Annotated in this window: 88 protein-coding genes and 17 pseudogenes; 48 read left to right on the top strand and 57 right to left on the bottom strand. The window is 60.4% G+C overall.

The annotated features are described in order from the left end of the window. Positions 1–3: 3 nt before the first annotated feature. The 3 genes and pseudogenes from RW095_RS05980 to RW095_RS05970 all read left to right on the top strand — a co-directional run. A complete protein-coding gene (locus RW095_RS05980; RefSeq protein WP_317015108.1) occupies positions 4–615 on the top strand; it encodes a glycosyltransferase family 9 protein in 612 nt (203 codons plus the stop codon). A 1,406-nt stretch (positions 616–2,021) separates the two neighbouring features. Then, a complete protein-coding gene (locus tag RW095_RS05975; RefSeq protein WP_317015106.1) occupies positions 2,022–2,447 on the top strand; it encodes a hypothetical protein in 426 nt (141 codons plus the stop codon). A gap of 80 nt (positions 2,448–2,527) precedes the next feature. Then, positions 2,528–3,745 (top strand): annotated as a pseudogene (locus tag RW095_RS05970) (efflux transporter outer membrane subunit); the annotation flags it as partial. A gap of 200 nt (positions 3,746–3,945) precedes the next feature. Here the strand turns inward: RW095_RS05970 and RW095_RS05965 are convergent. Further along, positions 3,946–4,482, bottom strand: coding sequence for a hypothetical protein (locus RW095_RS05965; RefSeq protein WP_317015105.1), 537 nt, complete (start codon positions 4,480–4,482; stop codon positions 3,946–3,948). Positions 4,483–4,528: 46 nt separating this feature from the next. Continuing rightward, the gene (locus tag RW095_RS05960) at positions 4,529–4,879 is read right to left on the bottom strand and encodes a DUF3331 domain-containing protein (protein ID WP_317016767.1); all 351 of its coding nucleotides are present in this window, start codon (positions 4,877–4,879) and stop codon (positions 4,529–4,531) included. Positions 4,880–6,502: 1,623 nt separating this feature from the next. On the opposite strand from RW095_RS05960, the pseudogene RW095_RS41305 reads away from it, so the two are divergent. Further along, positions 6,503–6,643, top strand: a pseudogene (locus tag RW095_RS41305) (tyrosine-type recombinase/integrase); the annotation flags it as partial. 177 nt (positions 6,644–6,820) lie between these two features. Here the strand turns inward: RW095_RS41305 and RW095_RS05955 are convergent. From RW095_RS05955 to RW095_RS05940, 4 genes are all read right to left on the bottom strand, one after another. Then, positions 6,821–7,207 carry a porin family protein gene (locus RW095_RS05955; protein ID WP_317015103.1) on the bottom strand — a complete coding sequence of 129 codons (387 nt, stop codon included), beginning with the start codon at positions 7,205–7,207 and terminating at the stop codon, positions 6,821–6,823. A gap of 407 nt (positions 7,208–7,614) precedes the next feature. Beyond that, complete coding sequence (locus tag RW095_RS05950) at positions 7,615–8,670, bottom strand: alpha/beta hydrolase (RefSeq protein ID WP_317015102.1); 1,056 nt, start codon at positions 8,668–8,670, stop codon at positions 7,615–7,617. A 24-nt stretch (positions 8,671–8,694) separates the two neighbouring features. Beyond that, positions 8,695–9,849, bottom strand: a complete 1,155-nt coding sequence (gene yqhD / locus RW095_RS05945; protein WP_317015101.1) for an alcohol dehydrogenase — start codon at positions 9,847–9,849, stop codon at positions 8,695–8,697. Positions 9,850–9,868: 19 nt separating this feature from the next. Beyond that, complete coding sequence (locus RW095_RS05940; protein WP_317015100.1) at positions 9,869–10,138, bottom strand: hypothetical protein; 270 nt, start codon at positions 10,136–10,138, stop codon at positions 9,869–9,871. A 498-nt stretch (positions 10,139–10,636) separates the two neighbouring features. Between RW095_RS05940 and RW095_RS05935 the strand changes: the two genes are divergently transcribed. From RW095_RS05935 to RW095_RS05905, 7 genes are all read left to right on the top strand, one after another. After that, on the top strand, positions 10,637–11,047 hold the full coding sequence (locus RW095_RS05935) for a cupin domain-containing protein (protein ID WP_317015098.1): 411 nt from the start codon (positions 10,637–10,639) through the stop codon (positions 11,045–11,047). A 1,318-nt stretch (positions 11,048–12,365) separates the two neighbouring features. Next, positions 12,366–13,295, top strand: coding sequence for an extracellular solute-binding protein (locus tag RW095_RS05930; protein WP_317015097.1), 930 nt, complete (start codon positions 12,366–12,368; stop codon positions 13,293–13,295). 68 nt (positions 13,296–13,363) lie between these two features. Further along, a complete protein-coding gene (locus tag RW095_RS05925; protein WP_317015095.1) occupies positions 13,364–14,161 on the top strand; it encodes an ABC transporter permease subunit in 798 nt (265 codons plus the stop codon). 4 nt (positions 14,162–14,165) lie between these two features. Beyond that, positions 14,166–15,227 (top strand): ABC transporter ATP-binding protein, encoded by a 1,062-nt coding sequence (locus tag RW095_RS05920; RefSeq protein WP_317015094.1) that lies wholly within the window; start codon positions 14,166–14,168, stop codon positions 15,225–15,227. Positions 15,228–15,557: 330 nt separating this feature from the next. After that, positions 15,558–16,235 (top strand): response regulator transcription factor, encoded by a 678-nt coding sequence (locus RW095_RS05915; RefSeq protein ID WP_317016765.1) that lies wholly within the window; start codon positions 15,558–15,560, stop codon positions 16,233–16,235. A gap of 19 nt (positions 16,236–16,254) precedes the next feature. After that, the gene (locus RW095_RS05910) at positions 16,255–17,646 is read left to right on the top strand and encodes a sensor histidine kinase (protein ID WP_317015092.1); all 1,392 of its coding nucleotides are present in this window, start codon (positions 16,255–16,257) and stop codon (positions 17,644–17,646) included. A 49-nt stretch (positions 17,647–17,695) separates the two neighbouring features. Further along, positions 17,696–18,379 (top strand): response regulator transcription factor, encoded by a 684-nt coding sequence (locus RW095_RS05905; protein WP_317015090.1) that lies wholly within the window; start codon positions 17,696–17,698, stop codon positions 18,377–18,379. A 106-nt stretch (positions 18,380–18,485) separates the two neighbouring features. Here RW095_RS05905 and RW095_RS05900 read toward each other — a convergent pair whose 3' ends face one another. From RW095_RS05900 to RW095_RS05855, 10 genes are all read right to left on the bottom strand, one after another. After that, a complete protein-coding gene (locus tag RW095_RS05900; RefSeq protein ID WP_317015089.1) occupies positions 18,486–18,653 on the bottom strand; it encodes a hypothetical protein in 168 nt (55 codons plus the stop codon). A gap of 21 nt (positions 18,654–18,674) precedes the next feature. Then, the gene (locus RW095_RS05895) at positions 18,675–18,956 is read right to left on the bottom strand and encodes a DUF4148 domain-containing protein (RefSeq protein ID WP_317015087.1); all 282 of its coding nucleotides are present in this window, start codon (positions 18,954–18,956) and stop codon (positions 18,675–18,677) included. Between the two features lie 335 nt (positions 18,957–19,291). Next, entirely contained in the window at positions 19,292–19,609 is a 318-nt protein-coding gene (locus RW095_RS05890) for a DUF4148 domain-containing protein (protein WP_317015086.1), read from the bottom strand. Positions 19,610–19,900: 291 nt separating this feature from the next. After that, positions 19,901–20,827, bottom strand: coding sequence for a LysR family transcriptional regulator (locus RW095_RS05885; protein ID WP_317015085.1), 927 nt, complete (start codon positions 20,825–20,827; stop codon positions 19,901–19,903). A gap of 365 nt (positions 20,828–21,192) precedes the next feature. Next, positions 21,193–21,465, bottom strand: coding sequence for a DUF4148 domain-containing protein (locus RW095_RS05880; RefSeq protein ID WP_317015083.1), 273 nt, complete (start codon positions 21,463–21,465; stop codon positions 21,193–21,195). Between the two features lie 211 nt (positions 21,466–21,676). Further along, positions 21,677–22,051 (bottom strand): hypothetical protein, encoded by a 375-nt coding sequence (locus tag RW095_RS05875; protein ID WP_317015081.1) that lies wholly within the window; start codon positions 22,049–22,051, stop codon positions 21,677–21,679. A gap of 257 nt (positions 22,052–22,308) precedes the next feature. Beyond that, positions 22,309–22,833, bottom strand: a complete 525-nt coding sequence (locus RW095_RS05870; protein ID WP_317015080.1) for a cupin domain-containing protein — start codon at positions 22,831–22,833, stop codon at positions 22,309–22,311. A 144-nt stretch (positions 22,834–22,977) separates the two neighbouring features. Then, positions 22,978–24,444 (bottom strand): efflux transporter outer membrane subunit, encoded by a 1,467-nt coding sequence (locus RW095_RS05865; RefSeq protein WP_317016764.1) that lies wholly within the window; start codon positions 24,442–24,444, stop codon positions 22,978–22,980. 47 nt (positions 24,445–24,491) lie between these two features. Further along, entirely contained in the window at positions 24,492–25,769 is a 1,278-nt protein-coding gene (locus RW095_RS05860; RefSeq protein WP_317015078.1) for an efflux RND transporter periplasmic adaptor subunit, read from the bottom strand. Beyond that, positions 25,766–28,927: an efflux RND transporter permease subunit gene (locus tag RW095_RS05855; protein WP_317015077.1), complete on the bottom strand. Its 3,162-nt coding sequence runs from the start codon at positions 28,925–28,927 to the stop codon at positions 25,766–25,768. Before RW095_RS05855 ends, RW095_RS05860 begins: the two co-directional genes overlap by 4 nt. A gap of 535 nt (positions 28,928–29,462) precedes the next feature. Between RW095_RS05855 and RW095_RS41300 the strand changes: the two are divergent. Further along, positions 29,463–30,136 (top strand): annotated as a pseudogene (locus tag RW095_RS41300) (porin). 71 nt (positions 30,137–30,207) lie between these two features. On the opposite strand, the gene RW095_RS05840 reads toward RW095_RS41300, so the two are convergent. From RW095_RS05840 to opgC, 3 genes are all read right to left on the bottom strand, one after another. Then, complete coding sequence (locus RW095_RS05840) at positions 30,208–31,491, bottom strand: Nramp family divalent metal transporter (RefSeq protein WP_394365078.1); 1,284 nt, start codon at positions 31,489–31,491, stop codon at positions 30,208–30,210. 96 nt (positions 31,492–31,587) lie between these two features. Next, complete coding sequence (locus RW095_RS05835; RefSeq protein ID WP_317015071.1) at positions 31,588–32,844, bottom strand: oxalate decarboxylase family bicupin; 1,257 nt, start codon at positions 32,842–32,844, stop codon at positions 31,588–31,590. A gap of 807 nt (positions 32,845–33,651) precedes the next feature. Then, on the bottom strand, positions 33,652–34,854 hold the full coding sequence (opgC, locus tag RW095_RS05830) for an OpgC domain-containing protein (protein ID WP_317016762.1): 1,203 nt from the start codon (positions 34,852–34,854) through the stop codon (positions 33,652–33,654). Between the two features lie 508 nt (positions 34,855–35,362). Between opgC and RW095_RS05825 the strand changes: the two genes are divergently transcribed. After that, entirely contained in the window at positions 35,363–35,716 is a 354-nt protein-coding gene (locus tag RW095_RS05825) for a hypothetical protein (RefSeq protein ID WP_317015069.1), read from the top strand. A gap of 239 nt (positions 35,717–35,955) precedes the next feature. On the opposite strand, the gene RW095_RS05820 is transcribed toward RW095_RS05825, so the two are convergent. From RW095_RS05820 to RW095_RS05795, 6 genes and pseudogenes are all read right to left on the bottom strand, one after another. Continuing rightward, a complete protein-coding gene (locus RW095_RS05820) occupies positions 35,956–36,516 on the bottom strand; it encodes a DUF4337 domain-containing protein (RefSeq protein WP_317015068.1) in 561 nt (186 codons plus the stop codon). Positions 36,517–36,951: 435 nt separating this feature from the next. Continuing rightward, on the bottom strand, positions 36,952–37,878 hold the full coding sequence (gene fdhD, locus RW095_RS05815; RefSeq protein WP_317015067.1) for a formate dehydrogenase accessory sulfurtransferase FdhD: 927 nt from the start codon (positions 37,876–37,878) through the stop codon (positions 36,952–36,954). Positions 37,879–38,033: 155 nt separating this feature from the next. Next, positions 38,034–38,954, bottom strand: a pseudogene (locus RW095_RS05810) (bestrophin family protein). 36 nt (positions 38,955–38,990) lie between these two features. After that, complete coding sequence (gene cydB, locus RW095_RS05805; protein WP_317015065.1) at positions 38,991–39,977, bottom strand: cytochrome d ubiquinol oxidase subunit II; 987 nt, start codon at positions 39,975–39,977, stop codon at positions 38,991–38,993. A 19-nt stretch (positions 39,978–39,996) separates the two neighbouring features. Next, on the bottom strand, positions 39,997–41,424 hold the full coding sequence (locus RW095_RS05800; protein WP_317015063.1) for a cytochrome ubiquinol oxidase subunit I: 1,428 nt from the start codon (positions 41,422–41,424) through the stop codon (positions 39,997–39,999). A 76-nt stretch (positions 41,425–41,500) separates the two neighbouring features. Then, complete coding sequence (locus RW095_RS05795) at positions 41,501–43,828, bottom strand: FdhF/YdeP family oxidoreductase (protein ID WP_317015062.1); 2,328 nt, start codon at positions 43,826–43,828, stop codon at positions 41,501–41,503. 262 nt (positions 43,829–44,090) lie between these two features. Between RW095_RS05795 and RW095_RS05790 the strand changes: the two genes are divergently transcribed. Then, complete coding sequence (locus tag RW095_RS05790) at positions 44,091–45,518, top strand: aminotransferase-like domain-containing protein (protein ID WP_317015060.1); 1,428 nt, start codon at positions 44,091–44,093, stop codon at positions 45,516–45,518. A gap of 99 nt (positions 45,519–45,617) precedes the next feature. On the opposite strand, the pseudogene RW095_RS05785 reads toward RW095_RS05790, so the two are convergent. From RW095_RS05785 to RW095_RS05735, 11 genes and pseudogenes are all read right to left on the bottom strand, one after another. Further along, positions 45,618–46,112: pseudogene (locus tag RW095_RS05785) on the bottom strand (transposase); the annotation flags it as partial. A gap of 1,386 nt (positions 46,113–47,498) precedes the next feature. Next, entirely contained in the window at positions 47,499–48,338 is an 840-nt protein-coding gene (locus RW095_RS05780; protein ID WP_317015059.1) for a BtpA/SgcQ family protein, read from the bottom strand. A gap of 6 nt (positions 48,339–48,344) precedes the next feature. Continuing rightward, on the bottom strand, positions 48,345–49,307 hold the full coding sequence (locus RW095_RS05775; protein WP_317015057.1) for a PfkB family carbohydrate kinase: 963 nt from the start codon (positions 49,305–49,307) through the stop codon (positions 48,345–48,347). Next, positions 49,304–49,447 (bottom strand): hypothetical protein, encoded by a 144-nt coding sequence (locus RW095_RS05770; protein WP_317015056.1) that lies wholly within the window; start codon positions 49,445–49,447, stop codon positions 49,304–49,306. Before RW095_RS05770 ends, RW095_RS05775 begins: the two co-directional genes overlap by 4 nt. A 33-nt stretch (positions 49,448–49,480) precedes the next feature. Next, complete coding sequence (locus tag RW095_RS05765; protein WP_317015054.1) at positions 49,481–50,257, bottom strand: glutamine amidotransferase; 777 nt, start codon at positions 50,255–50,257, stop codon at positions 49,481–49,483. A gap of 130 nt (positions 50,258–50,387) precedes the next feature. Beyond that, positions 50,388–51,470, bottom strand: coding sequence for a phosphotriesterase family protein (locus RW095_RS05760; protein ID WP_317015053.1), 1,083 nt, complete (start codon positions 51,468–51,470; stop codon positions 50,388–50,390). A gap of 3 nt (positions 51,471–51,473) precedes the next feature. Further along, the gene (locus tag RW095_RS05755; protein WP_317015051.1) at positions 51,474–52,481 is read right to left on the bottom strand and encodes an ABC transporter permease; all 1,008 of its coding nucleotides are present in this window, start codon (positions 52,479–52,481) and stop codon (positions 51,474–51,476) included. A 2-nt stretch (positions 52,482–52,483) separates the two neighbouring features. Further along, positions 52,484–53,272 carry an ATP-binding cassette domain-containing protein gene (locus RW095_RS05750; RefSeq protein ID WP_317015050.1) on the bottom strand — a complete coding sequence of 263 codons (789 nt, stop codon included), beginning with the start codon at positions 53,270–53,272 and terminating at the stop codon, positions 52,484–52,486. 50 nt (positions 53,273–53,322) lie between these two features. Further along, the gene (locus tag RW095_RS05745; RefSeq protein WP_317015048.1) at positions 53,323–54,267 is read right to left on the bottom strand and encodes a substrate-binding domain-containing protein; all 945 of its coding nucleotides are present in this window, start codon (positions 54,265–54,267) and stop codon (positions 53,323–53,325) included. A 185-nt stretch (positions 54,268–54,452) separates the two neighbouring features. Continuing rightward, the gene (locus tag RW095_RS05740) at positions 54,453–55,514 is read right to left on the bottom strand and encodes a LacI family DNA-binding transcriptional regulator (RefSeq protein ID WP_317015047.1); all 1,062 of its coding nucleotides are present in this window, start codon (positions 55,512–55,514) and stop codon (positions 54,453–54,455) included. Between the two features lie 1,095 nt (positions 55,515–56,609). Then, positions 56,610–56,855 carry a hypothetical protein gene (locus RW095_RS05735; protein WP_317015045.1) on the bottom strand — a complete coding sequence of 82 codons (246 nt, stop codon included), beginning with the start codon at positions 56,853–56,855 and terminating at the stop codon, positions 56,610–56,612. A gap of 1,017 nt (positions 56,856–57,872) precedes the next feature. Between RW095_RS05735 and RW095_RS05730 the strand changes: the two genes are divergently transcribed. Next, positions 57,873–59,120, top strand: a complete 1,248-nt coding sequence (locus RW095_RS05730) for an MFS transporter (RefSeq protein WP_317015044.1) — start codon at positions 57,873–57,875, stop codon at positions 59,118–59,120. A 568-nt stretch (positions 59,121–59,688) separates the two neighbouring features. Beyond that, positions 59,689–59,811: pseudogene (locus RW095_RS05725) on the top strand (IS6 family transposase); the annotation flags it as partial. Positions 59,812–60,449: 638 nt separating this feature from the next. On the opposite strand, the gene RW095_RS05715 reads toward RW095_RS05725, so the two are convergent. Together RW095_RS05715 and RW095_RS05710 are read right to left on the bottom strand one after the other, a co-directional pair. Further along, on the bottom strand, positions 60,450–61,223 hold the full coding sequence (locus RW095_RS05715) for an SDR family oxidoreductase (RefSeq protein WP_317015042.1): 774 nt from the start codon (positions 61,221–61,223) through the stop codon (positions 60,450–60,452). A gap of 28 nt (positions 61,224–61,251) precedes the next feature. Next, positions 61,252–61,419, bottom strand: a complete 168-nt coding sequence (locus tag RW095_RS05710) for a hypothetical protein (protein ID WP_317015041.1) — start codon at positions 61,417–61,419, stop codon at positions 61,252–61,254. A gap of 752 nt (positions 61,420–62,171) precedes the next feature. Here RW095_RS05710 and RW095_RS05705 point away from each other — a divergent pair. The 4 genes from RW095_RS05705 to RW095_RS05690 all read left to right on the top strand — a co-directional run bounded on the left by RW095_RS05705 (position 62,172) and on the right by RW095_RS05690 (position 66,362). Continuing rightward, the gene (locus RW095_RS05705; RefSeq protein ID WP_317016761.1) at positions 62,172–63,710 is read left to right on the top strand and encodes a catalase; all 1,539 of its coding nucleotides are present in this window, start codon (positions 62,172–62,174) and stop codon (positions 63,708–63,710) included. Positions 63,711–63,801: 91 nt separating this feature from the next. Next, on the top strand, positions 63,802–64,428 hold the full coding sequence (locus tag RW095_RS05700) for an ankyrin repeat domain-containing protein (RefSeq protein ID WP_317015039.1): 627 nt from the start codon (positions 63,802–63,804) through the stop codon (positions 64,426–64,428). A 281-nt stretch (positions 64,429–64,709) separates the two neighbouring features. Continuing rightward, on the top strand, positions 64,710–65,441 hold the full coding sequence (locus RW095_RS05695; RefSeq protein WP_317015038.1) for a DUF4118 domain-containing protein: 732 nt from the start codon (positions 64,710–64,712) through the stop codon (positions 65,439–65,441). A gap of 36 nt (positions 65,442–65,477) precedes the next feature. Further along, complete coding sequence (locus RW095_RS05690; protein ID WP_317015036.1) at positions 65,478–66,362, top strand: alpha/beta hydrolase; 885 nt, start codon at positions 65,478–65,480, stop codon at positions 66,360–66,362. 371 nt (positions 66,363–66,733) lie between these two features. On the opposite strand, the gene RW095_RS05685 is transcribed toward RW095_RS05690, so the two are convergent. Next, positions 66,734–67,551, bottom strand: a protein-coding gene (locus tag RW095_RS05685; RefSeq protein ID WP_317015035.1) for an IS5-like element ISRme6 family transposase whose coding sequence is annotated in 2 segments (ribosomal slippage) — positions 66,734–67,203 and positions 67,203–67,551 — 819 coding nt in all. Because the reading frame shifts where the segments join, the coding sequence is not laid out codon by codon here. Positions 67,552–67,829: 278 nt separating this feature from the next. Here RW095_RS05685 and RW095_RS05680 point away from each other — a divergent pair. Both RW095_RS05680 and RW095_RS05675 read left to right on the top strand, forming a co-directional pair. Beyond that, positions 67,830–68,725 (top strand): annotated as a pseudogene (locus tag RW095_RS05680) (MlaA family lipoprotein); the annotation flags it as partial. A 652-nt stretch (positions 68,726–69,377) separates the two neighbouring features. Then, positions 69,378–69,653 carry an RNA-dependent RNA polymerase family protein gene (locus RW095_RS05675; RefSeq protein WP_317015033.1) on the top strand — a complete coding sequence of 92 codons (276 nt, stop codon included), beginning with the start codon at positions 69,378–69,380 and terminating at the stop codon, positions 69,651–69,653. Between the two features lie 560 nt (positions 69,654–70,213). On the opposite strand, the gene RW095_RS05670 is transcribed toward RW095_RS05675, so the two are convergent. From RW095_RS05670 to RW095_RS41295, 7 genes and pseudogenes are all read right to left on the bottom strand, one after another. Continuing rightward, positions 70,214–71,365 (bottom strand): porin, encoded by a 1,152-nt coding sequence (locus tag RW095_RS05670; RefSeq protein WP_317015032.1) that lies wholly within the window; start codon positions 71,363–71,365, stop codon positions 70,214–70,216. 1,049 nt (positions 71,366–72,414) lie between these two features. After that, on the bottom strand, positions 72,415–73,761 hold the full coding sequence (gene hemA / locus RW095_RS05665; protein ID WP_317015031.1) for a glutamyl-tRNA reductase: 1,347 nt from the start codon (positions 73,759–73,761) through the stop codon (positions 72,415–72,417). A gap of 501 nt (positions 73,762–74,262) precedes the next feature. After that, positions 74,263–74,415: pseudogene (locus RW095_RS05660) on the bottom strand (integrase core domain-containing protein); the annotation flags it as partial. Positions 74,416–74,819: 404 nt separating this feature from the next. Further along, positions 74,820–75,116 (bottom strand): hypothetical protein, encoded by a 297-nt coding sequence (locus RW095_RS05655; protein ID WP_317015029.1) that lies wholly within the window; start codon positions 75,114–75,116, stop codon positions 74,820–74,822. A 213-nt stretch (positions 75,117–75,329) separates the two neighbouring features. After that, positions 75,330–75,728: a DUF3331 domain-containing protein gene (locus RW095_RS05650; protein ID WP_317015028.1), complete on the bottom strand. Its 399-nt coding sequence runs from the start codon at positions 75,726–75,728 to the stop codon at positions 75,330–75,332. 344 nt (positions 75,729–76,072) lie between these two features. Further along, entirely contained in the window at positions 76,073–77,353 is a 1,281-nt protein-coding gene (locus RW095_RS05645; protein WP_317015026.1) for an MFS transporter, read from the bottom strand. A 41-nt stretch (positions 77,354–77,394) separates the two neighbouring features. Next, positions 77,395–78,181: pseudogene (locus tag RW095_RS41295) on the bottom strand (thiamine pyrophosphate-binding protein). A 406-nt stretch (positions 78,182–78,587) separates the two neighbouring features. Here RW095_RS41295 and RW095_RS05630 point away from each other — a divergent pair. The 9 genes and pseudogenes from RW095_RS05630 to RW095_RS05590 all read left to right on the top strand — a co-directional run bounded on the left by RW095_RS05630 (position 78,588) and on the right by RW095_RS05590 (position 86,436). Next, on the top strand, positions 78,588–79,214 hold the full coding sequence (locus RW095_RS05630) for a hydrolase (RefSeq protein ID WP_317015025.1): 627 nt from the start codon (positions 78,588–78,590) through the stop codon (positions 79,212–79,214). 93 nt (positions 79,215–79,307) lie between these two features. Continuing rightward, positions 79,308–79,469, top strand: coding sequence for a hypothetical protein (locus tag RW095_RS05625; RefSeq protein WP_317015023.1), 162 nt, complete (start codon positions 79,308–79,310; stop codon positions 79,467–79,469). Between the two features lie 33 nt (positions 79,470–79,502). Then, positions 79,503–80,638 (top strand): IS3 family transposase gene (locus tag RW095_RS05620; protein ID WP_394364999.1). Its coding sequence is split into 2 segments (ribosomal slippage): positions 79,503–79,767 and positions 79,767–80,638, totalling 1,137 coding nucleotides; the frame shifts between segments, so codons are not numbered across the junction. Positions 80,639–80,690: 52 nt separating this feature from the next. After that, positions 80,691–82,481, top strand: a pseudogene (locus RW095_RS05615) (amidohydrolase family protein); the annotation flags it as partial. 14 nt (positions 82,482–82,495) lie between these two features. Then, positions 82,496–82,891: a DoxX family protein gene (locus tag RW095_RS05610; protein ID WP_317015018.1), complete on the top strand. Its 396-nt coding sequence runs from the start codon at positions 82,496–82,498 to the stop codon at positions 82,889–82,891. 33 nt (positions 82,892–82,924) lie between these two features. After that, positions 82,925–83,587 (top strand): HD domain-containing protein, encoded by a 663-nt coding sequence (locus RW095_RS05605; RefSeq protein WP_317015016.1) that lies wholly within the window; start codon positions 82,925–82,927, stop codon positions 83,585–83,587. Between the two features lie 102 nt (positions 83,588–83,689). After that, complete coding sequence (locus RW095_RS05600) at positions 83,690–83,926, top strand: DUF1427 family protein (protein ID WP_317015015.1); 237 nt, start codon at positions 83,690–83,692, stop codon at positions 83,924–83,926. A gap of 105 nt (positions 83,927–84,031) precedes the next feature. Continuing rightward, positions 84,032–84,967, top strand: a complete 936-nt coding sequence (locus tag RW095_RS05595; RefSeq protein WP_317015013.1) for a VOC family protein — start codon at positions 84,032–84,034, stop codon at positions 84,965–84,967. Positions 84,968–84,981: 14 nt separating this feature from the next. Then, on the top strand, positions 84,982–86,436 hold the full coding sequence (locus tag RW095_RS05590) for an alginate export family protein (RefSeq protein WP_317015012.1): 1,455 nt from the start codon (positions 84,982–84,984) through the stop codon (positions 86,434–86,436). 76 nt (positions 86,437–86,512) lie between these two features. Here the strand turns inward: RW095_RS05590 and RW095_RS05585 are convergent, their stop codons facing one another. From RW095_RS05585 to RW095_RS05570, 4 genes and pseudogenes are all read right to left on the bottom strand, one after another. Next, positions 86,513–86,833, bottom strand: coding sequence for an ATP-binding protein (locus tag RW095_RS05585; protein WP_317015010.1), 321 nt, complete (start codon positions 86,831–86,833; stop codon positions 86,513–86,515). A gap of 903 nt (positions 86,834–87,736) precedes the next feature. Further along, positions 87,737–87,955 (bottom strand): annotated as a pseudogene (locus tag RW095_RS05580) (transposase domain-containing protein); the annotation flags it as partial. 148 nt (positions 87,956–88,103) lie between these two features. Then, positions 88,104–88,286: pseudogene (locus RW095_RS05575) on the bottom strand (integrase); the annotation flags it as partial. Between the two features lie 40 nt (positions 88,287–88,326). Then, positions 88,327–89,292, bottom strand: coding sequence for an IS110 family RNA-guided transposase (locus RW095_RS05570; protein ID WP_317015009.1), 966 nt, complete (start codon positions 89,290–89,292; stop codon positions 88,327–88,329). 628 nt (positions 89,293–89,920) lie between these two features. Between RW095_RS05570 and RW095_RS05565 the strand changes: the two genes are divergently transcribed. Continuing rightward, positions 89,921–90,073 (top strand): hypothetical protein, encoded by a 153-nt coding sequence (locus RW095_RS05565; protein WP_317015008.1) that lies wholly within the window; start codon positions 89,921–89,923, stop codon positions 90,071–90,073. Beyond that, positions 90,070–90,384, top strand: a pseudogene (locus tag RW095_RS41290) (IS3 family transposase); the annotation flags it as partial. The gene RW095_RS05565 and the pseudogene RW095_RS41290, both read left to right, overlap by 4 nt. A 167-nt stretch (positions 90,385–90,551) precedes the next feature. On the opposite strand, the gene RW095_RS05560 reads toward RW095_RS41290, so the two are convergent. Next, entirely contained in the window at positions 90,552–91,262 is a 711-nt protein-coding gene (locus RW095_RS05560) for an IS6 family transposase (protein ID WP_394365077.1), read from the bottom strand. Positions 91,263–91,452: 190 nt separating this feature from the next. Here RW095_RS05560 and RW095_RS05555 point away from each other — a divergent pair, with 190 nt between their 5' ends. The 8 genes from RW095_RS05555 to RW095_RS41285 all read left to right on the top strand — a co-directional run bounded on the left by RW095_RS05555 (position 91,453) and on the right by RW095_RS41285 (position 98,792). Next, a complete protein-coding gene (locus RW095_RS05555; RefSeq protein WP_317015005.1) occupies positions 91,453–91,629 on the top strand; it encodes a Rossmann-fold NAD(P)-binding domain-containing protein in 177 nt (58 codons plus the stop codon). A 222-nt stretch (positions 91,630–91,851) separates the two neighbouring features. Further along, positions 91,852–94,173, top strand: a complete 2,322-nt coding sequence (locus tag RW095_RS05550) for a DUF3141 domain-containing protein (RefSeq protein ID WP_317015004.1) — start codon at positions 91,852–91,854, stop codon at positions 94,171–94,173. Between the two features lie 32 nt (positions 94,174–94,205). Then, complete coding sequence (locus RW095_RS05545) at positions 94,206–95,144, top strand: phosphate acetyltransferase (RefSeq protein ID WP_317015003.1); 939 nt, start codon at positions 94,206–94,208, stop codon at positions 95,142–95,144. 4 nt (positions 95,145–95,148) lie between these two features. Further along, positions 95,149–96,327 carry an acetate/propionate family kinase gene (locus RW095_RS05540; RefSeq protein ID WP_317015002.1) on the top strand — a complete coding sequence of 393 codons (1,179 nt, stop codon included), beginning with the start codon at positions 95,149–95,151 and terminating at the stop codon, positions 96,325–96,327. A 12-nt stretch (positions 96,328–96,339) separates the two neighbouring features. Continuing rightward, positions 96,340–97,131 carry an enoyl-ACP reductase FabI gene (gene fabI, locus RW095_RS05535; RefSeq protein ID WP_317015001.1) on the top strand — a complete coding sequence of 264 codons (792 nt, stop codon included), beginning with the start codon at positions 96,340–96,342 and terminating at the stop codon, positions 97,129–97,131. Positions 97,132–97,154: 23 nt separating this feature from the next. Then, positions 97,155–97,409 carry an RNA-binding protein gene (locus RW095_RS05530; protein ID WP_317014999.1) on the top strand — a complete coding sequence of 85 codons (255 nt, stop codon included), beginning with the start codon at positions 97,155–97,157 and terminating at the stop codon, positions 97,407–97,409. A gap of 17 nt (positions 97,410–97,426) precedes the next feature. After that, entirely contained in the window at positions 97,427–98,455 is a 1,029-nt protein-coding gene (locus RW095_RS05525) for a hypothetical protein (protein ID WP_317014998.1), read from the top strand. A 109-nt stretch (positions 98,456–98,564) separates the two neighbouring features. Next, positions 98,565–98,792: a hypothetical protein gene (locus RW095_RS41285; RefSeq protein ID WP_394365076.1), complete on the top strand. Its 228-nt coding sequence runs from the start codon at positions 98,565–98,567 to the stop codon at positions 98,790–98,792. 329 nt (positions 98,793–99,121) lie between these two features. Here the strand turns inward: RW095_RS41285 and RW095_RS41280 are convergent. Further along, a pseudogene (locus tag RW095_RS41280) lies at positions 99,122–99,382 on the bottom strand (IS6 family transposase); the annotation flags it as partial. Positions 99,383–99,894: 512 nt separating this feature from the next. Here RW095_RS41280 and ppk2 point away from each other — a divergent pair. The 4 genes from ppk2 to RW095_RS05500 all read left to right on the top strand — a co-directional run bounded on the left by ppk2 (position 99,895) and on the right by RW095_RS05500 (position 105,115). Further along, positions 99,895–100,716, top strand: coding sequence for a polyphosphate kinase 2 (gene ppk2 / locus RW095_RS05515; RefSeq protein ID WP_317014997.1), 822 nt, complete (start codon positions 99,895–99,897; stop codon positions 100,714–100,716). Positions 100,717–100,965: 249 nt separating this feature from the next. After that, entirely contained in the window at positions 100,966–101,859 is an 894-nt protein-coding gene (locus RW095_RS05510) for an NAD-binding protein (RefSeq protein WP_317014995.1), read from the top strand. 149 nt (positions 101,860–102,008) lie between these two features. Further along, the gene (locus RW095_RS05505) at positions 102,009–103,730 is read left to right on the top strand and encodes a SulP family inorganic anion transporter (RefSeq protein ID WP_317014994.1); all 1,722 of its coding nucleotides are present in this window, start codon (positions 102,009–102,011) and stop codon (positions 103,728–103,730) included. Positions 103,731–104,098: 368 nt separating this feature from the next. Next, entirely contained in the window at positions 104,099–105,115 is a 1,017-nt protein-coding gene (locus RW095_RS05500) for an IS110 family RNA-guided transposase (protein WP_317014992.1), read from the top strand. Between the two features lie 1,049 nt (positions 105,116–106,164). Here RW095_RS05500 and RW095_RS05495 read toward each other — a convergent pair. Both RW095_RS05495 and RW095_RS05490 read right to left on the bottom strand, forming a co-directional pair. Then, positions 106,165–106,517: pseudogene (locus RW095_RS05495) on the bottom strand (hypothetical protein); the annotation flags it as partial. A gap of 294 nt (positions 106,518–106,811) precedes the next feature. Then, positions 106,812–107,123 carry a DUF4148 domain-containing protein gene (locus tag RW095_RS05490; RefSeq protein WP_317014991.1) on the bottom strand — a complete coding sequence of 104 codons (312 nt, stop codon included), beginning with the start codon at positions 107,121–107,123 and terminating at the stop codon, positions 106,812–106,814. A 198-nt stretch (positions 107,124–107,321) separates the two neighbouring features. On the opposite strand from RW095_RS05490, the gene RW095_RS05485 reads away from it, so the two are divergent. Together RW095_RS05485 and RW095_RS05480 are read left to right on the top strand one after the other, a co-directional pair. Next, positions 107,322–107,609, top strand: coding sequence for a BON domain-containing protein (locus RW095_RS05485; RefSeq protein WP_317014989.1), 288 nt, complete (start codon positions 107,322–107,324; stop codon positions 107,607–107,609). A 346-nt stretch (positions 107,610–107,955) separates the two neighbouring features. Further along, on the top strand, positions 107,956–109,830 hold the full coding sequence (locus RW095_RS05480; RefSeq protein ID WP_317014988.1) for a sulfatase-like hydrolase/transferase: 1,875 nt from the start codon (positions 107,956–107,958) through the stop codon (positions 109,828–109,830). Between the two features lie 73 nt (positions 109,831–109,903). Here the strand turns inward: RW095_RS05480 and RW095_RS05475 are convergent. Next, positions 109,904–110,827, bottom strand: a pseudogene (locus RW095_RS05475) (alpha-amylase family glycosyl hydrolase); the annotation flags it as partial. 46 nt (positions 110,828–110,873) lie between these two features. Then, complete coding sequence (locus tag RW095_RS05470; protein WP_317016778.1) at positions 110,874–111,041, bottom strand: hypothetical protein; 168 nt, start codon at positions 111,039–111,041, stop codon at positions 110,874–110,876. 1,694 nt (positions 111,042–112,735) lie between these two features. Here RW095_RS05470 and RW095_RS05465 point away from each other — a divergent pair. Beyond that, positions 112,736–113,017 (top strand): annotated as a pseudogene (locus tag RW095_RS05465) (cytosine permease); the annotation flags it as partial. 436 nt (positions 113,018–113,453) lie between these two features. Here RW095_RS05465 and RW095_RS05455 read toward each other — a convergent pair. After that, the gene (locus RW095_RS05455) at positions 113,454–114,833 is read right to left on the bottom strand and encodes a hypothetical protein (protein ID WP_317014986.1); all 1,380 of its coding nucleotides are present in this window, start codon (positions 114,831–114,833) and stop codon (positions 113,454–113,456) included. Positions 114,834–115,343 lie beyond the last annotated feature (510 nt).

Here is a 115,343-nt window from a genome sequence, read left to right as displayed (position 1 = left end):
AGCGTGCTCGCGAAATACACTGTCGTCTTACAGTTGCATCGCGACCGGCCGATAGATCTGGGTACAAGGCATCCGGGGTTTATCAATCTACACGAGGTCGAATATGCGCAGAGCGGTCAATGCATGGCAGAGCGTTGTGCGGACTTTGTGGCGGGCCGCTTCAATCTTGATGATGTGGTCGTGTCTAATGGCATCAATCCGGCGAAACATCTGAGGCTCCGTCGATGCGATTTGCGCGTTGCCTTGCATCCGGAAGCCAGCACGGACGACAAGCGCTGGCTCGCCGGGCGGTTCATCCGGCTTTCACACCGCCTGGAAGCGTTTGGGTTCAAGGTCGAGTTCGCTCTCGGGCCGCAGGAACATTCGCGCTGGGATGACCTGGGGCGCGACACGCTGCGGCTGTGCTCTTTTACATCCACCGCATCGCTTGCGGAATGGCTCTACGAGTCGGGATGGTTCATCGGAAACGACTCCGGCGTCGGGCACCTTGCGTCGTCGCTCGGGTGCCGACGCTCACCATCTTTCGGCGACGCCGCATTGCGGAAAGATGGCGGCCGGGATTCTCGGTGGCCTCGATTGTGCTCCCGCCGTGGTGGCTGCCTACTGCAAGGTTGAAGGAGCGATGGTGGCGCGAGTCGATCTCCGTGCGCCGTGTGCTCGGTGCGTTTGAAACGCTGCGTTCCCGCGCGCCACTGCCGCAAGCTGGCGTTGCACCAGCACCGCGGGGGTTCGTTGCCAGCCGCTATCGCGACGCCGACAAGACGTAACTCCACAATGTTGCGGCCGCAATAGCCCTCGAGCAAGTGCCAATGTAGACTCGCCGCCGGCGAGAAAGACGAAAAGGTTGTCCACGATTTTAAGCCGGGCCAGCCCGACCTCCTGTCTTTGCTGCCATGACTGATGAGCCGCCGCCGGGGTTGCGGCCACGGGTCATGACCACTGCATTAATCCCACAACAGCAGAGAACGTAGACGCGTGGCTCAACCGGGATGCATCAGACCTTGCGGCGCAGGACGCGATACTTGATGACAGGCATTGGCCTAACTGCAAAAACCAGTTGGCCGCGCGAGATTTTGCTGAAGATTGATGCCTGAAAAATAGGTTGCCGTTTGCTTTCTTTTCAGGCGTCTGTCGTTACCGGGACGGACAGCAGCACCGTCCCTATGGACCAGAGAACGGGCGGCAACATGAATTTTTAATGCGACACCCGGTGACCTCGGTCATGTCGCGTAAGGCTGTGTAAGCGACAGTGAAATTTGCCTCGAGGCGGCTCGATCTACAATGTTTCTGCTTCTTATCTGTGAGGCGATTTATCAGTGATCCAGGTCTGCCCCGGCTCCGCTGGTGGGCCATTTTTTTGTTTGCACCGCTGAACAGTAGGAGCGATTGAGAACAAACCGTATGGTTATGCCCCGGCGCCCGTTCAGAGCTATACGCACGCGCCCGGCTATTATGCAGCGCCCGCCGTTGATATCGGCGTCGGTATGGGCGGTCACGAATAAAAGATAGCGAGCACGTGCCGGTATCTGACCGTCGGGTGCTACCTTGAACACGTCAAGACAATTACAGGTTTGGCAAATGAATCGACTCCTTTTCGCGCTAGGCATTGTGTGCCTTTTATGCGTTACTTCTGTCTTCGCGCAATCGAACTCGGACCAATCGAACGCCGCGATAGCACAGAACTTTGCGCTCATGAATCACCCACCACCGCCGCCTGTCCCGGCGAGCACGCCAGCGGCGACAGGCCGCGCTCAGGGCCATCGGGGCCGGCGATCCTCCATGAATTCCGATCCGCCTGGCGCCCCCACGCAACCATAGCGCCACAGATCCGGCCACGTGCAGTGTACCGTCCGAGCTACCGCGCAATGCCTGCATGGAACCAGAGGGTCGGGGAAGATCACGTGGCGAATTTTACAGCTGGGCGACTCGGCGCCGGCGGTACTGACCCACACGCAATTCACCAGTAGATGGCGAATACCGTCGAGTCTGTTCGACGGTATTCGAATCGGGGATATCGTCTTATGAGCTTCATCCGCACGTGTGCGGCGGTTGCACTGGTCGTGGGCGCGGCGAACTGCGTATTCGCGCAGCAGGCATCGTCGAGAGCGGCCGACCTGCGAAACCGGCTGCAACACATACACGGCACGCATTCGATCGACGACGAGCTCGATCGGCTCACCACGACATTGCAGTTGTCACCGCAGCAGCGCACCCAAGTCGAAGTGCTGCTGCGGAGGCACCACGACGCGATCCAGGCGCTGATCGACGGCAATCCGAACGCATCGGACGAACTTCTACGCGAGCGGATCCATTCGATCAGCGACGATACGCACCGCGAGATCAGCGCGTTGCTGACCAGCCAGCAGCGCGTGCTGGTGCAGCAGATGCAGGCACAGATGAGGGAAGCAGGCCGCAGCCGCTACATCGACTCCTTGCACAATCACTGAAGCGTAGCGATTTTACACAAAGACGACGTTTTTTGAGTTACTAGCGGGTAAGAGAGCAGCGTCTCCGCTGCTCCCTCCAGGCGCGCTCCGGCCTGTTCCCGACCATCGGCGTCACCAGTTCGGCCACGCGTTCGGGTAACTCAGCAACGATCGCCAACGCAGGTGCGCTGGAAGGCGACGTCAGCTGGGCGCCCGATCTCTGGGGGCAGGTGCGGCGCACGATCGAAGAGCGCGCAGCCAACGCGCAGGCGACCGAGGCGATGCTCGCTTACGCGACGTTGTCCGAGCAAGTCACGCTGGCCATAGCGGTGATCAATCTGCGTACAAGCGACGCGAACATCGATCTGCTGGAAAAGACGGTGAAGGCGTACGAGGGTTATCTGCGCGTTATCGGCGACCAGGACGAGGCCGGCACGATTCCGCCGTCCGATCTTATTCTCGCGCGCACGCAACTGGAGAGCGCGCGCTCGAGTCTGATCGCGCTGCAGGTTTCGCGCGCCAGGTATGCACACGCGATCGCGGTGCTGGTGGGGCGCAATCCCGAGGATCTCGACGTCGGGCGCATCAGCGCGCTGCCGGTCCTCCCGGACGTACCCGTCAGTGTGCCTTCGACGCTTCTGCAGCGGCGCCCCGATATAGCGACTGCCGAGCGGCAGATGGCTGAAGCGAATGCTGCGATCGGCGTCGCGGTGTCCGCGTATTACCCGACCATTACCCTGTCGGGCATGGAGGGCTTGGCTGAATCGCCGCTTTCAGGTCTGCTGCACGCGGCGAACTACGTGTGGTCGCTAGGCGCTGCTGCATCGCAATCGATTTTCGACGGCGGCTTGCGCAGCGCCGACGTAGACGCCACGAAAGCCGCTTACAACGGGGCGGTCGCGAATTATCGCAACACTGTGCTCACCGCCTTTCAGAATGTCGAAGACGATTTCGCAAGCCTGCGGATTCTCGCGCAACAATCGCAGGTGCTGGACGGCGCGGTGCGCGACGCGGCGCGCGGGGCCGAAATCGCGTTGAACGAATACCAGGCCGGGACCGTCGACTATACGACGGTCGCTACCGCGCAGACCGCCCAATTGAGCCTGCAGCAAACGGCGTTGAGCGTGGAGCAGGAGCGTCTCGTTGCGTCGGCCACGCTGCTCGGCGATCTGGGCGGGGGTTGGTCCGCGGATCAATTGCACGACCCTCGGGGCGCGCACGCGGCGAATCGGATGCAGGTGTCGCAAGTTGAGCCGTCGCTGGCGGCGCGAAAGCAATCCGAGCCGGTTGTCACGGCGGGCGCTACGTCAGGCCAATGACCTCGTGCAAGCATTCCAAATGCGGACATCACGCGCTCGCCCCGTGCCTCACCCAGTACCTGTGCAATTCGGTCGCAGCAGTCCATCAGCGCGCCGCGCGAGGGATGCGCCTTTAGCATGAAGCGGGCGCGGGGCTTACACGGTTGGCGTGCGGCATCGCTCAAAAGTGCACGCGTTCATGGGAAGCAAGACCATCACGGTTAATCCGATGTCGGGGGGACTAACGGCGAAGCGCGGGTGCCGGCCACGAATTGGCGGAGTTGTTTTTCGGCTTCGACCACCCGGTGCATCGGAGCCTCGCTCAATTGCCGGTCGTGCAGCGCAAGCAAGCGTTCGATTGCGGGGGCGTCCTGCTCCCTGATCATCCACCTGGCGCGTTTCGCGGCCAGTGCGACGGCGTTTCGGAACGCCGCTTGAGCGTGTTCGTAACATGCAAACGGCAACTGCCCAAAGCCCATGCGCTGAAGGTAGTAAGCCCTATACACCGAACGCAGCAACGTGTTGATCTGATGCCGGTTGCCGCTGTCGCGTCGGCAAGCAGCCAGCGCAAGATGATGCGCGAGCGAGATGTCGCGCGCGGATTGCGCCGCCATTGGCAGCAGCAATGACTTGCTCAGCGGTTTGCGGTGGGTACCCGGGCGGGTGGGTTTCCGGTTTGCTCGTGCCATGCGCGTGTTGAAACAAGGTTCAGAGAGATCTGGGGCAGAATGCGGTCGACGCTTGGACTGGTCGCACATCGTCGCCGGTGCCCGCGAGCCGGAGCCGAAGCGGCGCGCGTTCGAATCACGCTACCGGATCGGCATCCACACATGAAGCGATGATCATCGCTTGCACATTCGGCGGTGGCGATCCCCTAACTTGTGGGCTGTACACATGATCGCCCGCTGCGATACTACGGCCGGTCAATACACACCTCCCAGGGCGCCTCGCGATGCGTTCCTGCCAGGTCTGATGTCCATAATGACCGGTACGCGAATCGCACCAGGAGACGGTCAACGTCTGCGACGTCGCTCGCTCCAGCACTGTCACAGTCGGCTGCGCCCACTCCGGCACGTGTGCGACGGCACACCGCCGTCGCTCGCCACGGCGCGTTCGCGCAGGCTCTTCCTGGCCCGTGCACGCACGCGCAATCATCGCGACGGTTTGCGACCATACCTGGGCACTAGTCTCAAACATCCAACGCTCCTTCGACAGTTTCACAACATTGGCGGGTTCTCGATCAAGCGAGGCTAATTTTCGGCTTCGGCACGCGTCAACGGCACAGTAGCGTGCTGTGCAGAGTAGATCGCCGCTGCGGCAAGTACACCGGCAACCGGTGCTGCAAAGACAAAAGCCTTCATAGGGAATGACCTCCCGAATTCGTATGGTCGGCTTCCACACGGTCATTGAAGCCTTGATCTCACCACCTCGTCGTAACGGGAGTGACTAGCCCACATTCTGTACAGTCGAAGATAAATGCACGCTGACGCACAGATTAAATTGATGTTATCTGCGGGTTCCCGGCGCGGGCCCCTTCAATGATGGCCGAGCGCGGCCAGGTCTGCATCTTTGGCAAAGCCGACGCTCGCGCCAACCAGGCAGATTAGCAATTCCGATAGGGCGTGTAGATTACCGGTGGCGGTGCGACGTTCCGCGGCGCCGGCGCAATATGCACCGGATGCGGCGCATAGACCGGCACCTGCGGCTGCGAAATCCTGTTGCGTATTAAGGTCGTGCACTACGCGCATACGGCTTAGCTGCAACGTACTAAGGGCGTCGCGTCGGACGGCGCCTCGCGACGTCTCAAGAGCGGGTCATCGGTCGACGCGGACGTTCGCTGCTGCGGTCATTCAAAGACGAGAACCGGCCAGCATGATTTGAAATCATGTACCAGGCATCCCACCGTCGCCCAACTGCCAAACGCGCGCGCCGTACGACAAGAGCGCTTACCTCAATGCGCTCAGAAAACGCGGTTCACACGTTGCCGGCAAGCTGGGCACTCAGGCAAGACGGGGTCCCGCTCTTTTGTCTGTGAGGCAAGCCGCGCAGCGGCGCGTCTGGCCGAAGGGGGAAGCTCGCGGGGAGACGGTGATCAACGACGGAACCGCCGTCAGGCGGCTGTCCACACATGCGCGGGATGATCCTGGCGAAACGTAGATGTCGAACGAAAACTTGACAGGCCTACTCAGGGCATGACTCTACCAACAGGCGACCCCCCAGGGCGCGGCGGTTCACATAAAAGGTGCACGGCTGCCCGCGACGGGTCAGGCGATTCCGGCGAAGCGTTGCTCCAGATAGGCGATGATGGCGTTGGATTCGTCCAACCAACGCGACTGGCCCTCTTCCAGAATATGTAGGCTGGGCACTTTCAACTTGCCACCGCCGGCAAGCGATCCCGTGCAACGGGATCGTTTTGGCGTCTTGCAGTGTCATGGGCACATTCAGGCGATGCAGCGCGCGCCGGGTTTTGACGCAGAAAGGACACGCACGGAATTGATACAGCGACAGCCGCGCCGCTTCTTTTTCCACGATTGCCTGACCTTGCGCCGCACGACGTTGCGGGCGCGGGCGACTGATGGCGTCGCCGATTAAAATTAACTGGCCGAGACCGACGCGCACGATTTTTATCAACCTAAAGACTACCTTGATCGGCGAAAGGGAGCCCGCGAGCCTACTCCTTCCAGGATGCGACTGCTTCCGGCCGGAGTACGGCGATCGCACTATAGAGGTTGCCGCGTGCTCAGCTGATCGAGTGGATCGAGCCAGGGAACCGGCCGCCTGGGTCACAGTTTCGCGACTCACCTGCTCGAAGAGGAGGGGGACATCCGCGTGATCCGGGTGCTGCCCGGCCACGCTAAGCAGGAGGACACGGCGGTCTACGTCGAGGTGGCCACGGTGCCGCATGAGGTCACTGGACCGCCTGCCTCCCCAACGAGCCCGCACCCAGCAGCGTTTCGTGCTGGAGGTTGCGGACAACTTCAGGAGCCGCGGGCCAGCGTGGCGGGCCACGACACGCCTGACAGTTGCCACTCGCCCAAGGCCCTTTGCGTTGCGGCCGCAAGGAATTCGCTCGTCGATACGACTCAGTTAGACGAATTAGAATAGGTGAGGGCCGCCAAGCATTACCATTGTCTGATTGTTGGTGCTGGCATCATTGCCAAAGTCGGCAATGGACGCCGTTGCGGCCACCAGCTGACCGGTTTCCGCGTCAATTGTATTGCTGGAGGCTTTTTGATAGGCCGCCAGAGCATGCAGGTCAGTGCGCGTGGACAAAGAGTAGTTCGCGCCAAGACTGACCTGGTTGTAGCTGGCGTCGACATTGTTGCCGCTGCCCTGCGTGTAGTCGTAGCCGACCCCGAGCTCGATGGCAGCGTTCAGCCGGTAGTTAACGAACGCCTGCGCCGTGTTGAGCCTGGTGCCTCGCCCGAAATCGAAAGGGCGCTCATCACAGTCGGCAAGCTCGCAGGCGTGTGCATGCGCCAAGCGTCGACACTTGCGCGCGGCCTTATGCCGGCGCTGTCATGTCGACGCGGCTGGCCTGAGCGAAGAGCTGCACCGTGAAACGAGAAATTGGGTTGTCAGCAAAGCTGAGGGCGCACTGCAGCCCGGAGAGGAAGACAGTGACGTCAAGCGCAACGGCTCATGGCCGCTTCAGCCAGGACCATTTTATTGACCACGCACAGACGAACGAATATCACTGTCCGGCAGGCGAGCGGCACATCTGGCAATTCTCAACCATTGAGCGCGGCCTGACACTCAGTAAGCATTGGAGTTTGAATTGCCAGCAATGTTCGCTTAAAGAGGCCTGCACGCCGGGTCCTCAAAGCCGGCTAACACGTCGGGAGAACCAAGCCGTGCTGAGGTGCGCAAGCGCTCCTCTCGAATGACGATCAATGGCCGAGGTGCCTGTCGAAGAACTGAGTGATTTCTGCGAATGCCGCTTTATCCTCGGGCACACGATCATCCATCTGGTACTGAGCGTGCGACATTCCGTCGAAGACTTCGAGTTGCGCATCGACGCCGGACTGCTGAAGCTTCTGGTGCACACGGACCGTGTTGCTGAGCAGCAAGTCGCGTGTTCCCGTGGTCATAATCGCCGGCGGAAAGCCATGCATATCTCCGTACACGGGTGAGAGCAGCGGGTCCTTCAGATCATGACCGTTCGCGTACACAACCGCCGCGGCATGGCAGAACCCACTGGGCGACACCAGCACGTTGTCCACCTTTTCGTTCGTGTAGAACGAGTCCCCAGTCTTCGTCAGGTCGGACATCGGCGTGCCCGGCGCGATCGCACCCGGCATTTTCAGCCCTTCCTGCTTCGCGCGCAGCATCAGCTCGAGCACGAGCGCGCCGCCGGCCGAGGTCCCGAAAACGCCCACATTCTTTGGATCGTTCGTCTCGAGCACCGACTTGTACACAGCCTCCACGTCGTCGAGCGCGGCGGGGAAATAAGCCTCGGGCGGCATCCGGTAGTCGACCGAAATGACCTTGTAGTGTCCAAGACCCGCCATGATGATGGCCTCGCCCGTGCCCGACTCGCCAGGGTAGAGCTCATAGCAGCCGCCATGGATATGAACCAGCACCTTGTCGCGATGTTCGGGGGGAATATGGTTGGGCGTCACGATGTGCACCCTCACGCCGTTGATCGTCGATGCCTGCACTGTCACGTCCAGACGCGCGCGCGTGGCCGGAAGCGTTTGCATGACCTTTGCGGCCTGTGCGTCGGCAGCCGTTCTCCATTGCTCGCCCGTCGTCCACAAAACATTCCAGGCGGGATTGAGAGGCGCCGCGATGAGCTTTTGCAATTGGGGGCTGACTTCTGTCGGCACCGGAATGGTCTTCGCGGGCGCTTCGCGAGGTGCAAGCGTACCGTCGTCGGCAAGCGCCGCGCCGGAAACCGACGCGAACGCGGCGCACGCGAGCAGGAGGAATTTAGTTAGCTTCATCGTAGAATTGTCTGGGGTTCTGGCTTAAACGGCCGCCTCATAGACCTTGCGACTGACTTCCGGCGTGACGTCGCCGTGCTCGCCTAATGCGACCATGCCGTGCTCCGTCAGTTTGGCAATCAGTGTGTCGACGGAACTCCCGCCGACCTGGTAGTCGCGCAGTCGAGTTCCGACGGACATCGTCTCGAAGAACATACGGGTTGCCGTGATCGCCGCGTCGATGCGTTCGTCCTCGCTGCCCTCGGTGATGTTCCATACGCGCTCGGCGTACTGCAGCAACTTCGCGCGTTTCTGTTGCTTGCGCACGGTCAGCATTGCCGGCAGTACGATGGCGAGCGTTTGCGCGTGGTCGAGTCCATGCAGCGCGGTGATCTCGTGGCCCAGCATGTGCGTGGCCCAGTCCTGCGGCACGCCGGCGCCGATGAGCCCGTTTAGCGCCAGCGTCGCCGTCCACATCAGGTTGGCGCGCACGCTGTAGCTGTGTGGCTCGGCGAGCGCTTGCGGGCCCACTTCGGTCAGAGTGATCAGCAACCCTTCGGCAAAACGGTCCTGTACCTTTGCATCCACCGGGTACGTCAGATATTGCTCGACGATATGGACAAACGCATCGACCACGCCGTTGGCGATTTGCCGAGGCGGCAACGAATAGGTCGTGGTCGGATCGAGCACCGAGAAAAGCGGATAGGTCGCGTCGCTCGTGAAAAACAGCTTATCGCCCTTCGCGCGGTAGCTGATGACGCTACCATTGTTCATTTCCGAACCTGTCGCGGGTAGCGTCAGCACGCTGCCAAAGGGCACCGCATCGCGCACCGGGGCCTGCTTCGCAAGAATGTCCCATGGTTCGCCGTCAAACTTCATCGCCGCCGCGATGAACTTGGTTCCGTCGATCACCGAGCCGCCGCCCACCGCCAGCAGAAAGTCGATGTTTTTCTCACGGGCGAGCGCAACCGCTTCCATCAGCGTTTCGTATGTGGGATTCGGCTCGATGCCGCCGAACACGTGCCACGCGCGCTCACCAAGCGCGGCCTGTACTTGCGCGAGCACACCGTTGCTCTTGATGCTGCCGCCGCCACACGTGATCAGCACACGCGCGTTGCGCGGCACGTTAGCGTCGAGCGTGGCAATCTGGCCTTCACCGAAAATGATCTTTGTGGGGTTTTGAAAGGTAAAGTTTTGCATAAGTTGCCTTTCCTGCAATTTACATGACCGCCGTCTCAAACTTGCTGAAAGAATGTGACGGGCCAGTCAAGGAGATCAGGGCGATCGAGACGTTAGGGGCGGATTTGAAAAACAGATGGGGCATCAGGTACACGCAGGCTTTCAGCGGTTCGACCAAATCTTCCAGTTTTATTCGCAACCGGCTACCTTCCCACGCGTTCGAGAAGAAGTCCGCCTCGCGCGTCTGCGAACAAATCGTTGCACACAGAAACTTGGTTGTGGCCGCGGCATAGGTATTCGGCTTTTGCAATCTGAGACTTCTACTGTACGCGAATAAAGTGTCATGGAACTGACCGGGTGATGACGTTTTCGTTATCTTCTTTGAGTATTCGTTGTCGTTACGCTGAACCTGCAGTGGCAAGTACATTGAGCATTTTCTGAACCCATGCGATGGCGGACAGCGGCGCGGGCCATAGTTCCTGCTGGTCATATTCCCTCGCCGTCGGGTCTGGGGCGAGACTTGGCGAGAACCGATATCGATGCCGGTAAGGGACCTGGAAGGCATGTCCCGTTCGACAATGCACCGGTAGGGAAGGGGTTCCCTATGGACCACGGCCGCATTTGGCAAATCTCATTTGCCAAATGCGGCCATTCCGGCGGTCCGCTTCCACGTGGCAAGCTGTAGTCAGCCGCGGCGAACACGACAAGTGCACGTACGACTTGATCCAGTACATCACACGATGTCCACGCTACCGGACGGTACAACGTATCGATTTGTTCGTCGCCTCACCACACAATGGAGAATGAATTGTTCAATTTTTTCGATATAAACAATATCATCAGCCAGTTCCCGGACGAGGCGGATAGTACGATTGTTGACGTCTATCTCACCGATGAACCCTCTGCAAGCTCACGGATCTTTCGTGTCTATTACCCTATTCCTCGCCACTACCACGAAACGTGCGAAGAACATCTGTACCTCCTGACCGGAAAGGTTGCCTTCGCGATTGGGGACGAAGCGCCTCGCGTCCTTACTGCGGGCCAGCTAGTGACCTTTGAGCGGAACACTGTACACGCGATAACTGAAATACTGGAGTCGCCAGCAATCTTCCTTACAGTTGACGCTCCTCGTCGTGTGCCCACTGACGTCGTGTATGTGAATCCGGACGACGAACAAATCCGGCCTTTCGTGACCCACCTGGAAGCAACAAGAGGTTAGCGTGCAACTGCAGGGGATCAGTCTCATCAACGTGCCGTTTCGTGCTAGTGCTCTGGGCGGTCTACCCCCGAAGAAAATCGTATCGTCAAAGGTGCGCGCATTCTTGGTTTTCTACGCCGAGGTCGTGGTCGACATAGTCTGTTCCATAAGATTCGCGAAGCTTCGTGCGGGCCCCGGAACTCGTGGTTAGCGTCCGAAAGGTGAAGCGACTATAGGTGCGGGTAGCTGGCCTCAGAAGTGCCGGAACGTGTTGAACGTCGCTTTCCGGTCGAACCGCGTCCGACGATGAACTGGCCTCACCCTCCATCTATCCGAACGTATAAGCGCGCTATATCCAAGTAGGACCGCAGTGACCGTTCGTGGAATGGTTTTCCTGGAGCCGTCCGTCTATCTTGATTCCATGGACTTGCCGATTTCATATGAATGTCAGCCAGTCCAACGTTGTGTGCAACTGGGTTTATATGAGTAGCAAGCCGTGGGACGAGTACACGTTCGTCCCCTGGCTGAACAAGAAGGTGTATCGCCGGACGGTTGACCGTAGCCGAATCTATCTCCAGTGAGCGCGACGATGTGCACGAACGCAAAGGATTTGCTTGAGCTGCGCCGAGATCATCCGATGTCAGCAGAACTGCGGAAGATGGCCGCGAACATTGTCGCCGTCGCATATCAATACGAGGACTGCTGAAATGAACGCGTTGGAACAGTGGCATCGCCGCCCGATGGAGGTCCGTGTCCTGGATCGCTGCAATGAATGCGGCAAGTTGGAAGTAGACGTCCGGGAGCGCGTGAGCCTTTGGCCAAACATCACCGCCGTCTCCTGTGCGAAGTGTTTCGCCGAAATGACAGAGGAAGGCAGCGGATGTGCAGCCTGACGGGAGCCGACGATGACCGCAATGATCGTGACTGCGGGCCTGTCCGCATGGGGCATTCTCGTGCTGTTCGCCTGCGCACTATGCAGCGCTGCAGGTGATGCTGATGGTCGGATAGAATCCCGGCCGGCGCAGACCGCCAGGAGTCGTCCGCTGTCATCCGAGCCGAATCGTACGCGGTAGCACGGGTGCCCAGTGGGCCGCTTAAGCCAATCTCCTTACACAGAAGTCATGCGCCGCCGTGCGTGCATCGCCTGAATTATATGGACCGTCCTGGGCGGCCGCGCGAAGGTCGAGAGAACAACCATGCAATCCGCGAGATTGAAGAATGGTGGTTTGCAGGCGCGGTGGAGGTGCCTTCAGGATTGAGTAAGCGGCGGCAAAGTTCCGGTAAATGAACGAGACGTAGACCACTGTCTGAGCGAGATCGAATATTGAGAACGAACCGGATGACGATGTCGAAGCTGCGCAAATGGGTCGGCATGTTGGTGACCTGCACATGCCTCTTTGCGACAGCAACAACGCACGCGGCCGACGTTTTTCGTGTTGCCTATGCCGGCTCAATGGGCCTGGTGATGGACCGCTATATCGGCCCCACATTCGCGAAGCAGAACGGCGTTGAGTATCAGGGTATTGGTCAGGGCGCTTACGCACTCGCGCGGCAGTTGCAGGGCAAACTGTTGCAGGCCGACGCGTTCATTTCCATAACGCCGGGACCGATCGACATCCTCAAACAGGCAAATATGATTGGGCCTGCCGTGCCGGTGGCCAGCACCGAGATGGTGATCGCGTACAGTCCTCAGAGCAGGTTCGCCCCTGAACTCGCAGCTGCATCAGAGGGCACAAAGCCGTGGTATGAGGTACTGCGCACGCCGGGGCTGCACTTCGGACGCACGGACCCGGCCACCGATCCGCAAGGCCAGAACATCATTTTCACGATGTTGCTGGCCCAGGATCTCTACAAGCAGCCGGGGCTGGCCGAGCAGATCCTCGGCGATTACCAGAATCCGCAGCAGATTTTCGCTGAACCTTCGCTGCTTTCTCGCCTGGAAGCCGGGCAGATCGACGCCTCGTCGGGTTACCTGAGCGCGACGCGATCCCACAAGTTGCCGTTCATCGCACTGCCGGATGAAATCAATCTGAGCAACCCGGACATGGATGCCAAGTGGTACAGGACGGTGCAGTTCAGCATCAAGCTGCCCAGCGGCAAGGCGTTAACGCTCAATACCCAGCCACTGGTGTTCTATGCAACGGTGCTTAACGATAGCAAGCAGCCGGCGCTGGCCGAAAAGTTCGTGCAGTTCCTGACAAGCCCAGAAGGTCAGAAGATGCTCGAGGACAACGGCTACAGCCCGCCAAAGGGCGGTCCGATTCAGTGACGCTCCGGGCAACGCGAAAGCCTGCATCTGCAGGACCATTCAAACATCAACGTGAGGTCGAACGGAGCATGAAAGCGCTGGCCGGTTCCGTGGCGGCAGACGGTCTGCCGCGTGCGCACGCGCCGGCGGTGATCGGCGTGCTGACGCTTGTGCTGATCGCCGGGCCGTTCATCGGTCTGGCGTTTGTCACGCATTGGCGCAGTTTTCATTTCGCTCCCGGCGATACCGGCGCGGTCGCTGTGTCGCTTGGGTACAGTCTGATCTCGCTCCTGCTGATCATTGCAATGGGTACGCCCCTGTCGTGGTGCCTGGCCCGACAATCGTTTTGCGGCAAATGGATGCTGGAAGCCATCATCCTGCTGGCGTTGCTTACGCCGCCGCTGGCGATGGGCATTCTGCTGACGGCGCTGTTCGGTCCGTATGGTCCGGTGGGCAGTCTGCTTGCACGCACCGGCTTCGAGCTGACCAACTCCGCGGTGGCTTTCGTGCTGGCGCAGTTCTACGGAGCGTTGCCCTACTACGTAGTCGCGGCCCGCGCCGCATTCGAGGGCGTACCGCGTGAGCTCGAACATATCGCGCTCACGCTCGGCAAATCGCCGTGGCAAACGTTCTGGCAGGTGAGCATGCCGCTGGCGCGTCTGGGCCTCGCTGCCGGTGTCGCGCTGGCTTGGGTGCGGGCGTTGGGTGAGTTCGGCATCGTATTGATCCTGGCCTATTACCCTCAGGGCATTCCGGTCAAGCTTTGGGTCAATCTGCAGGACGTCGGCCTGTCTGCGGTGTACCCGTTGTTGTGGGTGTTCTTTCTCGTGGCGATGCCATTGCCTTTGATACTTGGCCTCGCTTCGCGTCGCCAGCGACTGTTCTGAACCCATGCGCATCGATTACCGCATCGACCGTCCCGTGCGATTGGAGGCCAGCTTTGAGGTCGAGGGTTTCACGGTGCTGCTCGGGCAAAGCGGCGAGGGCAAAACCACACTGCTGCGTGCCATCGCGGGCCTGCTGCCAGCCCAGGGCGAGCCCTTCGGCGGGTTGCCGCCCCAGCATCGTGCAATCGGCTATCTGCCACAGGGCTACGCGTTGTTTCCGCACCTGTGCGCGTGGGAAAACGTGGCGTTTGCACTGCCGCGCGGATCGCACAGACGCGCGCAGGCGATCGGATTCCTCGCGCGCGTACGACTGGCGCAGGTCGCCGACCATTACCCCATCGCGCTGTCCGGCGGCCAACAGCAGCGCGTCGCACTGGCGCGAGCGCTGGCACGCAAGCCGCAGCTGCTGCTGCTGGATGAGCCAACCTCCGCGCTCGACGCCGCGACGCGCAACGAAGTCATGGCAGAACTCATCGCCGAGATGCACGAATTCGGTTTGCCCGCGCTGGCGGTCAGTCATGATCCGCACGTTGCGATGCTCGCGGACCGCGTTGCGGTGATGAGCGGGCGACGCATCGTGCAGCAGGGCACGCCCGAGCAAGTGTTGTCCCGACCGGCTAGTGTGGCAGTCGCACGGTTGCTCGGACATCGCAACGTTTTCACGGCTGTCGTCACCGGTCATGAAGCTGCTACGGGAACGACCGTACTGCAGTGGGAGACAGCAAACGGCTCGACCTTGCGGGTGCCGCAGCAGGCGGGGCTGGCAGCGGGTCAACGGGTTCACTGGATGATCCCTGCGGCGGCTGTGCGACTTCCGTCAGCGAAGGCTGAGCAGTACCGCAGTGGCAACCCTGTCGTCGGCCGGGTTGAAACCTTGCTGAATCTCGGCGCGCTTTGCCAGGTCGCCTTGCGTTGTGGCGCCGAACAGTTGTGGCTGGCCGCGCCGGTCGATCTGGTACGCCATCACCGCCTGACGCCCGGCCACGAGATCACCGTCGATCTGAGAAGCAACGGCCTGCTGTGCTGGCCGCACACGGATCGCCCTGGATCCGGGGAGCATGCCTGATGGCGTCGACACCCGCTGCCCGTCTCGCCGTGCTGGTGCGTGGGACCGGTGATATCGGTTCGGCAATTGCCCTGGCGTTTTTCACCATGGTTACCCGGTCGGTGTCGCACGTTTCGAAGCGCCAGGAACGTCCGCGCCTTCCTGTGGCTTCGACACGAAGCGTCCGGTCTTTATATTTTGTTTCATTGAAATGCTGCGGTTGCGCCCCCGGTATAACGCTAACCTTGCGCTTGCAAAACGCACGTGAAAATCGTGCGGGCTTTCGCCTGCCGGTGCGACCTTTTAACCAACGCCATTTATCCGGTATCGGCCGGTGCCCCAGGCAGACCTATGTTGCGAGTGCTCACGATTGAAGACGACGATATTGCCGCAAACGAAATCGTCAATGAACTGACGCGGCGCGGATACTGCGTTCGGCGCGTCAGCGATGGGCGCGATGGAATGACTCACGCGCTCAACGACGAATACGACATCATCACCCTCGACCGGATGTTGCCCGGAGTCGATGGTCTGACGATATTGAAGACGATGCGCAGCATCGGCATTACCACACCCGTCCTGATGGTGAGCGCGCTGGGCGACGTCGACGAGCGTGTGCGGGGGTTGCGCGCGGGCGGCGACGACTATCTGACGAAGCCATTCGATCCGGAAGAAATGGTTGCGCGGCTAGAAGTGCTGCTGCGCCGACGCGCGTCACCGCCTGTGCAGTCGGAAACGGCGCTGAAGGTCGGTCCCATCGAACTCGACCTCATCTCCCGCAAGGTCACGCGCGACGGGCAGGAGATTCTTCTGCTGCCGACTGAGTATCGGGTGCTTGAGTACATGATGCGCCATGCCGGGCGAACGATCACCCGTACGATGCTGTTCGAGGCGGTGTGGAGCTATCACTTCGATCCCGGCACGAACCTGATCGACGTCCACATGGGAAGGCTGCGCAAAAAGATCGATCCGGCGGGGACACAGCCCATGATTCACACAGTACGCGGCTCAGGCTATACCTTCGGCTAATCGATCATTCGCTAACCAGATGACTACTGAACCTCGCTCAAGCCCAGGGCGCCGCTGGCATACGGCCAGCTTTCGGCTGCTGTCGGCCTACGGGCTGATGTTCGCGATCACGGTCATGACGCTGCTCGCCGTGCTGTCTTTCGTCGTGACAGGAGAAATGGAGCGCCAGAACGATATCGTGATGAAGTGGCAACTCGCATATTTCGATTCACTTCCGCATGACGAGGTAGCCGAAGCCGTTCAGCGCCGTATCGAGCACGAGCGTATGCATGTGGACTACTACGGACTGTTTACGGCACAGGGGAAGCATATTGCGGGCGATGTGGTGCGCGTGCCACCTGAAGTGCCGACCGACCGCCGTCCCGTCACGCTGGGTCACACGCTGCCTGTCGGCGAGGGGTTGAGTGCACCCGTGGTGCGCGTCATGGCGAATCGCACGAGCAACGGCGACATTCTGGTTGTGGCGCGCGACCTCACGCATATCATCCGGATCCGCGACGACATCGTGAAGACGCTGATCATTGCCGGCGTATTCTGCCTGATCGCCGGGATGACGGGCGGCCTTGTGTTGAGCTTGCGGCAAGCGCGCCGCGTGCGAGACGTCCGGCGGGTCACGCAGCAGATCGCGCGAGGCGATCTGCGTCAACGGTTGCCTGTGGGCGGGCGGGATGAACTCGACATGCTCGCGCATCTTGTCAATCACATGCTCGACGAGGTCGAACGGCTGATGACGGAGGTAAAAGACGCGTGCGACGGCATTGCGCACGACCTGCGCACGCCACTTGCTCACGTGCGCACGCTGCTCGCTCACATCGACGAGCGCGCGCGGCCGCGTGGGGACTCCGCTCTTCTCGACCTACTGTCACGCGCGCGCACGGAAACGGATCAATTGCTCGAGCGCTTTCGCGCCATGTTGCGCATTTCGGAGATCGGCGCGTTGCAACGTCGTGGAGGATTTGCACAGATGCAACTGCAGGATCTGGTGCGCGACATCTGTGAACTGTATGAGCCGCTTGCCGAGACGCGCTCGATCGCATTGAGGGTGCAGACAGAACCCGTCAAGCGCATTCACGGCGACCGGGCATTGCTCTTCGAAGCGTTGAGCAACCTTGTCGATAATGCGGTGAAATTCACGCCCGATAGCGGGGCAGTCACAGTCGAACTGAGGCAAACCCCCCGCGGTCCGCAGGCGGTCGTGATCGACAACGGGCCCGGCATTCCCAGTGCCGAACGCGGCGCGGTCATGCAGCGCTTCTACCGCGCCGAGCAAACGCGGCATCTTGCGGGATCGGGACTGGGTCTGAGTGTCGTATGCGCCGTCATGAGGCTCCACGACTTCAGGCTGATTTTGGAAGACGCCACACCGGGCACCCGTGTGACGGTCGAGTGTTGGCCGCACACACTCGTGTAGTCCGCCGTGCCCTTATTCGTAGTTGAACCATCGATTTCGAGCTGATCGCATGCGCATCCTATTGGTGTCACCGGCCATTCCCGAAGCCGGCTGGTTACAGAAGGCATTCCAGGAAAGTGCACATAGTCTGCAACGTGCCGAGGACACCCGCGATGCGCTGTTCGTGGCGTCTCATGAGCCCTTCGACGCTGTCGTGGTGCTGGCTGCCGATGCAGCCGCTCAGGCCGCGATGCATGCTGCCGTGCCGCTGTTCGCGAGTCTGCCGAACAGTGCCATCGTCGTGGCGATGGTGCGCTCAATCGCCACACAGGATCGGATCAGCTTGCTGCGTGCCGGTGCCGACGCCTGTCTGTCGTACCCGTGGTCGTTTATGGAAATTCACGAGCGGCTGCTGGCGTTGTATCGATCTTCGCTGAAGGCGGCGAACGAAACCGTCACCGCGCCCGCACTCCTGACGCTCGACGCGGCAACGCGGGAACTCGTCGACGCGAATGTTCGTCTTCCGCTGACCAAGCGTGAATACCAACTTCTCGAATGTCTGCTGCGCCAGCCGGACATGCCAGTGCCGCGCGATCGGTTGATCCGGTATGCATGGTCAGAAAAGGAAGATGTCGACCCCGCAAGCGTCAATTTGGTGGTTTCGCGTCTGCGCAGGAAGCTGGCGCAACGATTCCCCCATGTTCAGATCGGCACGGTGAGCCGCTTCGGTTATCGTATCTCTGGCGCGCGCTAGCTTCTCCGGCTGCCGGGGGGCCGATTGTTTTGCAGGGGCGGCCCCGTATTGTTTCATTGCCGGATAGCAGAATGCCCACGCAAGCGGGCATTCTGTCTTCAACGGCTCACGATCCGAAGTAGGTGTTGCAAAAGCTCACAGGTCCGACGCAACCGCCGGCGTCCTGTGTGTTTTGCGCCGCGCAGCCCGACAGCAGCACGGTGACGACGAGTGCGAGGCGCGCCGCATGCCGGTATAGCGCGCGAGGCTGGCGAGACTTGATCATCGCGTTCATGAAGGCTCCCTGCAGCAGCGCTCAGCCGCCGGCGTAGATAGTCGAATCCAGGTAGGCGAGTTGTCCGTCCTTCTCGGCGTGAACGAGTTCCTGATAGACCTGGGCACGCGTCTCGGGTTGAACTGCTTCATCATACGGCGGCACCCACTGCCCTGGCTGAGCAGGCACTGCAGCCTGCGCGACCTGTGGCGCAGGCGTGGCAGTGGCGCTCCGGGTACTGGGATTGCTGGGGGTGTTCTGTGCAAATGCCGAAGTGCACAGGATGAGACTTAACGCGGCCGCAGTCAAAGTGGGTTTATGCATAGTCGTTTTCCATATTAAGCGGATGGGTGGCCGGTGCAGCTTTATTGCATCCGACAGAAATCAGGATAGACAGGTGGGACTAGCGCTTTGGCGATACCAGCATGAAGAGATATTCATGTGTCGGTCATGTCGAGCGCGGACGTATGGATTTGAGTGTCCAGTTCCGTCGTCTGCGCGGTCACGCATCGCGATGGTTCACCACGCCGTCGCGATTGCGGGACAGGGCCAGCGTCAGCGTTTGATGCGTAGAGGCCAGTGCGGCGGTCATTCGTCGGCATTTGTCGCGGGCAGTCAGTGCAGTTTCCCGCCGGCCTGGACCCGCGTCGACAGATCCGCTATTGCGTGACATCGGCTTGTGTCGACATCCCGGGCTGCACGGCGCTTACGCAGTCGGCTTCGTACTTGAGGTGCAGCCTCTGCTCGGCTCTTTCGAGTGGAGCCGGATAATCGGCATCTTCACCGTTCGACGGCTGATAGCCGACGGATTCCAATTCGCTCAATTCGTTCATCAATTGCGCGTGCGTGACGGATCCTTTGAGCGGCGTGAAAGGATAGTCTTCACACTGTTGAGGCGTCAGTTTGCCGGCGGCGAATGCAGAAGTTGTGAGGGCAAGCAGTGCGGTACAGACGAGGGTCTTGAATGTGCCATTCATGATGGTCATCTCCAGAAAAAACGGGAAGGCACACGCGGCGATGGCGGTGTGGTTCGGCGCAGACCGTGTGGAAAGCTAGACGGTCGCTATGCAGGGTAAAGGGGTGGGACTCGCAGAACGGCCTTGGAGAAATGAAGGGTTTTTTAACGACGCCGTGCGTGCGCAGGAGCTGATTCACGTGCAGCAGGATGGCCAGCTCGCCAATCTGAACAAGACAGCCTACGCACATCACTGATGGGTGACGGGAATCGGGTGTTCTCCCCGTGCCCGAACTTCATTGCGCAACCTGGCTTAGGCCACTTCGCGTAGTGGGACGGAGGAATTCCTGGCGCGGAAGAAACCGACCGAGAACTCGATGAAGGTACGCACTTTTGCAGTCAATTGAGTCCGCCCGGAGTAGACGATCGACACGGTACGCGGGCCGTCGTTGAGACGATACTGCTCGAGAACGCGCACTAGCGCGCCTCGTTCGAGATCGTGGCCGATGAGTGGCATCGGCAACAAGGCGATGCCCAGATGGTTGACGGCGGCTGCATGCGCCACCGCATGACTGGGTGTGCGAAGTGCATTGCGCAGCGCCTGCACACGGTATATTTCTGTGCCGTCCGTCAATTCCCAGGTGCGGGCCGCGCCGTCGGAAGCGATGAGCAGACTGTGTGAGCCGAGCTCGGCGGGTTTGGCGGGTGCACCGCGCCGCACCAGGTAGGTACGTGACGCCACGAGCATTTCCTCGAACTGGACGAGTTCCCGGCTCACCATCGACGAGTTGGGTTGACGGCGCGTATCCGTGAACCCTATATCGAATCCGCCTTCGATCATATCGATGTGCGAGTCGAAAGGGGATACATCGAAGTCAATGAGCGGCTGTGTCTGGTGATAGGCAGCGAGTAGCCCGCAAAGCTGCGATGCCGCGAACGTCGCGGAAGTGCCTATCCTCAACGTTCCGTGCGGGGAGCGCGTCGTTTTGATTAGACTCGACTCGACTTCGTCGAACGTGTCAATGATCCTCCGGCATCCCTCGAGATACTCGGCACCCGCTTCCGTCAATGAGAGGCAACGCGTCGAACGGTTGATCAGACGCAAGTTCAAATGCGCTTCCAGCATATTGATACTGCGGGTCACTGCAGCGGCGGACATACCCAACTGACGCGCGGCGAGGGCGAAGCTGTTCAGATCAACCACGCGCATGAACACGCGCATTCCCTGAATCTGATCCATTTCAAAGGCTCCAGGTCGTCGATGCCTTGCATCATGGGGCCTACCGACTAACTTTCACCCGCCATGTTTGTGAAGAAATGTTTAGACACGGAACGTAACGTGAACGGTGGGCGAGACGGGGCACCAGTAGCGTCGCGTGCTTGCGACGAGATGGTCACCGCGTGGGCAACGTCACATGCGGTCGGCACCTTTTGGGGCGGCTCACTTTCCTGTATTTCGCGGAATAAGCGTTGCGTCGGCAGCGCAGCCTGACACGATCGCACCGGCTGCGACCAGCACAAGTTGCAGCCGAGCTGCGCGATACATCGCGCTTTCGACCGACAGCTCTCCATCGTGTGCGTCGTCTCGTCGTGGTCCGGATGGGTTTAGCCGTGTGAGTAGAGCTCAGTGTTCAGGTACTGCTCCTGGCCGTCTTTCTCTGCCTGAATCAGCTCCTGATAGACCTCTGCACGCGTCTTGCCGGCCACCGGCTGACCATACGGCGCCGACCATTGGCCGGCTTGCGCTGCGGGGGCGGGCGGGGTGGCCGGCGCGGACATGGTGCCGGCTGGGGAGTTCGCGAGCGTGGCGGTCTGCGCGAAGGCGGAACCGCAGAACGCGGCGCAGGCAAGGGCGATGGGGATCAGCGGAAGTTTCATTTCGCATTCCTTTAGAGGTAGAAGAGCTTGGCCGCCGCGCGCCAATGTCAGCGCTTTGCAACGGTCAGAGTAGAGTGTAAGCAGGGGTCGATAGCGGTTCGGCCACACGACCGTGAAATTTTTTTCATCCGGCGCGGTGCGTGTGAGCGTTTTCTCGACTTGTCAGCGAACCGCTCCCGATGTGAAGCATTGTTCGCAGTAGACGCGTCGCTCAGTTCGGCATGCCGTTCGTTTCCAGCGATGCTTCCACGTGCATCGTCAACGCATCGATCAGTCTGATGAGACTTTCCTTCGGCACCGCGAAGCCTGCCCAGTTGAAGCCCGTATGTCGGAAGAACACGACCGCGCCTTCAAATAGCGGATGCTTTTCGGTGTACCAGCACGGATCCACTTCGACCACGTAGCGATGCCGGTGCGAGACTTCCTTTGACACCTCCGGGCGCATCCGGGCGCGCAACAGCGCAAGCTGTTCGATCAACGCGTCGAGGTCGGGTACGTCGAGCAGCGCGGCGCTGCGGCCGATCGTGACGCGCAGCGCTTGATCGCCGTATTCGTTGAGAAGTTCCACTTGCATTGGATGAGACATATCGACTCCTGCGACTGGCTAACCGGCAGAAGTATGCGCGTTGGGCGCTCGGTGTAAGTGGAAAACGGATTCGAAAATGATGAAACTTGTTTCACCGAACGTGCGCGACGCAGTCTAAAAAAACGTTCATCTGTTTCACACGGGTTCGATACGCGGCGCGGCCCATCCTTGCACCGTCGATTCAGCCGGCGAGGAGCGGACAGCATTGTCACGTTGACGCGTTTATGACGCAATAGCCAATAGAACGCACCGCTGGCTCACAAACCGGGCGGATTTGTTGCAGCAGCGGCGGATCGTCTAGCAACTGACGACGATACCGCGCTGCGAACAGCAGTCTTCACTATCATGCAGGCTGCCTTTCCGTCGACCATGATCGCCCACTTGGACTGCTCGTGCCAGTGCATCTCGCGCACGCCGTTGGCCGCGAGACACACGCTGACGCCCGAGATGTCTTCCGCAATCGCAAAGTCGTCCTGCGTCACTTCACCCGCCCATCCGCCGTTCTGATAGTGCCTGTGCGCGTTGCTGAAGGAGGTCCAGCAGAGCGGCATGCCATTGACGTGGGTGGCAGGCGAATTCTGAAACGATGGGAACTGGCCCGCGAGCGTCCGGCTTTGCGGGCCCGGACCGTTCAGGCTGGTAGGGCTCTTCGCGTTGATCCGGCCTTCGGGTGGCCGGTCCTGGTTGCCGGACGAAGCTGCATTGACAGTGGCGGCCGCGCCGAGGGCGGCCGCCGATGCAGCAGCGCCTACCAGAACCTTACTTATAGACAGATCAGTCATCTTCATTCCTTTGCGGGTGATTAAAGTGCGTTTGACAAGTTGATTCGAGTTGCTGCGTAGTGTGTATAGATAATCTGGATACCTAATGTCTATCGCTTAGCGCGCGGCTTTTTCGGACCAGTCAAAGCCGGTCAGGCCGCATCCTCAATTCGGTTCGCGAACGTCACCTGGCGCGTGGTGAAACGCAACCGGATCGAAGGGGATCGTCTGCTTCGAGGTCGGCAGATCGGCCGTGCTCCAGCCACCGCCCATCGCGCCAATCAGCCCTGCGGCTGCTTGTAGTTGGCGGGTCTGCGCCTGAACCGTTGCGAGTTCCGCGCTCAGCGCGGCGACCTGCGCAACCGTCACACTGAGGTAGTTGTCCAGACCGTTGGTATAGAGGCGCAGCGCGAGGTCCTGCACCTTCAGCGCAGACTTGAGCGCATCTTGCTGCTGGGTGTTCTCCGAGACAAGACTGTTCGTCAGCAAGAGCTGGTCCTCGACCTCGCGAAACGCCTGCAGCACAGTCGCGCGGTAATTGTCTGCGGCTTGCGTGAACGCCGACTTGCTCTGCTGTTCCTCCGCTCTGCGCAGCCCGCCCTCGAACAGCGGCAACGCGGCCGATGCGCCGATCGACCACAGGCTGTTGGGCAGGGAAGCGAGCCCGCCGAAGGCGTCGTCCTCGAATCCGGCATTGGCGCTCAACTGAATGTTCGGATAGAACGCCGCACGCGCCACGCCGATCGCCGCATTGTCCGCCGCCATCTGTCGCTCGGATTGTGCGATATCGGGGCGCCGTTGCAGCAGGGCTGAGGGGACGCCCACCGGAATCGTGGGAATCGCCAGGGATGCCAGTCCTTCCGCGGGCAGGCTGAAGGTCGACGGGTTTTCGCCTGCGAGCACGGCGATCGCGTGTTCGAGCACACCGCGCTGCGCCTGGATATCGGTATCGGCCGCCTGTGTCGAGGAGAGCTGGTCCTGAGCCCGCTCGACGTCGAGACCTGCCGCAATCTTCCCCGCAAAGCGCAGCTTCGTAATCTTGAGCGCTTCGCTGTAATAGGCGAGCGTTTTCGTATAGACCGCATGCTCCGAGTCGAGCCCCCGCAGCGCCATATAGTCATTGGCCAGTTCGATTTCGAGGCTCAACCGTGCTGATGCAACCATCGCGGCAGTGGCTTGGGCATTGGCCTTCGCATAGTTGGTCCGATTCCGAATCTCGCCCCAGAGATCTGGCTCCCACGACAGGGCCGCCCCGTAGCCGAGCGAACCTTCCTCACTTGTCCCGGCTCCGGCGGCGCGGAACAGTCGGTGCTCGGATTGGCGGTTTTGCGATCCATACGCTTGGGCGCTCAACTGCGGAAACAACTGCGAGCGGGCCTCGCCCACGATATCCCGCGCCTGGGTGTAGGTTTGCTCCGCTGCCTGAAGATTGGGGTTGGCGGCATTCAGGCTCGCTTCCAGGTGATTGAGTTGTTCGTCGCCGAACATGTTCCACCAGTCACCCTGCGTGAGCTGCGCTTCCGGATGCGCGAGCGCGAAGGGCCCCGTTCCTTTGTAACTGGCGGGCAGCGCCATTTGCGGCGGCCTATAGGGCGGCGCAAGGCTGCATCCGGCAAGCGGACCGAGCAGCATCAGGATCGTGGCGACGGCAAGACGGCAACGAGGATTGAAGTAACGCATCATCTCGGCTCGCTCGTGGCCGCTGCCACGTTGCTTTGCTGATTCCCGCTTGACTGCGCCGGCTCAGATGCCGCGGTTCGGACCTTCGCTTCGGGCGCGATGCCCGGTACGCCGCTTACGATTTGCACTTTCTCGCCTTCGAGGGTGCCCGCAGAAGGATTGGCGATGAAGCGGTCGGTTGATTTGAGGCCAGAGAGCACTTGAACGTTCTGGCCAAGATTCATCCCGAGCTTGACGTTTTGCAGGTGCACTCTGTCACCCGAACCGATGACCGCCAGCTGCATGCCCTGGTCGCGGAACAGCAGCGCCTGTTCAGGCACGACGAGCACGCTCTGGTCGGTGGGCACGACAAACCGAACCGTCGCATAGGTGCCGGGCCAGATCAGGTGGTCCGGGTTTTGAGCCACCAATTCCGTGATGACGGTTCGCGTCTGCGGGTTGAACGCGTTCGCGGTCGTCAGGAGCGTCGCCTTGAACTGGCGGGCCGGATACTGAGGAAGGGTGAAGGTCGCCTGGAGGTCCGGCTTCAGCATGTCCGCATAGTCCTGGGGCACCGAAACGAAGAGCCGCATCTTGTGTATATCCGCTACTGAGAACAGCTCATCCGCCGTCCCACGGGAACTCACGTCACCGCCCGCGGCGTTCACATAGTTGCCTACGTCCGTGTCGCGCGAGGTGACGACGCCGTCGAAAGGCGCCACGATATTCTTGAACCCCTCGAGCGCGTGGTAGCGCGCGAGGTCATGCTGGGCTGCCAGCACTTGAGCCTTCTTCGCCGCGGCATCCGCGACTTTAACGTCCACCTCCTCCTGCGCGACGGCTTCCGTGCCCGCAAGTGCCTTCCAGCGCTGCGCCGTCACGTCGGCAAGCGTGCCGTTGGTTTTCGCCACGTCGAGATTCGCGACCGCCGTCTGGTACTGCTCGTCGACGGTAGGCGCGTCAATCGTGGCGAGTAAGGTGCCGGCCTTGACGAACGCGCCGTAATCCACGTACCACTTGTGCACGTAGCCGGTAATCTGCGCATAGATCGGGGCGGTGTACCAGGCCTTGATGTTGCCGGGCAGCGTGACCGTTCGCGTGGCGGGCCCTGAGATAGGCGTCATAACTTGAACCTGCGGTACGGACTCCTCGTCGGCGACCGACTTGAGATCGGTGACATTGTCGTGGCGTTCGACGATGCCGCGGACAACGAGGCCGGCAAGAACAAGCGCGGCGATTGCTGCGGACCATTTAGATCGGGTTCGGCTCGGGGCCGCAACTTCGCGATGTACGTTCATAGATAGGGCTCCGTGACTTTCTTGTCGTTGCGATGCATCATCGCGAATACGCAGGGAACAAAGAGCAAAGTTGCGAACGTCGCGACGAGAAGTCCACCAATGACCGCGCGTCCGAGCGGTGCGTTTTGTGTATTGCTCATAGACATCGGGAGCATCCCGATGATCATCGCGAGGGCGGTCATCAAAACGGGGCGAATACGGGCGTATCCGGCTTCGATGGCCGCGGCGATCGCATCACCGTGTTCCGCGAGGCGCTCACGGGCATACGACACGACCAGGATCGAGTTGGCCGTCGCCGTGCCCATGCACATGATTGCGCCCGTGAGCGCAGGCACTGAACCGTTGGTATGTGTGAGGAAGAGGCTCCAGACAATGCCGGCGAGCGCTCCTGGCAATGCCGTGATGATGATGAAAGGGTCGAGCCATGACTGGAAGTTAACGACGATTACCAGGTAAACCAGCAGCACGGAAAGCGCCAGTCCCCCGAGAAGTTGCACATACGCGCCGTTCATCGTCGTAGCCTGGCCGCGTAGATGCACGGTCGCGCCTTGCGGCACTTGCGGATTCATCTCCTTCACCACCTGTTCGACTTCATCGTAGACAGCGCCGAGGTCGCGCCCCTGGTTGCTGACGTAGATATCGACCGAGGGCAGGATGCCGTAGTGAGACACCAACAGAGGCGTGCCCGTTTGCGTTATGGTGCCGAGTGCGCCCAGCAACTGCGACGGCTCTCCACCTGGATTGCCGTTGCCCTGATTGATCGGTATCGTCTCGAGGTCGTTCATCGACGCCAGTTGGTCTTGCGGCGTCTGCATGTTGACGAGGTGCGAGACGCCGTTCGTCGTGTCGAGCCAGTACGTCGGCGCCGTCTGCCCGCTGCCGGACAGCGTCGCAAGCGCGTTATTCGCGATGTTGGCTTCGGTCAGGTTCATACCGGAGGCAAGCGAGCGGTCGGCGGCAATCCTGAGCGTCGGTTCGTTGAACGCCTGTTGAATATGGACGTCGGCGCTGCCCGGAATCTTGCGGATGCGTGCAGCCAGCGCCTGCGCGAAGGCCATGTTCTGCGTTTGTCGGCGGCCCGAGATCTGCACATCGATTGGCGCGGGCAGGCCGAAGTTCAGGATCTTGGCCGTGATGTCGCCGGGCAGGAAGCTAAACACCGTGCCGGGAAACAGCGTTGGCAGTTCGCGGCGCAGCTTGGACCGGTAGTCCTCCACAGGCGACTGTCCGTTCTTCAGACTGATCGTAATGTCGCAGTCCTGAGGACCGATCGTGCCGTCGGAGGTATAAGCCAGGTTGAGGCTGCTGGAGGGCAGGCCGCAGTTATCGACCAGATTGGCGACGTCGCCCGGCAGGATCTTCCGGATCTGTCCATTGACGAGCACCGCAATCTTTGATGCATCTTCAAGCCGCGTACCGATCGGTGCGCGCATGTGCAAATCGAGTTCGCCCGACTTGATGCTTGGGAAAAAGTCACGGCCGAGGAAAGCGAGCAGACTCATCGACCCGACCGCAAAGCCAACGAAGCATATGATGAAGCGCTTGCGATGAACCACGGCGGAGGTCAGCACGTCACGGTATCGATCGCGAAACTGCAAGAAACCCTGCTCGAAGCGTCGCTGAAACCGGGTGAAATAGCCAGGATTGCCTTCGTGCCCATGCCCGTGCGCTTTGACCTGGCCACGCAGCAGCCATGCGGCCATGGTCGGCACCAGCGTGCGCGAGAGGATGAACGAAGCGATCATCGCAAAGATGATGGCTTCGGCAAGCGGACGGAACAGATACCCTGAGATGCCGCCCAACTGGAACAACGGCAGCCAGACAATACAGATGCACAGCGTCGCGACGAGCGTCGGCACAACGATCTGGTTGGCCGCCGCAATGATTCCCTCTTCCAGTTCGGCGCCCGTTTCCAAATGGGAATCGATGTTTTCGATCATGACGGTCGCGTCGTCGACCAGAATACCGACCGCGAGCGCCAATCCGCCAAGCGTCATGACATTGATCGTCTGCCCGGTGTAGTGCAGTACCAGGATCGAAGACAGGATCGCGAGCGGAATCGACGTCGCAACGATCAACGTCGAACGCCAACTGCCGAGAAAGAGCAGCACGGTCAGTCCTGTCAAGATGGCTGCGGTGATCATCTCCTGAACCACCTCTTCCACCGAATCGCGCACGAACCCCGAGGCATCGTTGAGCGGCGTAATCTTCACGCCCGGGGGCAGCGTCCGGACAATGCCGGGCAGCGCCTGCTTGATGCCTGCCACCACGGCGAGTGTCGAAGCGTCGCCGCTCTTGAAAATCTGGATCAGCACCGACTGCTTGCCTTTCACCAGGACCGCGTTCGTCTGCGGTGGCGCCCCGCGATGCACGTAGGCGACGTCGCGCAGATAGACCGTTGCACCGTTTACCGTCTTGATCGGCATGTCGTTGAACGTCGGCACGTTGCGAGGCGTCGAATTCGTTTCAACCATGAAGTCGAGCCCGCCGATCTTCTGGTCGCCCGCAGGAAGCACCACGTTCTGCGACCTGAGCGCTGCCGCTACATCTGCGGCCGAGAGGCCGTGCGCCAGCAGCTTCGCCTGGTCGAGATCGATCTCGACGTTCAATGAAGCGCCCCCATACGGATTCGGAATCGAGACACCCGGCACGGCCACCAGTTGCGGGCGGACCAGGTTCGACGCCATGTCGTACACCTGCGCAGCCGTCATGTTCGGCGCAGAGACTTGAAGGTCCAGCACCGGGACCGAGGACGCGTTGTACACCAGCACTTGAGGCGGCGTGATGCCCGCCGGCATTTGCTTCAGCACGGTCTGGGAGATTGATGCAACCTGGGCCTGGGCGGCGGCGATGTCGGTGCCAGCTTGAAAGAAGATCTTCACGATGCCGGCACCGTACAGGGACTGGCTCTCGATGTGCTCGATGTTGGCCACCGTCGCGGTTAAGGCGCGCTCGTAGTAGTAGACTACGCGGCCGGACATATCCTGCGGGGACAGTCCGTTGTAGTTCCACACGACCGCGATTACCGGGATGCGGATGGCGGGAAAGATGTCCGTGGGCGTCTTCAATACGGCCATCGCGCCGAACAGGATAATGAGGATGCTCATCACCACGAAGGTGAGGGGGCGGCGCAAGGCAACCAGGACAATGGCGTTCATGTAAAGGTGTCTGTGTCGGATGAGCATTGCGTCGGCGCCCTGGTCCTGCGGGAACCGACGAGGTGTATCAGCAGGGGCGATGATCGGGGGCGCGGCATAAGCAAACATCGCCACTCAGATTAAGGTTTATTTAGTTAGCGTTTCGCCGAGTGCCGTTGCATTCCATCAGACGCCAAACTGGCGTCACGCGACGGAGCGCGCCCCTGAATGTCCGGACACAGTCTCCGATTGCGGCGCATTGATAGGGTCGGTTCCAGATTCGCTGACGTTCGGCGCACGTACCGTCACGCCTACCCGACAGCAAACCGTGCGATGCAGCGCCGTACCTTCTGCGCCTCGTTGTGCCCACGTGCGTCAGCCGTTGTTCCTCAATCGATTGCTGAGTATTTATGACACGCTGTTCAGGCTTCTGAAACGGCGTCTTTCACTCTTTCGAGTCGCGGCGCACCGACGAAAACTTATACTCCGCACGCTGTTGCATTGGCGATCACCAATCGCCTGTTCGGGAACGACTTACGTTATCGGGGAATTTGAAATGAAGTTGAAGAATCTGGCGATTGGATCAGCCATGCGTTTCACAGGGGTAGCACATGCGCAAAGCAGCGTGACGCTTTACGGCACCATCGACACGAGCATGGTCTATGCGAACAACGCGAGAACTGGCACCGGCCAAGGGGCCAGCCAATTCATGCTGGCATCTGGAAGCCTGAGTACCTCGCGCTGGGGCTTGCGCGGCAATGAGGATCTCGGCGGCGGCCTGCACGCCGTGTTCGACCTGGAGAACGGCTTCACGGTAAACAATGGCGCGCTCAAAAATTCAACAGCCGCGCAAACGGACCTGTTTGGCCGCCAGGCGTGGGTTGGTCTCAGTTCCAGCCAGTACGGGACGCTTACGCTAGGCCGTCAATACGATTTCATCGTTGACTATGTCGCACCGAATAGCGGGACGGGATCGGGTTCGGCGGCAATGTTGCCGCACACCCGTACGACAATGACAACTTGGACAACGACTTGCGTCTGAACAATTCGGTCAAGTTCAGCAGCATCTCGTACGGCGGCTTCAAGGCCGGCGCGATGTATGCATTCTCCAACGTGGCGGGCGCAGGCGCGGACAACAACGCATACAGTTTGGGCGCCAGCTATTCCAACGGTCCCATCAATATTGGGGAGTTGGTCAGCAGCCATTGCAGGGCTTTCGCCCGGTTATAGCGGCCGGCGTGTACCCGTGTCAGCCCGGCAGGGCGCGTCGACGCCATCGTTTAGCGCCCCGAAAATCCGCCTTAAGACACCATCTGCCAGATCAGCACAACATTGAGCAGGACGATCGAGACCGTCGCGACGTGTGCGGCCAATACGGTCTTCCTGCTGGCGACAAAATCGCCCATCACACTACGGCGCGACGACACCACGACGAGTGCAACTAGCGGCAGTGGCAAGATGAGGCTCAACACCACCTGACTGCCGATCATCGCGTCCATCACATTGCCGTTCAGACCGACGACGAAGGCCGGCACTGCAGTAATCAGGCGCCGTACCCAGATCGGAATTCTGAAGCCGACGAAGCCCTGCATGATCACCTGACCGGCCATCGTCCCCACCGCTGAACTCGAAATGCCGGACGCGAGCAACGAGACCAGAAACACGGTCGCGGCGCCAACACCCAGCAGGGGAATCAGCGTGTGATAGGCGACGCTGACGTCGGCCACACCCGAGCCTGATTTGCCGAACACGGACGCCGACATCATCACCATCGCAAGATTCACGAAAGTGGCGAAGCCAAGCGCGATGACGACTTCCTTGTTTGAGAAGCGCAGTAGCCGTCGACGTTCGCCGTCGTTACGCGCAAGCGTGCGAGTCTGCGTTAGTCGGGAGTGCAGATAAAGGGTGTGTGGCATGATCGTCGCACCGACGATCCCGACCGCGAGCGTCACGGCCGACGCACCATGCAGATGCGGGACAAGGGTACCCAGGAGCGCCGCATGCCAGTCCGGCGGCGCGATCACGAGTTCGTACAGATAGCTAAGACCGATCACTGCGACGAGCCCGGCAATCACCAGTTCAAGCGGACGAAAGCCGCGTTTGTCGAGCGACAGGATGGCGAACGTGACAACGCCAGTCGCACCCATCCCGACCACGAGCGAGACGTGAAACAGCAAGGAGATGCCTAATGCCCCGCCGAGGAATTCGGCGATATCCGTGGCAATGGCAGCCAGTTCCGAGGCGATCCACATGGCGATTACAACGGACGGCGAAAACTGCTCACGGCACAGCTCCGCAAGATTACGGCCTGTCACGATGCCGAGTTTCGCGGACATCGACTGGAACAGCATTGCCACGAGGTTTGAGATCAACACCACCCAAAGCAACTGATAGCCGTACGTCGAGCCGGCTTGCAGGTTCGTGGCAAAGTTGCCCGGGTCCATATAGCCGACCGACGCGATCACCGCCGGCCCGACGAACGGTAGCAAGGCCCGCAGGCCTTTGCGGCGTCCGTCGAGTGACGCGCGCACCGCACGCTCGGTCTGCTGCGTCACGCTGCCAGTCGGCCCGACGCCGGGTTGGATCAACTTGATAAAATGGTGACGTCATGTTTATCGGAGAAATGAGGCGGGGCGGTTGGCGAGCACAGCGCGCATGCGCCGCGCCCGCGACCGTGCGGATCAGACCGGCAGGATGTCCGGACGATTGTTCGGGAAGCGCGCGAGGTCTTCACGACTGATCTTCAGCGTGTCCATGATCATCTGCGGCGGCGTGTGCGTCATCCAGTCGGACAGCGAAACTTCCGCGAAGTGGTCACTCTTGAAGACTTCAACCATGATCAGGTCGGTGTCGCCGGTATTCTCCACGTAATGTCCGAGGCTCTTCTTCACGTAGCCGATGTCGCCTGCACGGAAGTCGGCGGTCGCCGCCTTCGGGCCCGTGTCGAATACCGTCATCCGGCCTTGACCCTTGATGTAGTACTGCCACTCGTCCGCGTTCGGATGCCAGTGCAACTCGCGGATACCGCCCGGCTTGACCGTGACCAGCGCAGCGGCGATGTTTACCGATGCCTTGAAGTTACGGCTGTCGGCAATCTGCACCGTCCCGCCTTTGGTTTGTTTGAGCGGCGGCAAATCGGCGAGCGAGAAGATGAACGGATGCATCGGCGCGCCAAGAGGACTCGCCACTGCGCGTTGCGCGGCCTCCAGCGAGCCGGGGTTGGTGCCCTGGAAGATCCACAGATTGTCGAGAGGGATATTCTTGAATACGTCGGCCGGCACGTTGAAGTTACGGGCGAGCACCTCGGGCGGCGTATGCGCAACCCAGTCCGTTACCAGGAGCGTGTTGAATTCGGATGCGCGGCCGTTGTCGAACGCGAGGACGAATTCAGCGCCACTCGGGCCAAGGCCTTGCAACGAGTGCGGCAGGCCCGGGGGAAAATACCAGAGATCGCCGGTCTTGACGTCGGCCACCTGCGGACGGCCTTGTTCGTCCAGGATCGTGATCCGGCATTTTCCGTCCACCATGATGGCCCACTCAGCCTGCTGGTGCCAGTGCATCTCACGGATGCCGTTGGCCGAGAGACGCATGTTCACGCCCGAAATGTCCTCCGAAATCGCGAAGTCATCCTGCGTCACTTCACGCGCCCAGCCGCCGTTCTGATAACGCTTGTGCGCATTGTTGAACGAGGCCCAGAAGAGCGGCATGCCGTTGATGTCGGTTGCTGGCGGATTCTGGAATGACGGGAACTGGTTCGCGATCGCCGGATTCTGCGGGCCCGGATCGCTCAGACTGGTCGGGCTCTTCGCGTTGATCATGCCTTCGGGCGGCCGGTCCGGGTTGCCGAACGAGGCGGCTTTGGCCGTGGCCGCCACGCCAAGGGCCGCAGCGGAAGCAGCAGCGCCGACCAGAACTTTGCGTCTAGACAGATCAGTCATGGTAATTGCCTTATGTGATTAAAACGGGTTAATGCACGTTGATTTGAGTTGCTTCATGTGGTGTGTCGGATGTGTTATCAGATTGAGTTGAGTGAGGTGGTCAATCGAAATGCCAGCTCGGAAATAATCTGATGCCTCGTTGGTTTCCTGCCGTCTCACACGTCTGGCGGGCGTATCCTCCATGGAAACGGATCGTAGGGTCCAGGCCGAGCTCAAACATTTTTTTTCTGGTCAACAACAGCGGATTGCTTATTCTGAACTATGCGGCAGATGTTTTGAAATGTGAGTGAACTTTCTGAATCTGGATAATGAATAAATTGTAATGAGGTTGATCTGATTCGGTCATTATCTGGAACGTCATTTATTGGATTTAATCAACGGTCGGATCGGCGCATGCGTGGCGACATCGACAATGACGTGCTGCCCGCGGCGGGTTAGGTCGATCAGCGACCTTCGAGCCGCACGCCTTGGAGAGGCAGACTGTGGTGCACATAGTGCGATCAACGAATGGGTTAGAGTGTCGATCTGATCGATTCGAGCGGCCCCGATGAGCAAGCTTAAGGGTCTGTACGGCTATTCGCCGGACGTCGCTTTGACCGTGACGGCATTGGTGGTGAAAATCACCTTCGCGATCTCTGGCGGGTAATCGAAGAACGGAATGACGCGTTCCCTAACATAGCGATCGGCGATTCCGCAACAATCCGGTCAACAGCCGGATGAAAATAGAATAATAATTGTTTCCATTGCCTGCGCGAACCAGTAGATGTACAACTGGTTGCGGGTTTTGTCGAACCGCCGGAATTGCACTCAAGCGCTTGGACGGTGGCGGCCACTCGGTCGTGGTGCGGCCATCGTCGGCACTGGCAAGTGCGGAGCAGCGGCTCGGCATCCGTATTGTCCATTTCTGTCTTGCCGCCGCGCCGTCGGCCGATTGGATTTGAGCTTGGCCGCAGCGATGGCGACGCCGAGCACCGCCGCGATCGTCAGTAAGTCGGCCGACAGCGCCGCAGCAACCGCTTGCGTGCGTGTATGAAAGGCGGGCACCGCGACCCGCAGCGCGGTGTCGGCAACGATCGAAATGAGCGTTCCCCAGACAAAGCAGGTCAGTCCCTGGCGACCGACCGTAACCACTGGCGGTAGCGCCGCGGCCAGCCGGTCGATCCACCCGAGCCGGCTCAGCTGCGCGACCAGCCAGGCGATCGCGGTAAAGTTGAGGACTCTCAGGGAACTCAGGTGCTGTTTCAGATAGCCGGGCTCCGGCTGGCTCTCAATCATCAACTTGTAAGCGGCGAAAGCCAGCGCAACGGCGAGCGCAATCCTGGTCAGCCGTAGTCCGGCGCGCGAAGTCTGGAACACGGTGGACACCGGATGCAACCGGCACAGCATGCCAAGCATAAACATCAACTGCCACGCGAACGGATCGAATGACCAGCCAATAGGGTCGGCGCTCGGCAGCAGATGCGCAAGCGGGGGTGCGCACAGCCACAACGCCAGGCTCGCCAGCAGGGCGGTGGCCGGCCGGCGACGAACAACCGGCGCCACCAGCGGCACGCACAGCGCGAACCCGATATACATCGGCAGCACCGCAGCCAGATCAGGCTGGCGCCGTAGCGTGGCGATATCGAGCAGCGTCTGGAGCGGCCGGACCAAAAACAGTGGCGCATCGGTGTAGGTCAGTATGGCGGTGTGGATGTGCAGCGCGAGCATCGCCAGGCCGCAAAGCAGCATTAGAGCGGCCGTCAGGAGATAGCCACGATAGATTTCCCAGCTGCGTTTAAGGAAGCGGCGATGCGCGTGCGCTGTGCCACCGCTCACTGACATCGCGCAATAAGCGGCGGCGCTCGCATAGCCGCCGAGAAAGACGAAGACCTCGGCCGCGTCGCAAAATGCATAGGTATGCAGTGTCAGATGCGAGAGCGCGCTGTACGAGACGTGGTCAAGTGTAATCACGATCAGCGCCAGGCCGCGCAAGAAATCGACGCTCGTTGAACGGGCGGGATTTCGACTCATGGTTAAACTCCGCTTGATGCTGTGTGGACGTGGCAGTTGAGGCTGCGGAGACTGAGCTGGGCCGGCCGAGCAGCCGCGAGGGGTGCTCACGAATCGGCTTCGTGTCGGGCTTTGTCGTTTCCGAACCCTATCTCACCGCCTGAGCCCGCGTCAGTCGGCGCACTCCCTTTGATCGGGCAGGGCTCATCGGCTTCGGGCCTGAAGGCTTGCCACTCGGGAATCAAAGGTGCCCAATCGTCGAGAGCGGAAAAGTCTTCGATGTGTGTGGATTCGTTTCATGATGATTTTCAAGTGTGCAAACGGCTTCTAACCGCGGGTCTTACGGGCGGCCAAAGTCGATCTCATAGCGCTGAAAACAACTCTAGGCCTCCGGCGTCTAAGTGAAAACCCTAATAAAGACAAAACGTTGTTCCAATCGACGCAAGAATGGCCATCCGGACGCACGTTCTCCGTTGGTGGAGCGAGCCCGGCTTTAAATTGTTCGAGGCGTCCCCTGGCGGCGCTGAGCGTGCCCAACGTAACCGCGCGCATCGGGCCGCCGAACAACCGCCGCAAACCATTCGTACCCGCACCGTCCACATTCCACACGCCTGTTTCTCTACTTTTTTCGAAGATCTCAGCCATGACTTGGGCGGCCTGCAATGAGCGTTTCCTGTTCGAGGTGGGCGGCGACAATTATCTGGGCTGGTTCGTCACCGCATCCGGACTTTCCTTCGGCGCGCCGTTCTCGTTCGACTTGCTCAACAAGATGATGGTGATCCGTTCCACAGTGAAGCCGCATGAGAAGAGCCCCGAGGAGGCGTCGCAGGATAGACGTTCGAACGTCAGCTTAGCCCCAAACACTTTAACCCTCGCCGCATAATCGCGGCGAGGAGGCCGGCTACATGATCATCATTCATGCGCGGATAGTGATGGTCGGGGCATCGGCGAAAGCCGCCGTTCGTGGGAGCGTCTCCCCCGCGTTGTCGCGAACAGCCGCTACCGACAAATCTGCTGCCTGCACTCCAACTATGCTTGCCGTTGCGCGTACGCCGAGACAGGCCGTGTTTTTCAATCACACCGCCATGCCTCTTGCGGGCGCCACAGACGTGGAAAGCCGAATCATATGTGCAAAATGGCAGCGATAGACACGCCGATACCCACAGCTCCTGAGCAGGCCGCCACGACGAAGAGCTTTCGACTGCCTGTCAACGACGTAACCGCCGCTAGCGAAATAGCCACATTGATTAGCGCGAGCGCCTGACCAAACATGTGCTGCGGATGCTCCTTGTGCCCCGATTGCAGGTTCGCTTCGGCTACCTGCTGTTCCATCTCATGCGCCTTCGCTGAGATATCTTTCTTTCGGTTCTCGTACTTGCTGATCTGATCGCGATAGTACCCCTGCTTTTCGTGCCCGGACAATCCGGCAGCGATCTCCATCATGTGACCTTTACTGGATTCGGCCTGGTAAAGATTCCATTCGTCGCTGGTCTTGCTTTGCAGCAGCACGGCCTCGTTCTTGAATAGTAAGGCCTGCGTCTGCAACACCCCTTCTTCATAATGTAAAAGACCCGCGATGGCAGCAAGAATCGCAGTGAAAACGGCTACCCAACGTGATAGAGGATCGCCTGCACGCGCTGCGTGTTCGATGGCTTCGTCATGGGGGGCATGTTCGTGCGACACGTTTTACTCTCCGTTTTGAAATAAAAAAAAGCCCGCCTGAGCTGGCGGGCCGAATCCATATGCTGAGGAAGTACATGGAGCAGACGGGATAAGCATAGATCCTGTCCGCCCCATACGCACTGCGGCGCAGGGTCTCACCTGACCTATTGCCCCTTGCCCCGGTTGGGCATCGACCGGTGTCGAGTGCAACGCCACGGTATGGCCGATCCTCTGCCGGTCGACGCGATACTGACGAACGTCACTATATGGGGTCGAGATGGGTCCGATGCGTCCGGCAACACACGGACAGGCTGGACAACTTCCCGCCCAAAAAACTTGACTGATTACCTCAGGGCATGAAGCGGCCCTTCATTCGCCACGTTGACCCGTCGCCTCGTCGGCCATCCCGGAAGTTCGGATTAAGCCGAGGCCGGTCATTCTGCGCCAGCCACAGCACTAGGCCCGCTGGTCAGAGCCCATGTCACATGGGGCTGGGTTTGGTCCGCTGGCTTGTGCTGCATTCTTGCGAACGGTTGCCGTCGATACAGGTTGGCTCACTGGACCCGGAGGGTCGTTCGCCGTGTACTCGACAAAGCCGTCTTGCCGGCAGAAGCTCAAGAGACGCATGCGGGCACGTTGAGCGATGTCGATCGCGAGCGAGGTCGGCGCCGATATCGCGGCGAGCAACGCAATGTTCATTCGTGCCGTCTTGCGCACCAGCTCGTAGCTCGCCCGGCTCGACAGAAAGACGAAGCCGTCCTGCATGTCTTCCTGGCGGAGAGCGAGACCGCCGATCAGCTTGTCGAGCGCGTTGTGGCGACCCACGTCCTCAAACACTTCGACGATGGAGCCGTCGGGCTTGCACCACGCCGCAGCGTGGATTCCTCCTGTCTCGCGCATGAGGATCTGCCGGTCCGGTAGTTCGCGCGCGGCTGATTCGATCGCCGAAGGCGATACGTCGGCGGCACCGTTTCGATGTGCGATCTTCTGCGGTTGCAGATCCAGCAATTCGATGCTTTCAATCCCGCATACGCCGCAGCCGGTACGGCCGGCGAGGGCGCGCCGCTTGCCTTTCAATTGCTGCAACGCCGGTTGTGCAATCGTCAGCTGCACCTCTGCGCTGTCGGTGTGCACGACGACTTCGAGATCGTAGATGTCGGCGGCGCGCTCGACGATCCCTTCGGTCAGCGCAAAGCCCACCGCGAATGCTTCGAGATCGAGTGGGGTCGCCATCATGACCGCGTGCGAAATGCCGTTGAAGACGAGCGCGACCGGGAATTCCTCGACGACACGATGCATGATGGCCGTCGACAGGCCTCGCCGGCGGCGAACGATCGGGCGAGAAACGCTTCCTGTCTGTTCGGTGGCTAAATCGCAGGACATCTTTTCTCCTTCACGGCAGTGGAGTGTAGGGCGTCGCGCTTGAGCCGGCCCGCATTGCGTATGAGGCATCGTACGCAAGCGGTGGCCGGCGGGAGGGTACAGAGCGGTCTGAATCGGCAAGCTACAGAATCGCGGACGCGCGATGCAGCCCGCGTTTACGTCAGCTGGTAGCGCCGGCCGGCCTTCGTTTCGGCAGGAAGCGCTTCGTCGCACAGTTCGAGCAGCGTGCGCTCGATATTGCGGGTTATCGCGTCGAGCGCCAGGTTGTTCGGCGCAACGCCGAAGGGCTCTGAGACGTCGCTTGCGATCGCCTCGAGCGCAATCAGCGTGTAAGACACGAACACCGAGATGAGCGGGGTCGCGATGCCGATCGAATCGACCAGGCCGAATGGCAGCAGCAAGCAGTAGGAGTACACGGTGCGATGAAGCAGCACGCCGTACGGGTAGGGGATCGGTGTCGACGCGATCCGCTCGCAGCCGCCGACCATCGTTCCCAGCTCGTTCAGCTGGTTGTCGAACATCCACACCTGCGTGTCGGAGATCGCGCCGCGCCGCTGCAACTTGCTCACCGCATGCCGGACCTCGTTCAGGAGCGCCGTGGGCCGATAGCGTTTGGCCTGCAGCGCGCGGGCGCGCTCGGCGCCGACGTAGCGCTGGAGATCGGGCGCGGGATCGGTCTTGCGCAATTGATGCTTGAGCGCATAGACGAAGCCGATGATCCCGCGCACGAACTCGGTCCGGTCGAATTCCGGCGCATCGTCCGGCACGTAGCACAGCGCTTGCGACGTCGGATTCCGCGCCGAGATGAGGATATTCCCCCAAAGGCGCCGGGCCTCCCAGAAGCGGTCCTAGCTCGCGTTGTTCCGAAATGCGAGGAAGATCGTGAGCGCGACACCGCACAGCGTGAACGGCGTGGTGTTGAGCGGAATCATCGGGCCGAAATTGTCCCGGTGGGCGATGACTGCCAGTACTCCCACCAGCGTCAGGAGGGCCAGTTGCGGGATGATCGATTGAAGTACCGATCCGTACCACACGAACAGCATGCGGAACCAGTTATGTGGGGGCCTGACGATCACTTAGCGCTCCGATGTTTGCTGGTGTAAGGTTGTCGATCAATGGTGGACCGGGATGACCTTGCCGCGGAACAGGTGATACTGGTACAGGTTGTAGCCGATCATGATCGGCATCACGGTGCCGATGCCGATCAGCATGAAGATGAGCGTGCTGCTGTTCGATGCGGCAGACGCGATACTCAACTGTCCCGGCACGATGTACGGGAAGAGGCTGACAGCGAGGCCGGCGAACGACGCGACGAACAGGACCATTGACGCGTTGAACGGGCCGTGCTCGCCACCTATATGCACCGAATAGAGCACGTAGCAGAAGGCCAGCGCTGCGACGATCGCCAGGCCGACCAGCACATGGAACACTCCGGCTTGTGCCCAACGCTCGGCGCCGATCGGGCTCACCATCAGCGTGCCGATCGAGATCACGATGGCGGCGGCGACGGTTGTGACGACCGCGATCATCGAGTAGCGCCGTGCAGCCGCTTGCAGCCGGCCATTGGTCTTCTTCACGAGCCAGGTGGCGCCCAGCAGCGCATAGCCGGACACGACGCCGATTGCGGTCATCGCGACGAATCCCGCGTGAAGGCCGCCCGGCAACATGCCGGTGATGACCTTGCCGAGAATCACACCCTGGCACGCCGCGGTAAGCAGGCTGCCGATGCCGAACACGCGGTCCCATATCGGCCGCGCGCCCGTAGCCGCGTGACGAAATTCGATCGCGGCGCCGCGCATGATCAGGCTAGCGATCAGCACCATCACAGGCACGTACAGGTCCGACAGCAACATCGCGTACGCAGCCGGGAATGCGCCGAAGAGGGCGCCGCCGAGCACGACGAGCCACGTTTCGTTGGCGTCCCAGACGTGCCCGATTGACTGGATCATCAGGTTTCGGTCGGATTCCTTCGAACGGAAGAGACTCAGGATGCCGACACCGAGGTCGAAGCCGTCGGTGATCACATAGAGCACGAGCATCAGCCCGATCAGGCCAAACCACGCATGGCTAAGCAAACTTTCAGCGGTGACTGGATTCATTTTGGGTAACCTTGCTCGATCAACTTGAATGGAGGCGTCGTCGGATCAATACTCGACGGTGTGTGCGCGACGGACTGATGTGACGGCTCGGCCGGGGGGGGGGGGGGAGCGTGACGTCGGGTCCGTTCTTCAGCCAGCGGCGCGCGAAGTAGAAGAACGACGAGAGCAGCACCGCGTAGAAGACGGCGAACATCACCATGCTGCCGGTAATCGCAATGGGAGAGATGGCGGAGGCCGCGTGTTCGGTGCGCAGCAATCCGTACACGACCCATGGCTGTCGTCCGACTTCGCGCACGATCCAGCCGCATTCGACCGCGATATAAGGCAGTGGAATGGCCAGCACCCATGCGAGCAGCAACTTGCGTTGCGCGAGCAGCGCATCGAGCCGGCCGCGCGCCTTGCGCAACGCGAATGTCGTCCAGAAAGCAAGGACCATGAACAGGAAGCCGATGCCCGCCATCGCGCGGAACGTGTAGTAGAGGAGCGGCAGCATCGGCGGCTGGTCGACTACCGGAATGTCCGCGAGACCTTTGACCTGGCCGTGCAGGCTGTGCGTGCCGAGGACGCTCAGCAGGCCGGGGACTTCGATCGACCAGTCATTGCGTTGTTTCGCCTTGTCGGGCCATGCGAGCAGCGACCAGGAGGCGCCGGTGCCGGGCGCGTTGGTTTCCCAGTGGCCTTCGATCGCCGCGCCCTTGGCGGGCTGAGTTGCGAACACGTCGACGCCGCTCGAATCGCCGAGCCAGATCTGCACCGGCGCAATAAACACGAGCAACACGAGCGCAAGTTTGAACGAACGCACGAAGAACTCGGGATTGCGGCGCTTCAGCAGGTAGTAGGCGGAAAGGCCGGCTACGACCACAAGGCCGGTTTCGAGCGCGGCGAACCACATGTGCGACACGCCCCAGGCCATGTCAGGGCTGAAGATTGCCTTCACATAATCGGTTACGACGATCTTGCCGTCGACGACCGCGACGCCGGCTGGCGTCTGCATCCATGAGTTGGCCACCATGATCCAGAACGCCGAGATCGACGATCCCAACGCGACCATCGAGGTGGCGAACAGATGCACCCCCTTCGGCACGCGTCCCCATCCGAGCATCATGATGCCGACGAAGCCCGCCTCGAGCATGAAGGCCATCGCGCCTTCAAAACCGAGGATATTGCCGAAGAACTGGCCGGTGAACTGCGAAAACGGCCCCCAGTTGGTGCCGAACTGAAACTCCATCGGAATGCCGCTCACGACGCCGACGGCAAAATTCAAAACAAGCAGCTTGCTCCAGAAGCGAGCGTGGCGATACCACACAACCTCGCTCGTGCGCACCCAGAGAACTTCGACGACGAGCAGAAAGGCCGACAGACTGATCGTCAGAATCGGCCACAAGATGTGGAAGATGGCGGTCATTGCGAACTGGCCGCGCGCGAGATGTAAGGCTTCGAGTGGCATGTCGGTCACCAGGGGAAAAGTGGAAATCGGGTGAGCGCGCCGGCCGGCGCGCTGCTCAATTCATGAGGCGGTGGGCTCACGCAGCGGCGGTGGCGGCTGGAGGCGCGGACCGATGCAGCAGCACCGGGACCGACTTCGAGGTCGGCGTGTTGCACACGTCGCCGACGCTCGAGAGCGGGACGAGCGGATTCGTCTCCGGGTAGTACGAGCCGATGCAGCCGCGCGGAATGTCGTACTCGACGAGCAGGAACGAGTCGGCCCGGCGTTCGATGCCGTCGTCCCACACGGTCGTCATGTCGACCCAATCGCCGGCTTTGAAGCCGAGCATCGCCAGGTCCTTGGGGTTCACGAACACGACCCGGCGTTGCCCGAACACGCCGCGGTAGCGGTCGTCGAGCGCGTAGATCGTGGTGTTGTACTGGTCGTGCGAACGGGTCGTCATCAGCGTCATCACGCGTTCGCCGTGCAGCTTCTTCGCGCGCCGGATCGGGGTGTCCTCCTCGATCTGATGGACGATGAAGTTGGCCTTGCCGGTATGCGTCTGCCAGTCGCGTTCGCGGGAAGCGACGCGCAGGTGAAAGCCGCCCGGATGCGCGATCCGTTCATTGTAGTGCTCGAAGCCGTCGAGCACGCTCTCGATCGCGTCGCGCACGCGCGAATAATCCTTTGCGTAGCCGAGCCAGTCGACTTTCGCGCTGCCGATCGTCGCGCTCGCAATGTGCGCGACGATCGCTGTTTCCGACATCAGGTTCTTCGACGCCGGGGTGTTCATGCCGTACGAGATGTGGACCATGCTCATCGAGTCCTCGACGCTCACGCCTTGCGACACGCCATCCTGGATATCGATTTCGGTGCGGCCGAGGGTCGGCAGGATTAGCGCGTCCTTGCCGTGCACAAGATGGCTGCGGTTGAGCTTGGTGGTGATATGGACGGTCAGGTCGCAGGCGCGCAGCGCATCCCACGTGCGCGGCGTGTCGGGTGTCGCGATCGAGAAGTTGCCGCCGAGGCCGAGGAACACCTTCACATGGCCTTCGAGCATCGCTTCGATCGTTTCGACGACGTCGTAGCCGTGCTCGCGCGGCGGCTCGAAATCGAACACCTTGCCGAGGCGGTCAAGGAATTCTTGCGACGGCTGCTCTTCGATGCCGACCGTGCGGTTGCCCTGCACGTTCGAGTGGCCACGAACCGGACACAGGCCCGCGCCTTCGCGGCCGATATTGCCGCGCATCATCATCAGGTTCGACAGCATGTGCACGGTCGCGACCGAGTTTTTGTGCTGAGTGAGGCCCATGCCCCAGGTCGCGATCACGCGCTTGCCGTTGACGTAGATGCGGGCGAGGCCTTCGATGTCTTCGCGGGCGACACCGGATTCGGCTTCGAGTGTGGTCCAGCTTTCGGCGCGCAGATCGGTTGCGAAGGCCTCGAAGCCGGACGTGTGCCGTTCGATGAACGGAACGTCAAGAATCCGTTCGCTGCCTTGCGCGAGCGCTTCGTCATCGAGTTCGATCACGCGCTTCGCGACGCCCTTGAGCAGCGCGAAATCACCGGCGAGCTTCGGCTGGATAAAGGTCGACGCGATTTTCGTGCTCGACATCGTCAGCATCTCCAGTGGGTGCTGGGGACTTGAGAAACGCTCGAGCCCGCGTTCACGCAACGGATTGATCGACACGATGGTGGCGCCGCGTTTAGCGCATTCGCGCAGCTCGCCGAGCATGCGCGGATGGTTGGTCGCGGGATTCTGGCCGAAGATCAGCAGCGTATCGGCGAGCTCGAAATCGTCGAGCGTGACCGTGCCCTTGCCGACGCCCACCGTGGTGGGCAGGCCGCGGCTCGTCGCCTCGTGACACATGTTCGAGCAATCCGGAAAGTTGTTGGTGCCGTACATGCGCACGAACAATTGATACAGGAATGCGGCTTCGTTGCTTGCGCGGCCCGACGTGTAGAACGCCGTTTGGTCCGGGTTGCCGAGCGTATTCAGGTGCTTCGCGATCAGCCGGAACGCGTCGTCCCAGGAGATCGGCTGGTACTTGTCGGAGAGCGCGTTATAGACCATCGGGTCGGTCAACCGGCCGTGCTGCTCGAGTTCGTAATCGGTCTGCTTCATCAGCGTTTCGACCGTGTACTCGTCGAAGAACGCGGGCGTCACCCGCTTGCTGGTCGCCTCAGCGGCAACCGCCTTCACACCGTTCTCGCAGAACTCGAAGGTCGAAGCATGTTGCCGGTCCGGCCACGCACAGCCGGGACAATCGAAACCATCAGACTGGTTCTGCTTGAAGAGGGTCTTGTAGTTGCCGCCCGCAACCCTCTCTTTGATCAGGTTGATGGCAACGTACTTCAGTGCGCCCCAGCCGGCGGCGGGGTGGTGATAGGGCTCGATGCGACCCTGTGGCTTGGATTTTTCCATGACGTCGGTTCCGTAGACTTTACGCTTTGCCTGCGTCCCGGATGTCGGGCGTATCGCTTGGCGCATGCTGTGACTTAAGGTTAAGAGCGTTCGGCCAAGCGCGAAGCGCACACATTCGCGGCGATGGAAAGAGTACAGTTCTAGTACGATGCCTAGGCCCGTAAACTGTGCTCTAAAAGGGTACAGTCGACTGTCAAAAGATGGGGCGGCGACACAACTGGCGCCAGGGTGGTGCGCGGGCCGCGCTAGCTGGAGGGGGTCGATGAAGCTATACGAAAGATTGGCGGCGGACATCGAAGGCCAGGTTCTGCGCGGCGTGCTTCGGCACGGCGATCGCATTCCTTCGGTTAGGCAGACGAGCCAGCATCACAAGCTCAGCATCACGACGGTGATCCACGCGTACTTGCTGCTCGAAAGCAAGGGCATCATCGAAAGCCGCCCGCAATCCGGGTACTTCGTTCGTCTCACGCCGGACGGTGCGGGCAGTAAGGCTGCGAACGAGTTGCTGACTTCGAAGCCGATCGCGGTGTCCGCGCACGTGGACGTGAGCCGGCTCGTGTTGTCGACGCTGCGCTCGATCGGCGCCGAGTCGGCGACGCCGCTGGGCTCGCCTTACCCCGATCCGAAGCTGTTCCCGTTCGACAAGATCAACCGCTACGCGTACAACATCACGCGCCGCAAGACGCAATGGGGCGTGACGGACGAACTGCCACCGGGGAATCCGCAATTGATCCGACAAATCGCGCGGCGGTACCTGGAGAACGGCGTGTCGGTGGATCCCAATGAGATTGTCGTGACGCTCGGTGCGACCGAGGCTATCAATCTCTGCTTGCAGGCGGTTGGGAAACCGGGTGATACGGTGGCCGTCGAGTCGCCGACGTTCTACGCGATGCTGCATGCGATCGAGCGGATGGGAATGCGCGCGATCGAAGTCGCGACGCATCCTCGTGAAGGAATTGATATCGGTGTGTTTTCTCGGCTTCTCGACACCCGCCGCATCGCCGCGTGCATGGTGATGCCGAATTTCCAGAATCCCCTCGGGTTCCAGATGCCCGACGAGAAAAAGCGCGAGCTGGTCGAACTGCTGGAGCGGCACGACGTTCCAGCCATAGAAAGCGACGTCTACAACGAACTGTACTTCGGCGACTCGCATCCCGCTCCTCTCAAGTCCTACGACACGAAGGGGCTCGTACTGCACTGTGCGTCGTTCTCGAAGAGCCTGACGTCCGCGTATCGGATCGGCTGGGCGATCCCGGGTCGTTACCGGGACCAAGTGGAAAAACTCAAGTTCCTCAACACGCTGACGACACCGTCGATCCCGCAGTTCGCGATTGCCGAATACCTGGAGCACGACGGCTACGAGCATCACTTGCGCCGCGTGCGCAAGGTGTACGCGCAGCAGGCGAACCTCATGGCTGCGATCGTCAAGCGGTTTTTCCCCGAAGGAACGCGCACGTCGCATCCGATGGGCGGGTATGTGCTTTGGGTCGAGTTGCCGCCAAACGTGGACTCGATGAAGCTCTACCAGCTTGCGCTCCAGCAAGGCATTACGATCGGGCCGGGCTACATGTTCTCCACGACGAACAGCTACCGCAATTTCATCCGGCTCAACTACAGTTATACGTGGTCGCCGGAAATCGAAAAGGCGCTGATCACAGTCGGCAAGCTCGTCCGCGTGTGCATGCGCTAAGCGTCGACACTTGCGCGCGGCCTTATGCCGGCGATGTCGAGTCGACGGGTCAAATCACAACCGCACATATTGCACAGGCTCAACAACCCCATGCGGGCGTCACGCCCGCATCGCCTTCATAAGCGTTTCTGAACCGAGTAGCTTGATCACCCGCTTCATGTTGTACGCGAGCACGTGCAAGCTCTTCTCCGTGCTCACCCGCTCGATGGTTCTTGTCAGGAAATGGGGTGCACCCATCCACGCCTTGATCGTGCCAGATGGATGCTCGACAGTCTGTCGCCGGATGCGCATCATCTCAGGCGCATGGTCAAGTCGCGCCTGCATCTCGTCCAGAACAGCTTCGTGTTCCCAGCGTGCCACGCGACGTTGAGGGCCCGGCGTGCAGTCCCCTTTTAGCGAACATTGCTGGCAATTCGAACTCCAATACTTACTGAGTTTCAGGCCGCGCTCAACGGTCGAGAATCGCCAGATGAGCCGCTCGCCTGCCGGGCACCGATATTCGTTCGTCTTTGCGTCGTAAATGAAGTCTTCCTTACCGAAGCGGCCATGAGCCGTAGCGCTCGATGTCACCGTCTTCGGAACGAACACGGTTAGCATACGCTGCCAGTTTCCGGTCCACACACGCGCAGCTGCCCTTTCGGCTGCATCAATGTGCCGCACGGCGAAGGCTTCCGGGTCGAAGTCAAGACGACCCCGCGGGCGATCCGTCGCCGGTGTCGCTTCCGATAGTACTACCAGACATTGATGGTCATCAGACCTTGCCCGGAAATCGACGACGCAGCGCTGCCGGTCGACTGCCATGAAGCCAGGCCGTTCACAGGATGATCTTTGCAGCAGGATCCTCTTCGAGCATCAGACATGCTTCGGGAGCGCTGCGCCTGTACAGCGTCAGACGTCGCCCCCAGTTTCGGACTGAAGACGTCATAACGGTGCGCGCCGCGAGGACTCGGCAGCGTGAGCGGTTCGAAGCTTCGCAAAACGTCGACCATGTGGACCACCCGCCTCAGGATTTCATGGTCTAGAACGAACGTGAGTTGACGAATTTAATGCGCACTGATGCAAAGTGACAACTTTACTGTGCGATACGAAGCACGAGGCTCGGCGGCGCCGAGCGCAGTGCATGCTCATTCCATCATTGTTCGATCATGCGGGAGGACTTGCATGACAGTGAACCCGCTGTACGACCAGCGGTAGCCTAGGAAGGCAATCATCGTTGGTAACGACGTTGGTTGAAGCCCTTCCGACAATGTAGTCCGAAAGTGTGCCCCGTCGCGAGACGTGGCATAGACGCTCCAAGCAGCGATGTGGGCTGAGACGCTAGGCTGGCCGGCATGGGTAACGTAGGTGAATCGCTGATAAACGTCGTCATGTCAGAGATGCCAAAGCTGCTGATAGGCATTGACCAAAAGGTAGGTGGACGGTTGCCCTGCTAGTAATTCAGAGCACGTCGTCGCATGTGTCCACCGGCGAAAAGGCGAACCCTGAACCGGTCGTGTAATGGAATGGGAACGTGGTAAGCCCGAACAACTGCCCCCGCAGCAGGCGAACCGCAAGGAACGCTGTCGGTTGTGCGGGTATGAGAAAGCGGAAAAAGCGAAGGCCGCGCTGTAATGGCGCAGATAAAGGTTGCAACATCACCTTGCGCGAAAGCGAGCAGACTTCCGCCTGGTCCCTGGACGCAGAGTTATGGCCTGAGTTCATTGAGGGAGAGCATGAGAGAGCACCGGAAACGGTGTCTGCGCCCTCTGCGCTTTTGCGCGGAACAACGACTTTGAACGAAACGTAGGTTCGTTTGAAGCTGAGCGGACCGGCTGCACGCCTGTGCAGTTTCGCGGGGGCTTGAGCTGTATGCGGGGAAACTCGCACGTACAGTTCTTAGGGGAGGACGCGCCGGTAACGGCGTGTCCTTACCTGATTCGCTCTACGATTGTCGCTGCATTTCCCGCAACATGCCCACAACGTGACAATACCTTGCGAGCACTACCGCGCCGCCTGCATAAACGCCCGCACTTTGTCCTCGTCGACCGGGTTCCACCACACGCCGCCCACCTTCAACGAACTGGCGACGATCACGGCGTCGACAATCGACAGAATCTCCGCCACGTTGCGCTCCGTGCAGCCGCTACCCACCAGCAACGGCAAGGTCGTCGCCGCACGAATCTGCCGCAGATAGTCGGGGCTGGCGGCGTCTCCAGTACGTTGACCGGTGGCGATGATGGCGTCGGCGTCGAAGAATTCCACGTCGCGCACCAGTTCTTCCAGCGCGCGATCCGCCACGATGGCATGCGCGCCGTGCTTGACGTGCGCATCTGCGAACACGCTGATGCCGTCCGCGCGCAGCCGCGCCCGATAACGCAGCGCGTTGGCCGCCGCGCCTTCGATCAGCCCTTCGTTGGCGACATACGCATTGGCCCATTGATTGACGCGCACGAAGGCCGCCTGGCCCGCCGCCGCGATGGCCAGCGCGGGAATCGCCGCATTCGCCAGCACGTTGATGCCGATCGGCAGGCCGGTTTCGCGCGCGATGCGATCCGCCGTCACCGCCATGAACGCCGACGTCTCGTGACCGATATCGTCGGGCTTCGAGAACGGCACGTCACCATGATTTTCGATGATCAGGCCGTCGACGCCGCCGCTCGCATATGCGAGCGCATCGGCACGCGCGGTGGCGTACAGCGCTTCGCTCGCGGCACCCTGATAGCGCGGCGAGCCGGGAAAAGCCGGACAGTGAACCACGCCGATCACCACACCGCGCGCGCGGCCAAAAATCCGCTCGACGCAGTCGAGACGCCCGCGGCCAACACCAGAAGAAGTTTCCATATCGATTCAACGAGCCTGAGAGTAGGTGACTGACGAAAGAACACACTGCGGGACTGCCCCGTGCAGCAACCCGTGCATCGCGGCGCGCTCGGGAAAGCTCGCTTGCGCGCCGGGTCGGGCGACCGCGTAAGCGGCCACCGCCTGCGCCCAGCGTAACGCGTTTGGCATCGGCAGATTGAGCGCCAGCGCGGCGAGTAGCGTGCCGCAAAAGGCGTCGCCGGCGCCGACTGTATCGACGGCTTCAGCAGGCACTGCTGCGAGATGCCGGGTGCCGTGGTTACCACACCAAAGTACGCCGTCCGCGCCGAGCGTGACGCAGACGTCGTGCGCGCCGGCGCAATGCAGCGCGGCAGCGGCGAGCGCTGGGTCGTCCAGCGCGGTCAACGTGGCGGCTTCGACGCGATTGACCACGAGCACATCCAGGTCGGCCAGCAAGGGCATGCAATCGAAACGGACCGGCCCAGGATTGAGCAGCGTGCGGCACGCACGGAGCCGCGCGGTGCGCAGGACCTCCGCGGTGACATCGGCGCTCAGGTTGCCTTGTAGCGCGATCCAGTCGCCGTCGCGCGTAGCTTCATGCAACGCACAGCGGTCCGGGCGATAGTTGGCCGCCGCCAGGTTGCGCGTGACGATGGTGTTTTCGCCGGCGGCATCTACCGTGACGATGGACAGATCGGTCGGGCACGGCATGCGTAGCAAATGGCGCGTGTCAATGCCTTCGGCGTTCAGTTGCGCGATCAGCCGGTCGCCGTCCGCGTCTTCGCCGACAGCGGCAAACAGCAGCGTCGATGCCCCCGCGCGCGCCGCGGCCACGGCCTGGTTCGCACCCTTGCCGCCGAAGCCGGACGTGCTTTCCAGAGCAAGCGTGGTTTCGCCGGGCGACGGCAAGCGCGCGACGTTCAGGCTCAGATCGATCGCCGCATTTCCGACCACGCAGATGCGCGGCGTGGGACTGACGGCTGTGCTCATCGCCCCGCCCAATCGGTGAGGGCGCCGCGATACAGATCAACCGCTTCCAGCAGCCGATCCCACTGCTCGTCGCCGGGCGGGTTGACCGTGTCGGCGGCGACCAGCTTGCGAGTCAGTTCGGTAAGACCGGGTGCGTGCATGGTGGACCCTTGCTCCTCTTGCGTCTGAGGAGATTACTTCGCGGCCGACGTCAGCCAGTCCAGACAGTTCAGCCATAGCGTCGCATTGCCGTCCCAGTCCGAGAATTCCGGTGGCAGCCAGTGATGCGACATGTCGCTCGTCCAGGCCATCGTGCGGCCCTCGCCGTATTCTCCGGCAACGAGCAACGGATGCCCGGTGTCCGGCACTGTCGCAATCAGGGTCGCGCCCGGCTTCACTTGCACCTCGTTGTACCCCAGCAGATGCGGCCACGTGGTGCCGAGTCCGGCGACGATCGGATGCTGCGCGACGATCTGCGGCGTGAATCCTTCCGGCACTTCGCAGCGGTCGTCGTAGGGCAGGCAAGTGACTGGCAACACCTCTTCAACCGGCGTGCCGCGATACCGCGCGCTGCCGGCGATGCCCTGAAAACTCAAATAGCCACCCACCATCATCAAGCCGCGTCCCGCTTTCACATATTCGCGCAGTAGTTTCAGGCGGTTCGGCGTGCGCTGGCTTTTGGCCCACGTATCGGGGTGCAGCAGCAACGTATTGGCGCCGATGTCGGACAGGATGATCGCGTCGTACGCAAGCAGTCCTTCGAGCGTGACCGGAAACGCTTCCTGCGCTTCGTGACTCGGCATATGCGTGATCGCATAGCGGCTGTATTTCAGCGCATCGAGAAAGAGCTTTGCGCCGTTGTGATACGTCACCGTCGGAAACTGGTCGAAGCCTTTGATGTGCGTCGACGTGCTGGTCCAGCTTTCCCCCGCAAGCAATATCGACTTGGCCGATTGGGCGGATTGGGTCATGCGAAATCTCCTGTGAGGCGCGAGGATTGCCGTGTCGGCGGCAGTCCTCGCGGCGTTAAACCGGTTTACCGATTTTGCTTATGAGTCGAATGAGCGCTGCCGAGTTGTGCGACAAACATGTAGCTCGCGCTTAGCGTTGCCGCGCAAAGACCTTTGCCGGATTGGCGATCATCATGGTTTCGATCTGCGCATCCGTCACACCATGGCGTCGCAATCGCGGCACGAAGTACTTGAGGATGTAGCCGTAGCCGTAACCGCCGTAACGCGTCAGCATGGTCTTGAGAAACACGTCTTGTGACATCAGCACACGGTCGATAAAGCCGGCGTCGATCAGCGCCTTGATCGCACGCGCATTCTCTTCATCCGATGGCGATTGCGCTGCCTCGTCGGCGTAGAAGTAGTCCATGCCGATCATGTCATACTCGAGCCACGCGCCGCGCCGCGCGAGCGTGTGCTGATATTCCGTATCCATGTGACTTGGATTCATGTGGCAGAGGATGGTGTGACGCAGGTCCGCACCTTCCGCTTCAACGATATCCAGCACGCGGTGGCCATGGCGCACCCAGCCGGGCAGATGTACCGACAACGGCACGCGCGTCGCCGCGCTGGCCCGCGCCGCGGCCCGCAGCGATTTCTCTTCGTTGGCCGTGAAGGCCGCGGACACACCAATCTCGCCGATCAATCCTGCTATTACATCAGGCTTTTGATCCGCGCCGCCCACTTCGATAATCAGTTGTTCGGCTAGATCGTCGATGGATCGTTCGCTGACGTAGCGCGGATGCGTGGGCTCCAGATAGAAGCCGGTCGACATCACGATGTTCAGGCCGGTACGCCGGGCGATGACCTGCAGCGCTGCAGGATCGCGGCCAATGCCGAGATTGGTTGGGTCCACCACCGTCTCGCCGCCCAGCTCGCCAAAACGCATCAGCTCATCAATCGCGGTTTCGACATCGAACAGCTGGCAGTTGTCGCGGTTCATCAACGGATTCATGCGCAGCGCGCCGAGAATGCCAATATGCACTTTCTGTTCGCCGATATGACGGTCGCCGCAGCATGAGGGCGGCACCCACTTGCCGGAGGCATCTAGCAGGATGTGCTCGTGCATCAGCGTGACGCCCATCTTCTCGACCGGCAGGGGGCCGAGCACGGTCATCACATGGCCGGTGTCCACGCCAATCGGCAGCGGCGAAACATGACGGAAGATGGACGTCATCGCTCAAGCCTTTTTGCCGCGCCGCTGTGAAAAGATCCGCGTGTTCATCCAGATGGCGAGCAGCATGATCGCGCCTTGAATGATCTGCGTATAGAACGGCGATACGTGGATCAGGATCAGCCCGTTGCCGAGCACGGCAATCGTCAGCGCGCCGAGCAGCGTACCGAGAATCGTACCGCGTCCGCCGAACAGATTCGTGCTGCCGAGCACGACGGCGGCGATCACCGCGAGTTCGAAACCGACGCCCTGATTCGACGAACCGCTACCGAGCCGCGCCGTTGTAATGAGACCCGCGAGCCCCGCGGCCGCACCGCTGAGAATGTAGACCTTCAACGTCACGATCCGCACGTTGACACCCGCGCGGCGCGCACCTTCCGCGTTCGTGCCGATACCGACCACATAACGCCCGAACCGCATATGACGCAGCGTGAACCAGCCGGCGAACAGGATTACGGCGGAGATGATGGCGGGCATCGGCACGCCGAGAATATGACCACGCCCGAGTTGCACGAACCAGCCGTCGTTTTCGATCGGCACCGAATAGCCTTGCGTGATCAGCAACGCAAGACCGCGCACGACCGACAAGGTGCCGAGCGTCACGATAAACGCGGGCATGCCGGCCCACGCGATGAAGTAGCCGTTGATCGCTCCAATCAGCGCGCCGAGCAGGAGGCCGCCTATCAAGACGACACTCTCCGACATTCCCGCGTGGAGCGCAATGGCGGCGAGTGCGCCGACCAGCGCAAGCGTCGAGCCGATCGAAAGATCGATGCCAGCCGTGGTGATCACGATCGTCATCGCCGTCGCGACGATCAGCAACGGTGCGCTCTGGCGCAGCACGTTCAGCAGGTTGCCGGTGGTGAGGAAGGTATCGGTGGCGAAGCTGAAAGCGACGGCGCAGCAAACGAAGAACACCGCAATGCTGGCCACGCCCGCATTGCCGCCCAACAGATGTTGCAACGAGCGGCGCGGCGCTTTCTGGTCCTTTTCCTTGTGCATGGCGATTTCCACGACTAGTCCTCCGAGAGCGCGCGCGCCGAGCGCGCCTTGAATTTGCGTCCGACGATCAGATCGACGACTTCTTCCAGATTCGTTTCGCCAATCTTGCGATCCGCCACGTTCTGTCCTTCGTACATCACGCTGATCCGGTCGCAGACGAGGAACAGGTCCTGCAACCGATGGCTGATCAGAATGACGCTGACGCCGCGCTGGCTGATGGTCTGAACCAGTTCGAGCACCGCTTCGACTTCGGCCACGGCGAGCGCTGCAGTCGGTTCGTCCATGATCAACACCTTAGGATCGAACGACACAGCGCGTGAAATCGCAATCGCCTGACGCTGGCCGCCCGAGAGGTTTTCGACATCGAGATGCGTGTTCGGAATGCGGATGCCGAGACCATCCAGCATTTCGCGGGCGTCGTGATGCATCTTCGCGTGGTCGAGCATGGGAATGCCGAGCACGCGGCGCAGCGGCTCGCGGCCGAAGAACAGGTTGCCGGCCACATCCACCGTATCGCACAGCGACAGGTCCTGATAGACCATTTCGATGTGATGCGCGCGGGCGTCGCCGGGCTCCGTGAAATGCACGGGCTTGCCGTCGATTTCGATGCGACCTCCGTCGGGAATCACCGTACCCGCCAGCACCTTCGATACCGTGGATTTGCCCGCGCCGTTATCGCCGACGAGCCCCAGCACTTCGCCGGGCGCCACTTCCAGGTTCACGCCGCGCAACGATTGCACCGCGCCGTAACTCTTGATGATGTTCTCCATGCGTACGCGTGGAGGGATGGCAACGCTATTCATCTGCATGTCCTCGTCCGCCGCACCTGCTGCTCGATTAAGCCCGCTTGGACTTACTTGAAGATAGCCCGGTATTTGTCCACGTTCGCTTTCGTCACGATGGTGACCGGCACCGAGATATTCTTTTCGACTGGCTGTTTGGCGATCAGTTTGAGCGCGGCGCCAACTGCCGCCTTGCCTTCGCCTTCGGGGTCCTGCTGCACGACGGCGGTGACGAAGCCCGCGTCGATGCCCTTTATGGCCTGCGCGCTCAGGTCCCAGCCGACGATCTTCAGATGATCCGTCGTGCCCTGCGACAAAGCCGCTGCGACCAGACCGATCAGCGCGGGCTCGCCGGTCGCATAGACAATCTGCAGATTCGGATTGCCCGAGATCAGGTTTTCAGCTGCAGTTTGCGCCTGATCCTGCACGTTTTGGCCATCGACGGTGGACACGATTTTTGCACCGGGTGCCGTTGCGACACCTTCCTTGAAACCGTCCAGCCGCAGGTTCTGAATGAACGAATTCAGCGCGCCCACCACGCCGATCTGCGCCTTGCCGCCCAGATTCTTGTTGATGTAGTTCGCCGTGTACTTGCCGATATCCACGCCGACTTTCTTGTTGTCCACGCCCACCTGCACGGCGTTGTCGCCGTTCACGATGGCGTCGATGGTGACCACCGGAATACCGGCTTTCTTCGCTTCGCTGATGGCGGGCTTGATGCCGTTTACGTCGATCGCGACCACGAGAATCGCATCCACCTTCTGCTGGATATACGTCTCGATGGCGTTGTTCTGCGCGTTGGGGTCGTTGTTCGAGTTGTAGATCTCAAGGGTGACGCCGGCTGCTTTCGCGGCGGCCTGCGCGCCCTGGTCCATCTGTGTGAAGAAGAGTGCCTCCTGGTTGATCTGCACCAGTGCGATCTTCTTGTCCGCGGCGAACGCGCTGCCGCTGGAGCCGATGAGTGACAGCGCGAAGAGGGTGACGGCGAGCCGGCGCAAAGGATGTGGTGAGTTCATCGAAATCCCTTTTCTGAGTGAGCGGAGTGGCCCGTGGAATGGCGCCGTCCCGCGAGTGGAAAAGACTTTCAAAGGACGCAACCAGCATTGCGCCCGCCTTCTTGTAAACCGGTTTATTGAAGTTAAGTGGAGAGTATTGGGATGTCAACCGTTTCAATAAAGCCCAGGGTAAATACGAAAGGAGACTAAGTCGTGCGCGGCGGCGCGACCGACGCGCGTTCGATCAGCCGCACCGGCAGGCGATGTACCGGTGCACCGAGCGCCGCACCGGGAGCAAGGGCGGCTGCTGCGCCCGCGGCCTCGCGTTGATTGGCGGCGAGCATGGCCAGCAGAATGGCGACGCCCGCGCGGCCGAGTTCGCGCGCGGACTGCCGCAGCGTGGTGATGGGCGGCATCAGCAGACGGGCGAATTCCATGTCGTCGAAGCCGACGATCGACATGTCGCGCGGCACTTCAAACCCGCGGTCGCGCAGCGTCTCCAGCATGCCAACCGCAAGATAGTCGCTGCCGGCGAAGACGGCGGTGGGGGCGGTCTTGCGTGCAATCAGTTCGGCAGCGGCCACCTGGCCGAAGCGGCGGTCGTAGGCGCCGAACAGCACGAGTGACGCGTCGAACGGCAGGCCGGCCTCGTCGAGCGCACGCCGGTAGCCCGCCAGACGCTCCCGCACGGTGAAGAGCGTTTCCGGTCCGCTGACGTGCGCAATGCGGGTGTGGCCGGCGTCAATCAGATGTTTGGTGGCCAGATAGCCGCCTTCGGCGTTGTCGACGAATACCTTGGGCACATCGACGCCCGGTACGTCCTCGTCGATCAGCACGATGTTGCTGCGCTCGCCGATCAGCTTTTGCAGCGAGCCGTCGTCGGGGCGATTGGTGGCGAAGATCAGGCCGTCCAGATGCTGGGTGTCGAGCCAGCTCAGATAGAGCGCTTCGCGTTCGAGCTGGTTGCGCGTGATGCACAGCGACAGTCCGAAGCCGCCTTCGGAGGCGGCTTCCTCGACCGCGTCGGCGAGTTCCGCGAAGAACGGGTTGGCAACGTCCGGCATCGCGAGGCCGATGGTCTCGCTGCTGCCGATGCTCAGACGCCGCGCAAGACTGTTCTGCCGATAGTTGAGGGCGATCACGGCATCGTCGACGCGCTTCCTGGTTTCCGCCGGCAGCGTCAACGTACCGTTGAGGTAACGCGAGACCGTCGCCTTGGACACGTTGGCCAATTCGGCGACATCGCGGATCGTGGAGACTTTTGCCAAGTGAGGTTCCCGGAATTTTCGCGGCTAGTGTAACGTGCGGCGAAAAAAAATGGCCCGATCGCATCGTCAGGAATCTTCAGAAAGTCCGGACTGCGGTCGTCGAGTTCAAGGATGGTTACAATCACCACTGGCGTCTCGAAAAACCGGGCTTCAGTTACCCCATGAAGCCCGTCAGGCAGCCACCCTGAAAGAGGCCGCCTGCGTTGCAAAACCGTGTCCAGACAATCCGAGCCGGTACAGCCGTAGCGAGACGTGTATCGTGAGTATCTGGAGTGTGCCGCAATACTGGCTGGAAGATGGGCTCGCAGCCGCTGGTACGGCAGTTCGTCAGCGGCTCGCGTTCGGTCGAACGCCGCCACCACACTGACGGCTGGGTCCGCACCAGCGGAGACCGCATGGTGGGTCAGTACATCCGTTATGAGCGCCGCAACCTGTCAGATGGCCATCCGTTGCCACTTGTCAATAGAGAACCAGAATCATCATGTGCGCCATGTGGCCTTGCGAGAGGATCACTGCTCGACGCGAACCAAGCCCGGAATTCTGGCGCGCCTGCGCTCCATCGCCCTGAACTGCATGCGGGCTACATCAGGCCGAAGCATCACCATCGAGCGGCACCGCAACGCGCTGAACTTTGAACATTTGCGACGCTGCCTCTGCGGAGCCACGAGAAATTAACAGCCCTGGCTTGGCGTTGCAGTTGCCGCGCTCTTTTACCACAGTAAGCCGCCCGACGCGCCACTTACTGACCGGGAAGAGAAGGTTCTCGCCCACGATTGGGCGGCGTACCAGGCGAAGTCTGCAGATAAGCCGAAAGCCTGTAAAACGAAAGAGGCCTATCGTGCGTGGCGGCGCCTATGCGCCGCGCGCGACCCGGCGGAAAGCGCAAGATCCGGCTGCACAATTAGATGACCGCAAGCCCATAAGCGGCCTGTCACCTTCGACGTCCTTGCCCGCCACATAACGAGTCACTTAGGTGAATCCATGTAGCGCCTGAAAATGGCAAAGCGCGGCGGCGCATCGCCTCCGGCCTGGCGTCCCATCGTCTCCAGATGGGACAGCTCGCCGCTAATGCGACGGGTGCGGCCCTTGGATGCGCTATTGCACGCCGGCTGAGCGGATTGCAGCCAATGGCTCCTGCCAATCGAACCCTTCAAGCAGTACCGCAAGCTGCACCTGGGACAGCAGCGGGCTTCCGGCATCCGTTGATTCGATTGCGCTGTTCGGCGCCGGCTCGATTGCATTCACGCCGCTGCGATGCGATGTGACGGCCTGAACGATGGCAACAACGCCAGTCAGTGTAGTAACGGCCAAGGCGGTACGGGTAGTGATGTAACGCGACATGTTCAATCTCCATTTGAATGCGGGGATAACGACCTTGCTTGCGCGCGCCTCAAGAGGATAAAGAGTAAAAGCTTATCATCAGCTTAATAACTGATTACACGGCGCGCGGTTGCGTTGCGACGCCTCGACAGGGGCAAACGGCGGCGGCGACGTCGGAGATCAATGGGTCTCTAACAGTTCGATGAGCCCCAGCGCATGGCCCAGCCTTTGCTTTTGGCTCGGCCCAACGCGGTCTCAGGGTTCTGGGGGAGTCGAATCTGACTTACGTTTGCAAGGCAACTCAGTACAGTAGGGCTTGGATATAGACCCGAGCTGTAATTCAGGGGGACGAATGGATGAGGACCCAAAAGGGTTGTGTCGCAGTAAGGCTCGCGGACGAAAGACGATCGATGTGAGAAGTACTGCTTAAGTTGCGAGTTCATTCAAAGACTGGCGCGCTCGCGTGGGAGCGCGGCCAAGTGTCGCGGCTGCCTCAGCCTAAGTTCGAAACGATCAGGACGCCACGCTTTCGTTGGGGCTTGAGGCCATTCACTGCCGTCATTGATGGTGAAAGCGGCAGTTCTCTCGAACTGCTCGTCGGTTGCCAGGCGAACAAGCTGTGTCGATGGTTGACTTGTTAATGGACCGACGACCACTGCTGGCGAACGCTTTAGCGTTCTGATGACTACTTTTTGAAGCGCTCTCCAATCCAGCACGACAGTCGAAGAGGTGATATGGTGTCGTCCCTTTTAGCGGCGGGCGATCGATATGTGTGTGAGCCGGGCAGTACAAACGACGTTGAGTACGCCCGCGACCGGCCGGTTGTAAGAGGCGCACGCTTCGCAGGTTATCGTCACAAACATCATTTATCGTTGAGCGTCGTGAAAACTCGGAGAACGTCGCCTGTTCATCGATGAACAACGGCCCCGAAAACAGGGCTTTTTCTTTGATGTGATTTCCCCCCAAACGACTGGACCTACGGCGCCGCGGCGCCCGTCCCAACATTCGATCACCCATACGCAGACAGAAAACAGAATCATGATGATGGAACAGAATCAGCCGGCGAGTAACGATCCGCCGGAAAGCGGCGACTCGTCCCCTTTGCGCGCGTGGCTTGCAGTGGGATCGGTGACGATCGGCGCATTTGCGTTTGTCACAACGGAGTTTTTGCCCGTTGGTCTGCTGCCGCAGATTGCCCGGGATCTCGGAGTCACGCCCGGCACTGCTGGGCTGATGGTGACCATTCCTGGCGTTATCGCCGCTCTTTCTGCGCCGGGGATGATGCTGGGTGCCGGACGCATTGACCGGCGCCGGATCCTGCTGATGCTGTCGGTATTGCTACTGGCGTCCAATCTGATATCGGCCTTCGCATCCAATTTTGCGTTCATGCTGCTGGGTCGCGCGATACTCGGCGCGAGTCTGGGCGGATTCTGGACACTTGCGCTGGCGGCTGCTGGACGGCTGGTACGGTCACACGATGCCGCAAAGGCGACAGCGGCAATCCTCACCGGGGTCACATGCGCAACGGTGATCGGAGTACCGCTCGGCACCTTCATCGCCGGCTTGGCGTCTTGGCGCACGTCGTTCATGGCGACCGGCGTGCTGGTGGCCGTCGCGCTCGCCGCGCAGGCCTTCCTGATTCCTTCGCTGCCGTCGACGGCAGCGTTGCGGATGGCGGATCTGGTCACGCTATGCCGACGCGCTCTTCCGCGTAGAAGTTTGCTGATGGTCGCCCTGATCTTCGGCGCTCACTTCTCGTCCTACACGTACGTTGCGCCGTTCCTGCTGCAAAACGCCAGCTTCAGCATGTCCAGCATTACCTTGCTGCTGCTCGGGTTCGGCTTCGTGGGGTTCGTTTCCAACTTCGCTTTCTCAGCGATCGTTACGCGCAAGCTGAAGGCGTCACTGGTGATGGTCGTGTCACTGCTCATGTTCGCATTACTGGCGATGCCGCTGCTGCGGCATTCCGAGCCTGCGGTGATGGTTGCCATACTCGTGTGGGGCGTTGCGTTCGGCGCCATTCCGCTATGTCTTAGCGTGTGGATGCAACTCGCAACGCCTGATCTGCCCGAGGCGGGGTCCGCGCTGTTCGTTGGCATCATCCAGGTCGCGATCGCTGTCGGCTCCTCGATAGGTGGCACCGTGGTCGACCGGGTCGGCATTTCCGCCGATTTCTGGTTCGGCGGCGTGCTGGCGCTCCTGGGGCTGGCGGCAATCGCCAGTTTCGGCGCGACCGAAAAGATTTTCGCCAGTGCGGAGCTCACGGGGCAGGTGCGACCGGAATAGTGCGCAGATCAACGTACGCACAGACTTGACCACCAGTGACTGCGCCGCAATGGCCTCGCGTGCGCAGATGTTCCGTGCAAGGCCGTTGAGGCTGAGCAGACCCGGATGGCCGCCGAGGGGGATCCCGGAGGGCTCTGTCGCGCTAAGGCGATGAGGTAAACTTCGGCGACCGAAATTGAGACGACCACGATGGCCATGACGGGCAAGACGCCCCGTAAGACCTTAGCCATCGCTCGATATACAGCAGAAGCCAATCCACCTTGATGTGCTTGCGTACCGCCTTGAGCAGGACGTCATGATGATCTGATCGAACGCCGCCTTGATGTCAAACTCAACAACCCAGTCATACTGCCAGCAACGCTTGCGCGTCACCGCAATCGCCTGTTTTGCCGATTTTCCCGGCCTGGATCCATAAAAATCTGGTAATGCGATTCGACATTAATCTTCCGTGTCAGATGTAAGGCGGTAAATCCTGCGACTCATCTTTGAAAACGTTTTCTGGGCTTCACGGAAAGATCCGGACGTGATTGATTGGATCCCGCGAGTGCGCGTGGCACGCTCAGAACGCTTCGCGCATCGCCTAAAAGCGGTTTGCCGAAAGCCGGATACCACCTGGCATATGGACGAAGTGTTTGTTACGCTGCGCGGCGAGTCTTATTTGCTGTGCGGAGCAGTCGATCAGCACGGCGCTTAACTCGATATCCTGTTGGTCGGAATAGTCGGCGCGATCCCGTTCGTGAAGATCCACGCGTTTCCCGCTGCGGTCCGTTTTTTGTGAATCTCGTTCTCGTACAACGTCGCGTAAGCACTCTTCGGCGGACTGACGCGGATCATCGTTTCGCTGCTTCTGAAGAACAGCACAATGGTGCCCGCGATCTATGTCGCAACCTTGTGCAGCGTGGCCTTCATCGTCGTGACCCTTGCGCAGGACCGCCGCACTTTGCCTTGACGGCAAAATCAAGGCGAGCACGACCATTGACTTCCTGCTTGCAGCCAAGCGCGACAAGGCCGCTGCCCGACGCTTCTCGCTAACAGCCGCTCGGCGGTTCTAATCTTTGCTTTCATAAGCAGTACATTACAAATCGCTTCTGCGCGAACCGCCTTACTGCGACGGAATCAAGCAGTATGGCCATAGAGTTCATTTCTCGAGCTATCGCAGACTCACACGACTCGCATTTTTCGTCTTACATGCTATCGTGCCTCCGACCACCTCTTTACATGGGGCCGAGGACCTCGCCATGCAAGCCACTAACGAGTCCTCGCGTCCAGCACGTCTAATAGTGGACGATGCCTCACGAACTCACATGTGGCACCGGGATCAGCGGTCGCTCAAGCGACGTCTGAGGTTGACCCGGACAGGGCTTCCGTCATTTGCGCATTAAAGCTATGGACGACGGCTTGTTCGCCGGGGCCGGGGTTCGCTCGCAGCGGCCTGGCACCTTCAACCAGAACCTCATCCGCATCGGTACCGAGGACAGCGATCGTTTCGGCGATGAACGCGTCAAGCGGCATCGCCAGTTCGGCTTCGCGGCTGTTGATGAGGTCCGTGCGCACCCACGGCGGTGCAATCTCGAGCACGCGAACCTTCGTATCCCGCAACATCAAGCGCTGCGAGAGGATGTACGAATGGAGTGCCGCCTTGGTCGACGAGTACACCGCGGCCGCGGCCAACGGCACGAAAGCAAGCACCGAGCTCGTATAGGCCACCACAGCGTCATTCTGCGTCTTGAGGTGATCGATTAGCGCTGACGTCATGCGAATCGGCCCCATGAGGTTGGTCGTAATGGTGGACACCATCAGCGCATCGTCGATCCGGCCGCCGACCTGGTCCAGCAGCATGATGCCTGCATTGTTGATCAGAGCGTTGAGTTCGGGATAGTCCGCGATCAACTGCGCCGCCACCCGGTCGATGCTGGCCGGATCGGTGATGTCGAGTTCGATCGCAGCCATCCCGGGGTTCGCCGCAATCACCTCGTCGAGATGGCCGCGCCGGCGGCCGGCGATGATAACCTTGTTGCCGCGCCCGTGCAGCGCCTCGGCAAGCCCGCGGCCGATGCCCGAACCGCCTCCCGTGATGAAGATCGTGTTTCCGGTGAGTTTCATAGTCGTATCCTTGTTGGTGCATCCGTGGTCAGGCAGGAAACAGGTCGCCGAACATCGGCAGGCCACTAACGGATTGGGCCGTGGTCGCTTCGTCCTGAAGGACATCGCAGTGATTGGCGAGGTTGCCGTCTTGGAAGCGGTCGATGTCGGTTGCGATCCACGCGGCGGGTCTGCCGTTTTCACTAGGAAATAGCACGAGGCGCCAAGTTCCAATACGTTTGAGAAAAACTGTATTGCCGATCGGAAGCGGGCCGAAGTCTTTACTGCGGGAAAAGCATTTGAAGTGCGTAAAAAGCGCCCAGTTCCGGTGCTGCCGCAGACTGTGACATCAGTCTTGAACTATCGCGTCCGTCGACCGCTTTCTAAACGATCAAGACAGCTGCCGGTTTTTCGTCTCACGCTCGGCAAGTTGACAACACCCGGTCGAGAGCCTGCCTCTTCGCATGAGCCTCGATGGAAGTGACGGGTCAAACAAATTTCTTTGACGACCATCTCGAACGTGACCGAACTGTAATGTTGACGCCATGCAGTCATCAGAATCACGCATCTAGACTCCTTGTGGTATATCGCCATAACGAAGAGATTGGTTTGCGTCTCCTGTTCGACACGGCAATAGTGTCTATGAAAAAACTAGGAACTTTCAGAGTCTGCCGGTCAGACCACGGCTACCGTCAGGCGTGGCCGACGGTTATCCAGTGGGATGCCTCTCCTCTGAGGTTGCTGTGGCATGAAGGATCCGTGTCATTTGGTACGGGTGCCGTTGAATCACCGTTTTGTAAGTTAGGATACCGAATGTGCTTATCGCTGACAAATCTGTCATGTACGCATGCCTGGTCCATGACTATCGCGTTCATTAAGAATGGCGATTGGACCGCTCAAGGGCATCGACATAGCATGCACCGCCCGATTAGCGATGTCTTGAGTAGTAACCGATCCCCCGGAGCCAATATGCAAAATGTATCGAGAGTATTTAAAAGAACGCTTCTGTCCGTTGTCTTGAGCGCCACGACGTTGCCGCCTGTCTTTGCAGCCAACCTGACCCGCGACAATGGATCTCCTGTTGGAGACAATCAGAATTCGGAAACAGCGGGCCCGGAAGGTCCCGTGCTACTGCAGGATTCGCATCTGGTTGAAAAGCTGCAGCGTTTCGATCGCGAGCGCATTCCAGAACGTGTCGTGCATGCGCGAGGCACAGGTGCCTTTGGCGACTTCGTTCCAAGTGCCGATCTATCCGACCTGACAACGGCGCAGGTCTTCTCGCCAGGCAGTAAAACGCCGGTATTCGTGCGGTTTTCAACGGTGATGGGCTACCGCGGATCTCCCGAACAAGCGCGCGATCCCCGCGGTTTCGCCATCAAGTTCTACACCGGCCAAGGCAATTGGGACATGGTCGGCATCAACTGGCCGATCTTCTTCATCCGCGACGCGATCAAGTTCCCCGACTTCGTCCACGCTAACAAACCCGGCGCGGTCACCGGGGTTCAGGACCCCAATCTGGCCTTTGATTTCTTTGCGCATACGCCTGAAGCGACGAATATGCTCACGCATCTTTATAGCGACGACGGCATGCCCGATTCTTACAGGCATATGGACGGATTTGGAGTGCATGCCTTTAAGTTCGTGAATGCGAAGGGCGAGGTGCACTACGTCAAGTTCCACTGGGTCAGCGATCAGGGCAAGAAGGACTTGCGTCCCGGTGAAATCGCCGCATCCATCGGCTCGGACTGGAATCTGATGACCAACGATCTCTACGGCGCGATCCGTAAGCAAGATTTCCCGAAGTGGGATCTGTACATCCAGGTTCTCAAGCCGTCCGATCTGAACAAGTTTTCTTACGATGGGCTTGACGACACCAAGGAATGGCTCGGCGTACCTGAGCGCAAGATCGGCACCATGACGCTGAACCGCGTGCCCGACAACTACTTCGAGTCCACCGAAGAGTCCGCGTTTGCGCCGTCCCGACTGGTTCCCGGCATTGAACCGTCGGAAGACCGGATGCTCCAGGGCCGTCTGTTTGCGTACGCCGATACGCAAATGTACCGGTTGGGTGCGAACTACAATTCGCTTCCGATCAACCGGCCGCTGATTGACGTCCACAGCAACAATCAGGACGGAAGAATGAACGCGAGCGGTCGTACCGGCGACGTCAACTATGAGCCGTCGGGGATTAGCGAGCTAAGTCAGGACCCGAAATACAAGTACGTGCAGACGCCGTTGTCCGGCACAACGCAACAGATCGCGATCCACAAGAAGCAGAACTTCCGGCAAGCGGGTCAGTATTTCGAAAGTCTTACCGAGCAAGGCAAGGGCGATCTCGTCACCGCGCTGTCCGGCGACTTGAGCCATGTCACGAACGAAGACAACAAGTACACGATGCTGTCTTACTTCAACAAGGCCGATCCCGACCTGGGCGCGCGTCTGATCCGTGCGCTGAACGCGGACGGCTCGAAGGTGAAGACATTGTCGGCGAAGCTGTCTGACGAGTAATTTCAGGCAAGCTTGATTCGCCTTTAGTCGTCACCGCTTACAAGAGGCACGCCGCTAAACCAGCGTGCCTCGTCTCACGGAAACATCTGGTATGAGGGATCTCGGAAACTTTGGCTTTGCATGGCGTTCCATCGCTAGCGTGGCTGCATGTGCAGTGGTTTTGGCAGGATGCGGATCGGAAGTCACGACTGCTCCTGCTCTGCATCTGGACGCGAGCCAGCACGTCGCCGCGCATCAATACGACAAGGAATGGTTCAACGCTGCACGAGAGGGGAGATGGGACATTCTCGATGCGTTGCTCAAGGCGGGCTACCCAATTGAAAGCGTCAATTCGAGCGGCTACACGGCGCTCATTCTTGCTGCCTATGACAATCATCCCGATACGCTCGACAAGCTGATGGCCGCCGGCGCCAATGCGTGCGCAGCCGACCATAACGGCAATACGGCTTTGATGGGCGTCATTTACAAAGGCCAACTGGACATAGCAAGGACGCTCTTGCAAGCGCGCTGCGATGTTAACGCAACCAATAACGCGGGCGAAACCGCACTTGCTTTCGCCGCGCTTTTTGGACGCTTTGGCTTGTTCGATGACCTGATCGCGCATGGCGCGGACCCGGATCATGCGGACGCGCGGGGAAACACTGCCCTCGCGACCGTTCAAGCGCAAGGCAATCTGGCGGCGATGGAAGCGCTTAGAAAAGTCGGTGCGACGCACTGATTTACTTGTCACGAATGTCAGACATGTCGCTTTTGTCTGTCTGCTCAATCTCAAGTGCGCGACCTGGTCAGTCTCGCAGTACTGGCGAGCTGCGAACTTAAACCTGTCGACGTATCGGTTCCGTCAACACTGGACGCGCTCTCCGCCCAGCGGATATTAGCTCGTTTCATGGACCGTAATAGCCGGCTATCACTCTGCTTTGGCTCTCCTCGATATGGGGGCCAGACGTGTCCTCGCCCTCTCAACCGCCGAATGCAAGGCATCAAATCAAACGACCCTATATGAAAGTTCGTAATGCAAGCCGCTGGGCTCCGCGGGGTCTCGAGGGCTGGTATTTTGCGGTATTCGCACTCGTCATCGCAAGTGAAGTTCGGTTGGTGCTGCACCCGCTGCTAGGACCAATCATGCCTGGAACGGCATACTTCATCGCCGCCGCGTTGATCGAATATTTCTTCGGAATGGCGCCTGCGCTCGCCGTCATGACAGTTGGCCTTGCGATCGCCGACTTCATGTTTGTGCCCCCGTACCAGCAGATAGGAGTATTGGATCAGTCCGACGTTGCGCTGATCGTATCGCTTCCGGTGGTTAGCATGCTGGTGATTTGCCTGATAGAGAGGTTGCGACGTTCTGAATATCGCGCCGAACTCATCGCCCTAGTGGCGCAGTCGCGCTATGAAATGCTCTTGCGGGCGGATAATGAACGCGCGATCGCCAGTCGCGCTGCAGATAAAACTCATCGGCCGATACGGAATCTTCCTCGCTATCACGATGACATTATCCCGACTCAGGCGCGCGTTCACCAGGCAGTGCGCTGCCATGGCGAGAGTGACCCCGCTTCCGCACCAAAAACGAAACGAGCGGAGACTGCGCCGGGGATGCCCCATGAGCATGTCCATTCGAACGATACCAGCCGCCTCTCATCCACACTCGTGCCTAGTAGCAGCCATCGCACTCGCATCGACGTGGGCGTAGGACAGTACAAGCTGATCGACAGCGTGGCGAATAGACTTTGACGCACGCCGGCGAGTTTCTAGTGAGCGAAGTGAGGATTGAAATTGTTAAACACGAAGTCACAGTTCAACGCAAGTGGGGATCACGCGGTGCTCCTGGTCCATGGTCTTTCGAGTTCGCCGCTCGAGATGCGGTTTCTAGCTCGCGCTTTGGCGCGCAGTGGCTTCGCAACCTATGCGCCAGTGTTCGACGGCTATAGTGCCGGATCGCCGGAAAGAAGGATGGAGCAGTGGCTTGCAGCGGCCGTCGGCAGATTCGACGAACTTTCCCAACGATATCGACGCGTGTCGGTGTGCGGCCTCTCGATCGGGGCGACTTTGGCGCTCGCGCTCGTCAAGCAGCGACCCTCGGCTCAGGCGGTCATTCTCTTGTCCGTCACGTTAGCTTACGACGGCTGGGCTATCCCGTGGTATCAATTCCTGCTAGGTCTGGCCTATTACACGCCGATGCGAGGAAGGTGGCGATATCGCGAAGAATCGCCTTTCGGGCTCAAGAACGAAGCGCTTCGCGCGAAAATTGCTCGCGCGATGCAAAGCAACGCGATCAGCGAGATTGGTCCTTCCACCATATCGCTGTCGGCGCTTCATGAAGCGTCCCGGCTCGCGAAAAGCGTGCGCAGGTTCCTGGGCGATATTAAGACCGATTGCCTCACGATTCACGCCATAGATGATGAAACCGCGAGTGCCAACAACGCGAGATTCGTCAGCGCGCACATTGGGGCATCGTTCGTGCGTTCTATATATCTCGACGACTCGTATCACATGATCATCTCCGACAACGAGCGCGAAATTGTAGCGGGCGAAGTCAGCCTGTTTCTGCGCGATAGCGAAGCGGCAGAAGGCGGCGTGGCTGGAGAAGGCACGCCGATCGTCTCCAAAGCGCTCGCAAGGCGTTTGCGACAAATTGCCAAGCCAGGTGGATGAAGTACCGCTAAATGTCAAAGCGGACGGCAGGATCGGCAGGCGTCAGGGGGACGGCCTGCAACTCGAGCCCTACGTGTACTTCCTGCATGAACTCACCGAATTGTCGCAGCACGCACCGAATGCCAATGTCTCGAAGCTGCTGCCGTTCAACTTCGCGAAACTCCCGGCTCGGGCGCGAAGCCCCGCTTGATCGTGCCGGCGCAATTGCGCGGACATGGTCGATCGATGCGCTGTGGTCAGGTTGATAACGAATCACTTGGTTGCGAATGACCAAGGGTACAAGGTGACAATCTCCAAGCCGCTTACCGATTTCCGGTCTGGAGTGACACGGTCGATCCGGGCCGCATGAATGAATTTCTTTAGAGGCCAGTTCAAAAAGGCTGCTCCGTACGCCTGAAGATGTTCCAGCAGACGAGGGCGCAGCCGAATTTCAAGAATGCTTCGTGAATGTCAGCTCGACGATCGAAGCGTATGCGAAGACGACGGAAGTTGTGGAGCCACGAGTGAGTCCGTTCAACGACCCAACGGAATTTGCCCAGACCACTGCCATGTTCAGTGCGGCGCCTTGCGATCACCGGTTTGATGCCGCGTTCGCGCAATCGTTGACGATGCGGATCGGAATCGTAACCACGATCGGCATAGATGACCTTGGGTCTCTGAAGTGGTCGGCCGCGCGCGCCGCGGATCGGGGGAATCGCGTCGACGAGCGGCAGCAACTGGGTGACGTCGTTGCGGTTCGCGCCGGTCAGGATGGCGCTGATGGGAACGCCATTGGCGTCTACGAGGATGTGGTGCTTGGAACCGGGTCGCGAGCGATCCGTGGGGTTCGGGCCAGTTTTTCGCCCGCCCCAACAGCGCGTACCGACGAGGAATCGACAGCAGCGTATGAAAGATCGATCTGCCCGGCCTCGCGCAACTTGTCGAGCAGCAGTTCGTGCAGTCGATCCCATACTCCTGCATTGCGCCAGTCGTTCAGTCGTCGCCAGCAGGTCGCGCCGGAGCCAAAGCCCAATACGGTCGGCAGGTGGTTCCATCGCAGACCGGTTTTCAACACGAACAGGATGCCATTCAACGCCGCCCGATCCGATACGCGTGGGCGACCAGGATGCTCTTTGCGCCGAGGCTTGGGCGGCGGCAGTAACGGTTCGATCAGTATCCACAATTCGTCATCAATGATCGGCGCTTCCATCCCTTGGGTTCCCTTGTTCAGACATCCAAGGTTAACAGTTTGCCGAGAAAGTAAACAGCCCCCTCAGGGGTTTTTGAACTGGCCTCTTAGGAACAGATCGTGAAATTTCCCGAGCCATATTACTGGGTGCACCCACGCTTCAAACATCGTCCGCTAGACATGCCGGCGGTGTATTGAATGTTACGCATTGTCAGAGATCTAGCCTCAAGCGAGTGTCCCGGCGAAATGAGAAAAACAGTAACGACAACGATACGCGCCACAGGGATGGCAGTGGCGGCAGCACTGGTCTCGCGGGCTGTGCGACGGTACAGACGCCGACCATGGGTGATCCACTGGAAGGGCTCAATCGTACTGTCTTCACGTTCAACGACAAGGTCGACCGGTACGCCTTGAAGCCGGTCGCTCAGGCGTATGTACGGGCGCTGCCGCAGCCGGTGCAGGACAGCGTTACCAACTTTTTTTCTAACATCGGCGACGTGTACACGGCTGCCAACGATCTGCTGCAGTTGAAAATTACCGATGGCGTCGAGGATGTCATGGTGTCGGCGGCCTGTTCGACGTCGCGACGCTCGCGAGACTGCCAAAGCACACGGCCGACTTTGGGTTGACGCTCGGTCATTATGGCGTGCCGCCGGGGCCGTATCTCGTTCTTCCGCTGCTCGGTCCGAGCACCGTGCGTGACACTGCGGGGATGCTCGTCGAGTTCGAAGCGGATCTGACAACGTACATCCAGCCGATCTGGGTCCGGACGACACTTTATGGCGTGCGGATCGTTAGCGAGCGCGCATCGCTGCTCGGTGCGGAGAATCTCCTGGCGGGTGCTACCCTCGACAAGTATTCGTTCGTACGAGACGCGTATCTGCAGCGTCGCCAGTATCTGATCTCCGACGGCAATCCACCTCGGCCGGCCTACGACGACTCGGGCCCCGATACAGGCCCGGACAGCATAAGCACGCCGGCGTCCGGAGCGGCCGGACAGTCCAGCACAGCCCCCGCGCCCGCTGCTGCAAACGCACCTGGGGCCGCCTCCAACGCTGCTGGGTCGACTGTGCCCAGGTGGTCTACAGATGATGCCGCCGGGGCGTTATTACAGTTTGCCGAACCGGCTGCCGAGGTAAGTGGTATTCGCGCCGGTGAACCGGGCAACGTACACCCGCTTCAACGCAAATCGTGAGTTGCGATACATACGTAGTGAGGCAATGAAAGATATGGGGATGATTTTCTCTATTAAAGAAGCACGTGATGTGCTACGCGACATCTAGCGAGCACAGCCGAGCTAAAAAGACGAGATACATGATGAACAGTAAGTTCTCTGTCGACGCGCATTTCTGCACTCACAATGGACCCTACAACCTCAGTGAGGTCGCCGGCGTTATGAATGGAATCGCAGCCAAGTCCGACCACGTGCCAAGCGGAGTTGCGCCGCTTGAGCCTCCAGGACGCGCTGCGCGCGCTTAGTGCCCAGTTGGTCGACCAGGCGGCCTACCTGCGGCTGGCGGAAACGTTTACGGCATTCGTGGGGCGTTTGCGTAGGAGCTCAAGCCCGCGGTGATTGAATTTCGGTCGGAACGCGGGCTAGTCCTATCGCCAGAGAAGACCAAAATAACGCATATCGTCCCAAGCGTACCGCGCATGAAGCGGTGCATCGGGTGGCGACGGCGATTGTTCAGTGCAAGACCGGCGTCAGGTGGCGCGTCGGGTCAACGGCGACGACGTAATGCATGTGCTGAAGCTGATGCTGACGGCGTCGGGCAAACAAGGCGTTCGGCAAGTCGGGGTGCTTTCACCATTGCTCAGTAAACATCTATCTCACTGACGTAGACCGTGTGCCCGAGCGGGCGAAAGAAGCCGCGCGCAACGGGAAGTACACCTACGTCGGGTATGCCCGATTCGCTGACGATCTGGTGGTGCTGATCGATGCCCATCCGCCCCATGCGTGGCTGCTGAGGGCGGTGACCAGGCGACTTCAGGAAAAATTCGCCAAACTGCAGGTTGAGGTCAATAAAGACAAGAGCCGCACCGGGTTGTATGAGGAACTGAAGCTGGTCAACGGCTATCGTGTTCGTCGTGCTGCCCCACCGAAAGCGCGCCCAGCGAGATAGCTCCCATAAATCTTGACATGAAGCACACAGGAGAGCGTAGTGCCGCAAATCGGCCCGGTCCGTTCGACGTGGCAGGAGCTAAGCACGTGACCATGGTTGCCGGATGCGGGGCATCGCGAAAGCGGTGGAATCACCACCGGCGCCTACCGGTGTGCGCGCCAGTTCTCGACCCTACCTGAGGAGGCTGGGCGCGGGTGATCGCGCTCAGCTACCCGACAACCTTCGCCACTACTGCAACAGCTGATCTGCCGCTCGAGATCTTTGTTCCACCGTCGGCGCATCGCGCCACGATCCCCTCGTCTGCGCCGTACAAGAATCTTCGCGCCATTTCATATTGCACGACATCACGAAGACGAATCGGCCCTGCGGGAAAATCGAATAGCATGATGAGTAAATTTAAGGAAACTCCTGAGGGCCAGCGGGAGGGCGACAGGACCGAAAGCCCACGACACGGAGAGAACAGCGCGCAAACGCACGCGACCGCGCGCCGACCTGCGACCGGTGCGCGGTTGTGGTTGCTTTCCTGACTAGCGGCTCGATCAGGAAATGGCGGATTCACCTCAGAAGCGATGGCGCATGCCGATCGTCACCGCCGTCTGGTTAGCGGTGGACGACGGCGACAGCGTATTGATCGCGGCCACGTTCGCACCCAGCGATCCCAACTGACCCGAGGCGTGCTGGTACACACCTTCCAGGTACACATCCGTGCGCTTGCTCAAAGCGTAGTCGCCTTGCAGCGAGGCCGTCTGCCACTTAGGATCGCCCGCTCCGTTGGACCCGGTGACCTTGCCGTCGGTAAACGTGTAGGCGGCCGCGAGGCTCAGCGCCGGCGTCAATGCGTAACGGCCGTTGAGTTCATAATTGTCCATATGAAGGTTCGTGCCACCGATGCCGCCGATGACCGTCCCGCCGACGTTTATGCCTTGTACGTTGTCCAGCTGCGTGTGGGTATACACGAAGCCGACGGTCGCCGCGCCGTACGTGTAGTTCGCGCCGGCGCCGTAAGTGCGCTGCAGGGCCGCGACGATGTTTGCGTCGCCGTTGCCCAACGAGACCGCGCCACCGGTGTTATTGCTGCCGGAATTGTTCAGTTGCAGATACGAGGCCGCGACATTCAACGGACCGTTCTGGTATGAAGCGCCCGCGCTCCATGCTCGGTTGTTCGAGAACTGACCGGCCGCATTGCTGAAGCCATACAAGCCGCCGAACTGGATGCCGTTGTAATTCGCGCTGGTGTACTTTACCGAATTCTTAACCGAGAAAGTACCGTCGAGATTGTCATTATCGAACGGGTGCGCGGCCAGATTGTTGCCATAGCCGTAGCCTGCGGCCGAAATCGGTGCGAGATAGTCGACCATCGAATCATATTGGCGACCCAGCGTGATCTGGCCATATTGATCGCTCTTCAGGCCGACATAAGCCTGACGGTTGAACATCGTGCCGTTTTCTTTGAATGCGCCATTGTTGAGGTTGAAGCCGCTTTCCAACGTGAAAATCGCATGCAGGCCACCACCGAGGTCTTCATTGCCGCGCACGCCGAACAACGTATTCGACAGGGACCCGCTTCCCTGCTGAAAGTTGCTATGGCCCAACTGATTATTCGAGTAGACCAGCCCTGCGTCCAGCCTGCCGTAGAGGGTCACGCTGCTTTGAGCTTGCGCCGAGACCGCAAACGCGCCCAGCAATGAGGCGGCAAAAAGCGTTTTCTTCATGTTCTTCTCCAGATTGCATGGTGAAACAAAACAGACCGCGCGGTTGGCGATGCTGGGCATGGCGCCGATGGCCGCGGCGAAACACTCTGATAATTGAGCGCGAAGTGTACCCGGCGGGTAATCGTGATGACACGCGAATTGCGTAAAGAGTCTTTTCCGATGTGCGCAATGACGAATCATTTCAAGCCGCGAGCGTTAAAAGGGTATTGTCAACTGGTGTGCCGCGTTCGGACCACCGGCGTTAGTTAGTATTGCGAAGGGACATGTCGGGAGTACTGCACCGTCGAAATGCACGTCACGCGTTCCCACGTCTCGAAGGGCTGGGTGCGTAGCGCCGGCTTTTGCTTTGCATCGGTGCGTTAACGGCAATGCATGACAGGTAGAGTTAGGAGAAGTTCAACTTCACTCTCTTTGAACGAAGCGCGTGCTCAAGGCCTCCAGAGACGATGAGCTGATTTCATTCTGCGCAACTGGCCGTGCCCCCAAGCTGACGCGCACATGACAACATTGTCACGTTGCGCTCCCACACCTTCAACTGGTTACGGGTCTTTGCAAGCGGCAAAGCGGGTTGAAACGGCCATGGTGCATGGATTAGCGTCGCCCCACTGGAATCGGCTGGAATCCCCATGCGTTGAAGGTCGAAATGGCCCAAAGCCGATTGTAGCGAAAGTCTGAACGAGATTGAGCGCCGAGGGGTTCGAGCAATTTGTCTGGCCGCATCGGCTTGTACGTGGAGCCTGTACAGACCGGGACGGTGCGAGTCAACGACGCGGTCAGATCGGTTTCATAACTGCGCACAAGAGCTGACTTGACGCATCTGAGAGGCGTGGATGGCTCTGATTCCGGTGAGCGGGAGGCACACATTGTGTTCCATTCGCCGGCTTGCGCTGGGTTCGTGTTGCGGTGCGATCACCGTCACGGATAACGGATTGGCCCATGAAAACAGTGCAAGTATTTCAATGCACTGCGGGAGAAAATCTTCGCTTCGTCCACGAATCGCATGATCGTGATTGACACCAGACGTTCTTTTTGACGAGGGTTGCGCGCCGTTAGAACTCGGACGAGGCTGAGTGCCGATAGCACCCGGACAACAGAGTGGCGAGGTGGTCCCGGTCGCCGCCGCAAGCACGCGTGAGCGCATGTGTCGGACCGTGGATGAATTTATTGGTGAGCGCCTGCGACAGAGCTTCGAGCACCGCGGCAGGGTCGTCGCCGCGAGCGAGCATTTTCTGCGCTCGCCCGAGTTCGACGCGCCGCAGCGCGTCGGCCCGCGTGTGCATATGGCGGATCACCGGCACCACGCTGCGCTGCTCGAGCCAGTGCATAAACCCTTGAACGCGCGTCTCGATGATCGCTTCCGCTTGGGCCGCTGCGGCCTGACGCATCGCGGAGCCTTCGCGCACAATGGTGCTGAGATCATCGACCGTGTAAAGGAACACGTCTTCGAGCCGCCCGGCTTCCGGTTCGATGTCGCGCGGCACTGCGAGGTCGAGCATGAAAATCGGCCGGTGCTTGCGCGCCTTGATTGCGCGCTCGACCGCTCCGAGGCCGATGATCGGCAACGACGACGCGGTGCACGACACCACGATGTCGAACTCGTGCAGCCGCTCGGGCAGGTCCGCAAGTGGAATCGCCTGACCGCCGAAGCGTTTGGCGAGCTTGCTGCCGCGCTCAAGGGTGCGGTTCGCCACTACCAGAGCGCGCGGCGTCTGCGCCGAAAAATGCGTGGCGCACAGTTCGATCATCTCGCCCGCGCCGATGAACAATACGCGCTGGCTAGAGATCTTATCGAAGATGCGCTGCGCTAGCCGCACCGCGGCTGCCGCCATCGATACGGAATGGACGCCGACGTCCGTCTGGCCGCGCACCTCCTTTGCGGCCGAGAAGGTACGCTGGAACATCTGGTTCAGATATGTACCCATCGCGCCGACTTCGGACGCGGTGCGCACGGCCTCCTTCATCTGGCCAAGAATCTGCGTTTCACCGAGCGCCATCGAGTCGAGGCCCGACGCCACGCGCATCGCGTGTCGCACCGCCTCCGACTGTGGAAGCGTGTAGACATGCGGCGCCAGTTCGTCAGCATCAATGCCGTGATAGGCGGAGAGCCACGCAATCGCACGCTCAGGCGCGGCGCGGTCATCAGTCGCGCAGTAAATTTCGGTGCGATTGCAGGTCGACAGAATCGCCGCTTCAGACAGCGCGTCGCCGCTGAACGGGAGCCTATCCATCGCCGACGTGGTATGCGCCGCACCACCGCGCGGACTGTTATTGTGCCTATGCCACGCGGCTTTCAGTGTCTGCAGGGCGGGCCGGATCTGTTCGAGCGAGAACGCCACTCGTTCGCGCAAGGCAACCGGCGCGGTATGGTGATTAATTCCGATCGAGAGCAGTTGCATGTTAGGACGATGAGTCGCAAAAAGACCGGTCTCCAATACTATTGTTTGCGACACATGGTTGCAAATGGGTTGTCTCTACAGATCCGATAGCGGCGGTGAGTCGTTTGCGGTTTATCAAAGCCCGCTATCACGGCCTCGCGAAGAAACATCACCTTCCCCGTACTGGCGTTGAGCAACATCTACAAGAGCCCCGACCGGCACCGAAAGACCCGCTCCCAGGTCCTTCGGCGCCTGGAAATCGAACCGGTCGGGTTCACCGATCTCCCAATCAGGAATTCAGCGGCAACGTTTCTGCGAAAACGGCGGCTTCTTCCGCATAGCCTTGACTTACATTGAAACGCTCGAATATCGCGAGCGTGCTAAAGACCAGGTGCGCGGAACGAGCTAACGTCAACAGTAATGGAATGGACGCCACCACCCGAGGTGGGATCAATGTGCCAAAGCGGGAGTGTCGAAGCAAAGACTGGAGTTGACCCTGTAACTCAGGTCACTCGGACACCGTTAGGTTGATGATGCAGCGTTTCGCCGGAACTCCCGGGGAGAGCGGTACTTCAGTGCCTTATGCGGGTGGCGTTCGTTGTAATGCTCAAAGGCGCCGGCCAGATGCGAGAGCGCTGTTGGCACATCAGGCTTGTGCATAAAGGCAATGTAATCAACCTCCGAGCAGGAGGTGTCAAGCTCGATCACGAGTTCGTCCCAGTGCGGCAACACTCTGACAGGTACGCCGAGTGTGCGGCCCAGTTGCTGCGCGGAGGTGACAGTCGTTTCCGTCGTCTCTCCATGCGCGAACAGGATAGAAGATGCTAATGCGACGGTGTTCACTTCGTCCATGGGGACTCGGTGAGGGATGGCGTCTCGGTTCATGCCGCCTCAAAGGATAGTGTCGGTGTGGATGGCGAGGTTCAAGGCTTTGGATGCGCGTGGGTAGCGACCTGGATCAACGATGTCTCGAAATATCTTGTGTCGCGAACGGATCGGGCTGGCCGACCGGAGCGGTGGTGTGCCCGGCCCCGCCGCATATTTCAGGACGATGATTGCGTTGTCCTAAGATCGCCCGGCTAGCGATCGTTCATGCCGCCAGTGGGTAAGCGCGCATCACCGGGCTGCTTGTTTTGCCGGGAACAATTCCATGATCCGTCATCGTGCCGGAAGAAAACGATGGTCAAGTCCTTGTCCGCACACGTCGGCCCGATGCGTACGTAGCGCCTTCGATCCGTTCGGGTGCGACTGAACTCCATCACGCGGACTGTCACCGCCGCAGAAGGTCCAAACCACTTGTCGACCAGTGTTCGCAAGCACTTCTCGCCGGAATCCATCTTGCCCTCCTCTGACTGCGGCGACATCACGAGGATCACTCACCGCTCTTTGATACTAGTGGTTGCGGCACAGGGTGCCTATTACATAAAGCTGGAACGAGTGGTGTAGCGTTGCAGACATGGTCTGAGTTGCCGAAATCGATTGGCGCGACGGCCACTGGACTCCGAGTGGAGGAAGCGTTCCATCCCATCTTTGCGTATCATCATTCAAGGCAGGCGCAGAGTCGTCGACGAAGACCTGGATTCGAAGCGTCAGACATCTTCCTCCACAGGGATAGCCTCGATGACCGTAGCCAGAATCATCGCTTCGATGTTTCGCGGTACAGGTCGAATACGTCTGGGTCGATACACGGCCTTGCCTGTTGCAATGGGCTGGCCACTCAAGGCGCACACTCCGGCTTTCCGCGCGATGCAGCGCCGCCAAAGCTGTTCGCCGTAGCAGCAAGAGGCCGCGTCCCGCCATGCAACGGTTGCAGAGGTCGGTCCATCGCGCTCCAGCACCTGGATGACGCATGTCCGAAAGTAGCCTTCGCCACGCTTTAGGCGGGCGCGACCGGACACAACGGGAAGTTGTATTTCACCCTCGCCATTGCCGCCGAGGAGCGCTATCGTTGATAACCACGTTCTGTCTGCATCAAAGGGAGCTTGCATGATGCGGTTCCTCCGATCTCAGTAGACAAACAGGTGTTCCGACCGAGCTGAAAAGCAATGGAAAGCCCCTGAAAGGGCTAAGCGACCATCGTGCTTAGTCGCTCTTGGTGGCTCCGAATTCCCGAAACGACGCCGGTGCAGTCACTGTGAGTTGCCGGATTTGTGCCAACGCTTGACCTTCCTTTCGGGCCGGTACTGCATATATGTGAAGTGCGTCCGGGCCTAACCGGGAGTAGGATGTCGAACGTGTAGCTCGTGCCGGCGCTACGCGCGTGGGCTGATCCGACACCGGTTGCAGAATGTGGCGATGTTCGGCACTCTAAAGCGCGGGCGCCGGACGACGGCTAGTAGCCGCTTACCGCGCGTCCGCTCGGCCCGGTCTCGCGCATGAATATCGCAAGTATCATCGCAAGCACGACGCCGCCGAGCAGCCACGAGCCAGCTGTGCGGAATACCGGCAGGTTCATTGCGCCGCCATTTGCGAGGTTGGCGAGCAGCTTGCCGTACGCAAGCGTGAGCACCGCGCTGAACGTGAACACGAGGAAGTTAATGGCACCGCTGGCGCTCCCCTTCACGTTGTCCGGATTGACTTCTTTGATCACTGTATAAGGCAGCATCGCGGCACCGGAGCCGATGCCGAGCAGCAGCCCGAGCACATATGGCGGCGCTACGCCAACCGGCAGATAAAAAATACTAGCGCCCGATGCAAGCATCAGCAGCGCGCCGAAGAAAAATACCGGCTTGCGGCGGCCCAGGCGGTCGGACAGGTAGCCCAACAGCGGACAACCGATCACCCAGCCGAGCGGAACCATGCTCGCGCGATTGACGGCCTCCGCGTAGCTGACGTCGAGGCCGCCGCGCAGGAACGGAATGCCCCAGATCATGTCGCCGATTGTCGTCGGCAGGAACAGCAGACCGGCGCAGAAACCGCACAGATACGACTGCGGATTGGACAGCACTTCCTTGTACGGCGCGAACATCCTCATCCACGAACCCGGGCTGACTGAGTTATCGTCATGCGGCGCCGGCGTCGCGATGAACATCAGCGCAGCGATCAAGAAGATGACGATGCCGGCGAACCACCAGAACTGCTGCCACGTGATGAGACCGTGAATGAGCGGTGCAACGGCGAATTGACCAGCGGAACCCCCCAGCATACCGAAGCATTGCGTGAAACCGACCGCAGTCGCAAGCGAGCGTGAGGGGAAGCCGCGCGTGGCGAGATACATTGCGCCGATGAACCCGCATGCCGAACCCGCGCCTTGGAGAAGGCGGCCGATCTGCGCGGCCTCCAGGCTGCCCAAGCCGAACAGTGCCGCCCCGACGGCGACGAGAACGACGCCGGCCGGAATGACGGCCTTGCCGCCGAGCCGATCGAGTAAGGCACCGAAAACGATCGAGAACAGCGCATAGGTGTAGTAGTAAAGGCCAACGAGCGTGCCCACGCCCAGCGCATCGCGGGCGAACGCGGTGCTCAACTCAGGCACCATCACGCCCGGCGCGGAACGTAGCATGTACTGCATGAAGTAGAACGCGGCGCAGAAAAGCCAGGCGATGACGAAGCCAATATTTAGAGACCCGCGATCCGATTGAATCTTTGCGGCGATTGCGACTTTGCTGGACATGGTTCGATCTCCACTCGTTTTCTTTGTCGATCAGGCACGGGCTACCGGAACAGATTGGCCTGTGCGAGGTCGATGAGCTGCTGGCCGCGACCGTCCATGACGGCGCGAAGCATAAACAGCCCAAAGCGGTAGGTCTGGTCGGCAGTGGCCGCAGGCGGCATCACGAGTTCCTGACGTGCGCTCACGATGTCGACGAGTGCCGGACCCGGATGAGCGAATGCTTCGCGCAGTGCTCCTGCCAGTTCGGCGGGGTGCTGGACGCGCACGCCTTTGATGCCGATTGCATTGGCCATTGCGGCGAAGTTCGGATCTTTCAGATCAGCGCTCCAGGTCGGGACACGCTTTGTGAGAGTCCCAAGCGCGACATTTCCGGGTATCACGACAACCGCGACACCTTTACGCGCAACTGCCGTCCGGATAGCGCGCCCCAGAATTTGGGGCAACTGGTCGGGACTGTGGACGAGTTCGACATAGTGGCTGCATTCCTTGAACAGCACCTTCGGGATGGGTAGCCTGAAAATAGTCGATACCGATTTCGGTACTTGGTACATGCGCGGCGATAGCGAGAACGGGGACCCCACTTCGATGGCAGTCGAACCATCCATTGATCAGGTGCAGATTCCCTGGGCCACAACTTCCACAGCAGACAGCGAGTTGCCCCGTGGGATGGGCCTCGGAACCGGCGGCGAATGCCGCGCTTTCCTCATGCCGCATGTGAACCCATTCGATCGAACCATCCCGGCGTAAGGAATCCGTGAATCCGTTCAGCGAATCTCCCACCACACCGAAGACGCGCTTTACTCCGGCACTTTTCAGTGTACCGACCATATAGTCAGCAGCTATCGTTGCGATTTCACATCTCTCTTTGAACGGGTCATCGTCCCAAGTGCCTGATGCTAGTTGGCAAGGCGAAAGACGGCTATTACATGAATATGGAAGCTCACGCGACGTGAATGATGTTCGACGCTGCATGAGCAACGAGACCAGACACCGGCACGTACCCAGGGACTACATAAACATGCAATATCCCGGGAGGCCACAACGTTATATGTTCTCGTAATGCCGGTGCGGCCCTGTGAAGCTCGCTTATGCATCTGAGCCGCGCGGGGAGAACCATTCGTATCCGCGTTGCCGACGCGCCGTCGAGGTGAGTCATTCCGCTAGCCGAATCTTTACGCGGTTGCCTTCCTGGAACCGTGCGGGTCCCTTGTATTCTCAAAAACTGGAGCTCCTCATGGCACATGAACTGTTGACGCCTGACACGTGCGCGCTCGCGCTTATCGACCATCAACCGCAGATGTTCTTCGGTACGCACTCGCACGAGCGCACCACCATCCTGCATAACATCCAGATCCTTGCAAAGAGCGCAAAGCTCTTCAAGTTGCCGACCGTTTTGACGACAGTCGCCGCTGACTCTTTTAGCGGCCAATTGCTGCCGGAAGTGCAGTCGGTGTTTCCGCAGACGAAGCCGATCGACCGCACGTCCATGAACTCGTGGGAAGACAAGGGCTTTCGTGAAGCGATCAAGGAAACGGGCCGCAAGAAGATAGTGATCGCGGGTCTGTGGACCGAAGTATGCGTAGCGTTCCCGACCGTGCAAATGCTCGCCGAAGGCTTCGAAATCTATGTGCCGACGGATGCATGCGGCGACATCACCGAAGAAGCGCATGAGCGCGCGGTGCAGCGCATCGTCCAGGCGGGCGCGGTGCCGATGACATCAGTGCAGTTCCTGTGCGAACTCCAACGAGACTGGGCGCGTGGTGAAACGTACGAAGGCTGCATGGACATCTTCAAGGCGCACACGTCGTATGGCATTGGCGTGCGCTACGCGAAGCAGATTCTCGGCGGGCACGCGGGCTAGGGGCTGATCGTCCCAAGCATTCCAACGCAATGGGTCATGCATGACGCTGTCGTCGCGCGTGGCCATGCCTGACCACGACCACGGAGAGCGACGATGACCGCACCGAATCAGTCCACGCAGCCCGCCCGCATTGCGGACCTGGTAATCTACAACGGCAAGATAGCGACGCAGGACGACAAGCGCTCGTTCGTGACGGCGCTCAGAGGTGGCCCCGGAGATCTGGACAGTCGGTTAGGTGGAATCGCTGGGTTCTGAAATGGGCATAATGCCTACAAAGGAAACCAGACGATGACGAAGAGAACCCGGCGCACGCACTCAGCGGCGTTCAAGGCGAAGGTGGCACTGGCAGCCGTACGCGGCGAGCGTACGCTGGCAGAATTGGCGCAGCAGTTTGAGGTTCATCCGAACCAGATCACAGAATGGAAGCGGCAGTTGCAAGAACGAGCGGCCGATGTGTTCGGCGCGGCGGGCGCGCCCGTCAATGAGCCGCCGGTGGACCTGAAGACGTTGCACGCGAAGATCGGCCAATTGGCGCTGGAGAATGATTTTTTGTCCGGCGCGCTCGGCAAGGCAGGCCTGCTGAGCGCAAAGAAATGATTGATCGTGCTCACCCCCTGCCGGTTTCCCGGCAGGTCAAGCTGGTCGGCATCAGCCGATCCAGTGCGTACTACGCGCCGAGCCCGGTCAGTGCCGCGGATCTGGCGCTCATGCGCCGCATCGACGAGTTGCACCTGGAGCACCCGTTTGCCGGCGCGCGCATGTTGATGCGCCTGCTCAAGCGAGAGGGCATAGTGGTCGGACGCAAGCACGTCGGCACGTTGATGCGCAAAATGGGCATCGAAGCGCTATATCGCAAGCCGAACTTGAGCCGCAAACATCTGGCTCACAAGATCTGGCCATACCTGCTGCGCAATCGGAAGATCGAGCGTAGCAACCAGGTGTACGCATTGGACACAACATACGTGCCTATGGCACACGGCTTCGTGTATCTCACTGCTGTGATCGATTGGGCCAGCCGCCGTGTTTTAGCGCACCGAGTCGCGATCACGATGGAAGCTGAACATGCGGTGGCAGCGCTTGAAGAAGCATTCGCGAAATATGGATTGCCTGAGATCGTCAACACCGATCAAGGCAGCCAATTCACCAGTACCGTCTTCACCGACGCGGTCCTCTCGCGCGGAATCGCCTTGTCGATGGATGGCAAGGGAAGTTGGCGGGACAACGTTTTTATCGAACGGCTGTGGCGCAGCGTGAAGTACGAAGAGATATATTTGAACGCCTATGAGTCCGTCGGCCAGGCACGGAAGTCCATCGCTAATTACCTGACGTGGTACAACCAGCAAAGGCCTCATTCAAGTCTATCGAACAAGACCCCGGATGAAGCTTACTTCGCGATGCTGCCCGCGATTAAATTGGCAGCGTGACCACCCAGCGTTCCACTTAAAAATCGAAAAAACTGTCCGAACGAACGGGGCCACCTCTCTCGCCGTCACGAAAGGCGAGATCGTCGCGAGCGGCAATGATCACGACATGATGCAATGGGCGAACGATTCGACGCGCCGCATCGACCTGAAAGGCCGCACGGTCATTCCCGGCCTCAACGATTCGCATCTTCACGTGATTCGCGGCGGCCTCAATTTCAATCTCGAGTTGCGCTGGGACGGCGTGCCGTCGCTGCGCGATGCGCTCGAGATGCTGCGCGCGCAGGTTGCGCGCACGCCGGCGCCGCAATGGGTGCGCGTGGTCGGCGGATGGAATGAATTTCAGTTTGCGGAGAAGCGCGCCCCGACGCTCGAAGAGATCAACGCGATCGCGCCGGATACGCCCGTCTTCATCCTGCATCTTTACGACAGCGCGCTGCTGAACGCAGCGGCGTTGCGCGCCGTCGGCTACGACCGCGATACGCCGAACCCGCCGGGCGGCGAAATCCAGCGCGACCGCCGTGGCAATCCCACGGGCATGCTGATCGCGCGTCCGAATGCGGGCCTGCTGTACGCGACGCTCGCGAAAGGTCCGAAGCTGCCGCTCGACGACCAGATGAACTCGTCGCGCCAGTTCATGCGCGAGCTGAACCGCCTCGGCGTGACAAGTGCGATCGATGCGGGCGGCGGTTATCAGGCCTACCCCGACGACTACGCCGTCATCATGGAACTCGCGAAGCGCAACGAGTTGACGGTGCGGATCGCGTACAACCTCTTCACGCAGAACGCGAAGAAGGAAATCGAAGACTTCGCGAAGTGGGTCAAGGTCACGAAACCCGGCGACGGCGACGACTTCCTGAAGGTCAACGGTGCAGGCGAAATGCTGGTGTTCTCCGCGGCCGACTTCGAAGACTTCCTGGAACCGCGCCCCGATCTGCCGGACGCGATGGAGGGCGAACTCGAAGCCGTCGTGCGCCTGCTGGTGCAGAACCGCTGGCCGTTCCGGCTGCATGCGACTTACGACGAATCGATCGAACGCTTTCTCACTGTGTTCGAGCGCGTCAATCAGGACACGCCGTTCGACGGCCTGCGCTGGTTCTTCGACCACTGCGAGACGATCTCACAGCGCAATATCGAACGCATTGCCGCGCTCAGCGGCGGCATCGCGGTTCAGCACCGGATGGCGTATCAGGGCGAGTACTTCATTGCCCGTTATGGCGCGGAAGCCGCTGCGCGCACGCCGCCCGTGCGGCAGATGCTCGCGGCAGGACTGCCCGTCGGCGCAGGCACGGACGCGACGCGCGTCGCGAGTTTCAATCCGTTCGTGTCGCTGTACTGGCTGGTATCGGGACGCACGGTGGGCGGCACGCCGATGTACGCCGCGCAAGACCGGCTGGATCGCATGGAAGCGCTGCGCCGCTATACAGTCGGCAGCGCGTGGTTTTCGAACGACGAGACGCGCAAGGGCGCACTCGTGCCGGGTCAGCTCGCGGATTTCGCGGTGCTGTCGGATGACTACTTCACCGTCGATGAAGATTGGATCAAGCATTTGACCTCGGTGCTGACGGTGGTCAACGGCCGCGTCGTTTATGCCGCCGACGAGTTCGAAACCTTCGCTCCGCCCGCGTTGCCCGTCAGCCCGACGTGGTCGCCCGTCGCGGAGTATGGCGGCTACGCGCGCTACCGTCCCGCCGCTGCGCCGTTGCAGCAATCGTGCAACGACGCGTGCGTGAACCTGTGCGGTGTGCACCGTCACGCGCATGGATGGGCATGGCGCAGCAACGTACCCGCCAGCGACGCGAACTCGTTCTGGGGCGCACTCGGTTGCAGCTGCTTTGCGTTCTGATGCGCCAGCACGCAATGAACCGTTTTTCCGCACCCGACGCCGCGCTGCTGTTTCTGCGCGTCACCGCGAGCGTGCTCGTGCTGCTCGTGCATGGGCTGCCGAAGGCGCTCCGCTACGCGAGCCAGCTCGATGTCATCGAAGACCCGCTGCATTTCGGCAAGACGCTGACGCTGGCCTTTGCGATTTTCGCGGAAGTGGTGTGTCCGCTGCTGATGATCGCGGGCATCGCGACGCGGCTTGCCGCGCTGCCGATCATGCTGGTCAGCGTGATTGCGCTTGGCCTCGTGCATCGCGACTGGACGCTGGATCAGGGGCAATTCGCTTGGATGCTGCTGATCCTGTTCGGCACCATTGCGATCGGCGGCGCAGGACGTTACCGGCTTGCGCTGCGGCCGCGTGCGTCCGGTTAACCGCAAGCGTGAGGGCAGGCGATGGAGCCGGACATGTCCAGTCAACGCGCGGCACGGCCCGTCGAAGTGGCGGGCGTGCGAATTCCACACACGCCGCTTGCAATTGCCGCCGCCGATACGGCGCAGTCGTCGCTGCCCGAGGTGGTGACCGCGCATGCGTCGCGCGTCTTCGTGTTCGCATCGCTCGCGGCGCAGCGCGAAGGCTGCGCATGCGAGCCCGACACGCTGTACGTCGCGGCGATGTTCGCAAACATGGGCCTGAACGCTGCCTATGCGCATTCGGCGCTGCGTTACGAAATAGACGGCGCGGATGCCGCGTATTCGTTTCTGCAGCATCAGGGCGCACTTGCAGACGTGCTTGACGACGTATGGCGGGCCATTGCCCTGCACATGACACCGGGTCTGCCTGCGGGCATCTCACCACTGGCGCGCGTGCTGTCGTCGGCGGTGCGCACCGACCTGTTCGCCGATGACCTTGACGCATACACACACATGGAGCGTGCCGCACTTCTCGCCACGTATCCACGCGGCGCCGGTTTCAAGGAAAAGATAATCGAAACGATCGGACACGGCGTCATGCATCGCCCGCTATCAACGTTCGGCACCCTTAGCGCGGATGTGCTCGATCGCATCAATCCGGACTTTTACAGGTTGAATTTCTGTGGATTAATCCTGGGCTCGCCATTGAAGGACTAGCCGCACATAAAAGACGAAGCGGGGAAGCCGAAGCACATCGCGCACGGCAGCCACGCAGCGACGCAGCGACGCAGCGACGCAGCGACGCGTGAGGAGTGAACCATGTCATATCTGATTTCATTGGGCGCGGGTCTTGTGGTCGGCCTGCTGTATTACCTGGTGCGCGTGCAATCGCCCGCGCCGCCGCTGATTGCGCTGGCGGGCCTGCTCGGCATCGTCATCGGCGAGCATGCGATTCCATTCGTGGAAGCGCAGATACGCACGTCCGAGGCGCAGTCCAAGAGCGCGCCGCCTGTTGCCGGCGGCAAGCCGACGTCGTCATGCGGCAAGGAGCAGTAGGCGACGATGCGTGGGGCGCTGTGCTCGCGCAAGAGCGGCGTGCCGCAAGTCGGAATCGGAGTGCGCGGCGCGAGGCAGCATCCATCACCATCAAGGAGTCTTTTTATGAATACCCTCAAGATATATCGATTGTTGCGCGCTACTGTCGTCGCGATTGCGGCGCTCGGCGTGACGCTGGCTGGTTCGCCCGCTTTCGCGGAAGCCGACCATCAGAACGCGGGCAAGAGCGTGCCCGTCGTGTCCGTCGGGCCGCAGTACGACACGACGCACGTCTATGTGTCGAACCAGGACATCGACGCATTCGTCGACAGCTTCGTGGCGACGTTCGGCGGCAAGGCGTCGCCGCGCGCCGTGTTCACGGTTACGCCGACGCCGAGCAAGACTGCCTCGCAATATGTGCAGACGCCTGTCGGCATGTTGTCGGTGTTCGCGTTCCAGACGCCGGTTCCGTATCCGTTCGGCAGCGAGCGCACGGGCTATCTCGTCACCGATATGGACAAGGCCGTGCGCGCCGCGCGCGCAGCGGGCGCGGATGTGATCGTCGATACGTTCGACGATCCGATCGGCAAAGACGCTGTCATCCAGTGGCCGGGCGGTCTTTACATGCAGCTCTACTGGCACACGAAGGCGCCTTCGTATGGTCCGCTCGAAGCCGCGCCGGACAATCGCGTCTACGTGTCCGCGCAGGCGGCCGACAACTTCACAAAGCGTTTCGTGCGCTTCTCGCATGGCAAGGTCGTCTCCGATAACCGCCGTGCGGATGGCGGCGAAATCGGCCGGCCCGGCGACACGATCCGGCGCGTGCGTATTGCGTCGGGCTTCGGCAACATGCTGGTGTTCGTGACGGACGGCAAGCTGCCGTATCCGTATGGCCGCGAGACGACGGGCTATCAGGTCGCCGATCTCGACGCGACGCTCACTAAGGCGCAAGGCGTCGGCGTGAAGGTGCTGGTGCCCGCGAGCAGCATGATCGAAGGGCGCAGCGCGGTGGTCGAATTTCCCGGCGGCTATGTCGCCGAGATTCACGAAGCGAAGAAGTGACGGTGCGTCGTTCAATGAGACTCGCGATCAAGCGCGGTAGAAGCGCCGCCGCCTGTGCGGCGCTCGCCGTGTGCGGCCTCGCGGATGGCACGAGCGCGCTCGCCGCCGACGCCACGGCGGACGCGAGCGCGGCCGACACATCGCAATGCAGCGCGAAGCGTCCGTCGTCGCTGTCGTTCAACCGCTGGCAGGAAGACTGGTCGGTACTGGCGTTGCCGTGCGTGCCGCGCAAGCCGTTCGACGCGCTCAAGTACATTCCCCTGGGCGGCGATCCTTCGACCTATCTATCGCTCGGCGCGACCCTGCGCGAGCGCTTCGAGCTGAACAACACGCCGCTGTTCGGTCTTGGCAGCGCGCGGCCCGACAGCTACGTGATCCAGCGCGCGCAGGTGCATGCCGACGCGCATATCGGCGAGCATGTGCAGGCCTTCTTTCAGCTCGAAGACGCGCGTCCCTTCGGCAAGGATTCCGTCACACCCGTCGACAAGAATCCGCTCGATATCGAGCAGGCGTTCGTGGCGTTCGTCTATGGCGTAGGCGGCGGCACGTTCAAGGCGCGCGTCGGCCGCCAGGAGATGGCGTTCGACTTGCAGCGTTTCGTGTCGGTGCGCGACGGCCCAAACGTGCGCCAGGCATTCGACGCGCTATGGGCCGATTATGAAATCGACAAGTGGCGCTTTATCGGCTACATGACGCAGCCCGTGCAGTACCGCGACGTCACGGCATTCGACGACGTGTCGAACCGCCATCTGACGTTCAGCGGCGTGCGCGTCGAGCGCGCGAACACCGGGCCGGGCGATTTGTCCGCGTACTGGTCGCGCTACAACCGCGACAACGCGCACTTTCTCGATGCGACGGGCACGGAGCATCGCGATGTGTTCGACGTGCGCTACGCGGGCAAGGTCGCACCGTTCGACTGGGACGCTGAAACGATGGTGCAGACGGGCCATGTCGGCAACGACACGATCCGCGCGTGGGCATTTGGTGTGCTGAGCGGCTATACGTTTGCATCGGTGGCGGGCTCGCCGCGGCTTGGCTTACAGGTGGACGGCGCATCGGGCGACCGGCATCCCGGCGATGGTCGCGTTGGAACCTTCAATCCGCTGTTTCCGAACGGTTATTACTTCACGCTGGCGGGCTATACGGGCTACAGCAACCTGATCCACGTGAAGCCTTCGATCACGTTCAAGGTTACGCCGAAGGTCTCGCTGCTGACGGCGCTCGGCTTCCAGTGGCGCGCGACGACGGCCGATTCTATCTACGGCCAAGGGATGGCCGTGGTGCCGGGCACAGTGGGCAAGGGAACGCGCTGGACGGGCATGTACGCGCAGGTTCGCGCCGACTGGCTGGTCAGTTCGAACGTTGCGCTCGCGCTGGAAGCGGTGCACTTCGAAGTCGGCGATTCGATACGCGCGTTAGGCGCGCGCAATGCGGACTACGTGGGTGTGGAAGCAAAGTTTGGGTGGTGAAATGAGATCGATGCGACTACAGTACAGCCTTCCTCGCGTTGGTCTGGGTTGGGCGGCAAAAGTCGCCCAATATGCATTATTCGGGGCACGCATCGTGTCCGGAAATCTGATCAGGAGATATTGGCAGGACGACGCTGAACGTTGCCCCGTGGCGTTCATTGTTGACGGCGGTAAGACGACCCTCATGAGCTTCAATAATAGAGCGAGACACCGCAAGCCCGATGCCCATTCCCTTGTTCTTGGTCGTGACGAATGCGTCGAATATGCTGTCGTCACCGACGATGCCCGGACCGTTATCGATGACCTCGAGCAGCACGGACGGGTCGTCAAGGGATCTCGCGGTAATGAGAATCTTCGGTGTGCGTCCCGCGTTCTCCGCAGCCGTAAAGCAAAGCAAAGCAAAGTTGTCACCGGCCAGAGGCCGCGCACATGAGCTCGAATCCTCCGAGTTGCCAACATTGCTTCGCTTCTTAACGAAGTAATGTCGTCAACTCGCATTAGCGCGAACTAAACTTGTCAATTCGCGTTGGTCCTCGACTACAAATCCTCGAGTGGGGTGGCGAGAATAGTTGGCGGTTTGCGAAGTTTGGCGCGTCTAGCATTTCTTCATGCGAGGAGATGGGGCGCGAGTCACCCCAACCATCAAGAACGGTGAGCTAAAATCAATGATTGGTACTGCTATCAATGTTCGTTCGCGACACATTCGTTGGAATCCCGTGTGGGATTCGAACCGTAAAAGCAGCGACGTGTGGCGCTTCTGCGTGGCGCAAGTCACAACGAAGCACGCGGTCGGCAAAGCCATCAACCCCATTGTCCGACATTTCCGAAATCACATGGCAGGAAGAAATCGTCTTGGCGGTGACGAGTGCGGCGTGTAGCTCTCCGACCAGGTCGAGCCGTGCCGGCGCCATGGTGAGCCGAAGCTTTTCCTCCGTTCGTCTCAACGAAGCATTCGTCTAAGAGATGCGAAAACTGCTGTTTGACAACATTACTTCGCTTTTGGTGACAACTTTCCTTCGCTTTACGTCTGCCTAACCTGGCGGCAATCAGAGGCTGGCAGGTCGTCGATGCCCTATGCCCTACCTCCCCTGCGAACCGGGATGTGCGCCATCGAGCGGCCATTGGCGACCGTACCCAAGGCCACCTTCTGCCGCTCACCTGACCCAGGCAGCGGTCATTCGACCGTAAGCGGCAGCTTTAGCACACCGAATGGAGAATCGTGCAACTGAGGGTCGTGCGTAGGGGCACCGCCGAGGAGCGCCGGGTGTGTCAGCCGTCCAGTGCCCCTGGCCTCTTGATGCCGCGCATGTTTGAATGGCAAGAGGTCCGTCACGTCGGCGTCCGGTGGACGCTGCGGCAGCTCCTTAAGTACGCGCAACCGGTAGTCGTACGGTTCGACACCGCAGGCGCGGCACGTCAGCATGAGACTGTAAATCGTGGCGCTCGCTTTTGCGCCGTCGACCGTGTCGCTGAACAGCCACGACTTTCCCGAAGTGGCGAACGGCCTGATGTCCCGCTCTTATCCGGGTACCGGAATTATGCGGACTTCCAGGTGCCGACCATATTCATGATCTAACGTTGTTCTCGGTCGGCGCCTCGATATGCGCCATGAAGTCTCGATAGTTGATGAAAGCGACCACCCGATTCATGTCAAGAAGCGAGCATAATCATAGTCGATCAAGGAAGGCCAGAAGGTCGCGCGGTGGACGAAACCGCCTCTGTCTGAACTGAACAGGCTGAATGGCATTGAGTGCCCGCTGTTTCATGGCGAGGTCAGCTTCAATGTACATGTGAATTGTTGCAGGGCTTTCGTGACCGAGCCACAAAGCAATCAACGACAGGTCTACGCCACCCCCCCCCCCGGTGTCACAATAGATACTGTGGTCGCCGTCAAGCATTTTGCAGTTTAGGATCGAAGCACTTGCCTGACCTGATAACACCGAAAGCGACGTGAACGAGCTTGCGCATCATCGCACCGATGATGAGTTTGGCAGGCTTGCCGGAAGCCGCCAGCCGTTCGCGAAAGCGCTTTCCCCAATCAGTTTTGTAAAGCGTTGTCATGGCAGGCATATAAAGCGCTTTACGCAAAAAGGCGTGACCGACTTTTGACATACGGGGTCTGCCTTTGACGCTGCTGCCGGATTCGTGCTGTCGCGGATCGAGACCGGCAAAGGCCGCCGCCTGCCGGGCGTTCGCAAAGCGGCCGGGGTGCATACAAAAGGCCAGCAGCACCGCGATAGTGCGCTCGCCCAGGCCTGGAATGCTATCGAGCAACATCTGTTTGCCCTTCATATCCGGGTCGCCGTCAATTTGATCACGGATCTTTTTGAGCAACCTCTTGATTTCGGTATCGAGCCATTCAATATGGCCGACAATGTCTTCTGCAACAACATTGCGCGCCACCTCAAGGCGATTGCTCTCTTGCGTGCGCATTGTTTGCAATGCCTCCAAGCGCAACACCGAGGCCCGCAAGGCCTGTTCTGCAGGTGACGGAGCTTGCCACGTTGTCGGGCGGCGTTCGAAGCAGAACTCTGCAATCAATTGGGCGTCGCCGCGATCTGTCTTACTGCGCGCCAGGCGGGAGGCGCCGAATGCCTTGATCTGCGCAGGATTGATCACGCTTACCGTCATGTCTTTGGCGGTCAGATACTCGGCAGCCGCTTCCCAATAAACGCCAGTGGCTTCCATGCACATGTGTGCATCCGAGGCTCCATGCTTGTCCAGCCACTCGACTAATGCATTGACGCCTTTCTGGTTATTCTCGAATACCTTATTTTTGTACTTTCCATTCACCAGGCACAGTGCGCAATCCAGCTTGGCTTTGGCGACGTCAATTCCGCAATGAAACGAATGCATGCAACATCCTCTGATGATCTACCTTGTGAATGCGGGCTGCCGGCCAAGCCGGGCCAAAGATACTGTCCGATCTGTTTCGGAGGGTGAGCGGCTGCTGCAAAGATCTATTGTCCTGGCTCAAGGCCAAAGTTGTCGCAGGCATCCAGCCGCTCGATCCTGGGGTGCCCCCCAAGAACTGCTGAGCGAATCCGATCTTCTTACATCATCGAATCCGTCACAAAGAAATCATACAAGTTGTCGCCTCTGAATTTTCTCAAATTGAAGAGCCAGAGGTGCAGGTTGAAGGAAAAACAAACGTATTCTGTCGAGTTCAAGGAGCAGGCGCTGTCGAAAGTCCTGCAGCGCGGAAGCCGCACCGTTGGATCGGTGGCCGACGAATTGAACATGAATTTACTGACATTAAGGAAGTGGATGAGAGGTAGTGCCGCTGCGAACCGGAGCTCAGACTCCGGACATGCAAAACGTCCAGAAGACTGGTCGCCGGAAGAACGGCTGCTGGCTTTGCACGAGAGCCACGGCCTGGTCGACGAAGCACTGAACGCGTGGTGTCGTGAGCGGGGGCTGTTCGCTCATCATCTCACCCAGTGGCGGATGGACTTTTGCGCCGGCGGCGGGACCGGCGCTCGCCGTGAGAACGCCCAGGAAGTACGGGGATCTGAAGCAGGCCAATGTGCAATTACAGCGCGAATTGAACCGCAAGGAGAAGGCGCTAGCGGAGGCGGCGGCGCTGTTGGTGCTGCAAAAAAAGTATCGTGCGCTGTTCGAGGGCGAGGCCGAATGACGGGCCTTGAAGAGCGCAAAACATTGATCGGCCTGATCAGCGAGGCGACGCTGGCCGGGGCTCGCCAGGCGCCCGCGTGTGAGATGCTGGGGCTGAGCGCACGGACGGTTCAGCGTTGGCGAGGCGGCGAACCTGACGCGGTGGACGGGCGCTCGTTACGACACCACCAGCCATCTCACAAGCTGAGCGCCGAAGAACGCACCGAACTGCTGGCAGTTGCGAACTCGGCCGGGTTTGGTCATTTGCCGCCGAGTCAGATCGTGCCTCGACTGGCTGACCAGCAACGCTATATCGCCTCGGAGTCGACGTTCTATCGGGTGCTGAAAGCCGGGAAGCAGCTTGCCCATCGGCGCAGTGAACGGCCGGTCAAATCGTGCGGCAAACCACGCGCGGTTCGCGCGGACGCGCCGAATCAGCTTTACAGGGTTCTGGTGCAAATAGGTAACCCGATTGAGAAGTTTCTTATAGGAAGGATGCCTTATCGAGTGGACAGGACAGCATTCCATACGGCGGGCGCAGCGGCATCCTTGAGGCCGAGCTTCGCGAGATCGAACTGGCCCTTGCGAATTCGATGCGTCAGCTCGATGCCTGAAATCGTGATCGCGGCGCTCCTGAACCGTTTGAAACCGAGCATCACATTCGTTCTGGATTTTATGTGGCGATGGTCCTGCTCGATCACGTTGTTCAGATATTTCGACGACCGGACCTTAGTGTCTTCAGGCAGCAGACCATCGGTCTTCATCTCGCGCACCGCACGGTGCGAGGCAGCATAGCCGTCGAGCGTGATGGTCTCCGGTGACTGGCCCTGATGCCTGATTGCCTTGTTGAAGAAGGCTTTGGCCGCAGCCACGTCGCGCCTCGGCCTGAGCATGAAGTCCACAGTCTCGCCGGCCCGATCCACCGCACGGTACAGGTAGACCCACCTGCCACGAATCTTCAGGTAGGTCTCGTCGACACGCCCCGAACGACCCGCAGGGGTAGCGAAGCGGTTCCAGCGTTTGACGAACTCGGGCGTATAACGCCTCACCCAGCGCAGGATCGTCGTGTGAGCCAGCGACAAACCCCGTTCGGCCATCATCTCGACCAGATCGCGTAGGCTAAGCTTGTAGCGCAGGTACCAGCGAACACACAGAATGATGATCTCCCGATCAAAATGGCGTCCGCTGAACAACTCCTCTAGGCTCTTCAGCTTGTTCATTGCCGGACATCAGTTCGTTTCGTTCCGACAACTTTAAGCGATTCGCCGATCCCATTTGCACCAGAACCCCTGTGACCTCTTCGGTGCGTGCAAGCTATGCGAGACAGTTCGCGAGAGTCCGCTTCGGATGCGCATACTGGTGGTCGGTGCAACTGGGCTCCTCGGTAAAGAAACCGTCGGTTTGCTGTCATCTAATCGTGACGTGATCAGCGCGAGCCGCAAAGGGTCGGCCATCGCCGTCGACATATCGAGTAAGGAATCGATCACCGCGATGTACAGGCAGACGCAGCCGCTTGAAGCGGTGGTGTGCGTTGCCGGCACTGCAAGGTTTGCGCCGCTCGACACGCTGGCAGGCTGAGGCTTGGCCGCACCCCGTTGGAAGGCACCGGATTGGTGCGGCATCCTGGCTTCGCCTATCGGCAGCCGCAAGATTGATCTAGGTCACAACAGGCCAAACCCGCACGCGTACGCTGCACGAGTCGCATGCGTTATCGGTGCGCGCACGAATTATCGAGCCCGCCAGCAGCCGCGGGGCAGCCGCTAGTGCGGCTCAATCAATGTAGCAATGGAGGACGGTGTCATGGACGCAGCCACGCAATTGGCGCGCAGTCAGGAAATTGCCGGGAAGGTCGCGTATGTGCTGGAAAAGCGCATGCAGAACGCAATGGAGCAGTACGGGAGACGGTTGCGCGCAGCCGTCGATGGCGACCCCGGCAGCGACCAGAGCGCTACCTCATTCGCGGCGCAACTCAACCCCTTGAGCGCATGGCATTACGCCATCGACGTCGCGCAGCGCTCGCTGCTGCTCTGGGACACGATGCGCGAGCGCGGAACGCAATACGTCGAACGCGCTTCACAGGAACTTAAGCCGGCGCTCCATTTCGACTACGACATCGTGCTCGACGCGAGGCACTTCGCGCGCCCCGTCAATTACGCGCTGCTGTATATCAAGCCGCCCGAAGGCGTGATCGTCGACGCGAAAAAGCGGCCTTATCTGATCATCGATCCGCGCGCCGGCCACGGTCCGGGCATTGGCGGCTTTAGAGACGATTCGCAGGTCGGCGTCGCGCTGCGTGCAGGCCACCCCGTGTACTTCGTCGTGTTCTTCCAGAACCCCGAACCCGGTCAGACGCTGCTCGACGTATGCGCCGCCGAACAGGAGTTCGTCAGGAAAGTGCGTGCGCTGCATCCCGACAGCGCGAAGCCGGCCATCATCGGCAACTGCCAGGGCGGCTGGGCCGCGATGATGCTCGCGAGTTCGTCGGCGGAGGATACCGGTCCCGTCGTCATCAACGGCGCGCCGATGTCATACTGGAGCGGCGCGTGGAGCGATGGCGCAGGCGACAATCCGATGCGCTATGCGGGCGGGATATTGGGCGGCACCTGGCTTGCGTCGTTTTCGTCCGATCTGGGCAACGGCAAGTTCGACGGCGCCTATCTCGTGCAGAACTTCGAGTACCTGAACCCGGCCAACACGCTGTGGGACAAGTACTACCACGTGTACGACAACATCGACACCGAGCCGCCACGCTTTCTGGAGTTCGAGCGCTGGTGGGGCGGCTACTACCTGATGAACCGCGAAGAGATCGAGTGGATCACGCGCAATCTGTTCATCGGCAACAAGCTCTGGTCGGGCGAAGTGAGCGGCGTTTCGGGCAAGGCGTTCGACCTGCGCGATATCCGCTCGCCGATCATCCTGTTCGCCTCGATGGGCGACAACATCACGCCGCCGCAGCAGGCCTTCAACTGGGTGACCGATCTCTATGGCAGCACCGAGGAAATCAAGGCGCGCGGCCAGGTCATCATCGGGCTGATGGACCAGGATGCCGGACATCTTGGCGTTTTCGTGTCGGGCAAGGTGGCGAAGAAGCAGCATGCGCAGATCGTCAACGTGCTCGAAATGATCGAGACGCTCGCGCCGGGCCTCTACGCGATGTTGATCAACGAGGTGAACGGCGCAGACGGGAAGGTCGCTTACGAGGTGACATTCGTCGAGCATCGTCTCGAAGAGATCGCGCAGCATTTCAACCGGTTCAAGCGCGAGGACGAAAAGCCGTTCGAAGCCGTTGCCGAGCTTTCCGAATTCAACCAGCGCGCTTATGAATTGTTCATGCAGCCCTACGTTCAGTGGATGTCGAACGAGGTCGCCGCGCGATGCCTGCGCCAATTTCATCCGCTACGCTTTCAGCGCTGGGCCTTTTCGGATCTGAATCCATGGCTTGCCTGGCTGCGCCCGGCGGCTGAAGCGGTCAAAGCGAACCGGCAGCATGCCGACGATATCGCGCCCTGGCGCGCGCTCGAACATCGCGGCTCGGAGATCGTCAGCGCCTCGCTCGACCACTATAGGGCAATGCGCGACGCCGGCGCCGAGTCGCTGTTCTTCAACCTCTACACCGCGCCCTTTCTGCTCCATTTCGCGGAACGTTATCGCAATCGCGAGATTGCCGTGTCCACGGCTACCGACCCGCGCGAACTGCCTTTCGTGAAGGAGGCATTGGCGTCGATCGCGCAGGGCGGCTACGACGAAGCCGTCGCCCGCGCGGCGTTCCTGCTTGGGCGCAGCGGCGAGCCGTTGCCGCTTGCCCGGCTTGCGACGCAGCGCGAACTGGTTGAAGCCTACGCCGAGTATCTGCCGAGCTTGCCCCCCGATCAGTGGCGGCGCGTGCGCGGCGAACAGGAGCTCATCGCGACTTACGAACCGCAACAGGCCATCGCGACGCTTCCCGCTCTTCTCGCCAAACCGGAAGACCGCAAGCGGCTGCTGACGTTGCTGGACGGTCTGCTGGCTGACACGCGCGTGCAAAGAGTGCCGCCGACCGCGCAGCAATGGGACGCGTTGCAACGCATTCGCGCGGTGCTCGGCGCTGCTCCCGCAGTGCGGCCCGAGCATGCTCTGTCATGAGCATGCCCACCTTTTCCATTGAGGAGTCATTCGTGGAACCCAGACACGCGAAGTATCGCCAGCTCATTGCCCACTGTCAGGCGCTGGCGCCGATGCCCACGGCCGTGGTTCACCCATGCGACAGGAGTTCGCTGGAAGGCGCGGTGGAAGCGGCGCGCAGCGGCCTGATCGTGCCGATCCTCGTCGGGCCGCGCGCTCGCATCGAATCGCTTGCCGCCGAGTGCAAGCTTTCGATCAGCGACTATCAGATCGTCGACGCGCCGTTCAGCGAGGCCTCCGCAGGCGCGGCCACGCAGCTGGTGCGCGAGGGCAAGGCCGAGGCGCTGATGAAAGGCAGCCTTCACACCGACGAGCTCATGGCCGAGGTCGTCCGGCGCGATGCGGGGTTGCGCACCGGCCGGCGCGTCAGCCACTGCTTCGTGATGGACGTGCCCGCCCACGCGGACGCGCTGATCGTAACCGACGCCGCTGTGAACATCGCGCCGACGCTGGAGGAAAAGGTCGACATCCTGCAAAACGCGATCGACCTTGCGCACGCGCTTCAGTTTCCGGAGGTACGGGTGGCGATCCTCTCGGCCATGGAGACCGTCAGCCCGAGGGTGCCCTCGACCATCGAAGCCGCCGCGCTGTGCAAGATGGTGGATCGGCGGCAGATCACGGGTGCGCTCGTCGACGGCCCGCTTGCACTCGATAATGCCATCGACCCCGAGGCGGCGCGCATCAAGCAGATCGATTCGCACGTGGCCGGGCGCGCCAACGTCCTGATGGTGCCGGACCTCGAAGCGGGCAACATGCTCGCCAAGAGCCTCTCGTTCCTTGCGGGCGCGGACGCGGCCGGCATCGTGCTGGGTGCACGCGTGCCGATCATCCTGACGAGCCGCGCCGATTCGCTCATTACGCGGCTCGCCTCGTGCGCGGTGGCGGTGCTCGTCGCGCATGCGCGACGCGAAGCCGCAAAGATCGTCGGGTGATGTCATGGCAGACGTGATTCTGGTATTGAATGCCGGCTCGTCGAGCATCAAATTTTCCGCATTCGAAGAGCAGGGCGACGCGCTCGAACTGGTCGTGCATGGGCAGGTCGGCGGCCTGTACACGGCAAGCGCGCGGTTCGAAGCCGTCGACGGTGACGGCGAGCACCATGCGAGGGAATGGAGCGATGGCGGCGAGCTGGATCATCGCGGAGGCCTTGAGCAAATCGGTGCGTTCCTGAACGAGCACCGCGAAGGACACGAGCTTGTCGCGGTCGGCCATCGCGTCGTGCACGGAGGGCAGCGCTTCAGCGGTCCGGTGCGAGTCATGCCCGCGGTAGCGGACGAGCTGGCGAAGCTCACGCCGCTCGCGCCGCTGCATCAGCCGCACAACCTGACGCCCATACGCATCCTCGAAGAGATGCAACCGGACGTGCCGCAGGTGGCGTGCTTCGACACGGCTTTCCATCGCACGCAACCCGAGGTGGCCCAGGCGTTCGCGCTGCCTGCATCGATCACCAGCCGGGGCGTGCGCCGCTACGGCTTTCATGGGCTGTCCTACGAGTACATCGCGAGCGTGCTGCCTGACGTCGATAAGAAAGCAGCCAGCGGACGCACTGTCGTCGCGCACCTTGGCAATGGCGCGAGCATGTGTGCGCTCGTCGCGGGCAAGAGCGTAGGGAGCACGATGGGCTTCACGGCCGTGGACGGATTGCCCATGGGCACGCGCTGCGGCGACCTCGACCCGGGCGTGGTGCTCTACCTGATGGAAGAACTCGGCATGGACGCGCGTGCCGTCGAGGATCTGATCTATCGCCACTCGGGGCTGCTCGGCGTGTCTGGCGTATCGAGTGACATGCGCACGCTGCTCGCGAGCGACGATCCTCACGCCCGTTTCGCCATTGAACTCTATATCTACCGCATAGCGCGAGAACTCGGCTCGCTTGTCGCGGCCATGGAGGGCATCGACGCACTCGTTTTCACGGCGGGAATCGGCGAGCATGCGGCGGCGATCCGCGAGGGCGTGGTGCGGCACGCGGCGTGGCTGGGCGCGGAGATCGACGCCGAAGCGAACGCCAAGGGCGGTCCCCTCATCACCACCGCGTCGAGCCGGATAGCGGCGTGGGTGATCCCGACCAATGAAGAGCTGACGATCGCGCGCCATACGCGTGCGGTCCTCGAATGAAGGAGAATTGCCATGTCGCCCGAAGGCACTGATCGATCACGTCCGGTACTTGCGGGCATGAAAGCGCTGATCACCGGCATTGCCAACGAACACTCGATTGCATACGGTTGCGCGAAAGCGTTTCGCGAGCTTGGTGCGGATCTGGCCATCACCTACGCGACGGACAAGACCCGGCCTTATGTCGAGCCGTTGGCGAGCGAGCTTGAAGCAGAGCTGTTCCTGCCGCTCGACGTCGGCGACGCGGCGCAGTTGGAAGCGGTATTCGAGCAGATCCGGCAGCGCTGGGGACGTCTCGACATCCTGCTGCACTCCATTGCATGGGCGCCGAAAGACGATCTGCAAGGCGGGCTGTTGCATTGCTCCAGCGAGGGCTTTGCGCGCGCGATGGACATTTCGTGTCATTCGTTCGTGCGCATGGCGGCGCTTGCCGCGCCGCTGATGGACAAAGGCGGCACATTGCTCACGATGAGCTACTACGGCGCGAACAAGGTCGTGCCGAACTATAGCGTGATGGGGCCGGTAAAGGCCGCGCTCGAAGCCTGTGCGCGCTATCTCGCTTACGAGCTTGGGCCGAAGGGCATTCGCGTGCATGCGATTTCGCCGGGTCCGCTCAAGACGCGGGCGGCTTCCGGCCTCAAGAACTTCGACCTGCTGCTCAACGAGGCGGCCGAGCGCGCGCCGCTCGGCGAAGTGGTCGACATCATGGACGTCGGCTACACCTGCGCGTTTCTCGCCACCCCCTACGCGCGGCGAGTTTCGGGCGAAACGCTGTATGTCGACGGCGGCGTCAATATCATGGCCTGACACGGCTTCGGAAAGGAAACACCATGGCTCAACTTTTACTGGGTAATGTCGAAGAAACCGTGTCTGACGAGGAACTCGACGAGTTCCTGCAGAGATACGGATTCCCTCCGTTCAATTCGATCGAGCGCGTGCCCGCGGGAAGCGGACAACCCATCGCGCTGGTCAGGTTCAGCGACCTCTCGTCTGAGGCGCTGAACCTGCTCCGGTCGAGGATTCACAACATGTTCTGGAAGGACCACACGATCAGTGCGCAGATCCTGCCGGAAAGGCAAGATTGAGCATCAAGGAGGCATCCATGAGCATTCTGGACAGACTGTTTGGTCGCGAGGGCACATCGGAGAAGAGCGCCCCGGGTTCCGGACAGACGAGGGACGCCATCGAGCGCATTGCAAGACTGAGTCCGCAGTTGCGGCTCGCGGAGCGCTATCAGGAGCGTCTCGCGCCCGCGGTCCGGACTTCGCTCGCCTATGTCGGGGCATTGGTGAGCGATATGCCGCCGGCTCGCGAGGCGAGCGCATCGGCCTGGACGACGGACCCGTATATCCAGGCCTTTTTCGCCACCCCGGAAGACGTGCCGCGCGCGTTGAGTCATTCCACCGAACTGCGTGCGCACTTCGCCGTCAACCCTCTGGCAAACGAGGTCTTTGCCGTGCTCGGCATGGCGATGACCGAGCGGCTGACAATCGGCGTCCAGCAACATGGCTCGGCCGCGCGCACCGACGTGCAGCGAACCACCGTGAATTTCAGCGATCACCGCGCACGGGTGTGCGCCAGCACGGAGCCGGCGCTTCGAGAGGAGATCGTGCGCCATGTGATGGATCAGCTCGTGCTGGCTGGCCTCAAGCAAATTGGTGCGGACGCGTCGCGCCGCGACGAGCTGGAGAAGGAGCGCGCGCTGCTCAAGACGCGCCTCGCGCTGCTGCAGCGGCAGGGCAGCGGGATGAGCGCTGTATTGGGTGCGCAGCCATTGTCCGGTCTGGTGGAGCTGACGCGCCTGCAGGCGAAGATGGAAGAAAACGACGCGGAGTTGGCGCGTCTGGGACTTGCGACCGAGGCGATCGACCGCCGGTTGGAGACCATTGCTGAGGTGCTCAATTCGCCTGCGGAACACCTGCATGTACTCAAGAGGGAACTGCGGCTCGATCGTATGAACGTGATCGTGGAAAATGGGCACGCGGGGGAGGGTAGGACGATCGAATTGAGGCTCGCGAGCGTGCCGGAAACAGAGGGTGCCTTGCGGGCTTTCGCGCTGGTGAAATTTGCCCGCTCCGATCTGCTGCCAGCGCCCAGCATGGCCGATGAGGCGAGAAAATTCCTGGTCTGATGCCGCCGCGAACGCATTCTAACGACCGGCCCGCGCTCGCATAGCGTTTCCCGGTACATAGTGGATCGCGGCGCGATATCGACTGCTGACAGGGTTGCCGGTCATCGAAGTGAAGCGCGTTCAGCTTCCTGACTATCTGGATACAACCGCCATTCTGGAGCGCAGTGGCAACCGGCTTATCCCGAGTTCGGCTGGCTGGTGGGGCGAACGGCTCTCCGTCGGTATGACGCGCTCTGGCCGCTTCGCTTGCCGAGCGGTTACCCGGCATGGTCGTGACCGCGACGCCGCCGCTTGTGTGCCCGGCAAAGCAAGTGCTGGTCGAAGTGGCCGTCTTTGAGCCGAGAGACGGTGACCAGGTCGTTCTTGTCGCCCGCTGAACCCTGTTGGACGGGGCAAGCCGCCAGGTATTGCTCGCAGAGCGAGCTTCCCCGGCCGAAACAGTCGCCAACGCAGGTGACAGCGCCGTCGTGGAAGCGATGTCACGCGCGCTTGACGATCTAGCTGATCAACCTGCCATCAGAATCGATATAGATCACCAGGTTCTATCGCGTTAAGGCGACTTGGGCGAACGATAGCAATATGATGAGGATTACTAATGTCGCCAGCGAGCAGCGAGTAGAACTGTCGGACGGCCGATAGCCTGGGTTTGCCTGCGTCTTTCATCTACCCATTGGCGATCAGATGCATGAGTTCAATGCAGATCAAGAAAATGCCAGCATAAGGAAAAACCTTGAATCCCAAGATGGATCGGGTACGGCGCTTGATCGACCGATGGTGTTGTTCCACGATATTGTCCAGATACTTGGCCTGGCGGATCCTGATGAGCGTCTCACGCTCGGCGTTCAAGGCGTGCCGCCCGGCCAGATTGGCACCGCTCTTGTTCATGGGTACGGTTTAGGGCGCCCCAATATGATCGACAGCCTTTTCGACTTACCGTCGGCCCACTGTCGCAGGCGTTACGTGGCAGCCGCTAGTTGCTGCATGGAATTCGGAAGTGCACGGTTCAGCCGGCCACGGTCACAATATGTAGGGCTGAATATTGTGAATTGCTTGATTTGTATCAATCGTTCAATTGGATCATGTGACAGCCTGTAGTTAAACGGACGGAAAGTTGGAGAGAAAGCCTGATTGCGCCCAAACTCCATCCGCCGCGCGTCGTAGGCAGGCCGAATGCGCTGTCGATCACTTTCGAGGGCCGGTGAAGTCACGCGGCGAGCGTCATCAGAACCTGGCGCCGAGGCTTTCCGACGCGGTTTTAGCTACCACGGTGAGTACCCCGGTGACGTCGTCGCCGGCACCGGTCGCGCGACCTGCACGCTCAAAGACGATGAGACTGCTATCGGGTGCGCCGATGCGCGGGATAGGCGGGCGCGATCAAGTTTGAAGTGCAATACCTTGCTCGCGTGAGGTGTGGCAATGCGCATTTTCAGGGGGAAGCAATGTCCGAAACTCAGAAGGAAATGAAGAACAGCGATTCGAAGCCCGTGGGCAAGCTCGGCAACAAGGCGTATTTGAAGGAACTGTGTCGTCTCCACGTCGAACTGGTCAAGATGCAGGAATGGGTCGTGCAGAGCGGCGCGAAGATCTGCATCGTATTCGAGGGGCGCGACGGCGCGGGCAAGGGCGGAATGATCAAGGCGATCACCGATCGCGTGAGCCCACGCATTTTCCGGGTTATCGCGCTGCCCGCGCCGACCGACCGCGAGAAGAGCCAGATGTACATGCAGCGCTATCTTCCGCACCTGCCGGCGGCCGGCGAGGTCGTGATCTTCGACCGTAGCTGGTACAACCGCGCGGGCGTCGAGCGCGTGATGGGCTTCTGCACGGACCGCCAGGTGCAGGAGTTCCTTTTTGCGACGCCGCTCGTCGAGCGGGCCGTCATAGACTCTGGAGTCATCCTCCTCAAATACTGGCTCGAAGTCAGCGCCAAAGAGCAGACGCGCAGGCTCGAAGCGCGGATTCACGATGAGCGAAAAATCTGGAAACTTTCGCCGATGGATCTCGAGTCCTATCGCCGCTGGTACGACTATTCGCGGGCGCGCGACGATATGATCGGCATGACCGATACGGAGTTCTCACCGTGGTATGTCGCACGGGCCGATAACAAGAAGCGGGCGCACCTCAACGTCATCAGCCATTTGCTCAGCAAGGTGCCGTACGTGGCTGTGCCACGGACGAAGGTGTCGTTGCCTCAACGACAGAACGCGGGGGCGTATCGCGAATCGGAGCATCGTTTCAGGTATGTGCCCGAGAAGTTCTGAGCAATGCCGCATTGCGTCTGGCAGGCAAAAGGATTGCGCAGCGCTGGCTGAGAACGGCACTGACGAGCGCGGATAGTCCTTCTTGTTCCTGCGACTTCGACACGCGGGACTAAAGTCCAATTCTGCTAGCGTGCCCGAGTGACATGATGCAATCGGGGAAGCGTGGCGGCTGGCGAGCATGTCGTGCGATCGTGCTTGCCCCGAATGGTTCGAACTGCGGATGAAGAGCGGATTCGAGGAACGATGCAGATGTACCGGATCGAAGAGCCGCGGCTTGGCGGGCTGCGTATCAAGGAATGGCGGCGCCGTGCGCATCTCGCGGTTGGCCTGTTGCTTCTGGTGCTGCTGGGATCGGCGCTGGGGATTGCGCTGCTCGACCACTCGGATGCGCCTTTGAGCACGAAGATGTTCACGGCCGTGTGGGACGCGGTCAACCTTATCTCGACCTTGGGCGACTTCTCGGAGTTTAACGCCGACCAGAAGATATTCATGCTGGGCGCCATACTTGCAACGATGTTGGTTGCCGGCTACGCGTTGAGCCAACTGACGGGGATGCTCTCGGGCGATGACGTGATGGTCTTCTGGGAGAACAGGGCCATGGAGAATAAGCTGGAAACGCTGAGCGCCCACGTCGCGGTCTGCCCGTTTGGCCCGGTCGGCCAGCAGGTCGCCGCCCATCTTCGAGATGCGAGAGCGAGCGTGCTCGTGCTGGAAACCGACGTAAAGCATGCCGAAAAAGCATCCGGACTGGGATACATGGTCATCGTGGGCGATCTCAGCTCGTTCGACGATGTACTCGGGCGTGCCAGACTGGATACCGCCAGTGCGCTGTTTGTGACGGGTACCAATGCGAACAGCAATCTGGAGATCACGCTGGTGGCCACACGCTCAATCCCGGGCTGCGGATCGTGGTGTCGGGTGAGAGCGATCTGCGCAGAATGTTGCTCGAGAAGGCGGGCGCAACGACGGTTATCGACGAGAACGACATCGTCGCGCGTGCCATGGTCGGGCAGATCGATGCGCTGTGGGCGCAACGGACATGAAGCCGGGTGCTCGGCAGGCGCAATCCGCCGCTGGTCCGCCGCCCGTACCGGCACGGTCGCACACCTGCGGCACCGTCTGGCCTCACGGCTTTGGGGGTAGCGGACTTTCGCGCTATGCGCCCGAACGTTCGCCGCGATGATGCTTTCGCTCCCCTCTATCGACGATGGCATGGTCTCCTCCGGCACCGGATTCGCGCAAGCATATGGGGCCTGAGGATTTGATGACGATGGGGAATCTGGGCGACTATTATGGGACACGATTCATCGGCGCATTCCTCTGGCGGCTTTCACATTCCGGTGTTGGAGTGGGTCCGCGATTATCAGAAAGAGTGGATCAAGCCGGATATCGTTGCCGGCGTGACCGCTGCGGCGGTCGTTCTTCCGAAGGCCTTGGCATACGCGACTGTCGCGGGGCTGCCCGTGCAGGTCGGGCTGTATACGGCCTTCCTCCCGATGGTGATCTACGCGTTCCTGGGATCGTCGCGGCCGCTTAGCGTCAGCACCAGCGCAACGATCGCCATCCTCACCGCAGCGGCCCTCGCCCGGGTGGTCACGAACGCAGGGACCGCAGACCTGCTGACAGCCTCTGCAACGCTGACGTTACTGGTCGGGGCCATCCTCACGCTCGCCGCGCTCCTGCGGTTGGGATTCGTTGCCAACTTCATTTCCGATCCTGTGCTGACCGGATTCAAGGCCGGTGTCGCGGTCGTCATCATGCTAGATCAGTTGCCGAAGCTGCTCGGCATTCGCTTTCTCAAGGGGTCTTTTTGCCACAACGTGCTGGCCATCGTCACGGGTATTCCACACGCGTCAGCGGCGACAGTCGCTGTGGGTGCGATTACGGTGGGCATTCTGATGGCAATCGAGCATTTCGTTCCACGGGCACCAGCGCCGCTGATCGCGGTGGCCTGCGGGATCGGCGGCATGAGCCTGCTCGGCCTGCAGTCTCACGGGGTCGACATTGTCGGCCATGTGCCGACGGGCTTCCCTTCCGTCACCATGCCGGATCTTTCGCTTGTCGCGTCGCTTGGGCCAGTTGCCGCAGGCATTGCCCTGATGAGCTTTACCGAAACTATCGCGTCCGGACGGGCATTCGTTGAAAGCGGGGAACCTAAGCCACAGGCGAATCGGGAGTTGCTGGCGATCGGTCTTGCCAATGTGGGAGGCGCGCTGCTGGGCTCCATGCCGGCGGGCGGAGGAACGACCCAGACAGCCGTGAACCGTCTCTCCGGCGCCCGCAGCCAGCTTGCCGAACTGGTCACGGCTGCCGTCACGCTGGGCACGATGCTGCTGCTTGCGCCCTTCATCGGACTGATGCCGCAGGCCACACTGGCAGCGGTTGTTATCGTCTACTCGATCGGCCTGATCAAGCCCGCGGAATTTCGCGCGATTGTCGCTGTGCGACGCACAGAGTTCGTGTGGGCGCTGGTTGCAGCCTCAGGCGTCGTGCTCTTCGGCACCCTGCTGGGCATCCTCGTCGCCATTGTCGTGTCGCTCCTTGCGCTTGCTCACCAGACGTCCGATCCACCGGTATATGTACTGCGCAGGAAGCCTGGCACGAACGTGTTCCGCCCTGTGTCCGCGGAGCACCCCGACGATGAGGCTTTTCCCGACCTCTTGTTGTTGAGGCCGGTAGGCCCCATTTTTTTTGCCAACGCCGAGCGCGTCGGCGAGAAGATTCGCACGCTGATCGCGCAGACTCATCCCCAGATCGTCGTGCTCCATCTGCGCGCCGTGTTCGATCTCGAGTACACAGCGCTCAAAATGCTCACGGAAGCGGAAAAAGAGCTGCGCAAGCGGGGCATAACGCTATGGCTCGTGGGTCTCAACCCGGGCGTACTGACGATGGTGCAGCGTTCACCGCTCGGCGAGACGCTTGGGCGCGAGCGGATGTTCTTCAATCTCGATCGGGCGGTCGCGGCATGGCAGACGCAGCAAGCAACAGGGGCCGCGCCGAGAGAGACGAACTGAGCTCGCCGACTGCCTGCGCACACGCCTACGCACCGCGAAAAAAGGCAGTCGTGATTCCGCCCGACGCAGTAGAGCGGCCGCCGGTTCAACAGGCAGCGGACGAACCCGTCGCAGTCTTTGCACAACGATTCCCTGGCAAGGCGACTCCTTTGATATGCGTCAAACCAACCTCGCGCCGCAGGGATAGTTTGAACAGAAGGCGAACCAGCAGTCTGCCATGACAAACGTCGATCGAAGCAAATCGGGTCTCGTGTGAAACGTGCCGCCGTGAGGTTCTGATAATCATATAGCCGACCTCACTCCGTTCGAATCGAACGGCCGGCGTACAGTCAGGGTGCGAACACCGACGTGACGCACAGGAGGCCGGCATGAATAAGTTTAGTGGAATCGACCTGCACTCGAACAACAGTGTGGTCGTCGTCAGCGATGACGCTGACCGGGTTGTCTACCAGCGACGGTTGCCGAACGATCCGGTGCAGATCCGGGCGGCGCTGGCGCCGCACCGCGAAGATCTGGTGGGCGTGGTCATCGAAGCAACGTATAACTGGTACTGGCTGGTGGATCAGTTGATGAACGATGGCTACCGGGTGCATCTGGGCAACCCCGCGGCAATCAGGCAGTACGAGGGACTGAAATACAGTGGTGACTTCACCGATGCCGCCCATCTCGCACAACTGCTGCGTCTGGGACTATTGCCTGAAGGCTACATTTATCCAGCAGAAGAACGTCCGGTGCGTGACCTCTCTCGCAAGCGAATCCAACTGGTGCAGTGTCGTACGGCCCAGATCCTCGCGATTGAGAATCTGTTCTCACGCCATACTGGTGGGCAGATGCAAGGTGAGCGGGTTAAGCGCCTGGATGAGATGCAGGTGAATGGATTCGGTTTTGCATCTGACGTGACGCTCGCGATGCAAGCCCATCTCGCGGTCATGCAAACCTTGCAGGAGGAAATCGGGATCATCGAGAAGCGACTCATGGAGCGGGTGAAACTGCGCCCGGATTACGCGTTGCTGAACACGGTGCCGGGCATTGGCCCGGTTCTCGCAACCACGATCATGCTGGAAACCGGGACCATCTCCCGTTTCACCAAGGTTGGCAATTTCAGTTCGTATTGCCGCTGCGTAGACAGCCGGCGTGAAAGCAACAGCAGGAAGAAAGGCGAAGGCAATACGAAGAACGGCAACAAATATCTCGCGTGGGCGTTTGTCGAGGCGGCCAACTTCGCGATCCGCTCGTGCCCGGAAGCCAGGCGCTTTTACGAGCGCAAGAAACGCGCGCGAAACGGAATTGTGGCGATCAAGGCGCTGGCGCACAAACTGGCGCGCGCCTGCTATCACATGCTTCGGGAGCACAAGTCATTTGAGGTAACCCGCTGCTTTGACTAAAAGGTGGTGCAAGGGGAACGAGCCCAGTATTGCGACTGGTGGAAAGCCATGGTTTTGATTGGGCCTTCCCTTTGCCCCACCGACTGTTTGCGGATGACCGGGTCGCCCAGGCGATGAGCCACCATTGACTGGCGTTGCGCAAGCAACAGTCACGGTTCTGCGAAACCCATTGGACCTCGTCTGGCACCAACGTTTCTCTGGGGCGGCAATGGCCGCCAGGGCAGCCGTTAGTTACATCACGGCATGCTTGATCCCGATGGGTGTCTGGTGCGATCCGGTTCGCAACCAGTTTGGAGAAAACGGATGCGACTACGATCGGCAGACAGCATGGCAAGTTACAGAAAGAATTCCGCCCGATTGCAGTGGCGATAAAAATACCATCGCCACTGCAATCGGGCGGTGGAGTAAATTTGTGCCTTGACTTCGCTCGGCTAATGGGTGAGTCCGACGTTTCGTGAATAGCTTGAGCATCACCTCGGGGGCTCTGGTGCGATTGGGGGGCGGCGAATCGGTCAGAGTCGCCGGAGCAAAACGAACCTCGATGCACCACCGGCGGAGTCTGTCGAGATGTGATCCGGGTGACCGCGGCGCATGAGTTCCGGCCTTTTCTACCATGTTGGTCGCGAAGCCGATCGCGCGGTCAGAGAGGTGCGAGGACGGTTGTCTGCCGGATCGGCAGCGAAGGACCCGAGGAGACGACTCCATTATGGGTTTTTTCAAGCCCAGCCGCGCGCTGGCCTTTTTGTCGTCTGTGGTCGCTTTGCGGGCGAACGCGCCGCGCCTCGCCCGTTGAAGGTTTCTAGTCCTTGCTGCCCAGTTCGCTGTGCTTGTGCGAGTGAGCGCCGTGCACCAGTTCGTAAACGGCGCCTTTGCCGGACCGGGTCGGCGGGAAGTGCTCGCCCTCGACGCACGTCACTTCGAACGCTTCCTTGCTATCGCCTTCGTGGACGACCTTGTAAATGCCGGACGTCCTGACAATTCACCGGGCTTATGCTGGTCAGCCATTCTTGCCTCCATGATCGGTGTTGGTGCCCTGGCCCGCTGCCGGGCACCCGCGATTCTGCCGAAGTCGGCTTGCGCGCGAGCTTGCCCGCGGCTGCCCGGCATGGCGCGTCGCCGTGCAACTGGCAGGCGCTCGCCGCGTTGTGCGCATTGGCGGCTGCAGCGCCGGGCAGTTGCACGGGCCCGCCGCGAGTTCGACAGATGCGCTTTTCGAGCCCTTGCGCCCACGTCGATGCTCGATCCACGCCAGGATCGCAACCGCCACCGATCCGCCGGGCACTACGAACAGCACGGCGAATAACGCGAGCTTCCACCAGCGATGCGGCCCCTGGAAGCTGTGCAAAGCTGAATCGGTCAAGGAGCGGCTCAGGCCGCCGAGGGTATTTTTGAGGTACAGCATAGAAGGAACATCCTTGGTCACGCCGCATCCGAGGACGGACAAAAAAGCGGTCAGTTCGTCACGCCGGTTCGGCCGCAGATGCGTCGTAATGCATTGCGTCGGCCTTGTTCAGACGCAGGACGCCGGGAAGCGCACTGTGAGCGGTGTTGGCGCAACATCGGGGGAAAACCCGGGTTTTGCCGCGTTAGCGAGCCAGTTCCTTGATAGGAGCGCGCAAAAGGTGCTGCGCGCTCATAGGGCGGTGCTTAACGACTGAATGCGTTAGGCAGCCTGTGGGCATTCGGCATCAACGCATTACGGATGGTTGTACATCGCATTCCAGTCGGCCTTCGACACGGCCGGACGTCCTGCGTCCGACGAACCGCTCACCACACCGCCGTAACCGCTCGTTGCGCCGTTCTGTGCGGCCACCTTGGCTTCAGCAGCCTGGATGTCGGCGGGGTAAGACGGGTCTTCGCCGCGAGCCGGGTTATAGCCAGCTTTTTCGAGTTGAACCAGTTCAGTACGTACCTGCGCACGGGTCAAAGGCGCATTCGATTGGGCGAACACGGCAACCGGAGCAGCAAGGGCAGCGGCAACGACAACGGCTTGAATAAGGGACTTCATGGTACTTACCTCCAGACTTGTTTTGTCCTGCTACGAACAGCCCTGTTCGTAAACCAGTGATTACAGTCTAGGTAAGCATTCGCTTAAAATTAAGGCAGATGTCAGGAAGGGATTGTTGCAGGATTTGGGTAAAAACCTAATTCGCGATGAGGACTGCGGCCAAAAAAAGCCCGCCTTCGCATCGTGAGCCGCTCCCTCGTGAGCCGCTCCAATCTCATGCGGGCACTGGCGAGCGTCGCACTGGCCGGAGATTCCTCCATTCATGACGATGCGAGTCTACGGGATGCGATCGTCCTTGAAATGCGCGGGAAGCGGTGGGCGCTGCCAAAGCAGGGTGTACTCGTCAAGGACGGCGTCGTCCATCTGTGGGGTGTGATCGAATCCAAGGAGGAGAGGCGCGCGATCCGCGTTGCTGCCGAGGGCGTGCCCGGCGTTAGGTGTGTGGAGAGCCACCTGGAGTTTCCGAGGGGTAGTCGAGCGCTGTAGTGTTGCCAATGGCGTGCACGTCGCTTTGCACGCGGTGAGAGATAACGGCATCAGGAACGGCTACGCCCGATTTGGGCGGCCCGTTCGCGGCGGACCGCGCCCGCCTTCGGTCAGCAGCGAAATGCGAAGCAATGGCGCATCAACCCTCGAAATTGTCACTACGATCAGTGACATAAGGTGAAACGATTTCTTCCCTTATACGTCGCGAGCTTCGCCTATTCTTGGTCTGGCTTTCAGCACGGTCTTCGCCATAAACGCGACCGCATTCGTCGTAACAAAACAAAGCGTACTGAAGCTCATCACGTTTATTTAAATTTCCCAATACATTTAGTTAGGAATACAAACCATGGACCGAAGAGAATTCATCAAGAAGACGTCCGCCGTCGGCGCAGCTGTCGCTACGGCCGATGTCACTGCTCAGGGCGCGGATGCCGCGCAGGGCGGCGACTCCTCTCGTCGCAAACCCAACATTCTGTTCATCCTGCTCGACGAGATGCGCTTTCCTAGCGTCTTCCCGGACGGCATCACCGATGTGCGCGGTTTTCTCAAGACCTACATGCCAAGAACGTTCGATCTGTGGAGAAAAGGTGTCAAGTTTTCGGGCCATTACACGGCGGCTTCCGCATGCAGCCCCGCACGAGCCACGCTGGTCACCGGGCTCTATACGCAGCAAAACTGGCTGCTAACGACTATCCTCGATGCGCCGGATACCAAGGTCTCGACACAGCCAGTGCTTCGTCGCGAATATCCGACTTACGGAAAGATACTTCAGTCGCTCGGCTATCTGACACCGTACATCGGCAAATGGCATCTGTCGATCGTGCATAAAGGACCACGCCCCCTGTCGCTTTACGGTTTCGAGGCCATGACCTATCCCGACCCGACCGGCAGCAATTTGCAAGGCACGATTGGAGATCCGGGAGAAGGCTATCTGAGCGACTCCAACATCGCCGACCAGGCAAGCCAATGGTTGCAAGGGCGCAAGCCGGGGGATTCACCATGGTGCCTGACTGTCGGCTTCATCAATCCGCACGACAAGGAGTTTTTTCCCGCAGGCACGGAGTTCAAGCGCTTTACCGCATTGTTCAATTCGAATCGGTACAACCCCAACGGCTATACGCAGTGGATCAATTACACCAAGGGGCCGCCCAGCTACAACTGGGAGTTCAATCCGCTGCGCAATCCGCCGCCGCTTGCTTATCCGGCGACAGCGCCCAACTGGGAGTCCGGCTTCCAACTGGCAGCGAACAAGCCGCCGATGCAGACCTTCAACCGCACGATTCAGGAAGCCGTGTGGGGCGGCGTCCAGGATACGCGCGACACCGACTTCGAGATTACCGCTTATCCCGCGAATCCGAATTACCCGCCGCCGTCCGAGACCAGAGGTATCGCCAAGGCGCCTTTTCATTACTGGAAGCGAGGTCTGGATTCATATACCCAGATCATGTCTATCGTGGATGGCAAGATAGGCGCTGTCGTCGACGCACTACCGCATGCTGTCGCGAGAAATACGATCATCATCCTCACGTCGGATCACGGCGATTATGCTGGCGCGCACGGCCTGATCTCGGGAAAGACCGGTACGTGTTACGAGGAAGCATTCAACGTCCCGCTCATCGTGGTCGATCCGACCGGTCAGTACGCCGGCGATATCGACACGGTGCGCGGTGGGCTGACGTCGTCCGTGGACATTCTTCCGCTGCTGGCCACCATCGGCAACGGAGGTCAACGGAACTGGCTCACCGGGGACTACGCGCAGATGTATGGCAAGCGGCACGATCTTCTTCCGATGCTCAAGAGTTCGAGCGCACCGGGGCGGCCGTATGTGGTTTTCTCGACGGATGAGACTGTGCCGGAGAGCCTGAACTTCAACAACGCAGCGTCACACATCGTCGCGGTCAGGACCGACAAGGACAAGCTCGGAGCGTACTCGCACTGGGCGCCGTCCACCACGACGGTCACCGGTTCAAGCGACCTGGAGTACTACGATTACTCGACTGAGCGGGGAAGGCTCGAACTGGATAACCGCCACGGCGACCCTGCAGCGCAGGCGCTTCATGACCGGTTGATATCGGACATTGTTCCGAACGAGTTGCAAGCGCCCTTGCCGGGCAGTCTGGTCGCCGCACAGAATCTGGCGCAAGCGCGCTATCTCGAGTATGTGCAGTTGATCAACAGTGGCGGCGACTTCGAGCTGCCATTCAGGATCGGTGATGTGTAGGCGAGCCGGGCGCAAGGAAGACCGGCTTGCGCCACGTCGAAGAAGGGCACGTGGCCGGGCCGGCGGTGACGATTCACTCAGCCGCCATCCACACGAATGCGCTGTGGGGCGGCAATGAAGTGGGCACGGTGCCATCGGCGGCCACAACGAGCCGCTGAGGCGCCGTGCCAGTCGCCGCGCGATTGGCGAGCACCGTGCCGCTCGGAAGACCGGTTTTGAGCGTACCCGTCGCAGTGTCGCTATCCGAAGTATTGATGGCCACGATGGCGGTGGCCGACTGATACGTCATCTTGTACACGAACGCGCCGGGGCCCTTGCTGTTTTGATCGAGAATAGCCGGCGTACCGCGCGACAACACCTTGTTCGCTTTGCGCAAGCTGGCGAGTTGCGCGATGAACTGATAAAGCGGCGCGGAGGTGTCGAAGTGATCGCGTCCGCCCGACGCATAACCGCCCGCGAACATTGCCCCTCGTTGCTCGGTGAATGCCTGCTCCGTTCCATAATAGACAACCGGAATACCGGGCAGCGTCATGATGAGCATGAGGCCTTGCTGCAACGCGGCCATCGTTCCATCGGCGAGAAAGCGGTCCACGTCGTGATTGTCGAGAAACGTCGGCATGAGATACCGGCGCCTGAATACCTGCATCATGTTCTGGATTCGATACCCGAGTTCGGCCGTCGGATGCTTTCCGCTCAGGACGTCGCCCATCGTGCCGTAGAGCGAGTAATTGAGCATGCCTGGCAGAATGTCGGCTCCGTCTGGATCGACCATATAGGTTTCGATCTTCCGCGAATTTGTGTCGTCATACGCGGCATCGGTGGCGAAGCCTTCGCCGAAGGCAAGAAAGTTCTGTTTGCCGTTGTTTTGCGCGACCTGGCGGATGCCCGGTGCGGCTGCAGCGCTTGAGTACATGAAGTCGCTGAAGAAAGCCTGGGGCACATAGAAAGCGGTGTCAATGCGGAAGGCGTCTGCGCCAACCGTGGAAATCCAGTAACCGTAGCGCTGCGCCGCAGCGCCTCGCGCACGACCGGGTTCTCCGTATTCAGATCGTCGAGCCCATACAGTTGGTAATTGAGCAACTGGTTCTCGTCGAGTGGTAGATGACCGCGGCCTGCTGCGCGGGATCGGTCGGGTTGTCCATTTGCAACCTGTTACCCGAAGCGAACTTCGGCAGGTTGGCGCGAACACCGAGCAGTGCATAGCGGGCCATCGTTCCTGAGGATGAGAAGGCCCTCGGGATGCGCACCTAGCAGTTCCTCCTCGGTTCCGCTTCTGGTCGCAGTCACCGAGACCAGCGACCAAGAACCGACCAGGCTGGCAGATTCCGCGCGAGCCCCCGGCGCCGTGATGCACATTGCGAGGACCACCATCACGAAGACGGGCCACGCTTTCATCGTTGCTTTCATGGCTATCTCCAGCGCGTCGTTTCTTCTACGTTGCTCGCTTCCATTCGTTGATCGGAGTGATTGCTCCGTCGGACGTCCTCACGCGAGATCCGGTCGTGGTCATCGTATCGCCGCTCAAGACAACCTTCTGTTTGCGAGCCGCTCCGTCGAATGCCGGCGATGTGCGGGAGTCGACGTTATAAGTGAGCGTGCTGCGGGCGCGTCGACGGTAGATGTTCCACAGTAGGCGAGGACTGGACGGATGTACAAAATGCGACATGGCCGGTGGAATCCAGCAGGAGGTCGCCGGACGCCCAGGGAAACATGGTCTTGCCGTTTGCAGGCCTCTCTGATCCGGATGTCAACGTCCAGGTGCCGGCCACCTGCTGTTTCAAATTCTGCGCATCGGCTGGCAACGCGGCGCCTGCGCACATGAGGGCGAATAAGGCTTTTGTAACCAAGCCACGGCGAATCATTGCATGCTCTTCGGATTGTGTAAGTGTCGAAAGACAGCCTATGCGCGCGATCGCCGAAACCAGGCGTCGTCCATACGCCCGGACTGTGCAGCAACGCGTGACAGAACATTAGGGGTTTGCCACAAACGATCGATTTGCAGTTGCGAGCGTCTAGCCAATCTGGCCGGTCAGCGTTTGAGAGAAATGGAGCACCGGTTCTATGACGAGAAACGTGTTTTGTCTTTTAATCGGTAGTTGGTTACAACGTCCCGATCTGGAGGATTCGGACTGCGATGCATCTCACTGTGATTGGACGTGCTCGAATTCGGTGCAGCGCCGTTGTACGTCTGGTCTCTATGTGACGTGCTTCGGTATGGAGTACGAGCATCTGACAATTCCTGTTGAGTAGCGATCATGAAGGTCGGCGGGCGACCGCTGTCAGCGTGCAAGTGGACTTTTGAGTGTCCCGTTACGACCGAGAGACAACGGTAGGAACTGGCCGGGTGCCGACTCATGCGTTGGCATACATGCTTCGCTCTTGCACGGCTGCGTTCGGCAGCACGCGACCCCTTAAGAGCCGTTCAATCTTCTCTGTTCTGGACGGCCGGTATCGGGCCTCGACTTCTGCCATTTGAGATCGCATCCGACGAACGCCAGCTTTCGCCCGATGCGGCACCATCGGAAGTCAATCAAACACGGCATTTGAAATGGGGTTGCCTACCCCCACAGCGAACTTTTCGGGGGGCCTCCAGCCATCGCCACCTCAACGGCCCTACAGATTACGAGCGGGACGCTGCAACGGAAAGCATCGCGCAATTTTATTGATTTGCGCGGTCATATGGACTGGACAACAACGGCGAACTTGCGATTGCGTTCATTGTGCGTGGGATCGGACGGTTGGCTTGCGTCGGCATGCATCCCAATTAGGGGTTAACCCATTCAGAACTGTGCCGCAAACTGCATACAGTTCTTGCATGCGAGCTTGCTTCAGACGCGGGGGGCATCGCGGCCCAAGGTCGTCTGGCGGTGTTTCCTCAGTTTTGAGAACTCAAGGGAGATGACAGATGGACATCCGCAACCCTTCCCCCGGCCTCTACAACGAAGATCTCGCACCCGCCAGGGTGCGCAACTGGGGCGCCTTTAGCATTTTCAACGTCTGGACCTCGGACGTGCACAGCCTCTGGGGCTACTACCTCGCCGCCAGCCTGTTCCTGCTGTGCGGCAGCTTTGCCAACTTTGTGCTGGCGATCGGGCTCGGCTCACTCGTGATCTACGCGCTGATGAATCTGATCGGCTACGCCGGCGAGAAGACTGGCGTGCCATACCCGGTGCTGGGAAGTCTGTCGAGATAAGTAAGGATAGCCCGACCGTTCGAGGTCAACTTGAGGTGCGTATGCTCCGTATCGCGTACCGCGATCGATGACGCGCTTGATGCGCTCTCGCCGCGCGCGGCAAAGGTGCTGCAATGCGTTTCGGGCTCGATACCGCATCGGACTGTACGCTAGAGGAGCCGGGGAAACAGTTCGACGCGAACGGATCCGGTGGAGCGAACGCAAGGCGATGCAAAAACTGATGCACCGGGGCGTGCTGACAGGCCAAGGCAATTTCTCGACCATTGCGCCCCGGGACCCAGGCATTGGCGTGATGTCGTCCTGGAGGACAAGATCCGCAGTTTCCCGTCGCTCAGGAAGAGGGGGCGATCATTCGCGCGCACCGGGGCCGGGCTGGGCCGATGTGCTTCCTGCGTCATTGCAGATCAGCTCATGGCACGCTACCACCGCCTCATAACAGGACCGCCTGTTGCAAAAGCTCCAGCGCCTTCAGCTCATCCAGTCGGCCCGTGCGTGCCTTGCCTGCCAGCGTCTTGAGCAACGCCTCCGCGATCGGCGCAATGCCGTGAAGATGGTCCAGGCTCGTCACGGATGGGGATAGCGACTCGCGCGATCGTGGAAGTGTTGCGGGGGCCGCGAACGACTCAGCGGTTGCCGCTGTGGCTGCCGCCGGTTCACCATCACTTTCGTTAGATTTGCGACCGGCAGGCTCGTCGGGAGCATCAGTGACGTGATGCGACCGGCTGACGACGATCGTCCCTTTCTCTGACGCATCTGCCAAACCGGTCGCGCGGTCTTTCGCACCGGTCCGAACGTCCGGCCGCGAGCGCCTCGCGTTCGCCGACGCATCGGCGGGCTTCGCCGATGCGCGATCTTCCGTTGCTGCCGCGAGTGGCTCCTTCTGTTCAACGGATGCACGGCCGCGCGCGGCGGGCGTCAGCAAGCGCGACACCGGCTCCGGAATGTCGGCTTCCAAACGCGGCGCGTCCAGCCAGCCAGCTGGCAAACCAAGTCGTTCGGTGAAACGGTTTGCTTCAACACTGTCGAGCCGTTTTTTGCCATACAGCCGGTGGGCCATGTTGGATCCGCTCATCTCCATGACCACACCGAGTCTTGCTTTCGATCCGTTACGAGCCGTCAAGACATGGAGGTTCGCGCGTCGAATTTTCTCTACGTCACCGCTGTCGTCTAACGCCAGTGGTCGCTGTTGGTTTCCCCCGACAGATGACTTGGGTTTCGAAGGTGAACCTTTTCGCGGCGCACGTGGGGCGGGCGGTTCGGCCATCTGGCTTCGACTGTTTCTGACGGCCCTGGGCGAGTCGCCCGTTGCTTTTTTCGGCATCTGCGCTTCCCCCGACAAACTGTCTTCAGGATATGGTTGCTGGCCGCCGTGAACGGCGGAAGGCGGCATGGGTGTTTCCGACACTGCTTCCGGTTCGTCGTCGGCCAGGACGAAATCGAGCGGTGATTTCAGGCGGGCGATGGTTTCGGGCGCAAGCGCAGGATTGGGCTGGTCAAAGAAACCGTGAGGCAAACCAAGCGTGGTTTCCATGTGAAAGGCGGTCTCGGGCGTGAACTTTTCACCCTTCGTCAGCTCGGCCACTCGCGCCATGTTCGATCCCAGTCCCAGCGCGATATTCTCCGCGCCTACCGTATCCACCAGAAACTGGAACGATCGTGTCTTGAAAATGGAGGCAGTCTGGGCAGAGTCCCTGGCAGGTGCATTGACGTACGGCGGCCTCGGCCGCTTCGGCTGGGACTGTTTGACGTGACGAGGTTGGCGCTGGCCGCTGTCCCGAGATCCCGCATATCGTCCGCGGGTTTGACTCATATAGTAGGGCTCCATGCGATCACTGGTGTGCTGAGTGCGATTATAGATGACGTGATGCTGGCATTGGATGCCGAACGATGCGATAGCGCGAAAACACACGGCGGGAGTCCGGCCATAGTGTGGTACTGGCTAGCGTCCGCGCTCTCGGGTCGCGATCTGGTGATGCTGGCCTGTAAAGCAAGGCATAGTCAGCCTTTTGCCGGTCACACGAAATCGTCAGATATCAGGCAGGCGATGGAAGATTGATGCGCCGGCTCTCTCACGTTCAACGCAAAGCGCGGCCGGCGGTTGATGCGTCGGTGGTTAGCGAACGGGGGCTGGCTGGTCAGTCAGCCCCTCGAAAGTCCGGCCGAACTTCTGCAGGCCGGAATGATCCGGGCTACCAGGCATTTCTTGCGAACGTAAAGGGAAGAGGTCGCGGATAGTGACACCTGGTGACACTGCCTGTGTCATCACGAATGCGCCCGACAGAACGTGAGGTGCTGACTAACTATGGATCTGACCGCTTCG

The sequence above is a fragment of the Paraburkholderia kirstenboschensis genome (assembly GCF_032806925.1).
Classification (GTDB): Bacteria; Pseudomonadota; Gammaproteobacteria; order Burkholderiales; family Burkholderiaceae; genus Paraburkholderia; species Paraburkholderia kirstenboschensis.
The sequence above is the reverse complement of the archived record's forward strand: the minus strand, read 5'-3'. Positions and strand labels throughout refer to the sequence as shown.

Coding starts and splice junctions, on each gene's coding strand:
- RW095_RS05975 (WP_317015106.1), top strand. CDS start 2,022: ATGAGCTTCATCCGCACGTGTGCGGCGGTTGCACTGGTCGTGGGCGCG.
- RW095_RS05965 (WP_317015105.1), bottom strand. CDS start 4,482: ATGTGCGACCAGTCCAAGCGTCGACCGCATTCTGCCCCAGATCTCTCT.
- RW095_RS05960 (WP_317016767.1), bottom strand. CDS start 4,879: ATGATTGCGCGTGCGTGCACGGGCCAGGAAGAGCCTGCGCGAACGCGC.
- RW095_RS05950 (WP_317015102.1), bottom strand. CDS start 8,670: ATGAAGCTAACTAAATTCCTCCTGCTCGCGTGCGCCGCGTTCGCGTCG.
- yqhD (WP_317015101.1), bottom strand. CDS start 9,849: ATGCAAAACTTTACCTTTCAAAACCCCACAAAGATCATTTTCGGTGAA.
- RW095_RS05930 (WP_317015097.1), top strand. CDS start 12,366: ATGACGATGTCGAAGCTGCGCAAATGGGTCGGCATGTTGGTGACCTGC.
- RW095_RS05925 (WP_317015095.1), top strand. CDS start 13,364: ATGAAAGCGCTGGCCGGTTCCGTGGCGGCAGACGGTCTGCCGCGTGCG.
- RW095_RS05920 (WP_317015094.1), top strand. CDS start 14,166: ATGCGCATCGATTACCGCATCGACCGTCCCGTGCGATTGGAGGCCAGC.
- RW095_RS05915 (WP_317016765.1), top strand. CDS start 15,558: ATGTTGCGAGTGCTCACGATTGAAGACGACGATATTGCCGCAAACGAA.
- RW095_RS05910 (WP_317015092.1), top strand. CDS start 16,255: ATGACTACTGAACCTCGCTCAAGCCCAGGGCGCCGCTGGCATACGGCC.
- RW095_RS05905 (WP_317015090.1), top strand. CDS start 17,696: ATGCGCATCCTATTGGTGTCACCGGCCATTCCCGAAGCCGGCTGGTTA.
- RW095_RS05900 (WP_317015089.1), bottom strand. CDS start 18,653: ATGAACGCGATGATCAAGTCTCGCCAGCCTCGCGCGCTATACCGGCAT.
- RW095_RS05895 (WP_317015087.1), bottom strand. CDS start 18,956: ATGCATAAACCCACTTTGACTGCGGCCGCGTTAAGTCTCATCCTGTGC.
- RW095_RS05890 (WP_317015086.1), bottom strand. CDS start 19,609: ATGAATGGCACATTCAAGACCCTCGTCTGTACCGCACTGCTTGCCCTC.
- RW095_RS05885 (WP_317015085.1), bottom strand. CDS start 20,827: ATGGATCAGATTCAGGGAATGCGCGTGTTCATGCGCGTGGTTGATCTG.
- RW095_RS05880 (WP_317015083.1), bottom strand. CDS start 21,465: ATGAAACTTCCGCTGATCCCCATCGCCCTTGCCTGCGCCGCGTTCTGC.
- RW095_RS05875 (WP_317015081.1), bottom strand. CDS start 22,051: ATGTCTCATCCAATGCAAGTGGAACTTCTCAACGAATACGGCGATCAA.
- RW095_RS05870 (WP_317015080.1), bottom strand. CDS start 22,833: ATGACTGATCTGTCTATAAGTAAGGTTCTGGTAGGCGCTGCTGCATCG.
- RW095_RS05865 (WP_317016764.1), bottom strand. CDS start 24,444: ATGCTGCTCGGTCCGCTTGCCGGATGCAGCCTTGCGCCGCCCTATAGG.
- RW095_RS05860 (WP_317015078.1), bottom strand. CDS start 25,769: ATGAACGTACATCGCGAAGTTGCGGCCCCGAGCCGAACCCGATCTAAA.
- RW095_RS05855 (WP_317015077.1), bottom strand. CDS start 28,927: ATGAACGCCATTGTCCTGGTTGCCTTGCGCCGCCCCCTCACCTTCGTG.
- RW095_RS05835 (WP_317015071.1), bottom strand. CDS start 32,844: ATGACTGATCTGTCTAGACGCAAAGTTCTGGTCGGCGCTGCTGCTTCC.
- opgC (WP_317016762.1), bottom strand. CDS start 34,854: ATGAGTCGAAATCCCGCCCGTTCAACGAGCGTCGATTTCTTGCGCGGC.
- fdhD (WP_317015067.1), bottom strand. CDS start 37,878: ATGTCCTGCGATTTAGCCACCGAACAGACAGGAAGCGTTTCTCGCCCG.
- cydB (WP_317015065.1), bottom strand. CDS start 39,977: ATGAATCCAGTCACCGCTGAAAGTTTGCTTAGCCATGCGTGGTTTGGC.
- RW095_RS05800 (WP_317015063.1), bottom strand. CDS start 41,424: ATGCCACTCGAAGCCTTACATCTCGCGCGCGGCCAGTTCGCAATGACC.
- RW095_RS05795 (WP_317015062.1), bottom strand. CDS start 43,828: ATGGAAAAATCCAAGCCACAGGGTCGCATCGAGCCCTATCACCACCCC.
- RW095_RS05790 (WP_317015060.1), top strand. CDS start 44,091: ATGAAGCTATACGAAAGATTGGCGGCGGACATCGAAGGCCAGGTTCTG.
- RW095_RS05780 (WP_317015059.1), bottom strand. CDS start 48,338: ATGGAAACTTCTTCTGGTGTTGGCCGCGGGCGTCTCGACTGCGTCGAG.
- RW095_RS05775 (WP_317015057.1), bottom strand. CDS start 49,307: ATGAGCACAGCCGTCAGTCCCACGCCGCGCATCTGCGTGGTCGGAAAT.
- RW095_RS05770 (WP_317015056.1), bottom strand. CDS start 49,447: ATGCACGCACCCGGTCTTACCGAACTGACTCGCAAGCTGGTCGCCGCC.
- RW095_RS05765 (WP_317015054.1), bottom strand. CDS start 50,257: ATGACCCAATCCGCCCAATCGGCCAAGTCGATATTGCTTGCGGGGGAA.
- RW095_RS05760 (WP_317015053.1), bottom strand. CDS start 51,470: ATGACGTCCATCTTCCGTCATGTTTCGCCGCTGCCGATTGGCGTGGAC.
- RW095_RS05750 (WP_317015050.1), bottom strand. CDS start 53,272: ATGAATAGCGTTGCCATCCCTCCACGCGTACGCATGGAGAACATCATC.
- RW095_RS05745 (WP_317015048.1), bottom strand. CDS start 54,267: ATGAACTCACCACATCCTTTGCGCCGGCTCGCCGTCACCCTCTTCGCG.
- RW095_RS05735 (WP_317015045.1), bottom strand. CDS start 56,855: ATGTCGCGTTACATCACTACCCGTACCGCCTTGGCCGTTACTACACTG.
- RW095_RS05730 (WP_317015044.1), top strand. CDS start 57,873: ATGATGATGGAACAGAATCAGCCGGCGAGTAACGATCCGCCGGAAAGC.
- RW095_RS05715 (WP_317015042.1), bottom strand. CDS start 61,223: ATGAAACTCACCGGAAACACGATCTTCATCACGGGAGGCGGTTCGGGC.
- RW095_RS05705 (WP_317016761.1), top strand. CDS start 62,172: ATGCAAAATGTATCGAGAGTATTTAAAAGAACGCTTCTGTCCGTTGTC.
- RW095_RS05700 (WP_317015039.1), top strand. CDS start 63,802: ATGAGGGATCTCGGAAACTTTGGCTTTGCATGGCGTTCCATCGCTAGC.
- RW095_RS05695 (WP_317015038.1), top strand. CDS start 64,710: ATGAAAGTTCGTAATGCAAGCCGCTGGGCTCCGCGGGGTCTCGAGGGC.
- RW095_RS05670 (WP_317015032.1), bottom strand. CDS start 71,365: ATGAAGAAAACGCTTTTTGCCGCCTCATTGCTGGGCGCGTTTGCGGTC.
- hemA (WP_317015031.1), bottom strand. CDS start 73,761: ATGCAACTGCTCTCGATCGGAATTAATCACCATACCGCGCCGGTTGCC.
- RW095_RS05650 (WP_317015028.1), bottom strand. CDS start 75,728: ATGCAAGCTCCCTTTGATGCAGACAGAACGTGGTTATCAACGATAGCG.
- RW095_RS05645 (WP_317015026.1), bottom strand. CDS start 77,353: ATGTCCAGCAAAGTCGCAATCGCCGCAAAGATTCAATCGGATCGCGGG.
- RW095_RS05630 (WP_317015025.1), top strand. CDS start 78,588: ATGGCACATGAACTGTTGACGCCTGACACGTGCGCGCTCGCGCTTATC.
- RW095_RS05625 (WP_317015023.1), top strand. CDS start 79,308: ATGACCGCACCGAATCAGTCCACGCAGCCCGCCCGCATTGCGGACCTG.
- RW095_RS05610 (WP_317015018.1), top strand. CDS start 82,496: ATGAACCGTTTTTCCGCACCCGACGCCGCGCTGCTGTTTCTGCGCGTC.
- RW095_RS05605 (WP_317015016.1), top strand. CDS start 82,925: ATGTCCAGTCAACGCGCGGCACGGCCCGTCGAAGTGGCGGGCGTGCGA.
- RW095_RS05600 (WP_317015015.1), top strand. CDS start 83,690: ATGTCATATCTGATTTCATTGGGCGCGGGTCTTGTGGTCGGCCTGCTG.
- RW095_RS05595 (WP_317015013.1), top strand. CDS start 84,032: ATGAATACCCTCAAGATATATCGATTGTTGCGCGCTACTGTCGTCGCG.
- RW095_RS05590 (WP_317015012.1), top strand. CDS start 84,982: ATGAGACTCGCGATCAAGCGCGGTAGAAGCGCCGCCGCCTGTGCGGCG.
- RW095_RS05570 (WP_317015009.1), bottom strand. CDS start 89,292: ATGCATTCGTTTCATTGCGGAATTGACGTCGCCAAAGCCAAGCTGGAT.
- RW095_RS05550 (WP_317015004.1), top strand. CDS start 91,852: ATGGACGCAGCCACGCAATTGGCGCGCAGTCAGGAAATTGCCGGGAAG.
- RW095_RS05540 (WP_317015002.1), top strand. CDS start 95,149: ATGGCAGACGTGATTCTGGTATTGAATGCCGGCTCGTCGAGCATCAAA.
- fabI (WP_317015001.1), top strand. CDS start 96,340: ATGTCGCCCGAAGGCACTGATCGATCACGTCCGGTACTTGCGGGCATG.
- RW095_RS05530 (WP_317014999.1), top strand. CDS start 97,155: ATGGCTCAACTTTTACTGGGTAATGTCGAAGAAACCGTGTCTGACGAG.
- RW095_RS05525 (WP_317014998.1), top strand. CDS start 97,427: ATGAGCATTCTGGACAGACTGTTTGGTCGCGAGGGCACATCGGAGAAG.
- ppk2 (WP_317014997.1), top strand. CDS start 99,895: ATGTCCGAAACTCAGAAGGAAATGAAGAACAGCGATTCGAAGCCCGTG.
- RW095_RS05510 (WP_317014995.1), top strand. CDS start 100,966: ATGTACCGGATCGAAGAGCCGCGGCTTGGCGGGCTGCGTATCAAGGAA.
- RW095_RS05505 (WP_317014994.1), top strand. CDS start 102,009: ATGGGACACGATTCATCGGCGCATTCCTCTGGCGGCTTTCACATTCCG.
- RW095_RS05500 (WP_317014992.1), top strand. CDS start 104,099: ATGAATAAGTTTAGTGGAATCGACCTGCACTCGAACAACAGTGTGGTC.
- RW095_RS05490 (WP_317014991.1), bottom strand. CDS start 107,123: ATGAAGTCCCTTATTCAAGCCGTTGTCGTTGCCGCTGCCCTTGCTGCT.
- RW095_RS05480 (WP_317014988.1), top strand. CDS start 107,956: ATGGACCGAAGAGAATTCATCAAGAAGACGTCCGCCGTCGGCGCAGCT.
- RW095_RS05470 (WP_317016778.1), bottom strand. CDS start 111,041: ATGGCCCGCTATGCACTGCTCGGTGTTCGCGCCAACCTGCCGAAGTTC.
- RW095_RS05455 (WP_317014986.1), bottom strand. CDS start 114,833: ATGAGTCAAACCCGCGGACGATATGCGGGATCTCGGGACAGCGGCCAG.